Raw genomic sequence first — 94467 nt, 5'->3', positions numbered from 1 at the left:
GAGGGGCTGGGTGTCCGGACGTAAAGCGCAGCAGTCCGGACACCCAGCCCCGGAGGACCGCCACCGGCACCCGAACAGCCCCGCGCAGCGGACCCCGCCCGCCGCAGGCGAACCCAGAGAAACCCCCACGGCGGGACAGCCGACAACGTGGGAAGCACCCCCAAGCGCAGCGACTAGCGACGGCGCCGCAGCACCCGTCCCACCACCACCGCCGACGCCAGGACCACGGCCGCCGCCGGGGCGGCCCAGCGCAGGGTCGCGGAGGTGCTGTTCGCCTCGGGGGCGGGCACCGGCGCGTAGCGGCCGCGGGGCGGGGCGTGGTCGACCTCCTCCGCGCTGCGGCCGATCATCGTGCGGCGGGCGTGCGCGGCCTCCGCGGGGGTGCCGTCCGTGTCCTCGCCGTAGGCGTGCTCGGGGTGCGCGTCCTGCGCCGCGCCGTCCGCGGCCAGGTCGTCCCTCGCGGCCAGGTCGTCCACCGCTCCGAGGGCGTCCTCGTCGCTGAGCGGATCGAGGGAGGGCGGCGGCACCTCGGTGTCGAACACGCCGTGCCGGGCGGAGTCGTCGGCGTCGGCCGGCGGCCGCTGCCGCAGATCCGCCGCCAGGTTCTCCGCGAAGCGGTCCAGCAGCCGGCGGCCCGCGGACCGGGCGGCCTGGTCGCCGACCTCGGCGAGCCGGCCGTCGCTGTGCAGCGTGCCGGCGCAGGCCAGGGTCGTGCCGGGCCCGGGCTCGGTGGCCGGGGAGAGGCGTACGGCCAGCGTCAGCACGACCGCGCCGTCGCCCCGCGCCTCGGTGCCCTTCGCCTCCACGGTCACCGTGGCGGGCGCGCCGTCCTCGCCGGGTCTGTCGTCCGCGGCGCTGCTGACCGTCAGCGTGCCGCGATAGGTGATGGTGGAGCTTCCGATGCGCAGCCGCAGCCGGCCCTCGGGGCAGTGCGGGGCCGCGTCGGCGTCGAGCTGGACTCCCGGGACGCAGCGCGCCACCCGCTCAGGCTCGGTGAGCGCCTGCCGCACGGTCCCGACGGGAAACGGAACGTACACCTCATGCTCCATGACATGGGAGCCTAATTCCTTCTCCAGCGCCGAGGGGACCCCCTGGCGGGTGTGGGCGGTGTTCGCGTCGGGTCCGCCCGCCCCGGGGCCTGCCGCGGCTCCTTGGCCCGCGTGCACGGCGGGCCGTCGTATCAGTCCAGATATTGCGGGTGCATCAGCGTCGACGCCCGCAGGCCGGGCATCCGGGCCCGGGCCGCCCCGCTCCGGCCGGCCAGCAGCTCATCGACGGTGAGGCCGCCCAGATGCGGCGCATCGGAGGGGTGCACGAACCGCGGCGGGCGCCGGGCGGCCAGTACGAAGCCCCAGTAGCGCGGCCCGCCGGGCGGCGGGGCGGCGGTGTGCTCCTCCGCGGCCGCCGACCGGGCCGGTCCGCCCAGGCGGTCCGGGCCGTCGGAGACGTCCGAGGGCCGGCCCGGCAGGCGGTACGGGACCGTCGCCAGGCCCACCGACCGCACCGTCGCCTCCACCGTCCAGTACGACCGCGCCCGTGTGCCCGGCGGCCCGGCGTGCACCACCAGCCGCCCGTCGGGGGCCAGCATCCGCGCCGCCATGCCGTAGAACTCCTGGGAGTAGAGCTTGGTGCTGGCGGTGATGCCGGGGTCGGGGAGATCGGAGACGATGACGTCATACGGCGCCGGGTGCCGGCCGTGCACGCCCTGCCGCCGCAGCCAGTCGAAGGCGTCGGCGGTGACCACATGCACCCGCGGATCGTCCATCGAGTGCTGGTTGAGGCGGGAGAGCCCGGGGTCGGTGCGCGCCAACCGCACGACGCCGGGGTCGAGTTCGACGACGGTCACCGAGCGGACCCCGCCGTGGCGGAGGATCTCGCGCACCGCCAGGCCGTCGCCCCCTCCCAGGACCAGCACCCGGGCGTGCGGACCGCCCGACAGCGCCGGGTGCACCAGCGCCTCGTGGTAGCGGAACTCGGTGTCGGCGCTGACCCGCAACCGCCCGTCCAGATACAGCTCCAGCGGCTGGCCGGAACCTTTCCTCCCCCGCCCCGCACCGACTACGGGCCCCGTCCCCCCGGTCATCACCACTTCCTGGACGCCGGTCTGCACCGCGACCCGCGCCGCCGAGCCGTACACCGCCCGCCGGGCGGCGCGTTCGAACGGCGTGGCCAGCAGCATCCCCGCAGCCAGCAGCGCGAGCACCAGGACGTTGACGCCGAGCAGCGTCCAGCGGGCGCGGACGGTCAGATCGCGGCGGAACAGCCACAGCACCAGCACGCCGCCGGCCGTCGCGTTGATCGCGCCGGTGACCAGCGCGCCGGTCAACTGGCCGAAGTGCGGCAGCAGCAGAAAGGGAAAGGCCAGTCCGCCGACGAGCGCACCGACGTAGTCCGCGGCGAACAGGTCGGCGACCGCGCCGCCCGCGTCCTGCCGGCGGACCCGCTGGATCAGCGTCATCAGCAGCGGCACCTCGGCGCCGATCAGCACGCCGATGGCCAGGGAGAAGCCGACGAGCGCGGAGCGGGACTGGCCGTACCAGGCGAAGCAGGCGTAGAGCGCCATCGCGGAGCAGCCGCCGACCAGCGCGAGGACGGCCTCGACCGCGCCGAAGCCGACCGCGGCCCGGCAGCGCAGCCGCTTGGCGAGCAGCGCGCCGACGCCCATCGCGAAGACCATGACGGACAGCACGACCGACGCCTGGGTGACCGAGTCGCCGACCAAGTACGTTGCCAGCGCGACCAGTTCGAGTTCGTAGACCAGACCGCAGGCGGCGCAGACGAAGACCACGGCGAGGACCAGCAGCCTGCCGAGCCCGGCCGGCACGGGAAGTCGCGCCGGCGTCATGGCCTCCGGCGGCCCGAGGGCTCCGGTAAGAGCGGACTCTGGCGGGTCGATCATGAAATGAACGCTACGTGACGATTCGACGCCTCTGGGTCACCCACACGAGTGCACTCTGCGGGCTACACGCGTCAGTTGGGGCGATGTCGATGCGTGGGGCAGAGCGGGGCGTCCCCGCCGCGCGCCCGGCGCACACCATGCCGCACGCGCCTCAACGCACCTCCGCGCCCTGGGCGCGCACTCCTAGCGCGCGCCACAGCCCCCTCGCCCCCGCTCCCTCCACGACCGCCGGTGGCGCCGACCCTGCTGGTCGCTTTCGCCGGGGCCCCGTTAGACCGCCGCGACCGCCGCGCGTACGCCCACGCGGGTACGGGTGGCCACCAGGCGGCCCTCCTGCGGATACGCGTGCCAGGTCCGCCAGCGCACCTGCCCCTGCTGACACTGCGCCAGCATCGCGGTGAAGGCGTGCGGCGAGCCGGGGAACGTACCGGCCAGGCCGTGCGGATGCTCGGCGACCAGCGCCAGCAACTCCTGTGCGCGGCCCGCGAACGAGCCGCGCGAGAGCGTCTCCACATGCGCGGCGAATTCGTACTCCCAGTCGCCCAGACGCTTCGCCACACCGAGCGGCAGCGGGGTGCTGCTGCCCGGCATACAGGCGACCGTTTCGGAACAGGTGCCGTGCTCCTCTTCGAGAAGCACCTGGTGAGAAGCGCCGAGCAGCCTCAACTGCACCTGGGCGCCATGGAGTTGGAGATCGAGGACGGCGAGGGCCGGCAGGGGTTCCCTGCCCAGCGCCCAGGCCAGGTCGGATGCACGGGTATCGGTGTACGCCGTCGTCAAAGTGGTGAGCATGGGTCGGCTCCGCAAGCACGCAGTGGAAGGGTGGGCCGGCCCGCCCGAAAAGGATCAGGAATGTACGTCTGCCTGCCGGCTCGTGCCCACGTGGGATCGGAGAACGTGGGGGATTCTCTATGAAGAGGGAATCATGAAAGCCCGGTCGCCCACAGCGTTTTTACCCATCTTCGCCGGGTTTCCATCCCCTAGAGGGCCATGCAGTTCAACTGTTCAACATTCTTACGCCCAGCGGGTGTTGGCGCTTTCGCCGAGCCCGCCGGGCGCATATGCGCAGGGGCACAAGCCACCCGCATGTGTGCAGCTGAACGGGCCCTTTCGGGCGGTCCGGTCAGCGCCGTGCGAAGGTGCCGCGTCGGCTCAGCAACCCCCGCCGCCACCGCCGCAGCCACCACCACCGCCGCCGCCGCAGGAGGAGGAGCCCCCGCCGCAGGAGGAGCCGCCGCACGAGTGGCCACCGTGGTGCCCGCCCCCGTGATGGCCGCCGCTCGAACCCGCGCCGCCGGCGGCCCACCAGCTGCCGCTGCTCGAACCGCTCGACTTGCGGTACCCGCTCCCGCTCCGTCCGCCGGTGCCGCTCCGCGAGGCCAGGGCCACCAGCCCGATCACCACCGCACAGATCACCAGGAAAACCACGATCCCCATCTGCCTCACACTCCCTTTCCGTCCCCCGAAGCGTGGGGGCGCCTCCCACGCCGTTCAGGCAGTGGGGGCGCATCGCTCCAGCCGGCGCCCCGTTGCCCCGCTCGCGGCGCCGTCCGCGCCGCCGGCCGTCCTCGTCGACGGCCGTCTCAGTCCTGTATGCGGGGCTGATGCCCGGGCCCGGGAGTCTCAAAGCACAGTTGAGGAAGTCCAGAGGTTCGGCGGAGGATGGCGCGCATGGACCGACCGCTGCTCAACCGCCGCCTCGCCGAATTCGGCACCACGATCTTCGCCGAGATGTCAGCACTCGCCCTACGGACCGGCTCCATCAACCTCGGCCAGGGCTTCCCCGACGCCGACGGCCCGGAGGAGGTCAGAGAGGCAGCGGTCCGTGCCCTGCGCGACGGCCGCGGCAACCAGTACCCGCCCGGTCCCGGCGTCCCCGAACTGCGCACCGCCGTCGCCGCCCACCAGGAGCGCTTCTACGGCCACCTCGGCCTGTCGTACGACCCCGACACCGAGGTCCTGGTCACCGCCGGCGCGACCGAGGCCATCGCGGCCTCGCTGCTCGCCCTGCTGGAGCCCGGCGACGAGGTCATCGCGCTGGAGCCGTACTACGACTCCTACGCCGCCTGCATCGCGATGGCCGGCGGCCGGCGGGTACCGGTGACCCTGCACGCCGATCCGGAATCCGCGACCTACCGTCTCGACCTCGACGAGCTGCGCGACGCCGTCACGGATGACACCCGCCTCATCCTGCTCAACACCCCGCACAACCCCACCGGCACGGTCCTGACCCGCGCCGAGCTCACGGCCGTCGCCGAGCTGGCGGTGGAACGCGACCTCCTCGTCATCACCGACGAGGTCTACGAGCACCTGGTCTTCGAGGGCGAGCACCTGCCCCTGGCGTCCTTCCCCGGGATGCGCGACCGCACCGTCACCATCGGCTCGGCCGGCAAGACCTTCTCCTTCACCGGCTGGAAGGTCGGCTGGGTCACCGCGGCGCCGGAACTGGTGAGCGCGGTCCGCTCCGCCAAGCAGTTCCTCACCTTCGTCTCCGCCGGCCCCTTCCAGTACGCCGTGGCCGAGGCCCTCGCCCTGCCCGACGGCTACTACACCGGCCTGCGCGACGATCTGCGCGCCAAGCGCGACATCCTGGCGACCGGCCTGGCCGACGCCGGCTTCCAGGTCTTCCGCCCCTCGGGCACGTACTTCATCACCACCGACATCCGCCCCCTGGGCGAAAAGGACGGCTTCGCCTTCTGCCGCGCCCTGCCCGAACGCGCCGGCGTCGTCGCCATCCCCAACGCCGTCTTCTACGACCACAAGGACCGCGGCGCCCCGTACGTCCGCTTCGCCTTCTGCAAGAGCGTCGATCTGCTGGAGGAGGCGGCGGGACGGCTCAAGCGGCTCTGAGTCCGGCCGCCGGACAGACGAGGGCCCCGGAGCCGGCAGCTCCGGGGCCCTCGCAGCCGGGTGGGTGTGGGACGTACGGGGCTCAGGCCTCGTCGTCGCCCGGCTTCTCGTCGGAGTCGCCTTCGATCTCGGCCTCCAGGCCGAGCTGCTCGACGATCCACTTGTCGAATTCGATCGACGCGCGGACCCAGCTGACCGTGCTCGACACGAAGTGTTCGAGCGAGACGCCGGTGCCGATCAGCATCGATGCCTCACCGATCAGACGGACCGTGCCGTCGTCATGGGTGTGGGTGTAGGCCTTGGGCCACAGCGTCCGGCGGTTCCAGTCGTCGATCGCCTCCAGCAGCTTCGACTTCTCGTCGATGCCGTGGGCACGGTCGTAGAACGTACGGACGGAGAAGATCTGCTGCTCCTCCTCGCCCCGGAACATGAAGTACGTGCGGAACTGCTCCCACGGGGCGGCGAGGTCACCCTCCTCGTCGACTACGTACTTCAGCTCCATCTGGTCGAGGAGCTGCTTGACCAGGTCCTGGTCTGGCACGACGGGACCATCAGGCCCCGACGGCTCGGGTTCGGGCTGGCCCCCGAAATTCGGAATCGAGGACGGGTCGATGCTCACCGTGGAATTCCCTTCGTATGGTCCTTGCCATCCTCCCCCACATCCGCCCCGTCCTGGCAACCCCGGAGGGCCGGGTGCGGGCAAGGTGTCGCTCAAGGCAACGATCCGGCGGCACGATCAGGCACCCGGGACGGCCCGCCGGACCCGCCGACGGGCCGTCCGCGCAGCTCAGGCCGCCCCTTCGCGCACCGGCAGCACCGACAGCCGATCACCGTCGACATCCACCCGCACGGTGTCCCCGTCCAGCACGTCACCCGCCAGGATGGCGCGGGCGAGCTGGTCGCCGATGGCCGTCTGGACCAGGCGGCGCAGGGGGCGCGCCCCGTAGGACATGTCGGGGGCCGGCGCACCGTCGACCGGCTGTTGGCCGAGCCAGGCGAGCCAGGTCAGGGCGCGGTCGGTGACGTCCAGCGTCAGACGGCGCTCGCCCAGGCGGCGCTGGAGGTGGTCGAGCTGGAGCCGGGCGATCCGCTGCAGCTGGTCCGTGCCGAGCGGGTGGAAGACCACCACGTCGTCGAGCCGGTTGAGGAACTCGGGCCGGAACGAGGACCGGACCGTCTCCAGCACCTTCTCCCGCTTCTCGTCCTCCTTCAGCAGCGGGTCCATCAGGAAGGCGGAGCCGAGGTTGGAGGTGAGGATCAGGATGGTGTTGCGGAAGTCGACCGTGCGGCCCTGGCCGTCCGTGAGCCGTCCGTCGTCGAGCACCTGGAGCAGGATGTCGAAGACCTCGTGGTGGGCCTTCTCCACCTCGTCCAGGAGGACGACGGAGTACGGGCGGCGGCGTACGGCCTCGGTGAGCTGGCCGCCCTCCTCGTAGCCGACGTATCCGGGCGGCGCGCCCACCAGGCGGGCGACGGAGTGCTTCTCGCCGTACTCCGACATGTCGATCCGGACCATCGCCCGCTCGTCGTCGAAGAGGAAGTCCGCGAGCGCCTTGGCCAGCTCGGTCTTGCCGACGCCGGTCGGGCCGAGGAAGAGGAACGAGCCGGTGGGGCGGTCCGGGTCGGCGATCCCGGCGCGGGTACGCCGCACCGCGTCGGAGACCGCGCGTACGGCCTCGGACTGGCCGATCAGCCGCCGGCCGAGCTCGTCCTCCATGCGCAGCAGCTTCTGGGTCTCGCCCTCCAGCAGGCGGCCCGCCGGGATACCGGTCCAGGAGCCGACCACATCGGCGATGTCGTCCGGGCCGACCTCCTCCTTGACCATGGACTCCTTGGACGCCTCCTGCTCGGCCTCGGCGGCGGCCGCGGCCTCCAGCTCCTGCTCGACGGCCGGGATCTCGCCGTAGAGCAGCTTGGAGGCGGTGTCGAAGTCGCCGTCGCGCTGGGCGCGCTCGGCCTGGCCGCGCAGGTCGTCGAGCTTCTCCTTCAGCTCACCGACCCTGTTGAGGCCCTGCTTCTCCTTCTCCCAGCGGGCGGTCAGGCCGCGCAGCTCCTCCTCCTTGTCGGCGAGGTCCTTGCGCAGCTTCTCCAGCCGCTGGACGGAGCCGGCGTCGGTCTCGTTCTTGAGCGCCAGCTCCTCCATCTTCAGGCGGTCGACGGCGCGCTGGAGCTCGTCGATCTCCACGGGCGAGGAGTCGATCTCCATACGGAGCCGGGAGGCAGCCTCGTCGACGAGGTCGATCGCCTTGTCGGGCAGGAAGCGGGAGGTGATGTAGCGGTCGGAGAGGGTGGCGGCGGCGACCAGGGCGGAGTCGGCGATCTGCACCTTGTGGTGCGCCTCGTAGCGGCCCTTGAGACCGCGCAGGATGGCCACCGTGTCCTCGACGGTCGGCTCGGCGACCAGCACCTGCTGGAAGCGCCGCTCCAGCGCCGGGTCCTTCTCGATCCGCTCGCGGTACTCGTCGAGCGTCGTCGCACCGACCATCCGCAGCTCGCCGCGGGCCAGCATCGGCTTGAGCATGTTGCCGGCGTCCATGGACGAGTCGCCGCCGGCGCCCGCGCCGACGACCGTGTGCAGCTCGTCGATGAAGGTGATGATCTGGCCGTCGCTGGACTTGATCTCCGCCAGGACGGTCTTCAGCCGCTCCTCGAACTCACCGCGGTACTTCGCGCCCGCGACCATCGCCCCCAGGTCGAGCGCGACCAGCCGCTTGTTGCGCAGCGACTCGGGCACATCGCCCTTGACGATCCGCTGGGCCAGGCCCTCGACGACGGCGGTCTTGCCGACGCCCGGCTCGCCGATCAGCACCGGGTTGTTCTTCGTCCGGCGGGAGAGCACCTGCACCACCCGGCGGATCTCGTGGTCCCGGCCGATGACCGGGTCGAGCTTGCCCTCGCGAGCGGCCGCGGTGAAGTCCGTACCGAACTTCTCCAGCGCCTTGTACGTGCCCTCCGGGTCGGCGTTGGTCACCCGCTGGCCGCCCCGGCTCGCCTCGAAGGCGGCCAGCAGCTTCTTGGCGGAGGCGCCCTGCTGCTCCAGCAGCTCGCCGGTGCGGCCGCCCTTGGCCGCGATCCCGATCAGCAGATGCTCGGTCGAGACATAGGCGTCGCCCAGCTCCTTGGCCCGCTGGGTCGCGTCCGCGATCGCGCCGAGCAGCTCGCGGTCCGGCTGCGGCGGGGCGACCGTCGAGCCCTGCACGCTGGGCAGCGCGGCGAGCTGGCGCTCGGCGCCGTTGCGCAGCACGGCGGCGTCCGCCTCGACGGCCGCCAGCAGGTCCATGATGTTCTCGTTGTCCTGCCCGGCCAGCAGCGCCAGCAGGAGATGCGCGGACGTCATGTCCGCATGCCCGGCGGTGATCGCCCGGTCATTGGCGGCGCTCAGCGCCTCCCGGCTCTTGTTGGTCAGCTCGGCGTCCACGGCCCGGTGTCCTCCCTGTGTGTGCTGTTCCGACACGTCTTCTTGCAGGTACTAACGTGCAGTAAGTTGAGTCTATTCCACTCAAGGCCGCCCGTACGGGTGAAGCGGACCGAACAATGCTTCCCCGCCCTGGCCGCCTGGTGACACTGGCCTTCGACCACAAGGAGGTGGCATGACGGCTATGGCACACGAGCCGATGGTGACGGACGCGGAGACCCTCCTGGACGGCTTTCTGGCCTTGGAAACCCCGCCGGGCTTCCGGGCCGAGCTCATCGAGGGGGAGATTGTTGTGTCACCGCCGACCGATGGCGACCACGAGGACTACCTGAGCATCATCAACGAGCAGGTGCACAGGGAATCCGAAAGCGCCATGCAGATCTCGGGCTACAAGGGACTCACCCTCTCCAGTCCAGACGGCCATCCCGTGGATCACGTGATCCCCGACGCCACCATCGCCCCCCGCAGGCTCCGCCTCTTCCGGGGAGCCCCACCCTGGATGCGGAGCGACGGAGTGGCCTTGGTCGTCGAAGTGACGTCCAGCAGACCGGACAAGGACCGTGTCGCCAAGCGCCAGGCTTACGCCCGCGCCGACATTCCGCTCTACCTGCTGGTCGTCCGCGGCAAGTCCTCGGTCACGCTCTTCGGCGATCCGAAGGACGGGGACTATCGCGAGCTCCACACCAGGCCCTTCGGCAAACCCCTCCCCCTCCCCGCCCCCTTCTCCTTCGACCTGGAGACGGCCGACTTCCTCTGACCCCACCCAGGCCATGGGCCGCGGCCGCCCCTCTACGCTGGCCCCCATGGCCCACGACCTCTCCGCCCTCACGCCCGAGTACCTCGCCTTCTGGGGCGAGTACCTGATGCCGACGCTCACCACGCTGCGTGCGGACGGGACGCCGCACGTCGTCCCCGTGGGCGTCACCTACGACGCCGGGCAGCGGATCGCGCGGGTCATCACCCGCAAGGACAGCACCAAGGTCAAGAACGTCCTCGCCGCCGGGGCGGACGGTGCGACCGTCGCCGTGTGCCAGGTCGACAAGGGGCGCTGGGCGACCCTGGAGGGCGTCGCCCGGGTGCGTACGGACGCGGAGACGGTGGCCGACGCGGTGCGCAGGTACGCCGAACGGTACGGGCGGACGCCGACGCCGAACCCCGATCGGGTCATGATCGAGATCGCGGTGACCAGGGCGATGGGGCGGGCCTGAGAGCCCGTACCCGCACCGCGCACACCCCGGTCCGGACCTGGCCGGAAACACACCCTCCACAGCAGACGACAACCGCCCTACTGGTACCCAGGTACGACAGGAAACCGAACAGCTCCGCGCAATGACCGGGCGGGATCGGACCTGTCCCGTGCATGAGACGGCAGCTGGAGGCCGTATGGCGTCGGCATTGAGCATCGTCACGACCGTTCCGCGCCCACCGCGCGCCACCCCACCACGCCCGCACGCCGAGCTCTGCCCGCGCTGCGGTGGCCAACTCGCCGTGAACCAGGACGGCTGGAAGATCTGCCACGCCTGCGGTTACGCCTCGCCGCCCGGCACAGCCCCTCCACCACGGGCCGCCCTCGGGGGTATCGTCGCCCCCACAGTCGCCACGCCCCGGAGGGCACGATGAACTCGGTCCGAGTCACGGCGATCGCCTGCCTGATGCCGCTGTCCGAGCTGGACGAGGATCCGTTCCTGGTCGACGACCGCAGCCAGCACGACATGTGCAAGCAGTGGGCGGCGGCCCGTGACTACCACCTGACCTGCCAGCTCAGCCTGCACCAGCTGCGCGCCGACCACCGCGCGCTGTGGCGGGACGTCGAAGAGGGCCTGGTCGATGTGTTCGTCACGCCCAACCGCCGGGCCCTGGAGTACGCCATCGACGGCGCCGAGGAGTTCTCCGCACGCTGCGCGGCGGCCGGGGTACGGCTGGAGACCGCCGACCTCGACGAGCCGGTCTACACACTGGCGATGAAGTCGCAGGTGCACCGGCGGCTGTCGATGCCGACGGCCGGGTACAACGGCTGCTGACCGGCCCGGCGCACGGGCGGGCACACTCACCCAGATGACAAAAAGGGCCGGGATCACCCGGCCCTTTTCGCCACGTAGATGCGGGGCGCGCCCCGGCCGTCCGCTACTCGGACCGCTTGGGCCGCCACACCACCAGCGCACTGGTCTGCTGGACGTCCTGATAGGGCACCAGATCGCGCCGGTAGGAGGCATGCACCGCCGCCTCCCGCTGCCGCATCGCGCTGGCCGCGCCCTCCAGGGCGCCCTGCAGCTCGGCGACCCGCTGCTGCAGGGCCGCGACCTGGTTCTCCAGCTCGATGATGCGCTTGATGCCGGCGAGGTTGATGCCCTCGTCCTGGGACAACTGCTGCACCGTACGGAGCAGTTCGATGTCCCGGGCCGAATAGCGGCGGCCCCGCCCGGCCGTGCGGTCGGGCGAGACCAGCCCCAGCCGGTCGTACTGGCGCAGGGTCTGCGGATGCAGGCCGGAGAGCTGAGCCGCGACGGAGATGACGTACACCGGCGACTCATCGGTCAGTTCATACGGGTTACGACGCTGCCCGCCCCGGCTGTCCATCTCAGTCTCCCTTCGCGGCCTGGAACAGCTCCGCCCGCGGGTCGTCGCCCGCGGTCGCCTCGCGATAGGACTCCAGCGCTTCCCTCGCCTGGTCGCTGATGTCCTTGGGGACCAGCACCTCTATGGTGACCAGCAGATCACCCCGGGTGCCGTCCTTACGGGCCGCGCCCTTGCCGCGGGCCCGCATCGTGCGTCCGTTGGGGGTGCCGGCCGGCAGCTTCAGCGTGACCGGCGGGCCGCCCAGCGTCGGCACCTTCACCTCGCCGCCGAGCGCGGCCTCCGGGAACGTGACCGGTACCGTGACGGTGAGGTTGTCGCCCTTGCGGCCGAAGACCGGATGGCCGCCGACATGCACGACGACGTACAGATCGCCGGCCGGGCCGCCCTGCTCGCCCGGGGCGCCCTTGCCGCGCAGCCGGATGCGCTGCCCGTCGGACACGCCCGCGGGGATGCGGACCTGCATCGTGCGGGCGCTCGTCGCGCGCCCGCTGCCCTTGCAGACCTCGCAGGCGTCCTGGGCGATCAGGCCCCGGCCCTTGCAGTCGGCGCACGGGTCGGTCAGCGAGAAGCCGCCGCCCGCGCCCCGGCTGACCTGGCCGGTGCCCACACAGGTCGGGCAGACCCTGGGCGTACCGTTTTTGTCGCCGGTGCCCGAGCACGCCTTGCAGGGCGCCTGGCTGGACATCCGCAGCGGAACCGTGGCCCCGTCGACCGCCTCGGTGAAGCTGAGCGTCACCTCGGACTCGATGTCCTGGCCGCGCCGCGGCTGGGTACGCGTACCCGCGCCACCGCGGTTGAACAGGCCGCCGAAGACGTCCCCGAGCCCGCCGCCGAAGCCCCCGGCGCTGCCGGCTCCGCCCGAACCCCCGAAGAGGTCGCCCAGGTCGAAGTTGAAGCTGCCGCCGCCCCCGCCGGGGCCGGGGCGGAAGCCGCCGTTGCCGAACAGCGCCCGGGCGTCGTCGTACTCCTTGCGGCGCTTGGCGTCGCCCAGGACGTCGTTGGCCTCGGAGATCTCCTTGAAGCGCTCCTCAGCCTTGGCGTCGCCCTTGTTGGCGTCCGGGTGGTTCTCCCGGGCCAGCTTGCGGTACGCCTTCTTGATCTCCGCTTCGGTGGCGTCCTTGGGGACGCCGAGGACCTTGTAGTAGTCCTTCTCGACGAAGTCCTTGGTGCTCATCCCCGACGTCCCTCCTTTCCTGCGGTTTTCTGGTCGGTCCTCACGTCAGCCCTCGTCCGGGCCACCGCTCTCCTCGTCCGAGGGCTTGGCCTCGTCCTCGGATCCGGACTTGGCGCTCTGCGCGCCCGGCTGCGGCTCGGCGACGGCGACCCGCGCGGGGCGGATCGTGCGCTCACCGATGCGATACCCGGGCTGCAGGATCGCAACGCACGTCGTCTCGGTGACATCCGGCGCGTACGAGTGCATCAGCGCCTCGTGGATCGTCGGGTCGAAGGGCTCACCCTCCTTGCCGAACTGCTGCAGACCGAGCTTGGCGACCACGGTCTCCAGCGATTCGGCCACCGACTTGAAGCCGCCGACCAGTTCACCGTGCTCGCGGGCCCGGCCGACGTCGTCGAGCACGGGAAGCAGCTCGGACAGGAGGTTCGCCGCGGCGATCTCCTTGACCGTGACCCGGTCCCGCTCCACCCGGCGGCGGTAGTTCTGGTACTCCGCCTGGAGGCGCTGGAGGTCCGCCGTGCGCTCGTTGAGCGCCGTACGCACCTGGTCCAGCTGCGCCTGGAGCGCTACGTCCTGTACGTCCCCGGCCGGGGCCGAGCCCGCCTTGTCGGCGGACTCGGCCTCCTGCGCCGCGTCTTCGGGAGCGGCGTCAGAGGGGACGTCAGGCTTCTCTTCGAAACCCGGGGTCTCCTCCGTCACGCGGCACCACCCTTGGCGTCCTTGGGCTTCTCGTCGTCGACGATCTCGGCGTCCACGACGTCGTCCTCGGCCTTGGCCTGCTCGGCACCCGGAGCGGCGCCCTCGGCACCGGCACCGGCCTGCGCGGCCTGGGCGTCGGCGTACATGGCCTGGCCGAGCTTCTGGGAGACGGCCGCGACCTTCTCGGTGGCGGTGCGGATCTCCGCGGTGTCCTCGCCCTTGAGCTTCTCCTTCAGCTCGGCGACGGCCTCCTCGACCTCGGTCTTGACCTCACCGGGGACCTTGTCCTCGTTGTCCTTGAGGAACTTCTCGGTCTGGTAGACCAGCTGCTCGCCCTGGTTGCGGGTCTCGGCGGCCTCGCGGCGGCGGTGGTCCTCGTCCGCGTACTGCTCGGCCTCCTGGCGCATCCGGTCGACCTCGTCCTTCGGCAGCGAGGAGCCGCCGGTGACGGTCATCTTCTGCTCCTTGCCCGTGCCCAGGTCCTTGGCGGTCACGTGCATGATGCCGTTGGCGTCGATGTCGAAGGAGACCTCGATCTGCGGGACGCCGCGCGGGGCCGGCGGCAGGCCGGTCAGCTCGAACATCCCGAGCTTCTTGTTGTACGCCGCGATCTCGCGCTCGCCCTGGTAGACCTGGATCTGCACGGAGGGCTGGTTGTCCTCGGCGGTGGTGAAGATCTCCGAGCGCTTGGTCGGGATCGTCGTGTTCCGCTCGATGAGCTTGGTCATGATGCCGCCCTTGGTCTCGATACCGAGGGACAGCGGGGTGACGTCCAGCAGCAGGACGTCCTTGACCTCGCCCTTGAGGACACCGGCCTGGAGGGTGGCGCCGATGGCGACGACCTCGTCGGGGTTGACGCCCTTGTTGGCGTCCTTGCCGCCGGTCAGCTCCTTGACGAGCTCGGCGACGGCCGGCATACGGGTCGAGCCGCCGACCAGGACCACGTGGTCGATCTCGGACAGCTGGATGCCGGCGTCCTTGATGACGTTGTGGAACGGGGTCTTGCAGCGGTCGAGCAGGTCCGCGGTCAGCTGCTGGAACTGCGAGCGGGTGAGCTTCTCGTCCAGGTGCAGCGGGCCCTCGGCGGAGGCGGTGATGTAGGGAAGGTTGATCGTCGTCTCGGTCGAGGACGACAGCTCGATCTTCGCCTTCTCCGCGGCCTCGCGCAGACGCTGCAGCGCCATCTTGTCCTTGGACAGGTCGACGCCGTGGCCGTTGGCGAACTGCTTGACCAGGTAGTCGACGACGCGCTGGTCCCAGTCGTCACCACCGAGGTGGTTGTCACCGTTGGTGGCCTTCACCTCGACGACGCCGTCGCCGATCTCCAGCAGCGAGACGTCGAAGGTGCCGCCACCGAGGTCGAAGACCAGAATGGTCTGGTCGTCCTTCTCCAGGCCGTAGGCCAGGGCGGCCGCGGTGGGCTCGTTGACGATGCGCAGGACGTTGAGGCCCGCGATCTCACCGGCCTCCTTGGTGGCCTGGCGCTCGGAGTCGTTGAAGTAGGCCGGAACGGTGATGACCGCGTCGACAACCTTCTCGCCCAGATACGCCTCGGCATCCCGCTTGAGCTTCTGCAGGATGAAGGCGCTCATCTGCTGCGGGTTGAAGTCCTTGCCGTCGATGCCGATCTTCCAGTCGGTGCCCATGTGGCGCTTGACCGACCGGATGGTCCTGTCGACGTTGGTGACCGCCTGGCGCTTCGCGACCTCGCCGACCAGCACCTCGCCGTTCTTGGCGAAGGCGACGACGGACGGCGTGGTCCTGGCGCCCTCGGCGTTGGTGATGACGGTGGGCTCACCGCCCTCGAGAACACTGACGACGGAGTTCGTCGTACCCAGGTCGATGCCGACCGCACGTGCCATTTCGATTCCTCCAGCTGACTTGAGTGGAACAGGCTCAAGAGTGCAACACCAAGAAAAACCTGTCAACAGACCTGAGCCTGAGCCGCTCAACTTTTATGTCGCCCTTATCCTCACCCGGCCGTCGGCGAAGACGTCGGGGCGCCGCACAGGGTTGCCTTGGCGACACAGATCACCGGCCGGGCGGCTTCATGGCGCCCGGGAGAATGGGTAACCTCAGCCGCAGAACTAAAAAGTTACCGCTTAGTAGTTACCGCTCAGCTTTCTCAAGTCTTCCGCTCTCGCAGGTTCGAGGAGCCCGTCATGCAACTCGCCGCGATCATCGTGTCGCTGGTCCTAATCGCGGTCGGCGTCGCGCTGTTCGGCCGCGCCATCCTGCAGATCTACCGCTTCATGCGGCTAGGCCAGCCCGTACCCGCCGGCACCCGCACCGACGATCCCACGCAGCGCACCGTCACCGTGGTCAAGGAGTTCCTCGGCCACACCCGGATGAACCGCTGGGGCATCGTCGGTGTGGCGCACTGGTTCGTGGCGGTGGGCTTCTTCTCGCTCCTGCTGACGATCGTCAACGCCATCGGGCAGCTCTTCAAGGCCGACTGGCTCCTGCCGATCATCGGCGACTGGACGCCGTACAACGTCTTCGTCGAGTTCCTCGGCACGATGACGGCGCTGGGCATCCTGACCCTGATCGTCATCCGGCAGCTGAACCGGCCGGACAAGCCGGGCCGCAAGTCCCGCTTCGCGGGCTCCAACATCGGCCAGGCGTACTTCGTCGAGGCCGTGATCCTCATCGTCGGCGTCTGCATCTTTATGCTGCACGCGCTCGAAGGCGCCCAGCACCACGTGGACGGCTACGAAGCCTCGTTCTTCGTCTCCTACCCGGTGGTCTCGTGGCTGGAGGGGATGGACGTCTCCACGCTCCAGAACCTCACCTACTTCTTCGCCGGCCTGAAGATCGCGACCTCCTTCATCTGGATGATCACGGTCGCCCTGAAGACCGACATGGGTGTCGCCTGGCACCGCTTCCTGGCCTTCCCCAACATCTGGTTCAAGCGCGAGTCCTCCGGCGACGTGGCGCTGGGCGCGCTGCAGCCGATGACCAGCCAGGGCAAGCCGATCGACTTCGAGGACCCGGGCGAGGACGACCAGTTCGGCGTCTCGCAGATCGAGCACTTCTCCTGGAAGGGCATCCTCGACTTCTCCACCTGCACCGAGTGCGGCCGCTGCCAGTCGCAGTGCCCCGCCTGGAACACCGGCAAGCCGCTCTCGCCGAAGCTGCTGATCATGTCGCTGCGCGACCACGCGCACGCCAAGGCCCCCTACCTCCTCGCCGGCGGCGGCAAGGACATGGAGGGCACGGAGCAGGCCACCGAGGAGCAGCTCAAGGACGTGCCCGCGGCGGCGCTGGCCGAGGCCGAGCGTCCGCTGATCGGGACGCTGGAGGAGAACGGCGTCATCGACCCGGACGTGCTGTGGTCCTGCACCACCTGCGGCGCCTGCGTCGAGCAGTGCCCGGTCGACATCGAGCACGTCGACCACATCGTCGACATGCGCCGCTACCAGGTCATGATCGAGTCCTCGTTCCCGTCCGAGGCGGGCACGATGCTCAAGAACCTGGAGAAGAAGGGCAACCCCTGGGGCCTGGCCAAGAAGCAGCGCCTCGCCTGGACCAAGGAGGTCGACTTCGAGGTCCCGGTCGTCGGCAAGGACATCGAGGACCTCACCGAGGTCGACTACCTGTACTGGGTCGGCTGCGCGGGCGCCCTGGAGGACCGGGCGAAGAAGACCACCAAGGCGTTCGCCGAGCTGCTGCACATCGCGGGCGTGAAGTTCGCGATCATGGGCGGCGACGAGGCGTGCACCGGTGACTCGGCCCGCCGCCTGGGCAACGAGTTCCTCTTCCAGCAGCTCGGTCAGCAGAACGTCGAGATGCTGAACACGGCCTTCGGCGAGGACTCGGAGGACGAGTCGACGAAGAAGCCGAAGGCCAAGAAGAAGATCGTCGCGACCTGCCCGCACTGCTTCAACACCATCGCGAACGAGTACCCCCAGCTGGGCGGCGAGTTCGAGGTGATCCACCACACGCAGCTGCTGCAGCACCTCATCGACGAGGGCAAGCTCATCCCCGTCACCCCGGTCGAGGGGCTCATCACCTACCACGACCCCTGCTACCTGGGCCGCCACAACAAGGTCTACACCCCGCCGCGCGAGATCATCGCCAAGGTGCCGGGCCTGCGGAACGAGGAGATGCACCGCCACAAGGAGCGCGGCTTCTGCTGCGGCGCCGGCGGTGCCCGCATGTGGATGGAGGAGCGGATCGGCAAGCGCATCAACAACGAGCGTGTCGACGAGGCCCTCTCCCTCAACCCCGACATCGTCTCGACGGCCTGCCCCTTCTGCCTCGTGATGCTGACGGACTCCGTCAACGGCAAGAAGAACGACGGCAAGGCGAAGGAGTCGATCCAGGTCGTCGACGTCGCCCAGCTGCTGCTGGACTCCGTCAAGACCCCCATCGATCCGGCGGGTGACGAGGAGTCGGAGACGGCTCCGGAGCCCGAGCCGGTGAAGTAGCGGCGCCCGTAGGAGCGTTGACCGGCGGCCGGTCCCCCAGAGGTACGGGGGGCCGGCCGTCGGCGTATCCGGGAAGCCCGGCGCATCCCGCATCGGCGCCCGCCCGGTGGCCGCCGGCCTCCGCACCCGGCGCCGTACCCCTCCGGGGTCCCCCTAGGGGATGTCACAGCTCCGCAGCAAACCCCCTCCCGATGCCCCGGCTCGTCCACGTGTTCCGCGCGGACCAGGTACTTTCGAAGACGTGGCTGGATTCAGGATGGGTCGCGGACGGGATGCCCGCTCCGCGCAGAACGGACAGCAGGGGCAGCAGGCCCCGTACGGACAGCAGGGACCGTACGGGCAGCAGCCCCCACCACCGCATGGGCAGTGGCAGCAGGCGCCGCAGCAGTACGGCGGTGGCCCGCAGGGGCGGCCGCAGCCGCAGGGGCAGTACGGCGAGCCGGAGTACTTCGGCGACGGCGGCTACGAGCCCCAGCAGCAGTCCTACGCGCCGTACGCCCAGGACAACAACCCGGGTGCCACCCGGCAGTTCAGCATCGGTGAGGCCCCGGACGCCTACGGCGCCCCCTCCGACCAGTACGGCGACGGCGAGTACGCGGCCGGCGGCACGTACCGCGCCGGCCAGTCCGCCGCGCCGCCGGCCGGCCCCCGGCTGCACTGGAAGCAGCTGCTGCCCGGCATCGTGCTGCGCCCCGACGCCACGTTCTGGCAGATGCGCGACCACTCGGTCTGGGCCCCGGCGCTGATCGTCGCCTTCGTCTACGGCCTGCTCGCGATCTTCGGCTTCGACAAGGCCCGCGAGGACGTGCTCAACGCCACGCTCTCCAACAGCATCCCCTGGGTGCTGATCACGGCCGCCATGTTCATCGTCGGCAGCCTGATCCTGGGCGCGGTCACCCACACCATGGCCCGCCAGCTCGGCGGCGACGGCGCCTGGCAGCCGACCGTCGGCCTGTCCATGCTGATCATGACGATCCCGGACGCCCCCCGCCTGCTGTTCGCGATGTTCCTCGGCGGCGACTCCGCCCTGGTCCAGGTCCTGGGCTGGCTGACCTGGCTCGCGACCGGCTATCTGCTGACGTCCATGATCAGCAAGTCGCACGACCTGCCCTGGCCCAAGGCCCTGGGCGCCTCCGCCATCCAGCTGGTGGCGCTGCTGGCCCTGGTCAAGCTCGGCACGCTGTAGGCCCGACCCGGCCACGTCAGGGGCCCGTCCCGGAGCACTCGACTCCGGGACGGGCCCCTTCGACGTACCACGGCCCCTGATCCACCGGACGGGCCCCGGGGCGAGCCTGCCCCCACCGGACCGGCCTCAGGCGAACCGGACCGGCCTCAGGCGAACCGCTGCTTCGCCGATCCGTCGCACGCCTGCAGCCTGAGCGGCTCCTTCGCCCCGCCCAGCGTCAGGCACAGCGACGGCGCCGCGGCCGGCCGGATCGATGCGCCGTCCGCCCGCTGGAACCGCTGGTTCGCCGCGCCCGAGCAGTTCCACAGCACCAGCCCGGCGCCGGCCTCATAGCGCGCGCCCGGCACGTCCAGGCACCGGTCCTGGGTCAGCCCCACATGCACCGACCCCTGCTCGTCGTCGTACCACCAGTCCTGATGGCGCTGCCCGTTGCAGTCCCAGCCGCCGACCGCCGTGCCGTTGCGGCTGGAGCCGCCCGTGGCGTCCACACAGCTGCCCGTACCGGCGTTCTTCAGCGGCCGGTAGGCGTCGTCCCAGGCCCCCGCGTACAGCTTCGGCCGCCCGGTGCTGGCCACATCCGCGCAGGACGCCTCGCGCAGCCCCGGCGCCGCGTACAGCTGGGTCAGACAGGCGGCGAACGCGCCGTGCCCGCGCGCGTTCGGATGGAAGGACTGCCGCACCGAATTCGCGTTCGGCGGGAAGGGGTTGGAGAGGTTCACATACAGCCCGCGGGCCCAGGTCTCCTCCATGCACACCTCGTGCCCGTGGAACAGCCGCGAGGCGTCGAGATAGGTCGCCCCGGAGTCCCGGGCGGCCTTGCGCACGCCCCGCTCGAAGGCCGGCACCGCGGCATTGCGGCCCCAGGCCGCGTCCGAGGTGTAGCCGGTGCAGCCGCCCGGCAGCTTCCCCGGGTAGTGGGGGTTGTCCTCCATGTCCGGCCCGATCGGGCTCGGATACGACATCACCACGAGCCGGTAGTCGCCGTCCGCGTACCCGGCGTCGCGCATCACGGTCCGCAGATCGCCGACCGTCCGCTCGACCTTCGGCACCAGTCCGTCCACCCGCGCCTGCCAGCCCGGCTGGTACTTCGGCTCACAGGTGCCCTGCAGCAGGAACCAGCGCTCCACGCAGTCCGTCATCACCGGCCCGAACTGCAGATCGTCATTGGCCCCGGCCACCAGCAGCACCATCTTCAGCCGGGTGTTGCGGGCCGCGATCGCGAGGCTGTCGCTCTGCACCAGCTCGTCGGCGTACTCCTTGCTCCCGCCGATCACGATGTTGCCGCTGTACGCGCCCGAGCACGCGACGTTGTACGTCACATCCGCCGCGATCCCGGTCCGGTGGATCGCCGAGTCCGGCGACCGGTGGCACCAGTTGTCGGGCCCGTCGGTCCCCGGCTCGTAGGTCCCGACGCCCTCGCCCGAGATCTCGCTGTCCCCCAGCGAGATCAACGAGGTCTTCCGCTCCCCTACGGGCCGCTCGGCCGGGTCGCCGTAGAGCTTGACGGCCTGCTGCGCCCGGACCGCCTCCAGGTCGGGCGGCAGCGGTGTGGCACCGGCGGCCCGGGGCGCGGCGGCGCTCGCCCCGCCCGCCACCCCGGTGAACGCCACCGTCAAGGCCGCGGTCACGACCGCGAGCCCAGCCCTCACCCGCCGCCCACGTCTCGCACGCACCACGGGGGCCTCCCCTCCGGTTCCGCGGGTCAGCCGTTCCCTCTGCGCCCGCTGTTACCGCCGGTATTTACTCGCAGGTAAGCAACTCCGGAACACCGGGAGCGCGATTGGCCGAAACCTGCCGCCCCCACACATGCGAAAGGGAGCCGACCAACGGCCAACTCCCTTACCCCACCCAGAATCAGCGCCCCACAGATCCCATGGACCGCACCGAACCCACGGACCCCGCCGCGTACGCCACCAAGCAGCGACGCCGCAAACGGCCCCCGCCGAAGCAGGTGGGGGCCGATGACGACTCGGCTCGGGTGTCCTGCAAAGCGTCGCGCGACGGAGCGCTCGACGTACCGGCCTTACGACGTACCGGCCTTGCGAAGAGCCGGCCTTACGACGTGGAGGCAGTGCAGTGCAGGTCCGTCAGGCCGTCTTCCGCCGGTCGGTGAGGGTCAGCAGACCGAGGATGACAAGGGCAGCCAGGGAAGTGCCGGCCACCATCCACATCGCCGCCTGCGTACCGTGCGCGAACATCTGGTGGAACACGTCGGTGATTTCGCTGCCGTTGAGGGAAGTGTGCTCCTTCAGCAGCGTGGCGGCGCGCTCGGGATCGGCCACCGCGTCCTGGGTCCAAGAGCCGGTGGCAGCGCCCTTGGCCGAGAGCGCGGAGGTAAGGCCGGAGTCGGCCTGTGCTCGGTACAGGACGATGCCGGCAGCCAGGCCGATGGCTCCGCCGAGGTTGTGGAAGGTCCAGGAGGAGCCCATGGCGAGCCCGGCCTGCCGTTCCGGCACCGAGGAGAGGGCGGAGACGGTGGCGGGACCGAGAACACAGCCCCACGCCAGGCCCATCACGACCAGCGCCACCACGATGAGAGTGACCGACGCGTCCGCGCTGAGCCGGGTGAACAGCAAGGCCGAGACGGTGAACGCGGCGAACCCGGTGACAAGGAGCTTCCTGGGCCCGAAGCGGTCGCTCAGCCTGCCCACGAACGGTGAGAGCGCCGCCATCACCGCGGTGCAGGGCAGGAGCATCGCACCGGTGGCATAGCCGCTGTACCCGCGCACTTCGTCGAAGTAGAGGGGCAGCAGGAAGAGGACCGTGGTGTAGAAGCTCGCGAGCGCGAAGTCCGAGACGATCGCGGCGAGGAAGGAGCGGTGCTTGAAGAGCCCGAAGCTGATGATGGGGTCGGTGGCCCGCTTCTCCACGACGTAGAAGGCGAGGAGCGCGACGAGGGCGAAGCCGAGGAGTCCCAAGGTGCCGGCGCTCGACCAGCCCCAGGTACCGCCGAGCGTGAACGCAAGCACCACGGCGGGAATGCCGAGGCTGATGAGGAGGAGACCAGGCCAGTCCACACCGGTGGTGGACTCCTCGTTCCGGGACTCGCGGACGCTGAAGGAGCACAACGTCAACGCGATGGCGACCAGCGGGACGTTGAGCCAGAACACCCAGTGCCAGCCAACGGCGGACACGACGACCCCGCCGAGCAACGGCCCGATGGCAAGACCGACGCCGTTGACCCCATAGAGGGCGCCGATCGCCCGGCCGCGCTGGGACTCGGGGAACGCGTTCTGCACGATGGCGCCCGTCGAGGTGTAAAGGATCGCCCCGGCGGCGCCTTGCAGGAACCGGAAGGCGATAAGCCACCCGGTAGTGGCGGCGAAGCCCGCGCCGAGTGAGGCGAGTCCGAAGACGACGGTGCCGATATACAGGACACGACGCCGGCCGTAGGAGTCAGCAAGCCGCCCCATGGTCACCATGAACATCGACAGGGCGACGATGAACATGTTGACGATGAGCTGCAGATCGGTGACGGACGCACCGAGATCGGCCTGGATCTGCGGGGCGGCTGTGTTCACGATGGTGAGGTCGATACAGCCGAGGAAGCTGATCAGGCTCACCCCGGCGAAGGCCCACCACTTTCGGTCTGGCGGGGCCTTGGTCGCTGCCTTCGGTGCGGTGGTCGATGACGTCACAGTGTCGTGTCCTCTGTACCGGATAGTGGTGGCTGAGTGTTTAGGCGGCTTGGCCGGGAACGGCGGCACGCTTCTTGGATCTCAAGGGCAACCAGCCACCCTTTCCTGGGTATTCCTCGGTGACGAACAGCCGCTGGGTTTCGGCCATGGCTGCTGTCATCGGTTGCGGATGGATGCCGTAGCCGTATCCCTGGTGACCCACATCGGCATGATGATGGGGCATTCCTTGATGAGGTGTTCCAGGCACCCTTCAAAAGCCACCTCGCCTCCGCGCCGGGATCGCGGGAAGTGAGCCGGTCGATACATTCACCGATAGCGGCATTCACTGCCTGTTTGCATTTCGGGTTGTGGCTTGTTCTCTTCGGCTGGGGCAATTCGACGGTGGTGTACAAGCCGCGCAACCGGCCAGTGGGCGGTGGCAGCCGGACCCGGGGCCAGGTCTGATTCCTACAGATGCGCGCGTACCGGACCCCATGCCGGACAGGGCGGCCAAGAGCGGTCGGCCACGGATCGACGCGGACCGGGAACAGAAACGGCCCCCGACCGGGGATTCCCTGGTCGGGGGCCGTTCAGCTGCGGAGGCGTCTCAGCTGCCTGCGCGGGCGCAGGCCGAGAAGTTGTCTCCTTCCTTGACGCCGATCTGGGCCAGCTTGAAGGTGCAAACGGCGATGTCCATACCCTGACCGCTAGCGGCGATGCCGCAGGCGCGATGAACCTTCGGTCCCACGATGTAGCCCTTGCCGGCCAGGTAGGACTCGCACTTCTTCACGGTGGCCTGGGCCGGTGCGGTGGCGACAAGCGGAAGTGCCGCTCCCGCCACTAGTACTCCGGTGGCTGCCGCAATGCGGCGCACTGCCTTACGCATGACAATCCCCCTTTGGCGAGGCGACCACTGCGGCCGCGCCATCTTGTCGGTGATGGTGAGCAGATGTTTGTTCAGACCGTGCTGCAATGACGTGAGATCAGGGTCCCGAGGTCCCGCTGGAATGTCGTTAGCGCTCAGTGCACAAGTCGATTGACTGTGCGTCCAGTGCACCAATGCGACGGCCTGGCGCCTTCGGCCGCCACGGTCGCCCAGGGCGGACAGGGCATCGACTGCGTCCACTCGCTCCCTGCCCGACCGGCCGAAACCGTCGCGCGCCACGCCGTCCATAAGGACGCCAGGCAGTTCGGTCAGCGGCTGCCTCACACCGACGCATCACCCCGACCGGGGCAACGGAACGGAACGGAGCGGTCAGGAGGACAACACTGCGCACGGAGGCGCGGCAACGCGCATTTCGGTGCGGCCAGTAAGTCGCCGGGTGACGGCGATCCCGACGGCAACGGCGGCACGCGGGAGCTCGCAGGAACACGCCGCAGAGCTCTGCCCGGCCGCCCCAGGCTGCCCGCCCCACGGCCCTGCCCAACGCTACGGATCAGCAGGTTGCAGGTTCCCGTCCTGGCGTGTGTTGCTGATGCCGGATGATCGCTGAGAACAGCCCCGCCCAGCAGCGACGGGGGAAAGCCAGGCCAGACGGGTTCTCCCACGCGTCCTTCGACGGAGTGCCCGGCGCACCGGACTCACGGCAAGGGACGATCCGCGAGACGATCAGTGCCCCGCGGACCCGCCCCTCAGGCGTCGAGAATCTGCCCCTCGCGGCGCACGACGGGCGGCTCGACGCTCCACGGGAAGTTGATCCAGTCGTCGGTGCGCTTCCACACGTACTCGCACTTCACCAGCGAGTGCGACTTCTCATAGATCACCGCGCTGCGGACCTCGGCCACGGTCCCCACGCAGAAGTCGTGCACCAGCTTCAGCGTCTTGCCGGTGTCGGCGACGTCATCCGCGATCAGCACCTTCTTGTCACTGAAGTCGATCGCGTTCGGCACCGGCGCCAGCATGACCGGCATCTCCAGGGTGGTGCCCACCCCGGTGTAGAACTCCACGTTCACCAGGTGGATGTTCTTGCAGTCCAGCGCGTACGCCAGGCCGCCGGCGACGAAGACCCCGCCCCGGGCGATCGACAGCACGACATCGGGCTCGTACCCGTCGTCGGCGACCATCTGCGCCAGCTCACGGATCGCGCCGCCGAAGCGCTCGTACGTCAGGTTCTCCCGCACGTCACTCACGTATCTCTCTCAGACCTTCTGTGTCCCTGCGCCCACGCGCTCCGGCGCCCGCCGTGCGCCTGCGCCTGCCTCAGACCTGCGTACGGTGGAAATTCCGGAACGAACGGGACGGCGTCGGACCGCGCTGCCCCTGGTATCGCGAGCCGTAGCGCTCGCTGCCGTACGGGTGCTCGGCCGGCGAGGTCAGCCGGAACATGCACAGCTGCCCGATCTTCATGCCCGGCCACAGCTTGATCGGCAGGGTGGCGACATTGCTCAGCTCAAGCGTCACATGCCCGCTGAAGCCCGGGTCGATGAACCCGGCGGTCGAGTGCGTCAGCAGCCCCAGCCGCCCCAGCGAGCTCTTGCCCTCCAGCCGGGAAGCAAGGTCATCCGGCAGCGAGATGACCTCGTACGTCGAGGCCAGCACGAACTCGCCCGGGTGCAGGATGAACGCCTCGTCCCCCTCCGGAACGACCTCACGGGTCAGATCGGACTGCTCGACGGCGGGGTCGATGTGCGGATAGCGGTGGTTCTCGAACACCCGGAAGAACCGGTCGAGGCGCACGTCGATACTGGACGGCTGCACCATCGACTCGTCATAGGGATCGATGCGCACCCGACCAGCGTCGATCTCGGCCCGGATGTCCTTGTCTGAGAGAAGCACGCACACGAGGATACGCGCCCGCATCACCCCCACCGCACGGCGAGGGCCCGGCCCCCACCGGGGAACCGGGCCCACCCATCCGTCTTTGGGTCCTGCGGACCCTTGTCGATCTCTCGCGGCCTCTGCCGACTCGTCCTGCCGCTCTGCCGGCCCGTCTTCCGACTCCGCCGGCTCTCCGCCGTTACCGCGTCACCACCGCGGTCCCCCTACTGCCGCTCCCTACCGCTACGTCTTCTCGTTCCCTACCGCTTGGTGTGCTCCACGGGCACCGAATGCCGCAGCCGAGCACAGCGCGGGCAGCGCAACAGCCGTCCGGGACCAAGCCGGTCGGTGGTCTGCATGGGGAACGAAGCGGTGCTGAACACGTGGCCCTCGGCACAACGTACGACGGTGCGCTCCATCAAGTCCCTCTCCCAACTGCGTGGACAACAAAAGCCACATTAGGGGATGAACTGGGTGCTACCGCACGCGGCACTCCGACGCCCAACCGTACGCCTCAACTCCCGCTCCCCGCACCCGCATCCCACCCACGGGCCGCACTCCACCCCCACCGTCACCAGGCACCCCGCAGCCCCCACCGGACATGCCAACAGCCCTCACCCGGACATGCCAAATGCACCGCCCGGCGGCGATGAGGTAGAGTGTGCGACGATGTTCCGCACTCGATCCGAGGCGGGATTACGCGGGTGTAGTTTAATGGTAGAACATGAGCTTCCCAAGCTCAGAGCGCGGGTTCGATTCCCGTCACCCGCTCCATTGCGAAGGCCCAGCTCAGGGATGTAACTCCCCGGCTGGGCCTCAGTGTTATTCAGACCGTCTTAGGCGTTCCGTGCCCGCTGCGTGCCCGATCGCTCTTGATCACGAGCCGTCTTGGCCTTCACCCGCTCTGCGCGGACGTGCGCGTCGATGCCGCCAGCGACCTCCTTCTGTCGCTCCACGTCCGAGTGCTGATAGATCAGCGCAGCCCTGGTCGAGGACTGGCCGGCACGGACCATCGTGTCCTTGAGCGTCGCCCCGGAGCGTGTCGAGAGGGTGTGCCCGGTGTGCCGCAGATCGTAGAAGCGGAAGTCGTCAGGCAGCCCGACCTTGGCACGGGCCTTGCGCCACTTCCGCCCAAAGGTAGACCGCCGGAACGGCTTGCCGCGCTCCCCCACGAACAGCAGACCGTTCGGCTCCTTCTCGGCGTACCAGTCGAGATGCCGCTCCAGGTCGACTGCCATGAACTCGGGCAGGACGAGGAACCGCTTGCCCGCAGCCGACTTGGTGTCGCCCGGCGCACGTCGCCCCGTGGTCAGCTCCGGCTCGGCTGTGCGAATCCACACACCGACATTTTCGAGATCCACATCAAGACGCCGTAGCGCGGCCTGCTCCTCGGGCCGGGCGGGACCGTACGCGGCGATGTAGACCATCAGCCGCCAGCGCGGCCCCATGACATCCGCCAGGGCATCCACCTGCTCAACAGTGGCGATGGGCCGCTCCTTCGCTGTCTCTTTCCCCGCTCCCTTGATCCGGCACGGATTGCGGCGGATCAGCTCGTCCTCGACAGCGGTCTCCATGATGGCCTTCAGCAGCCGGTACGCCTTAGCCACGGTCGTGTCGGCCCCTGTCGTTTGCAGCCGCTCAGTACGCCAGGTCCGCACGCGGGGAGGAGTGATCTGGTCAAGGTCCATGTCCTCGAAGGCTGGCAGGACGTGCAGTCGGAGCAGACGGCGGTACAGCTCATACGTGGTCGCCGCGAGCCCACGTTCATCCACCCACTGCAGGGCGTAGGCCTTGAAGTTCACCGCGCCTGCGTCAGGGTCCTGCCAGTCGCCCGAGTGGATCTCGCTCTGCCGGTCGGCCAACCAGTCATCCGCCTCCCGCTTTGTACGGAAGGTGTGGGGTGCAGGCCGATCGATGCCATCGGGCCCCAGGTAACGGGCCTGATACCGCCCGGACGGGAGCTTGCGCACGCGGCCGAACGAACGCTTCCTTCCCGCCATCAGGCCGCGCCCCGCAAACGCCGAAGAGTGGGCGCGACCGTGTGTGCCGCGACAAAGGCCTCCACGACCCGCTCAGGAATGCGGACGTGCCGACCGATCTTCACGTACTCGATCCGTCGCTCCTCAATGAGTCGCCGGGGGAAGCGGACCGTCGTACCGAGCCGCTCAGCGACCTCTTGCACAGTCATCAGGCGGTCAGCCATGGTCACCACTCCCCTTCGGTGTCGAGTTCGGCTCGTATTTCACGGGCGATCTCACGGTTGGCTTGGATCTCCTTCGCGAGGTTGGCGGCGAGCCAGGACTCACCCGGCGTGTGACCGTGGCCGGCGTAGGCCCAGTGGGCGACGGTGAGGGTGGTCGCCTCGGGGTAGTCGTCGGGGTCGGGGAGGCCGAGGGCGGCGCGTTGTTGGGCGGCGCGGTAGTCGGCGCGGACCTGGCGGAGGGCGCCGAGGGTGGTGGAGTAGCGGCGGGACTTGGTGGAGAAGTGGCCGCGAAAGCCGAGCATGTGCGCCCACTGCCAGAGCCGTCGGTCGGGGTACAGCTCATCGAGGTCCCAGCACGCTTGGATGAGGCGGCGGGTGTGATCGGGCAGGTCGGGGCACTTGTCGAGTTCGGCGAGTTCCCCGATGCGGCGATCGACAGTGCCGGTGGCTTCGGCAGCCTTGGTGGCGTACTTGGCGACGTAGGAGGCGACGGCCTGTTCGGTGAGGTCTTCGGCACCTCCGAAGGCGCCGATGGGCTGGACGTCGAGCTGGGTGCCCCAGCGCAGGGTCCGCGCGGGCTGGTCACCAGCAGGAGGCAGGGCGACTTCCGCGCGGGCAGCGGCGGCGCGTAAGGCGTCGGTGAGCAGGTCGAGGGTGGCCCAGGGCGGGGGTTCGGTGTCGGGGCCGTCGGGCCCGTCGAAGCGGATGACAGCGTGGAAGTGGATGGCGCCGCGCTTCTGGTACTCGGCGACCTTCCCGTAGGAGACGCGGAGTTGGGCCTTGAGGCCCTTCTGGGTGAGACCAGAGCGCTTGGCCAGCTCGCGCGGCAGGTAGATGGTGACGTAGCGCCAGAGGTGGCCTGCGTGGTTGTTCCACAGGACAGCTCCGGCGTAGTCGTAGGTGTCCGGGTTGAGGGCGGTGCCAAGTTCGGGCGCGTTGTCGGGGTGCTGGGTTCCGCAGCGGCAGGGGCGATGGCCGGGGCGGTTGTGAACGGGGCCAAAGCTTGGGGCAGTGAGGGTGGCGAAGACGCGGGGGTGGTCGCGGACGGTTTCCGGGGTGTTCTTGGCTGGGTCGCCGGCGAGGCCGGCGCGGATGAGGTGGTAGGTGTCTCCCGCGTAGGTCCAGGCGCAAGACGGGCAGCGGGAGGCGCGGCGGTTGCCGCAGGCGACTCGGAGGCGTCCGCCGGGTTCGTAGTCGGTGCTGTAGGTGTGCAGGACGGCACCGGTGGCCGGGTCGAGGGTCTTGGTCGTGCCGGTCAGGTGGATGGGGTCGGAGCAGCCGCCGGTGCGGCGGATCTGGTCTTGCCAGCGGTCGAAGCCGGGGGACCCGGCTACCTTGAGCAGGTCGCCCAGGGTGGTCGGGTCCAGGCCCGCCAGGGTGGCGGCGTCGGTCACGCGGTCACCTTGCGGCGGGTGAGGTGGGCCGGGGCGGTGCCGGTGCCGTGGCAGGTCCGGCAGGTGACGGTAAGGGTGTGGCGGGAGCCGTCGCGGTTGTGCCGACCGGTGGTGATGGCGACGGCGGGGAAGCCGTCGCAGTTGGAGCAGTAGCGGATGCGGGTGGTGTTGTCGGGCATGATGGGCGGTCCCTTTCGGGTCGGTGAGGTCTGGAAGGGGTTGCTGGCGCCCGGGGCGGCGGATCTTTGGCGAGAGAGCCGCCCCGGGGGCCGTTCAGCGGCGGCGGTTGCGGCCCTTGGAGTGGGCGGGCGGGATGGCGTCGTAGGCGTCGGCGCCCTTCCAGAACGCGGCCCGCTCGTCATCCGTGCGGGAGTTGCCGCCGATCTCGCGGACGAGGCGGTTGGCGGTCTTGCGGTCGCTGTGGCGCTTGGCGATGGCGTACTCGCGGCCCTTCTCCGTCATGGCGGGGTCGGTGGGGGTGGAGTCGTTGGTCTTGCGGCTGAACAGGCCCATGACAAGTTCCTTTCAGTGCTTGTGGTGCTTGCGGGCGAGCTTGATCGTGATGCTGGCTCCGCCGATGGTCGGGACGGCTGCTGCGGCAGCGGCGGCCGCGATCTGGAAGGCAACGGCGAGCACGATCAGCACGACGGAAGCGCCGAGGGTGATCGCGATCGTGAGCAGGATCGGCCCGGCGTAGGACCGGGGCGGGGCCTGGACGATGACGACGTTGCGCGGGTCGACGCCGGGCGGGATCAGGTGTGCCGGGCGGTGGTTGGCGCGCAGTTGGGCGTCCGGGTAGCGCATGGCGGTTGCCTCCCTTCGGCGGTCAGGGGTTGCAGCGGTGGGTGCGGGCGGCGAGTTCAGCGGCGGAGCGGTCGCGGTAGTCGGCGGAGAAGCCGCAGCCGGGCGCGGTGCAGGCAGCGGTGTGCTTGGTCCGGCCACGGCCGTCGTAGTGCGAGCCGACCTGGACGGGACCGATGCGGATCACGTCGTAGAAGCGGTTCGGACGAGCCATGTGAGCCTCCTTTCAGGCGAGTTGGGCAGTGATGGCGTCAGCCAGGAGCGGCGGGACGCCGAGGCGGGCACGCAAGGTGTCGTTGTCGATCGGCGAGCCGGTGGCGGCGCGGTGGGTGTCGGCGATCTTCCGGGCGTGATCCAGCAACGCCGGAGGCACCGCAGGGACCGGGGCTGCGACTGGCTTAGCGGCCGGGGAGGACACGGGTGCAGGGGCGATGGGACGTGTGTCTGTCTCCTCGACTGGCCTGGGCTCGATCTCCGGCGCGGACGGCACTTCGGGCAGGACCTGAGCCGGAGCGGGAGCTGTGTCCACATCGATCTCTTCGGGCTCGTCGGCTGAGGTAGGCGCGTGGTCCGGTGCTGCTGGGGTGGGTGTGTGGGCGAGGAGGGTTCCGCCGAGGAAGGCCAGGGCAGGCCATCCGGCGACGAGGATGCGCAGCCAGGCCGGTACCGCGTTGAGGTCGAGGAGCCCGGCGGTCGCGATGTTCGCGCCGAGGGATGCGGCCAGGGCGATGAAGAACCACGTCCAGGCGGACCGTGCGGCGTGGTCGTTGGCTCGTAGGGTGCGGAGGCGGCGCCAGGCGGCGACGAAGAGCAGGTCGACGCTGACGGGGTAGGCCCAGGCCTTCCAGCCGTGCTGGCCGGCCGCTTCGGCGATGTCGTGCAGGTGGGCGAAGGACAGGGCACCGGCGATCACGGCCTGAACAAGCACAGCGTCCAGACGCATCTTCGATCGCATCGTGGTACCTCCTTCCTGGATCGGGCCGGGCCGGGCGGAGTTGGGGTGTCCGCCCGGCGCACGGCGGTTCAGGTGGTGGGGGCTTCGCCGGTGCCCCAGCAGGTCAGGCACAGCGCCTCCTGCTTGTGTGGGCTGTCGCGCTTCTTGCGGGCGCCGACCTGGAAGGTCTCGGAGGTCTGTCCGGCGTTCTGGCAGTCCGGGCACGGCTTCTTCGAGGCCGTCTTGCGGGCGGTGGCCCTCTTCGCAGCCATCGCGGTCAGTGGTCGTTGCTGGGGTAGCTGTGACCGGCGGGCGGGTAGGTGCCCTCGTCCTCGCGATAGGCCTGTTCCATCATCGAGTTGACGACGAGACTGGCGAACTCCAGATCCGAGCCTTCACTCTCGCCGTAGTCGATCGCGTCGTTGGTGATACGGGCACTGCGGTCGTAGTCGTCGTGGCGGTGGAACATGGTCATCTCCTTTGCTTGAGCCTGTTTTGGGCATGGCGGTGCTAGGGACTTGGCGTGAGGCGGTCACACCGGCCGTGGCGCGCGTGGGGGTTAGTCGGTGATGGGCCGGGGCTTGATCAGCGACGGCGACTCGTCGAGCGTCGACTCAGCGGCAACGGCCGGCCGGAACGGAGCCAGAACGGGGATGTCCGGCGTGAGGTAGGCGAACTCCTGGCAGACCGCCGCCGCCTCAGCAGGCGAGGTCTCGGGGGTGCGGATCCGCGACCAGCCACCGGACGTGTCACCGGCCACCGCGACGCCGGGACGGTCGGCTCGGATCGATGTGGCGGCGAACACCGCGTCCGGCGCGATGTCACCGAGACCCATCTCAGCGGTCTGCTTGTCATTGACCCGGTGGACCACACGGCCGGTGAGCTGCGCGCGCAGGGCGGTCGCTCCCTTACCCAGGTCGGAGCCGAAGCGCTGGCCGCAGACCTCCAGGTAGATGCCGATCGCGCGGGCCATCTGACCCAACCGGACCAGCTGCATGACCGTGTGGTCGCGGGCCGGTTCATCCTTCTTCGAGGTCACGAAGAACAGCTCCGCGATCTCGTCGATCAGCACGATGAGCGGCACCGGGCGAACCTCATCGGGCAGGTCCCACAGATCCGAGACGCCATGCTCGGCGAGCAGATCAAAGCGGTCCTCCATCTCTGCGACCAGCACATCGATCAGCGCGGAAGCCTGCTCCGACGTGACCGCCAGGGCCGACAGGCGAGGCGCGTAGGCGCTCTGCTCCACCCCGCGCTTGCAGTCGATGCCGACCAGGCCCACCGGCAGCTTGGCCAGGCCCTTGATCAGGTTGCGCTGATACATCGACTTACCGGACTGGTTCGCGCCCAGCGTCAGACCGTGAGGGGCCTTGCGGTAGTCGCGTACGAACGCGGTCCCATCCTCACGCAAGGCCACCGGCACAGCCACCGACCCAGCCTTGAGACGGCGCGGCATCCGGACCCGCTTGAGCACGTCGTAGCCGGTCATCCGCAGCTCCACCACACCCGGCTTGGACTCCACCACGTTGACCGAGTGGACACCCCAGGCATGCCGGAGCCGTTCGGAGGCCGCCGCCACGTCCGCCGGTTCCAGACCGGCCGGAAGCCGGAGCAAGACCCGCAGCCCGGTCGAAGTACCCCGCACACGGCGGACCTTCGGCGGAACCGGCTGAACCTCACGACGAGCGATGTTGCGCGCCATGAACGCCCGCAGACGCGACGGCTGCACCGTCAGCCCACACACATCCATCGTCGAGCGGTACGTCACCCTGAACCGGCCCCAGGCGACCGGCAGACCCACCAGCGACCAGTACACACGCGGCGCGTGGCCCTTCGCGTAGCCGAGGCCACCCACACCAGCTAAGGCGCCGGTTGCCTCCAGGATCGTGGTCAGGTCCGACATGATCAGAGCCCGGCCGTGATCGCGACCGCACGGAACGAGATCCCGTGCCGCTTCTGGCCGTTGAACTCGTTCTCCCAGTCCCGGGCCTTCAGGCCCACCACCGACACCGGGGAGCCGGGCACCAGGCCCTCCGGGACACCCGTCTCCGGGACCGACACCTGGTAGAGGTTCCCCTCCCCCTCATCGGAGATGAGCAGGCCCACCGTCATCATCTTGGCGCCGGTCTCACGGTCCACCGCGATTTCGCCCGTCTGCTTGTTCACCAGCTTCGGAGCGGGGGCGGTCGCCACGAACACCACAGCAGTCGACGTGTCGATCTTGAACGAAGGCATGAGGAACTTCCCCTCAGAGAGGTGACTGACTTGGCTAGCCTTGTTGGCCACATGACCAACGTAAGCAACATGGCTAGTCATGTCAACACCTGACTGTCCTGGCTGTCCCGATGCCGGTAGGGCCGCGTAGCATCGGTGCATGACCTTCGCTCCCGACCCGCTAGACCCGGACGACGACCGGCCGCCATACGAGCAGGTGGCAAGCAGCCTCGGAGCGGCCATCCGAACCAGGAAGCTGGCCCCCGGAGAAAAGCTCCCGTCGCACAAGGCGCTGACGGAGATGTATGGCTTCGCACGGGCGACCATCCAGCGAGCCCTTCGCGACCTGGAAGACGAAGGTCTCGTGGTGTCACGGAAGGGCAGCGGGGTCTTCGTCCGCAATCGCACGGAGCGGCCTGCCGGCCTACGCCCCTACGTCGAGCAGGCCTTCTCCAGCAAAGACGTCACGATCGACTTCGCCGGATTCTCCAGCGAGACACTTCATGGCGCGCTGCAAGAGCCGCTAGACAAGATCCGCGTGGGGCGCCTCACGCCGACCAGCATCACCGTCCGGATACTCGTGCCGGACATGTCGGTGCCGCAAGCAGCACCGGTACGCCGGGAAGACTGCGAGGACGACGTCCGACTCCGCAACCGGATGCACGACATCATGGTCGGCTACACGCGAAGCATCCGAGATTCGATCAAGGAGCTGGAGCACCTAGGACTGGTACCGGAGACTCGCGTCGACGTACGCGTGCACAACGGGACGCAGTTCTTCAAGCTGTACGTGATCAACGGCGAAGACGCGTTCTTCGGCTACTACCCGATCAAGCCCAACAAGGTGGTCGCCCAGGGCGAGGCGATCGAGATCTACGACCTGGTGGGCAGGGACACCGTATTGTTCCACCACTCGGTAAACGACAGCGATTCATCCAGCGGCACTCAGCAGGTACAGCAGGCTCGCATGTGGTTCGACAGCGTGTGGGAGACGATCGCGAGGGACTTTGATCTCGATGGCCGGTGACGACCTCAGCAGGACGCTGGCCCGGGCCTCCGCAGTGCTCTTCGACTTCGACGGTCCGCTGTGCGACGTGTTCGCCGGCCTGCCAGCGCCCAAGGTTGCGGAGGGTTTGAGGCACCAGGTTGCCACGCAGGAACCGTCACTCAGTGCGAAGCTCACCGAGACAGACGATCCGATGGAAGTCCTGCGGCTGAGCTACGAGTCCAATCCCGAACTGGGATTGCGGGTAGAGCGGGCTCTTGCCACCGCTGAACTTGAAGCTGTGGCAGTCGCTGGAATGCCGACGGCCGGAGCTGTAGATGCGCTGAAGGCAGCAGAAGCCGCGGGGCGCCGTGTCGCCGTCGTTAGCAACAACTCCGCTGAATGCGTCCGGGCGTTCCTCGCACAGCACGGGCTGAGCGGCCACGTACGTGAGGTCGTGGGTCGTGCTGCTGATCGCCCCGACCTGATGAAGCCGCATCCTCACGCGTTGTTGCGAGCTGCCGAGCTGCTTGAAGTCGGACCATCCGAGTGCGTGCTGATCGGCGACTCCGTCACTGACGTTCAGGCAGCCCACTTGGCTGGAGGTACGGCCGTCGGCTACGCCAACAAACCAGGCAAGTACGAAGTGCTCACGGAAGCTGGCGCCGAGGCGGTTACCGATCGGATGGGGGCCATCGCCGACGCAATGCGATGAGGAGGAGGGAGCTGTTACAGGTTTCTCTACCTCATCAAGCCCCGCCCTTCGGCCGGGGAAGAGGCAGGAGGTTGGGGAGGGAGGGCACTCCGGGGGCTCTCGCCGGGGGTGCCGTTCCCTTACCGGGTCTCCGGGTGCCGATCGCAGGGCAACAACCCGTTGAGTCCGTGGAGTGCCGATCGAAGCCAGCAGCCGCCGTGCACCCGATTGGTCAGCGTCTCGCGGCTCGTCGCCGCGGGAAGGCTTGCGGCTTGTGGCTCTGGCCTTGTGGGGGCTCTTGCCTTCGGCATCCGGCGCGCAGGCCAACGGCTTTGACAGCCGCCGCTACGAATCACACCCCACCGGCCCGCCACGCGGGCCGGCGCGGGCACGGGGGCTCGGGCGACGCTCCTGCCTCCGGCCCGCTCCGCCCGGCCCCCGGCCCCGCGCCACCGAAGCTGCCACGGGGTGATCCGCTAGACGCTTTCTCCTGCCCAAAAGCACCGCCGGACCGAGCAGACACCCCACCGGCCAACACCACCACCGACGCCACCCGGCAGCCCGGCAGCAGTCACCCACCATCAGGACGAGCTGAGCAGCCACGCAGGCGCCGTGCCTCAGGGGCAGGCCCAAGCCGGGAGCCCCGAGGGCGGCGAGGAAGTGCGTGGAGGTGAGTGGTGAGGTGGGGCGGAAGCGGTGAGCGGTTTACATGGCGGGCGCACTGCCGACCGTGCCATAGGTCTTGGCTCCGTCAACAAGAGCTGGCTACGGGAGGGATGGGGGCAGCAGGGCCGAGCGCTCCGGGCACGCAGGCCGGCATGGGCAGGCCGCCGTACCGCCACCGTCACGGGTGCGGGCGCGTAAACGGACCGGACCCTGATCCGTGGCTGAGGGGGAGCTACCTGCTGCCGCGATGCGGCTCAGCCCGTCATGGGCGCTCCGCTCACTGACCCACCGTTGTTCGAGATAAGCGCAGACCTTGAGCGGTGCGGCGCGATATGAGCTGACCTGCGGGAGCCCGGTGTGCGTGAGAATGCCCTTATGGAATCGGTCATATCAGCATTGCTCGGCGCCTTAGTCGGAGCGCTGGGAGCAGGGTTCGCTGCTGTCTGGTCGGGGCGACAAACACGCTGGCAGGTGAAGGCTCAGTACAAGGCCCAACACGCCCAGTGGCGACGCCAGGCGAGACGAGAAGCGTTCGCCGATGTCATCCGCGCCGCTCATGGCGTATCCGAGGCCTGCAAGGCCGGCGTACACACGTACCAGACTCCCGAAGACGAAGCTCACCGGCACGAGCTGACTCGCACTGTCGAAGAACGGATCACTGAGCTGCTGAAGGCTCAAACCCTCACGGAACTTGAGGGGCCAGATGCCGTCCTCCCAGCGTCCAGGGAGGTTCTCAATGGGGGACTGCATCTGCAGAGGTCTCTGGGGAGATTCAACGCTGCCGAGATCAGCGGCGGCGAGATGATCGCAGAGCTAGTCGCCTATGGCCTCACCATTGGGCAATTTCTTGCTGTTGCCCAACGTTGGCTGGACGAGCTGGAAGAGCTCGACTAGTGGCCCCCGCATACCCAAAGGCTCCCCCCTGGAGGCTGCGGGATTTGAACCCACGGCGATGTCCCTGCCACGACCACTTTCAAGATCACTTGAAGATGAAATCCGCGCACGCGACTATCGCCGATAGCACCCCCGTCGCGACGCCCAGGGACGCACTCAACTGCTGCCGATCCTGCGTGATCACCGCACTGGGGCCCTGCCCGTCCCCACCTGCTCCACGCATTGCCTTCAAGCCTTGCCACTTGTGCTCGCGGATCCAGCACCCACGCAATAGGCCTTGCGCGTTGTTGCGGCACCTCCCCTGACGCCCCATAGCTATGCACCTCAGTGGAGCAGATAGCAGGAAGTAGAGAACCGACACTGCGGCTACCAGGATGAACACACCCGGACCAATCACATCCGCAGCCCAGGCCAGGATCCCCAGCACGAGGATCACTACTCCCCAACGCTTCCTTAAGAACTCGCCAAGCCCGCCCATGCCCATGGACCGTAGGACATTCCGGACGGCGCCGGAAGAGCGCCTCTGGCGTCAGCAACCGCCTCGCCGATAGTTCGCAACGAGGGGCTGCCGTGCCCGCTGCGTGCCCGAAGGGCCGGTAAACCACGGGGAATTCGGGTGCGCAACGGGGGGCGACATAAGGCGCTCAGATCGACGTTTCGGCAGGTCAGGGCGCCGATTGGAGGTAGATCACCCCGTGATTCCCAAGCTCAGAGCGCGGGTTCGATTCCCGTCACCCGCTCCATAGTTGAGGCCCAGGTCGGAGACCTGGGCCTTGTTTGTTGTCTGGACCAGTTCAGGCGTCTTGCACCAGATCCGCACCAGAAGGCTCACCGGAAGGCTTCTGGCGGGCCTTGCTGGCCTTGCTCCGGGCGGCCCGCACGAGGTCGTCCAGGCCGCTCGCGACTTCCTGTTGCCGCTCAAGGTCCGAGTGCTGGTAGATCAGTGCGGCTTTCTCCGACGACTGGCCGGCGCGGACCATCGTGTCCTTGAGGGTGGCCCCGGATCGGGTCGCCAGGGTGTGACCGGTGTGACGAAGGTCGTAGAAGCGGAAGCCTTCCGGCATGTCAACGAGCGCGCGTGCCTTGCGCCACTTACGCCCGAAGGTGGACCGCCGGAACGGTTTGCCCTTCTCCCCCACGAACAGCAGCCCGTCCGGCCCCTTCTCCGCGTACCAGTCGAGGTGGCGTCGGAGATCTGTCCGGAGGAAGGCCGGCAGGACTACAAGTCGCTTGCCCGCGTCCGACTTGGTGTCGCCGAGGGCACGCCGACCAGTCGTCAGCTCGGGGGCGGCCATGCGGACGCGGATGGTCATGGCATCCAAGTCCACGTCCTTGCGGCGCAGCTCGGCCTGTTCCTCTGGCCGCATGGGGCCGTACGCACCAAGGAAGACCATCAGGCGCCAGCGAGGCCCGAGGGCGTCGGCGAGCGCGTCGACCTGGTCGACGGTGGCGATCTGGCGTTCGGCGGAGGACTCCTTTCCGGCGCCTCTGATGCGGCAGGGGTTGCGGCGGATCAGCTCGTCGTCGACCGCGGTTTCCATGATGGCCTTGAGCAGCTGGTAGGACTTGGCCACGGTCGTCGCGGCCCCAGTGCTCGACAGTCGCTCGGTTCGCCAAGTACGAACCCGGGGTGCGGTGATCTCGTCGAGGTCCAGGGCCTCGAAGGTGGGAAGAATGTGCAGCCACAGGAGGCGCCGGTACAGCTCGTCGGTGGTGGCGGACAGGCCGCGCTCCTCCACCCACCGAAGTGCGTACTCCTTGAAGTTCACCGCACCGGCATCCGGATCCTGCCAATTGCCACGGGTGAGATCGGCTTCGATCTGTGAGAGCCAGACCTCGGCGTCTTTCTCGGTCGCGAAAGTCTCAGGTGCGCGGAACTCCTGGCCGTCCGGTTCCTGGTAGCTCGCGGTCCAGCGGCCGGACCGGTACTGACGCACCGCGCCGAAGCGCCGGCGGGTGCCCTTGCTGTTCCCCATCAGGCAGCCCTTCCGTAGCGAGACCGGCGACGGCGCATGGGCTGCACGGTGTTCCCCTCGATGTACGCCGCCAGGACGCTCTCCGGGATGCGGACATGGCTGCCGATCTTGACGAAGGTGATCCGGCGTTCGGCGATCAGACGGCGGGGGAAGCGGGCGCTGGTGCCGAGGCGTTCGGCGGCTTGGTCGACGGTGAGCAGGGCGTCGGTCACGCTCGTTCCCCTTCCTGGGCGAGGGCTTCTCGGGCGGTCTCACGGTTGAGTCGGATACCGCGGGCGATGGTGGTGGCGAGGGCGGATTCGCCGGGGGTGTGGCCATGGCCGACGTACTGCCAGTCGGTCAGGACGAGGACGGTGTCCGGCTCCGGGGGTTCGAGGCCGAGGGCTTCGCGTTCCTGGGCGGCGCGGAAGTCGGCGCGGGCCGTACGGAGTTCGCCCAGGGTGGTCGAGTAGCGGCGGGACTTGGAGGAGAAGTGGCCGCGGAAGCCGAGCATGTGGGCCCAGGCCCAGAGGCGGCGGTCCGGGTAGAGCGGGTCCAGGGCCTTGCACGCGGTGATCAGGCGGCGGGTGTGGTCGGGGACCTGGTGGCGGTCCAGCTCGGCGAGTTCGCCGATGCGCCGGTCGAGGGAGCCGGTGGTCTCGGCGGCCTTGGTTGCGTACTTCGCCACGTAGGAGGCCACGGCCTGTTCGGTGACGTTGGAGCCGTCGCCGAACGCCTTGACCGGCCGCACGTCCAGTTGTGTGCCCCAGCGGAAGGTCCGGGCGGGCTGGTCCCTGGCAGCCGGAGCCGTTGCCCGTGCGAGTCACCTCCATTCCCACCCCCTCGGGGCCAGCCACAGCCCCATCTCAGCCCTTCAGAGCGGTACACCAGGGTCAACAGCGGTCGAGCTGGCCGCCCCCGATTACCCGCCTCCCCCAGCTCGTCGCCGGCCTCGCCAACGACCGGCTGCGTCCGTTCCTCAGCACCTGGCACTGGAAGTCCACGAAGCCGCGCGGCCGGACACCATGAGGCGCGCTCACGGCCCGCGGCATGGTCGTCCGTGCCATCGGCGCGCGGTCCAACGCGGCGGTCTTGGTCAGCGTCGGCAAGGGGTGGTGCCCAAGCGGCGCACGGCCCGCCTCCACGAACGCCTGGTCTCGCGGGGTCGGTGGACCGTCGGCCGGAGTACGGTGAACACATCGGGATATTTCGGCGCTCCCGTCCTTGCCGGAGTCGGAAGGCCGGCGGTGGGCCCGGCCAGCTCGTCTCTCCGCCCGTCTGTAGCTCGCCGCGGACAGCACGATCAGGGCGATGAGGACGCCAACCGTTCCATGACTGACGGCGGTAGGTGTGAGCATTCGCCCCGTGGCACCTCATATGCCTGACAGAGAGGCCAGCATGAGACCTGTAGAACCGATTCTTTCGGCCGGGATGGCCGAGGTCCGTATCGTCGCCGCATCCCCCGAGGCCGCCCGCCGGGTCGCAGAAGTTCTCCGGCACTGCTTCCCCGCCACCGAACAGCGCAGCTACCCCGCCGGCCATGATGGCGGGACCCGGCTCCACATCACGGTGGACACCACGCAGACCCCCGAGCCCAACGCGACGGCCCCGCCATGGCCGGCGACCAGCAGGTCAGCCGCGCGTGACCGCCCCCACGCGGACGAGGTCTGAGAAACCGGGCCTCAGATACGCGTCTGCGACAGAGTCGGCCCCTCGATCAGGCGTCCCGGCGCCCCTCCACCGCGATGGGCGCGACGCAGTTCTCCCCAGAGGTAAGCAGTTATGGCATCACTAACCGAGCGGAAGGCGTACCGCGAGAAGATCATGCAGGCTCTGTACGAGGCCACTGAGGGCAACCGCCTTCTGGGCGTCACCGGGGCCAAGCTGGCGCAAGATCTCGCGATCCCGGAAGAGGATCTGGCTGCCGCCTACACGTATCTGGTGGGCGAGGACCTGATCACGGTCGACTGGGCCGCGGGCAATACGCCGGCCATGGTCACGCTGACGCACCAAGGCATTCGGCACATGGAGGCTGAAGAAGAAAAGCACGGTTGACGCAATGATCAGGCAGCGTCCGAACCCCTCGACTGCCGGCGGAGGCCCGGAGGAACTACCCATCCGGCGGTCAGTGCCGTTCCTCCGCGATGGGTACCGGTGAACCATGGCTGGCACCTTCACCACCCGCACCATCAACATGGCAACCGTTGCCACTGAGACCATGCACGACCTGACGAGCGCATGCTCCGGGTTCCTCCGGGAGGCCGCTCATGGGCGAAGCGGACTGCTGAACGTCTTCACCCCCCACGCGACGTCCGGCCTGGCCATCATCGAGACCGGCGCGGGCAGTGACGATGACCTGTTGGCAGCCCTCCGCGACATTCTTCCCGCGGACGACCGCTGGCGGGACCGCCACGGCAGTCCAGGCCACGGCAGCGGCCACGTGCTCCCGGCGCTGGTACCGCCACACGCCACGTTGCCCGTGGTCGATGGCGAGCTGGAGCTGGGCACCTCACAGTCCGTCGTACTGGTGACCACCGAACGGGACAGCCCCGAACGCCAAGTCCGGCTGTCCTTTCTCGGCTGACCGGACGACCCAGGCGCGGTCCTGTGGCTGACAGCCCCCGTTGGCAGCCGATGCCACACGAGAGTGTCCGGCTGCCCGCACAGGAGGCGCTGCCTCTTCGCAATTCTCGGGCCGACTGCTCCAAGTCTCCTGTGCCGTTCACCCCGTCGCTCCGCATCGGCCCAGCGTGCCTTACTGGGAGTAAGCTGGAACTACCGAGGGCACTCCGTACACCAGCCTCCACGCTCGTGTCGTTTTCGGCGATTCACGACACCGGGCCGGTTATGGTCGGCCCGGGGCAAGGTCCGCGTCATGACCACGACCATTCCGTATACGCCGGCGGTCGAAGACCGGACCGCTTCGCTGCCCCTGCGACTCATGCTGGCGCCGGCCGGCAGCGCTCCAGCTCTGCTCGACGGTGCGTGGTGGCCCCGCTCCCGTGACCTCACGGCGGAACTGCCCGCACTGACGGCTGTCCTCGACCCGCTGTGGGGGCGGATCACCCACGTCACGGTGAACCCCACCTTCTGGCCGGTCATCCCACGGAAGGTGCCCGTGGACGGGCATGTGGCGGGTGTCGGCTGGTTCAGGGCCGAGCAAGATCCCCACAAGCTGCTGCTGTTCTCCTACACCGTCGGCCGTTGGGACCTGCTGGTGATCCCTCCGGAGACCAGCCCCGCCACGGCCGCCCGGCTCATGACCGAGGCCGCCGATCCGCGGGGCACCCGCACCGCGAGCGCCCTGATGGACGAGGCAGAGCAACGCCGGATCGCGGAGGAGATGGAGCTGTCCCTGGTTTCGGTCTGGGACTCCGAAGGCGGCCATGGCGCACGCCTGCCGACCTCACGTTCCCCCGCCCAAGCAGTCATTACTCAGGTACCAGGCGCGGAGAAAGGCATCTGAGCTTCGTCGGCCGGCCCGAGCTGATCGGTGACTCGCACGCGGGCACGGCCTTCCTGTCCGGGGCCCCTGTCGAGGTACCGCAGGATGACGGCATCCGGATGTATCTGCCGTTGCTGGACGGCAGCGACCAGGTGGGCGTGCTGGCCCTCACCCTGGACACCGTCGATGACGATGACCGGCGCTTGTTGCGCAGACTCGCCGGCCTCGTCGCCGACATGCTGGTCACCAAGCACAGCTACACCGACCAGTTCTTCCTGGCCCGGCGCCGCGAACCGATGAGCTTGGCCGCGGAGATCCAGTGGTCCCTGCTACCGCCGCTGGCGATGTCCGTCCCGCAGGTCGCGGTGGCGGGAATCCTGGAACCGCCTACAACGTCGCCGGCGACAGCTTCGACTACGCCCTCAACGAGGACATCCTGCACGTGGCCATGGTCGATGCGATGGGCCACGGCCTGGATGCCGCCACCATGGCGACCGTCGCCATCGGCGCCTACCGGCACGCCAGACGCGCCGCAGTCGGTCTGTCCGAGATCTACGCGTTCATGGACCGGGCCATCGCCGAGCAATTCGGGCCCGACCACTTCGTCACCGCGCAGATGATGCGCCTCAACATCCTCTCCAGCTGCCGGACCACCTGGCCGTTGCAGATCAGCAGCCCTGAAACAGGAGCGGGGCGGGAGCACCAGCGACGATGCGACCCTCTTCCTGATCGAGTGGCGCGGGGGTGCTGCCGACCACCTCGCCGTCCTGGAGTGAGCCGACAGCCGCACCTTCGGGCGACCTGTATCCCCCTTGTCGTCAAAGGTGCCTCGAAGCCAGACTCGACGGCTTCCTCACCGCTCTCCACGTTCGTGGCCCGTCCGAGGCTCTTCCGGGGGAACCAGGTGTGCATGACGGGTGCCGGTATCGATGAGGATCTGCTCGGCCTGGGTGACGTTGCCGGCCTCGACGGCCCTGGCCATCGCGGCGCGGGCTGCTTCAGGTGTCGCGTGCGGCGGGACCACCAGCAGGGAGAAGTGGTCCTGGTCGCCCCGGGTGATAAGGACGGTGTCGTCACCGACCGGGAAGGAGTCGATGTGCACGACCCGGTCGTCGATCACCAGACGGGTCGGCAGCTCTTCCCAGGCACCGGCGTCCAGGCCGACCCGCAGGACGGGGCCCAGATGTACGGTCAGCGCGGCGATCAGACCGGGCAGCTCGGCGCCGATGTCACGAGAACGCGGCCACCACGCGCCGTCGAGAACTTGCTCGCGGGTTTGCGTGGTCACCAGCCTCAAGAGGGCCGTCCCGGGTCTGACGGCCTGGTGCACCTCGTCCGGCAGCAGCTGCGGGACGCGGGGAGTGTCGGAGTCGGCCATGTTTGTTCGTCCGCCTTCTGGGCGGTGCATCCGCCCGGCGAGGTGACCTCGTTACTTCACCGTACTCCGCGTGCCGTGGCGCGGGCGCGGCGGCGACGGAGCCGGACCCACATCCGCCAGCAAAGTTCCTGGTCACGCGCACCTTCACGGCCGGCCGGCGCAGTGTGACGAGACCGGAAGTACCTCGCACACCGGCTGCCACGCCGGTGTCACGAGCTTCCCGCTCTGACCGACGTGCTGGACGCGCGCTGGGGCCGGATCACTCATGCCACGGTGAACCCGACCCACGGTGCCGGTGCCCGGCCACACGGTGCACGTGGGCTGGTTCGCCGAGCAGGACCCGAACAAGCTGATGTTCCTGATCCATCTGCTCAACGCGCAGCACGACGAGCGGATCGCGGCCTTCCCCTACAGCGATGCCCTGGGAGGCGGCACGCCTTACGAAGATCGTTTCGCCGTGTCCGTCGCGTTCGCAAAACAGCCATGCCCCCAACCGGCAGCCGCCCCGCCAGCACCAGGCCAGGTCCGTGAAGCGCCCGTGCTCTCACGCTCGCTGCCGTGGCCGCGCCCTCCGCGTGCCCTTAAGGGCGGTAAACACGGTCAACACCGGTGCGCTGCCGCACCCCCCAGCACCCGCCTTGGCAACGTTCACGCAGGTCAGCACATCAATCACAGCCACGCGCACCATTGATTCCCAAGCTCAGAGCGCGGGTTCGATTCCCGTCACCCGCTCCATACGGAAGCCCCAGGCCAGCAGCCTGGGGCTTGTTTGTTTCCTAGGGCCTGTCCGATGGGTCGGGGTCGGAAAGGCCGCGGCGTCTGGTGCGGTGCATCGCAAGGCGCCGGAGCGTCTCGATAGCGGAGCTATCGGGATGATTCGGCAACGCCGCGAGGTGCCGTGCCAGGCGTCGCGGGCCCGGCCAGGACCCATCGGACAGGCCCTAGTCCAATTTCGGGGTGCCGCACCAGGGTTGATCCTGGTCTTGGGCCGAGTGGGGTTCTTGCTCAAGCGGAGCGGACGGCCGTAGCGGAGTCCCCACACCTCGTCCACCAGGCCGGCCAGCAAGTGAGGGGCGGTGCGCGCGAGTCCTTCGAGCGCGGCGCGCATGAATTCGGTGACCAGCTCCAGCCGGGTCAAGTCGCGCACCGCGGCCAGGATGCGGGTGGAATCGGTGCGCTGCGTGGTGCGTTCGCGTACCAGCCCGGCGCCCTTGAGTCGGGCCGGCGCGAGGTCGAGGAGGCGGTCTGTGCGGGTGCGAGGCCAGGGCGCCCGTCGCACGGGTGCCAGTCGGCGAATTCCTCGTCGCACCACAACCCGTCCAGCCGGTCTCTCACCCACATCGCCGTCGTACCGTCCGGGTTGCTCGCCCGCGCGACCTGCGCCGTCAAAGACGGGACCTGCTCACCGGAACGGGGACAGAGGGACACCGGACACCTCGACAGCAGCATCGGCCTACGGAACAGCCTTGAGCATGCCAACTGATCAGAGCGCCAAGGCCACGTAGCTGTGGTCATCGGGCCGGCTGGTTATGCGTGATCGGAAGGTGACGTGGCGGTGCCGTCCGGAGTTGTTTCGGTTCTGGTGTAGAGGACCTCGCGACCCTGCTCAGCGGCGCGGATGAGCCCTTCGCTGGTGAAGTCGAGGAAGCGGGCGGCGTTCTCGAGGCGGGTGGCGGCCGGGGTTCCGTGGCCGAGGATGCCGACGCCCTGCCGTGCGGTCTCGATGAACTGGTCGTTGGCCCGGGCGCTGCGGATCATCGACCGGTACCAGAGGTCGTCGTCGACGATGTATCGCTCGCGACGGCGCTTGTCGCGTTCCCGGCGGACGAGGTCCAGGCTCTCGAGGAACGTGATCGCTTTGGAGATGGACGCCGGGCTGACCTGGAGGCGCTGGGCGAGTTCGGAGGCGGTGAGGCTGCCGGTGTCTGTGGTGTAGAGGCAGCCCAGCACCCGGGCCATCATCTTGGGCAGGCCCGAGGTCATGAAGACGGTGGTGAGGGTCTCCTGGTAGTCGCTCACGGCCTCGGCGTCGCGTCCGTAGGGTTGCGGCGACGCCTGCGACCTCTGGGGCGGGGCCTGCCTGCGCTGGTGGGTGCGCTGCTGGGTGGCGCGGTGGGCCAGGTCGGCGCGGTAGCCGGTGGGGCCGCCGTTCCGTGTCACCTCACGCGTGATGGTGGAGGTCGGACGGTCGAGACGGCGGGCGATCTCGGCGTAGGCCAGGCCGTCGGCCAGCCCCACCGCGATCTGCTGGCGCTCCTGCTGGGTGAGCCTGCCTCCCGGCATCACGACCCCCTTCATGCCCCACGGGTGCTCCATGGTGCTGCTCGGCGTTCCCTGACGCCTCCACCATAGCGTTCACCTTCAACGCATTGCAACGACTGACTGCCCTATCGTTGCGTTAAGCGAGAGGGTGCTGCAACGATTATTACGCTCTCACCTGCGTAAATGCAGCCGCCAAGCAAAGATCTCGTTGCAGAGATTTGGAAAGCAACGTAGCTTTTCCATCGTTCGGAAAGAGCGCACCGCAAGCACAAGGGAGAGCACGATGCAGAAGTTCGACACCCCCGCCCCGATCTCCGCCGTCCTGGGCATCCCCGCCGGACGCGTCCAGTTCATCGCCGCAGACCGGGCCGACACCGCGGTCGAGGTCCTGCCTGCGAACGCCTCGAAGGGCCGCGACGTGAAGGCAGCGGAGCAGACCACGGTCGAATACGCCGACGGAGTCCTGCGGATCGAGAATTCGGCGAAGAACCAGTACTTCGGCCCCTCCGGATCCATCGACGTGACGGTCAAACTGCCCGCCGGTTCCCGGGTCGAGGCCAAGGCGGCCAGCGCCGAACTCCGGACCGTCGGCCGCCTCGGCGACGTCGCTTTCGAAGGCGCGTATGGCCAGATCAAGCTGGACGAGGCCGCGAGCGTCCGTCTCACTGCGGTCGACGGCGACGTCGAGGTCGGCCGGCTGGGCGGGGCCGCGAAGATCAGCACCGCAAGGGGCGACATCCGGATCGCCGAGGCCATGGGCGGCACGGTCGTGCTCAGCACCCAGTCCGGCGACATCACGGTCGGCGCCGCCGCCGGCGTGTCGGCCGCCCTGGACGCCGGCACCGCCTACGGCCGCATCAGCAACGCCCTCAAGAACGATGGCCCCGCCGATCTCGACATCCGCGCCACCACCTCCCACGGCGACGTCACCGCCCGCAGCCTCTGACCCGCTCCCTCCAAAGGAGCACCCTCAACGCCACCCCGGCCAGCGGAGCGAACGCGAACTCGCGAAATGGACGCCGCGCCGGGGAGGCGTCCCGCACGGCGAACGCAGCACGGCCACCGCCCTGGATGCACGCAGCCACCGCCCAGGACGCGCTCGGCGGCAGCCACACCTCACCGGGCCAACCACCCACCCACGCAACCCACAAGGAGCACACAACCATGTCCGTCACCCTTACCGACCAGCGCAGCGGCTTCTCCGAAACAGGGCTGCGCAGAATCCGCGACGTGCTGGCACGACACGTGGAGTCCGGAAAGATTCCCGGGCTCGTCGCTCTGGTCGGCCGGGGCGACCAGACGCACGTCGAAGCGGTCGGGACGATGCGCCATGACGGTGGCGCGCCGATGCGCCGCGACACGATCTTCCGGATGGCCTCGACGTCCAAGCCGGTCACGATGGCGGCGGCGATGGTCCTGCTGGACGAGTGCAGGCTGCGGCTCGACGACCCGGTGGAGCCGTGGCTGCCCGAGCTCGCCGACCGGCAGGTGCTCAGGCGGGCCGACGGTCCGCTGGACGACACCGTGCCGGCACGGCGGCCGATCACCGTACGGGACCTGCTGGTCTCAACCTTCGGGCTCGGCATGGATCTGACGTCGCTGGGCACCCCGATCATGGACGCGGTCTTCGAGCGGGGCATCTTCAGCCAGAGCGCGACGGCGCTTGCCGCGCCGGACGAGTGGATGCGCCGCCTGGGCACGCTTCCGCTGATGCACCAGCCTGGAGAGCGCTGGCAGTACCAGATCAGCAACGATGTGCTCGGTGTGCTCGTCGCCCGGGTCACCGGGCAGTCGTTCGAGACGTTCCTGCACGAACGGATCTTCGGCCCGCTGGGCATGAAGGACACCGGTTTCCATGTGCCCGCCGGCAAGATCGACCGGCTGCCGCCCTGCTACACGCCGAACCCGCAGACCGGGGAGTTCACCGTGTGGGACGAGGCGGTGGGCGGGCAGTACAGCGCGCCTCCGGCGTTCCAGTCAGGCGGCGGTGGTCTTGTCTCCACCGTCGATGACTACCACGCCTACTTCCGGATGCTGCTGAACCACGGGACGCACGACGGCGAACGCATCCTGTCCCGGCCGGCCGTCGAGCTGATGACCACCAACCGCCTCACACCCGAGCAGAACGCCGCCCGCACCACCATGGCCCGCAACAACGTCCATGTGGGCTTCGGCCAAGGGCAGCACGGCGGCTGGGGCATGGGGATGGCGGTACGCACCTACCGCGGCGACTACGCGCCGATCGGCCAGTTCGGCTGGGACGGCGGTACCGGCACCAGTGCCTACGCCGACCCGCACAACGGGCTCGTCGGCGTCCTACTCACCCAGGTCGGGCTGTCCCTCCCGGCCCCGGCACAGCTCATCCACGACTTCTGGACCACGCTCTACCAGGCAATCGACGACTGACCTCGACGACGGACACCGACCTGCCGTCCCCGTGGGCCCGCCCTTGACCACCGGCTGGCCGTCTACCAGCGCAACGCGATGGTCGTCTACACGGATGCCCGGCTGGGCTGACCGACCGCTCACACCGCCGGGGGGCTGCAGCCCCCCGGCCACAAGCGGACTTCGCCGCCATCACGCCGGATCAGCCCTCCCCTACGGGCCGAAATCCGCCCCTCCAACAAATGGATCTGCATATCAGGTCTGCCATGCCTACGCTCGGCATGTACAGCCCTTCGCGCGAGCAATCCACGCACCTTCAGCAGCGACGCTGGTGTCGCGCAGTCGTCTTGCCCCGGCCGGGCCCCTCCCTTCCGGAGCCCGTCTCAACCTCCGTGCCAGTGTCGTGCCAGATCGAGCGGTAAACAAAGGTCAACAAGGGCCAGAGATCCAACCCCGCTTCCCCTCCCCGTAGGGGGCATCTTCGCTGGTCAGGCCAGTGCGGAGCGCTCGACGCCCCCTGATTCCCAAGCTCAGAGCGCGGGTTCGATTCCCGTCACCCGCTCCATAGTTGAGGCCCAGGTCGGCGACCTGGGCCTTGTTCGTCGTCTGAGCCAGTTCAGGCGGCCCGCGCCAGAAAGGGGCGCCGAAGGGGCACCGAAGGGCTGCTGGTGAGGGATTCGCGCTCCTGGCCGGTGACTTGGCGGAGCGGACGGCGGCGGACTGCCGCTCGACCGCAGGGCGTCCGCCGTGTCGGCCGCGGAGAGACGTTCGGCCGGGTCCTTGCGCAACAGCCCCTCGATGACCGCACCCAGCGGGCCTGCGCAGTCAGGGATGTCGGGCTCGTCGTAGGCGACCGCGTGCAGCACGGCGGCGGGTGCCCCCGACCGCGCGAACGGGGAACAGTTGGAGACGAGTACGCACAGGGTGACTCCCAGCGAGAACAGGTCGCTGGGCGGGCTCGCCTCCTTGCCGTGCAGCCGTTCGGGGGCGATGTAGTCGAGGGAACCCATCAGCTCGCCGGTGTGGTCAGCGACTCGCCGTCGGCCAGGGCCGCGATGCCGAAGTCGCTGAGGACAACGTTGCCGTTGCCGCGCAGCAGCACGTTGGCCGGCTTCACGTCCCGGTGCAGGGCACCGGCGGCGTGCACGGCCCCGAGGACGTCGAGAAGCTGCAGACCGATCTCGGCGGCCCTGGCCGGGGACAGCGGACCTCCGCATCGAGGTGCTGGGAGAGCGACGGGCCCGCCACCAGTTCCATGACGATGCAGAGCCGGTCCTCGAACTCGACCAGGTCGTAGATGTCGATCACATGTGGATGGGAAACGCTGGCGATGGCGCGGGCTTCACGCAGTGCCCGCCGCGTCCGATGAGGTCGGTCAGGAGGTACCGGTCTGCGACGAGACGCTGCTCGTCACTGGGAATCGCCTGGTCAACGTAACGTCATGCGCCGAGTCGGCCGCCTCCTCGACCGGAAGCCCGACCTGAAGCCCGAGCCGAAGCCCGACGAGAAGCCTGATCGGGCCTCGTCGACGCGCTCCGGGACCGCTATGCCTCGCCGCCCGCGGCCTCCGTGCCCGCGGCCTCCGCGGCGGCCCGGACGAGGTTCTCCTCCAGGCGTTCCAGGGTGTGCAGGGCGGCGGTGCGCTCGTCGTCGGAGAGGCCCGCCGTCGAGAGGTCCTCCAGCTGGCTCCAGACCCGTTCGACCTCGCGGCGCAGGGCGCGGCTGGCCGTCGTGGGTTCGATGAGCGAGGCGCGCTTGTCGGTGGGCGAGGGGCGGCGGCGGACGAAGCCGGCCTGCTCCAGGCGCTGGACGGTGCGCGTCATGGTGGCGGCGTCGGAGTCCATCAGGCGCACCAGGTCGGTCTGCCGCTGGGGGCCGAGCTCCCACAGGTGCATCATGACCAGCTCCTGGCCCGGATGCAGGCCGATTCGGCGCAGGAGCTGTCCGGCGAACATGCGGTGCAAACGGGCCAGGCGGAAGATCGCGTGGCTGACCGGCCCGCCACCGGCCGCGGCCGGCACCGGGACGGTGGCCTCCCGCCCGGGGCCCACGGGGCCCTTCCCGGCCTCCGGTGTGGACTGCGCCATCTCTCCCTCACTTTCCTGTCCGAACAAGGCAACAACTTTACCCCGCGCCCGGGTGCCACCGAAGCACCACCCAGGCGGCAGCACTCACAGCCCAAGCAGCGTTCCCATCCCAAGCGGCACTCACAGCTCAAGCAGCATTCACCGCCCAAAACGAGGGCGTGACGTGGCTCACACTTCCCCGGGATGACGGGATTTACTTGTTCGGACAGGTGATTTACTTGTTCGGACAGGTATCGCTGGCAGGGCGGCGCCTCGTATCGCAGCGAAGCGCCCCGCGCCGCGGAACATCACCCCTCCCGAGGAACCCGAGGAAGACACCGTGACCACTGCTTTCGATCCGATCGTCCTGGGCGGCAAGCACCTGGCGAACCGCGTGGTGATGGCGCCGATGACCCGCAGCCGCGCCCACGGGCCCGGCGCCGAGCCGACCGAGCTGATGGCGACGTACTACGCGCAGCGCGCCGGGGCCGGGCTCATCGTCACCGAGGGCATCCAGCCCTCGCCGCTCGGCCAGGGCTACCCCGACACCCCCGGTCTGCACACGGCCGGGCAGGTGCGGGCCTGGCGGACGGTGACCGACGCCGTGCACCGCGAGGGCGGTGCGATCTTCGCGCAGCTGATGCACACCGGCCGGATCGGGCACCCGAGCCTGCTGCCCGACGGACTGGTGCCGGTGGGGCCGTCGGCGGTGGCCGCCAAGGGCCAGGTCTTCACCCACGAGGGGCCGAAGGAGTTCGTGACGCCGAAGGAGCTGAGCGAGGCGGAGATCCGGCAGACCGTCGCCGACTTCGTCGACGCGGCCCGCAACGCGGTCGAGGCCGGGTTCGACGGGGTCGAGCTGCACGGGGCCAACGGCTATCTGATCCACCAGTTCCTCGCGCCCAACACCAACCGCCGCACCGACGCCTGGGGCGGCACCACCGAGGGCCGGATCCGCTTCGCCGTCGAGGTCGTCACGGCCGTGTCCGAGGCGATCGGCAGCCACCGGGTGGGCCTGCGGATCTCGCCCGGGAACCAGTTCAACGACATCTCCGAGGACGCCCCGGGCGAGGTCTACCTCACCCTGCTGGACCGGCTGGCCGGCCTGGACCTGGCCTACCTGCACCTGGTGGAAGGGCCGAACCGCGACCTGACCCCGCGGCTGCGCAAGGTCTGGCCCGGCACGTTCGTCCTCAACCCGTTCACCTACCCCGACACCACCGGCCCCGACGCGCTGGGGCTGATCGAGGACGGGAGCGCGGACATGGTGGCCTACGGAGCGCTGTTCCTGGCCAACCCCGACCTGCCCCGGCGTCTCGCCTCCGGCGGTCCGTTCAACACCCCCGACAAGGCCACCTTCTACGGCGGCGACCACCGCGGCTACACCGACTACCCCGCCCTCACCGCCTGAGCGGCGACCTGAGCGGCGACCCCGCCGAGACGGGCGCACGTGCGTCAGGGCACGTGCGGTTCCCGTTTCCGCCCCGCCCCCGCCGATCCCCGGCCTGGACGCGGCCGCTGTCGTCGACGCCGTCGGCGAGGGGGCCGATGCCGCCGTGGGCGATGAGGTTCTCGGTGCGACCGGCGGCGGATCAGCCCATGGCCGCCAAGACGCGCCGAGCCGCGTCGCACAGGTAGTTGAGGACCTCGTGGTCCGCGGCGAGGGTGTAGTCGGTGTTGAGGGCGGCGAGGGTCTGCGCGATGCGGGGGAGGTGGTCGTCGGAGGCGTCGACGCGGCAGGTGTGTGCGGTGAGGGGGCTGATGCGGGTGGCCAGGCCGGGGGTGCGGGTGCGGAGGTGCTCGGCGGGCGCCTGGACGGTGGCGATCGCGCGGTAGCGGGTGGGGGCGGCGGAGAGCCGGGTGGCGACGAAGGCGGCGGGATCGTCGCCGGGGACCGGGCGGGGCGGGACGCGTCGGCCGGTGGGGGTGGGGTGGCTGATGCGGTCGAGGCGGTAGAGGCGCCAGTCGTCCTTGTCGGTGTCGTGGGCGAGGAGGTACCACAGGTTGCCGGAGGCGACCAAGTGGCAGGGCTCGACGCGACGCGCGGCGGTGCTGCCGTGGCGGGTGGTGTAGTCGAAGCCGACGATCTCGTGGTCGCGGCAGGCCACGGCGAGGCCGGCCAGGACGGCCGGGTCGGCGCGCGGCCCCCGGTTCTCCCACCCGATGTCGGCCAGGGACGTCTGGAGGGCGGTGACCTGGCCGCGCAGGCGGCGGGGCAGGACCTGCTCCAGCTTGGCGAGGGCGCGCAGGGCGGTCTCCTCGATGCCGGTCAGACCGCCGGCGGCGGTGCGCAGGGCGACGGCGATGGCGACGGCCTCGTCGTCGTCGAGGAGGAGGGGCGGCAGGTCGGTGCCGGGGGCGAGGCGGTAGCCGCCGGCGTGGCCGCGGGCGCTGTCGACGGGGTAGCCCAGTTCTCGGAGCCGGTCGATATCGCGGCGGACGGTGCGCACGGTCACGGAGAGTCGTGCGGCGAGGTCGGAGCCGGACCACTCCCGCCGGGTCTGCAGGAGGGACAGCAGCCGCAGCATGCGGGCGGTCATATCGCTCGTCATGAATTCCATGATGCCCGCGTCAAAGGACACACCCTGTCCTGAAATCCTCCTACGGTGGACCTGTCCGAACAGAACGGAACGGAACAGACCACATCGGGAGGTTTCTCCATGAAGACCGCGATTCTCGGCACCGGTGGCGGTGCCCGCGCCCACACCGCCAAGCTCCTCGAACTCGGCCACGACGTCTACGTCGGCACCCGCGACCCCGAGGCCACCCTCGCCCGCGACGAGCCCGACATGATGGGCAACCCGCCGTACAAGCAGTTCCTCGCCGAGCACCCCGGCATCACCCTGCTGTCCTTCGGCGACGCCGCGGCCGCCGCCGACGATCTGGTCATCAGCGGCATCGACGGCCACAACGCCGTCGCCGCGCTGTCCGCCATCGCCGACCGGCTCGCGGACAAGACCCTGATCGACTACGCCGTGCCGTTCGTCTACCAGCACGAGACCGAGCATCCCTGGCCCACGCCGTGGGGCGTCATGCCCAAGCTCGACCCGTGCGACACCGACAGCCTCGGCGAGCAGATCCAGCGCGCGCTGCCCCGGACCAAGGTCGCCAAGTCCTTCGTCACCCAGGAGCAGACCACCGTCGTCGATCCGCAGGCCGTCGGCGGCGGCGACCACACCATGTTCGTCGCCGGTGACCACGCCGACGCCAAGCAGCGGACCACCGAACTGCTCAAGTCCTACGGCTGGAGCGACATCCTCGACCTCGGCCCCCTGGTCTGCGCCCGCGGCATGGAGATGTACGCCCATATGCACTCCGCCATCGGCTTCGGCCTCGGCCAGCAGTTCGGCGGCCACTTCGGCCTCAAGGTCGTGCGCTGACCAGCGCGTCAGCAGGCACCGGCGCGTAGGCAGGCACCCGGCGCGCCACCAGACACCAGCCACCAGCCCGTCAGCCCGTCAGCAGACACCCCCACATCGAGAAACCCTCCCGCGGAAGGCCCCCCCATGGCGAACGAGACCACCGGCACCCTCAACGGAAAGATCATCTGCCACGCGATATGGGCGCCGGACGGCCGTGCGCTGGCCGACTTCTACGCCACCGCCCTGGGCACCAAGGTCTCCCGGACCTACCAGGACGAGCAGGGCGACGACGCCGCCTTCGCCTTCTACGTCGGCAAGGCGATGTACCTCTGCTACACGTCCGCGTCCTTCACCGCCCCCAACTGGCCCGAGGACGAGCTGCCGTTCCACATGGACCTCGTCTTCGACGACGTGGCCGCGGCGGAGCGGCAGCTGCTGGAGCTGGGCGCGACCAAGCCCGTCCACCAGCCCGGAGGCGCGTACTGGACCGTCCTGCTCGACCCCTCCGGGCAGCCGTTCTGCATCCACGGCGCCCGCTGACCCCGGCCCCGCACATGACCGCTCTGCCCCGTATCAGCGCCGCCCAGCGACGCGCCCGCGTCACCCGCGGCCACCTCCTCGCGCCTTCCCTCCGCAAGGAACGGGCCGAGGACGTGGCCGCGGCCCTGATCGGCCTGCACGCCACCGACCCGGCCACGGTCTTCCTCGCGCTGGCCGCCCGCCTGCACACCCCCACCGCCGACGCCATCAGCCGGTCCCTCTACGACGCCCCCGACACCCCCGACACCCCTGCCGGCAGCCCGGCGCTGGAGCGGATCCGGTGCATGCGCCGCACGATGTTCGTCGTCCCGGGCCGGCTGGCCCCCGCCGTCCGCTCCGCGACCGTCCGCGACAGCCACCGGCACCGCGCCGACGCCATGGCGACCCTGCGCGCGGCCCTGGGCTGGGACGAGCGCCGCTACGCCGCCGCGGAACGGGCCGTCCTGGACACCCTCGCGGCCCGCGGCGCGACCACCGCCGCCCAACTCGCCGCCGAGATACCCGACTTGCGCGAACAGTTCACCACCTTCCCCGGCAAGTCCTACGAGTCCCGGCAGCGCGCCGGCACACCGGTCCTGGGAGCCCTCGCCGCCGAGGGACGCCTCCGCCGGGCCCGCCCGGCCGGCTCGTGGACGTCCGCACAGTTCCGCTGGGCCCTGGCCCGGCCGCTGGACGACGTGCCCGCCGCCGGGGCGAGGACCACGCTGGCCCGCCACTACCTGAAGGCGTTCGGCCCCGTCACCGTGGACGACCTGAAGTGGTGGACCGGCTGGAATCTCACCGACACCCGCAAGGCCCTCGCCGCCACCGGCGCCCAGGCGGTCGAACTCGACCAGGGCACCGGCTACCTCCTGCCCGAGGACCTCGAACCGGCACCCGCCACCGAGGAGCCCGCGGCGGCGCTGCTGCCCGGCCTCGACCCCACGGCCATGGGCTGGCGCCACCGCGACTGGTACCTCGACCCCGACCACACCAAGGACCTCTTCGACCGCAACGGCAACATCGGCCCCACCGTCTGGTGGCACGGCCGCATCGTCGGCGCCTGGGCCCAACGCCCGGATGCCACCATCCGCTACCACCTCCTCACCGACCCCGGCCGCGCGGCCCGCACCGCCGTGGAGAAGGAGATCACCCGCCTGACCGCCTTCCTCGACGGCACCCGCGTCACCCCCTGCTACCGCACGCCGCTCGAACGCAGCCTCGCGACCTGACCACATGACGCGCCGGCCGCCCGGGTGTCAGGCCTGCCGTGTGGGCAGCACGATCGCCTGGCGCAGGTTCACATGGCGGGCGCGGCTGGTCGTGTAGGCGATCAGGTCGGCGATGTCGTCCGCCGACAGGCCGAGCAGCGCGTCGAACATGCCGTCCAGCTGGCCGGACAGCTCGGCGTTGTCGATGTGGCCGCCCAGCTCGGTGTCCGTGAGGCCCGGTTCGATGTTGGTGACGCGGACGTCGCGCGGGCCCAGCTCCGTGCGCAGGGACTGCGAGAGGTAGGTGAGCGCGGCCTTCGTCGCGCCGTACACCGCGTAGTTGGGGAAGGGGATGTGCGCGCCGATGGAGGAGATGTTCACCAGGTCCGCGGTCCGGCCGGCCTCCGCCACCGCGATCAGGTCCGGTGTGAACGCGCGGATGACGCGCAGCGCGCCGGCCACGTTCGTGTCCAGCATCCGCTGCCACTCGTCGGCGCGGCCCTCGGTGACGGGGTTGGGCAGCATCACGCCCGCCGCGTTGACCACCAGGTCCACCTCGCCGTACGCGGCGTGGATCCGGTCCGCCGCGGCATCGACCGAAGCCGCGTCGGTGACGTCGGTGGCGACCGCGAGGGCCTGCCCGCCGTCCGCCTCGATCTCGGCGGCCAGCTCCGTCAGCCGCTCGGCCCGGCGGGCGAGCAGCGCCACCCGCACGCCGTGCGAGGCGAGCAGCCGGGCGGTGGCCTCGCCCATACCGCTGGCGGCTCCGGTGACGACGGCGGTGCGGCCGATGAGGGTGTCGTACGACATTGGGGACTCCTGGTGGGTGATGGTCGGACGTGGTTCGTGATGATTCGTGGTGGTCCGTAAGGGGCCGTGGTGACCGTGTTGGCCGTGATGGGCCGTGGTGGTCTGTCACGGGTGGCACCGGGTGGCTCCGGGTGTCTTCCGGCGACGACCACCACCTTCGGCCCGTTCGGCGCGCGTACCCAGGGCTGCCGTTTTCCTGGGTCCGGCAGTACCAGGAACGGGCCCGGTCCCGGGACCTAGGATCGCCGGCATGGACATACCTCCCGGCCGGGAACTCGGCGACTTCCTGCGCTCGCGGCGCGCCCGCATCCAGCCCGAAGAGGTCGGACTGCCCGGTCACGGCAGGCGGCGGGTGCCGGGCCTGCGCCGTGAGGAGGTCGCCCAACTCGCCGGCGTCAGCGTCGACTACTACATCCGCCTCGAACAGGGCCGCGGCCCCTCGGTCTCGGACGCGGTCCTCGACGCCGTCGGGCGCGTCCTGCGCCTGGACGACACCGAGCAGGAGTACCTGCGTACGGTGGCCCGGCCCGCCACCCGCCGTACCCCCGCCGCCCGTCGCGCGTCCGCCGCCGCTCCGGCGCCCCAGAGGGTCCGCCCCGGCCTGCGGATACTCCTGGACACCATCGACCGGGCCCCGGCGTTCGTACTCGGCCGGCGCATGGACGTACTCGCGTGGAACGCCCTGGGCGACGCCGTCGTCGGCTTCTCGCAGATGGCGCCCGAGGAACGCAACATGCCACGCCAGGTGTTCCTCGACCCGCGGTCGCGGGAGCTGTACCCGGACTGGCCGGCGGTGGCCGCGGAGACGGTGGCCCATCTGCGCCTGGACGCGGGGAGCCATCCGCAGGACCGCCAACTGGCCACGCTGGTGGGAGAGTTGTCGCTGGGCAGCGAGGACTTCCGCCGACTGTGGGCGGACCACCAGGTCAAGGAGAAGACCTACGGAGCCAAGCGCATGAGGCACCCCGTGGTGGGCGAACTCACCCTGCCGTACGAGACGTTGACCGTGGCCGGCGAGCCGGATCAGATGCTGGTGGTCTACCCGCCGAAGCCCGGTACGCAGACGGAGGAGCGGCTGAGGCTCCTGGCCAGCTGGGCGGCGACACCCTCGGGCGCCACCGATCGGGCCGATCTGTCGGACAGCCCGTAGGGGGAGTCCCTCAGTACGGCTGGTAGGGCAGGTACGGCTGGTTCGGCTGGTTCGGCAACTGCGGCAGGTACGGCTACCGGGTCCCGCTACCGACTACGGCAACGTTTGTTAGTGAGGCGTTATCGGTGCGCTAGCGATCTCCGCCAGAGTCATGTGCGTCCAAGGGCGTTGATGGAGGGCCGCGGGGGTCTTCGGCTTCTCGCCCGCCCATTGACCGGGGGAGCACGATATGCGGAAGACGCCGAAGACGACGGCTCCAGGCACCGACCGTCGCGCCGGTAGTGCGTATGCGTTACCGAGGTTGCCGATTCCACGCGAGGGCGAAGGCGGCGCGACGCAATCGGCTGGCTTCTCCCTTTCGGCGTTGACCACGGCGTAGTCCCGCCGACGAGAAGAGCGGGCTCAGCCGCGTTACGGAGGCGCGCGGGGCCGCCAAGGCCCTCGTCGACCATTTCAGGCTTCGGAGCGTAATCCTCCGTCGACCCTCCGTTGAGAATTCTCCTTTTCGGGGCCGTAGCGGAACCTCGACATCCGCCACCCCATCTTTCTGGGCGTCCCAATTCTCTGGGCGACCCACATACCAGAACTGCGAACGATTGCGATGGGGACCGTGATGCGCGAATTCAGCCGTCGGGGCATAGTCGGACTCGGAATAGGGGCGGCGGCCGCGCTCTCCGTGGCCGGCTGCTCGCCCTCCGGGTCGTCGACCTCCGACAAGGTCGGCACCGAGCCCGGAAAGTCGCCGAAGGGCAAGCCGATCGGCGACGGCTCGACCGCGTACACCGGAAAGCAGCCCAACCAGCCGGCCGCCCCGGAGAAGCTGGAGCCAGGCCAGAAGCCGCCGCAGTTCGTCGTCTTCTCCTGGGACGGGGCGGGCGAGGTGGGCAACGGCCTCTTCCCGCGGTTCCGCAAGCTCGCCAAGGAGCACAACGCGGGGATGACCTTCTTCCTCTCCGGGCTGTATCTGCTGCCCGAGTCGAAGAAGCGCATGTACCGTCCGCCGAACAACCCCGTCGGCGCCTCCGACATCGGCTACCTCACCGATGACCACATCAGGGAGACGCTGAAGAACGTGCGCGCGGCGTGGCTGGAGGGCCACGAGATAGGCACGCACTTCAACGGCCACTTCTGCGGCGAATCCCGGGGCTCGGTGAAGCACTGGACCCCCGCCCAGTGGAACGACGAGATCGAGCAGGCCAAGTCCTTCGTCACCAAGTGGCGGACCAACACCGGCTTCACCGACCTCGAACCGCTGCCCTTCGACTACGACAAGGAGCTGGTCGGCGGCCGTACGCCGTGCCTGCTCGGCCAGGACAACCTGCTGCCCACGGCGCGCAGGCTCGGCTGGCGCTATGACGCCAGCTCGTCCGGCGGCCTCCAGGTCTGGCCCGAGAAGAAGCAGGGTCTGTGGAACTTCCCGCTCCAGCAGATGCCATTCCCCGGCCACTCCTTCGAGGTCCTCTCGATGGACTACAACATCCTGGCCAACCAGTCGAAGAGCTCCACCAAGGCCCCGCCGGCCAACTACCCGGGCTGGCGCAAGCAGGCCGCGGATGCCTACATCGCCGGTTTCCAGCGGGCCTACGAGACCAACCGGGCGCCGTTCTTCATCGGCAACCACTTCGAGCAGTGGAACGGCGGCATCTACATGGACGCCGTCGAAGAGGCGCTCAAGCACATCGCCGACGACAAGCGCAAGGACGTCCGGCTGGTCTCCTTCCGCCAGCTCTGCGACTGGATGGACGCCCAGGACCCGAAGGTCCTCGCCGACCTGCGCCGACTCGGGGTGGGCCAGCAGTTCACCGGGCGCGGCTGACGGCCCCGGGCGGGGAGGCTCCTCCCCGCGCCGCTCCCCGCTCCATGCGAAAGCCCCAGGCCGGCAGCGACCTGGGGCGGGTGACGCGCCGCCTGCCTCAGCTGGGGCTCGCGTTGCCGCAGCGCGACACCTTCTCCTCTTCGGTCATCGGGCGGGACTGGATCCTGGTGACCTTGTAGGTGATGTCCGACTCGACGTCGTGGAAGTCGTGCGGCCCCCAGGTGTTGTGGGCGTTCACGGGGGCGAAGGGGTTCGACTGGTCGACGCCGTCGAGGTGCCAGTTCCCCTTCGCCTTCCGGGTGACGGTGATCTCGTCGAACCAGCCGATCTCGCCGGGCTTGAGCGTGCCCGTGGTCACGGTGCTCTCCGTGTTCGACTTGAACCAGTTGTGCTCGAACTTCGGCAGCAGCGAAACGGGGTTCGCGCCGAGCGACAGGCCGACGATCGTCGTTTCGCCGGTGGTCTCCGACTCGCCGTAGTTGAAGTCGGCGTTCTCGGTGGTGCAGTTGTCACGGGCGGTGCCCAGCATCGTCGGCGTGCCCTCGTTCGGCGGCCCGACCCATTCGGTCGGCGTGAAGGTGCACGAGTCGCCGCAGTCGGAGAGGAACTTCGCGACCGCCTCCGGAGTGCTCCAGTCGGGGCCCTGGGGAGCGGGCGGCAGCGGTTTGTGGGAGATCCAGCCGCCTCCGCCGCCGTCCGCCTGCGCTCTGAAGCGCGGACCGCGCCCGGCGCTGTGGTTCACGGCACGAGGCTCGGCCAGGCCGCTCATGTCCGGCTCACAAGCCGCTCATGCGGCGATATCGGCTCGTCGCACCAGGCACTGTTGCGGAGTGGGGGGTGGTGCGGAGCGGGTGGTGGTGCGGAGCGCGTTCAGAGCAAGGGGCGTTGCCGGTCGCCGGTGGTGAGCGAGCGCCGGCGGAGGAACCACAGGCCCCCCAGGAGCAGGGAGAGCACCACCAGGGCGATCAGTACGGTCCCCCAGAAGCCGCCGGTCAGCCGGACTCCCGCGAGGACGACCCCGGCGGCGGCCAGGAAGGGCAGCAGGGTCAGGGCCAGGAAGCGCAGGATGACGGCGACGCCGGCGGCCCTGGGCAGGCGGGTGAACGGCCTCCGGTGCCTGAGCCGGTCTCCGGTGGCACCGGGCGAGTAGTACTGCACGGCCTTGTCGCCCAGCCGCAGGGTGCTCTGCCGGTAGAGCACGGCGAGCGCGGGCACCCAGATCAGGGGGAGCACCATGCCGACGAGGAACAGGGCACCGATCATGATCGTCGACAGCACTCGGCGCACTCTGCCGGGCTTCTCGCCGCCCGTGAGGCCGAGCACGGCGGCCATCCTGACGAGGAGCGACCAGCGGGTGCGCCGGGGAAGGCGGCCGTGTCCCCCCTGGGGATGGCGGCTCACCTCGGTCAGCGCCCGGCGGGCCGCCTCTGTCGAGGGGTAGACGTCCTGCAGGACCAGGATGTCGGCGACCCGTCGTTCGCTGCAGGGGTCATGACCTGCGACGGCGGCCAGTTCGAGCACCATCGTCGCCTGCGACAGCAGGGCCGCCACGAAGCTCACGGGCATCAGGACGATGAACGGCCCGCCCAGGGCGGCACCCTCGACGATCGTCATCCGCGTGCCGTGGGCGATGGCGTCGTGGCCGAGTTCGTCGGCTCCGGCCTGCGGGTCCCGCTCTCGGCGGCGGGCCACCGCGGCAGCGGCCCGCGGGCCGAACCGCCGCACGGCGAAGAAGGCCAGCTGCTCGGGCATGTGCTGCGGGTCCGCCCAGATCATCGGCAGCAGCGCCTGGGCCTCGACCGTCACCGACCCGTCCGCGCCGTCGGAGCGCGACCCGGAGCTGTTGGCACGCTTGCGTTCGCCGCCGTTCATCCGGTGCCGGCTCTCCTGCCCCGCCGCGTGGGCCCTCGGGCCGCCACGGGGCCCTTGGCGCGCGGCATCGGCCTCTCGCCCCCTTTCCCCCCTGGTTCACGGCTACGGAAGGCGGGACGCTGCCCGCTTCGTCAGCCCTCGGCCGGCCGCCTCGTCACGCCGTCTCCAGCTCCGCGACGATCTCCGCGAAGCCGAGCGCGCGCAGAACGCTGCCTGCCGCGTCGACCACCCGCGCACTGCCGACGATCGGCGCGATCGCCACACAGACGGCCTTGGCGTCCTCGGCGGTCAGGCCGGCCTCTTTCGCCACGCTGAGATTGGCCAGGTACGAGGCGGGCGCGGCGTCCATCGCGATGAGCGCCGCCAACCGCACGAGGTGGTAGGTGCGCTCGTCGAGGCCGGAATTGGGCAGCGTTTCGATGGTCATCCGGGCCAGCTGCTCGAAGACCGGGTGCTCACCTTGCGCCAGGGCGCCCAGGTCTCGTTCGGGACCTTGTGCTGCTGTCATGATCAGCGACCTTCTCACTCCATGTGTCTGCACCACCACGCGGACCGCGAGGGTGGGAAAGGCCGAGCAGGAAGGACCTCGGCGCAGCAAGCGCCCTATGTCCATGGCATTCCTTCGCGGGCCCGGCGTCAAATGCTGCCGGGCCGCCCGGCGGCGGAACTGCTCGCGGCCGCCGAGCCCCCGCACCGCCCGCCCGCACCGGGCGGCCGACCAGCAGCGCGGAACGGGCCCACGTCGCCCGGTATGTTCGAAACGGCCACGCCGCGGGGGCGGGACCGCCGAGGACGAGGGGACGCATGGACACGGCTAGCATCCTGGCCCGCCTGGAAGAGGCGCGGGCCGCCGATTCCACGGCGCGCAACCGGATCTGCGACGAGGTGGCCGCCGAGCTCCTGGCGGCCGGGTCCCCGCCGGAGTTCGAGGTGGACTCCGCCGACTTCGACACGGACCCGTACTTCGTGGCCGCCGACCGTTACTGGCGGCAGCGGCTCCAGGACCGGCCGACGGCCGCCACGGCGCTCGAATGCGGGCGGTGGATGACGGGCCATGTGACGGAGGGGAGCTGGATCGCGGTCGCCGAGCAGTGGGGGCTGGGGAACGGGTTCATCAACCGGCACAGTGTCGAGTCGGTGGGTCAACTCGCCGAGGTGGCACGGGAGATCGGCGCACTCGGCGAGGCCGCGGGGCAACGCGTCGCCTACCTCGTCGCCCTCTTCCACGGCGGCAAACTGCGCTCGAACTTCTGCTTCGACGAACTGCACGACTTCCTCGCGTCCTCGCCGCTGGCTCTGGCCGCCGGCACCCACCGCGAGGAGCCGTTGTTCCTCGCCCTCCGGTCGTTCGCCGCCTTCGGCAGCCGGGCGCTGACCGTCGAGTACGCCACCGATCTGCTGACCCGGGCCTGGGCCTCGCCCCGCCGCACCCGGCACACCGTGGACCTCTGCCTCAACGGGCTGGCGCTCGCGGTCCCCTTCGAGGGCCAGGGCGAGCTGCTGCGCAGGCACGCCGAGGAGGCCGTCGAGGAGTATCCGCGCAACCACATGTTCCACGCCCGGCTCGCCGCCGGTCTGCACATGTGCGGACGGCACGACGACGCGCTGGCGCGCATCGACACCGCGCTCGCGCTGCTCGGGACCAACCCCACCTTCAGCCACAGCATCCTGCAGGACCAGTACCTCGCCAAGCGGGACGCGATCCAGGAGGGGCGGCTGCGGGCCCTGCGGGACGCCGAGCAGCAGCGGCGCTGGGACCAGCAGATCGCCGCCAACGCCCAGTTGGAGCGCTCCTTGCACACGTCCTCGGTGCGGGCCGTCGAGGTCGTCGCCGTCTTCACCGCCGCGATCGCCTTCGCCGTCGGTTCCCTCCAGGTCACCCTGACCGGCAAACTCCCGCTGTCCGACCGCCTCTACCTGCTGGCCGCGCAAGGCGTGGGCCTCGCGGCCTTCGCCCTGCTGATAGTCGGCGGGACCTGGTGGATCACCCGGCGGCGTCAGCCCGAGGACCGCGGGGACGGGCGGCGTCGCACGGGTCGGTGACGGGCCGGGCCCCGTAGCGGCGTGAGCGGCGGATGGCCGGATCGCAGCGTAGGGCCGAGGTGCTCGGGTGATCGCCCTTATGGCCGTTGTAGCCGACAGGTACGGTTTGGCCATGGATGTTTCCGGAACGCTCGCGGCCGAGAACGACACCAGGCCGCCGGCGGTCATCAAGGCCACCGCGCGCCAACTTCTGGTGAAACTGGGCGCCGGCGGGCTGACCCTGGAGGCCGTCGCCGGTGCCGGAGGGCTTGCCGTCGCCGAGGTGACGGCCGTCTTCCCGCATCGGGACGATCTGCTGACCGCGCTGGTCATCGACGCCTACGACGCGTCCGGCGCGGCGATGGAGCAGGCCGATCAGGCCGCCACGGACGCCGGTGGAGCGGCGGGCGCACGGCTGCTGGCGGTGACGCGCGCACTGCGGCGGTGGTCCTTCGCCAACCCCGCCGAGTTCACGCTGATCTACGGCTCGCCGGTGCCGGACTACCACGCCCCGCAGACCACGGTCCCGCCCGCGTCGCGCACCCCCGGGGTGCTGGCCGGCATCGTGCGTGCGGCGTTGGAGGCCGGTGAGCTCACCCCGCCCCGGCGGACGGTGGCGCCTCCCGGTCCGCCGCTGCTGCTGCCCGAGGCCGTGGAGCTCTTCGGCGGCGCGCCGGAGGCTCCGTTCTCGGACATCATCGAGCGCGGCATCGTGCTGTGGAGCAATCTGATCGGGCTCCTGGTGTTCCAGGTCTTCAGCCGTACCCACGACAGCGTCCGGGACGAGTCCGCGTTCTTCGACTACGCCATCGCCGTGGCGGCCGAAGGCATCGGGCTCGCGGTCCCTCTGGGCGAGAACACCGACTAGACCGTCCGCCGCATGCGCGGCGCCGCCGGGGAATCAGGCCGTGAACACCACTAGAACCCTCTGCTTCGTCATCGCGGCGCTCTCGTCGTATGCCGCGCTCGTCTACCGGCTGAGCCAACTGCGCCGCAGTTGGCGGGAGAACGCCTACCGCACACTGGTGATCACTCTGCTGCTGCAGTGCCTCACCTTCACGATGGGCGCCGTCGCCATGGGGGGCCAGAGCTTCCTGGGCGTCGGCAACCTCGCCATCCTGGTGATGCACCTGTCGGCGGTCGCCTTCTGCGTCAGCGCCCAGATCATCCTGCTGCGCTGGGCGACCGACGCCGAGGAGGCGGTGCGCAAGACCCGCTACTGGCTGATCACCGGCATCGCGCTCAACGCGCTGCTGCTGGCGCTCTTCCTGATCGCCGACGGCCCCGGCCGGCCCGCCACGGACTTCAACACCGGCAGCGGTCAGCCGCTGGTCCTCACCTACCTCCTGGTCTTCATCGTCTCCCAGGCGGTTCCGTGCGTGACCATCTTCCGCCAGTGCGGCCCGTATGCCCGGATGGCCGGCAAGGCCGAGCTGCGGCAGGCCCTGCGGATGCTCTCCGTCGCCGCGGTGATCCTCTTCCTCTACTGCCTGGCCCGGACGGTGAACATCCTCACCTCCGCGGCCGGGATCGACATCGGCGTCTGGCAGCTGGCCTCCAACGTCTTCAGCGCGGTGGGCATCCTCACCCTCTCGCTCGCCCTGACGATCTCCTCCTGGGGGACCTCGGCCGCGAAACTGCTGGCGTGGTCGCGCAGTTACCGGTCCTACCGCGTCCTCTATCCGCTGTGGCGGGACCTGTACGAGTCCTCGCCGGACATCGTCCTGGAGCCGCCGGGCGCCGCGGTCTCCGACCTCGACTACCGCCTCCACCGGCGGGTGATCGAGATCCGGGACGGCTGGCGGGATCTGCGCCCCTACATAGACCGCACCGCCACGGCCGTGGACGGAGCGGGCCCCGAGGCGAGCGAGGAGTCCCGGCAGGCGTTCGCCGAGGCGGCCCAGATCCGGCAGGCCCTGCACGCCAAGCGGGCCGGCACCATCCCCGACGACAACAAGGACGACGGCGACTTCGACGACCGCGACACGGACAACCTGACCGCGGAGGTCGCCTGGCTGACCCAGGTCGCCTCCGCCTACCGGAAGCTCGGTAGCGCCGGTTGAGAGCTCCCGCCCGGTCTGCCCCCGTCAGGCCGGGCGGGTTTCTCCCATTTCCCCCGTGGGTTCCCCCGTTCCCCCGTGGTTCCCCCCGCGGATCCCCCGTGGATCCCCGGGGGGTTCCCGTATCCCCCGTGTTCCCCCGTTTTTCCTGCCGTGCCGGGAGGGTGTGTCCCACCCGACCCCTGGCCCGGCCTCTCCCCCGAGAGCCGGGCCAGACCGACAAGACCGGCAACCAACTCGGCTACCCCCGTAAGCAAAGTTAGCTATCAGCTATCGGCAAGGTCCACGTTGGCGGAGTCCAGCCCGATTGTCAACTGACCGCTAATCTGCGAAACTGGCGATTAGCCGAGGGCAATGCCAGGGAGGTGACGGGAGGGAGATTCGCGATGTCTGAGACTGATGACCGGCCCGTGCTGGCAGTGCGTCTGGACAACCTCTTCAAGACGGTTCGTCCCAAGGGGAAGCACTGGACCAACGCCGAAGTGGCGGAGGAACTGAAGCAGGCCAACCCCGAACTCCGCGTCGGGGGCGTCTATCTGTCGCAGCTGCGGACGGGCAAGCGCTCCAACCCCTCACCGGACCTGCTGGCCGCCCTGGCCCGCTTCTTCGGCGTGTCCGTCGCCTACTTCTTCGACGACGAGGTCGCCGAGTCGGTGCTCAGCGAGGTCGCCGCCATCGAGGCGCTCAGACAGGCCGGAGTCCGCTCCGTGGCGATGCGGGCGGCCGGGATGAAGAAGGAGAACCTCCAGGCCATCACGGCCATCATGGATCAGTACCGGCAGATGCAGGGACTGCCGCCGGTCGCCGACACCTCCGACACGGAGTAAGGGGCACGGGGGAGTGAAGGGCGCCAGGAAGGGACGGTCGGCCGATCAGGACCGCCGCAGCCGGCTCAAGAAGCTCCGCACGGCCGGCGCCCGGAAGATCGCCGAACTCGACCTGCCGAAGGTCGCCGACGTCGCCGAACTCTGCCGCCATCTGGGCGAGGTGCGCGGCCGCCCGATCACCCTGGTCCCGATGCAGATGCCCGCCTCGCACCCGTGCGGCATGTGGGTCGCCGCCCGCGACGAGGACCTGATCTTCTACGACGCCAACACGACCAGCGCGCATCAGGAGCACATCATCTTGCACGAGCTGGGTCACATCATCTGCTGCCATCGCGGGGCGGGTTGGCTGGACGAGGCAAGTGCCCGCCTCCTCTTCCCCAACCTCGATCCCGACCTCGTCCGCGACATGCTCCTGCGCGCGACGTACGACGACGTACAGGAACAGGAAGCGGAGATCATCGCCTATCTGCTCTCGCAGCAGGTGGGCAGCGCCGAGCAGCGGCGCGACGCGTCTCCGGCCGAGGACGGCGCGGAGGCCGGCCGGACCGCCATGCTCCATCGGATCGAACGCACCCTGATCTGACGTGGGTTGCTTACGCCCCGGTGGACGCCACCTCCTCGGCCAGGATCGACACCGCACGCCGGATGTCGTCCTCGCGGTGCTCGCTGGTGACGAAGAACCGCAGCCTGGCGAGCCCCTCGTCCACGGCGGGGTGGAAGATCGGATCGGCGATGACACCCCGGTCGAACAGCCGGTCCGCGACCCGCAGGGTCCGCGCCGAGTCGCCGAGGACGCACGGCACGATCGGCGTGCCGGCGCTGGAGCCCGTCGCCAGACCGGCCGAGGCGGCCAGGCCCAGGAACAGCTCCGCGTTGCGCCGCAGGGCGCGCACCCGATGCGGTTCCGCGACGATCAGCTCGGTGGCGGCCAGCGCCGCGGCCGCGTTGGCCGGGGTCAGACCGACGCTGTAGACGAAGCCCGGCAGCGTGTGCCGCAGCCACCGCACCATTCGGGCCGAGCCGCCGAGGTACCCGCCGCAGCTGGCGAAGGACTTGGACAGGGTGCCCATCCACAGGTCCACGTCGGACCGGTCCACACCGAAGAACTCGCCGACGCCCCGGCCGCCTTCGCCCACGGTCCCGATGCTGTGCGCCTCGTCGACCATCAGCAGGGCGCCGTAGCGCCGCTTCAGCTCGATCACCGCGGGCAGGTCGACCAGGTCGCCGTCCATGCTGTAGGCACCCTCGACGGCGATCAGCACCCTGCGGAACCGCGAGCGGTTGAGCCGCAGCATCTGCTCCAGCCGGCCGATGTCGTTGTGGGCGAAGGGGCGCCGCGCCGCCCCGGACAGGGCGCAGCCCTGGAGGATGCTGTCGTGGGCGAGCGCGTCGTGCACCACGAGGTCCCCCGGGCCGACGAGGTGCCCGATCGCGGTGACATTGGTGGCATGGCCGCTGACCAGCGTCAGGCAGTCCCCGACGCCGAGGAAGTCGGCGAGCGCCCCTTCCAGCCGTACGGTCAGGTCCCGTTCGCCGGAGAGCGGCCGGGACGCGGAGACCGAGGTCCCATAGCGCTCCACCGCCCGGTGCACGGCCTCGTTGACCACCGGATGGCCGGAGAGCCCCAGGTAGTTGTAGCTGCCGAAGGACAGATACGTCCGCTCGCCGATCACGGTCGTATCGCGGATGTTGCCCTGGTGGACCCGGAAGTACGGGAACTGGGCACCGCTGTCGACGATCGCGCCGACGCGCTCCTCGAACTGCCGCACCTCCGGGAAGGCGTCGACGGACGCGGTCGCGGCGTCGAAGTCCGGCCGTGTCTGCCCGGGCAGCAGCTCCCCCGGGGCCGGCGGCCGCTGCGTCAGGTGCGGACCCACCAGCGCGGTCAGCCGCTCGATGGTGAGGTCGGGCGAGAAGATCTCCTCGGTGCGGAAGTCCGGTATCCGCTTGCCGATGTTGACCTCCAGTTCCTGGAGCATCAGGGAGTCGAAGCCGAGGTCGGCCACCAGCCCCATCCGCTCGTTCAGGTCGGACAGCGGGAAGACGCCGGTCCGCGACACCTCTTCGAGTACGAGGGACGCGGCGGCCGCGCCACCGGCCCGGATCGCCTCGGCTGTCTCCTCGGGCGGCTCCACCGGGCCCGGCCCTGGCGGGCCCTCCCCCGCGGCCTTGTGCGCGCGGGCGGGGACGGGGGCGCCCTCGGCAGCGGCGGGGGGCACCCCACCGCCCTCGCGGGCCGCCTCGTCCACCGCCCAGTGGTGGCGCGGGGCGAGCGGACTCGGCGGCAGGGTGCACGGGGGTATCCGCTCGCCCACGGGGCGGAGCCCCGAGCCGGTGACCGCACGCGCCGCGAGCTGTGCCAACGCGTCCCGGTGCGCCGCGGCGGACAGCGAGCCGGGCGCGGGAACGGCGACCTCCGGCGGCTCGCCGCAGGGCACCGTGCCGGCCGCCTGCCCCGGCCCGAGGTCTCCGGTACGGCCCGCCGCGACGGCCTCGGCCGCGGCGCTCAGCTTCCCGGCGGCGTCGGCGGCGTCCTCCGCCACCAGCGCCAGGCGTTCGGCGAAGGGGGCCCGGCGGGCCAGGGTGTCCGCCACCCCGGCCAGCGGCGGCCGGTCCTCCGCGAGGGTGTGCGCCAGCTCCCGGGCGTAGCGGGCCAGCCCGGCCCGGTCGCGGGCGCTGAGCACGAGCAGCCGCGGCCCCGCGTCCGGTGCCGGGCGGGCCGGTGCCGTGGTGCACTCCTCGACCACCAGATGGACACCGGTGCCGCCGAAGCCGAAGGCGCTCACTCCCGCCCGGCGCGGCCGGTCGTCCTCGGGCCATCGGGTCGGCGTCGTCGGGACGGTCAGCCGTGCGGCGTCGAGCCCGGCCCGGTCGGCCAGGTCGAACTCCGGCTGCGGCGGGATCACTCCCCGCTGCACGGCCAGGACGGTCTTGATGAGTCCGGCCGTCCCCGCGGCGTTGAGCGAGTGGCCGACCACCGCCTTGACCGCGCCGAGGTAGGCCGGTGCGCCCCGGGCACCGCGCAGTTCGCGCAGCACCTCGACCTCGACGGGATCGCCGACCGTGGTCCCGGTGCCGTGCGCCTCCAGATACCCGGCCGCGTCCGGAGCCAGGCCGGCGTCGCGGTAGGCCCGCCGCAGCGCGCGGAGCTGACCGGCCGCCTGGGGGTGCATACCGCCCTGCACGGTCCCGTCGTTGGCCGTGCCCACGCCCCGGATCACGGCGTAGACCCGGTCGCCGGCGGCCAGCGCATCGGCCAGCGGCCGCAGCACCAGCACTCCGGCGCCCTCGCCCAGGACGAAGCCGTCGGCCGCCGCACCGAAGGGCAGGCATCGGCCGCTGCGCGAGACGGCGCCGATCCGGCACAGGCCCACCAACAGGTCGGGGGTGAGGATCAGTTGGGCGCCGCCCGCCAGCGCGATCCGGCTCCGGCCCGCGCGCAGTGCGTACACGGCGTTGGCCACGGCCATCAGTCCACCGGAGCACGCCGAGTCCAGCGCATAGCTCTCGCCGTGCAGATCGAAGACCGAACTGATGGTGTTCGGACCCATGTTGAGCAGGAGCCCCGCCACGGAGGTGCCGTGCAGCCCGTCGACCGCGCGGGCCGTCTCCGGCCACCCGGGGTCGGTCGCCCGCGCCCCGAACTCACCGCCGGCCAGCTGGCGCATCCGGATCTGCAGGGTGCTGATCTCGCGGTAGCCGCTCTCGGTGAGCGAGGTGATCACCGAGGTCTCCTCGCGGTCGAAGCCGTCGGCCTCCCACCCCGCGTCCTGGATCGCCTCACGGGCGAGGTCGATCAGCAGCCGGTGCTGCGGGTCCATCGACCTGGCCCGGCGCGGCGGGATGCCGTAGTGGGCCGCGTCGAAGTGGCCGACGTCCGGCAGCAGCGCCATGGTGTCCGTATACGCCGCGGACGCCTCGCGGAAGTTGTCGCTGAGGAAGGTGGCGGAGTGCCACCGCGAGTCCGGGACGGGGGAGAACTGCGGCTGCGGGGCGGTGAGCAGCCGCCAGTACTGGTTGACGTCGCGCGCGCCCGGGAAGCGGCAGGCCATCCCCACGATCGCGACGTCATCGCGCCGCCCGCCCGCCTCCCCGGCCGGTGCACCCGCCGGGGAGTGCTTCGCCGTCGCGGGCGTCACGCCGTGCCCAGCCGCTCGCGCCACCACTCCACCGTCGCCTTGATCTGCTCGTCGACGGGGGTGGCACGGACCGCGAACTCGGCTTCGTAGGCGCTCGCGTCCACCACGAACGGGCGGTCGAACTGGTAGCGGATCTCCTTCATCTCCCGGATCAGCGGGGAGAGGAGCCCGACGACGCCGAGCACGGCCGGCGACAGCCCGCGCACCGCGACCGGGCCCGTTCCCGACTGGGCGGCGAGGCGGTCGACCATCTCCCGGACGGACCGCGCGGGCTCCGTCGGGACGTGCCAGGCCCGCCCCCAGGCCCGTTCCTCGCCCGCGACCTCGACCAGGGCTTGGGCCACATCGGGGAGATAGCTCCAGCTGTGCGGGGCGTCCGGGTCCCCGAGCGTGGAGACCGGCTTGCCGCGCAGCAGTCGCGGCATGACCCGCGCGGCCAGATGTCCGGCGTCGGTCACGCCCGGCCCGAAGAAGTCCGACGCCCGCAGCTCGACCGCCTTGATGCGCCCCTGCTCGTGCAGTGTGCGCGCCTGCTCCCACACGGCGGCGCGCACCCGCCCCTTGGGGCCGGTCGCGGCGAGCGGCAGGTCCTCGGTCAGGGGGCCGTCCACCGGGCCGTAGCCGTAGAGGTTGCCCAGCATGACCAGGGTGGCGCCGGTCGCCTCGGCCGCCGCGCAGAGCGACGCGGCCAGCGGCGGCCACTGACTCGCCCAGCGGTGGTAGGGCGGTGCGGCACAGCTGAAGATCGCCGTCGCGCCCTGTGCCGCCTCGGTCAGCCGCGCGCCGTCCGCCGCGTCCAGCGCGACATGTTCGATACCGGCTTCCGGACTCCGGCCTGTCTTGGTGATCACCCGCACCGAATGACCCTTTTCGACCAGCAGCCGAGCGGTAGCCATTCCGGCGGGCCCGAATCCTATTACGACATAAAGGCTCACGAGCGCACACTAGCGCGGGGGCCTGTGAGCCCTGCGCCTGGTGAGTCGGGGCCGAGCCACGCGGGGCCGGATATCGATGCTTTCGGTCAGCCACGGGTCGGCCCGAATCCTTGCCCCGCGGCGCCATGTGCCTGGGTCCCGTGCCGGAGGAAGCCGACCAGGGCAAGGAAAACGTGGCGCGATCGGCGGCCGACGCGTTCCCGATGACGTCTCGAAATGGTCGATCCGCTGCGCAACCGGCCGCCGCATTTCGCGCCGGGTTCCCTCATATTTCCAGCCGGGTTTCCTCCATGCCGCACGTGGCGTTCTCGGTAGGGCGGACACGGAAGGCCGGCGGGCGCGGACCTGGTGGGACAGCCCTTAGCGGGCCGGTCCCGTCCAGATGGCGTCCTCGTGGCGGCCGTCGGGGGAGACCTCCAGCTGGAGCTCCTCGGCGCCGCCGGGGGAGACGGAGTAGGAGAACCGGCTGACGGCGCGCTTGCCGGGCAGCAGCGTGCCGGAGAACGGCTCGGTCGCGCCGTTGCCGTCGAAGATGTTGCCGGCCGGTGCGCCGTCGGCATCCCGTACGGACGGCAGGGCGCTGGTGATGTCGATCGGCTTCTTGCCCCCGTTGACGATCGTGACCTTCAACCGGACCGCCAGATCGCCCTTCTCGTGGCCGTAGGCGACGCTGTCCGGCCGGTACGGCTCGGGCTTGCCGACGGTGACGGTGACCCCGTCGTCATACCTCCGCGGCTGACCGAAACGCAGCGGACGGTCGGCACCCGCGTCCGAGGGAGCGGCGGTCGGGCCGTGCCGTTCGCGGTTCTTCGCCCTCGCGTCGTCCACGGCGTGCCTCACGAACAGCACGGTGAGGAACAGGCCGACGACCGCCAGCACCATCGCGAGACCGCCCAGGACCGCGCCGGCCAGCGCCATCCCCTTGGGGGTGGCCAGGCCCTTGCGGGCCCGGCTGTGACCGACCAGGCCGAAGATCAGGGCGAGCACGCCGAGGACGCCCGAGAGCCAGAACAGGAACGGGATGAAGCCGAGGATCGTGCCGATGATGCCGGTGGTCAGCGCGGCGACGCCGAGACCGTTGCCCGTCTGCCCGGACGCCGGCGGAACCATCGCCGGGTACGCGAAGGGCGGCCGGTCGTGCGGCTGGTCCTCGGCCGGCGGGGCCCAGGGGTCCGGGCGGGGGGTGTTCTCGGGCAGCGTCATTCGTGGTCCTTTGCGGGAACTCCTGGGCGGAGCACCCTAACAAGCGGTTTATCGAGCGCCGGGCACCAGGCACCAGGCGCCAGGCACCGGGCATCGAGCACAGGTCAGAAGCCGAAGAGCTGGGTCCAGGTCCAGTCCTTCTGGACCAGGCCGACGCCCATGGTGTTCAGGTCGCAGTTGAGGATGTTCGCGCGGTGGCCGGGCGAGTTCATCCACGACTGCATCACGCTCTCCGGGGAGCTCTGGCCCTGGGCGATGTTCTCGGCGCCGGGGTTCTGGTAGCCCTGCGCCTGGGCCCGGTCGACGAAGCTCCGGCCGTCCCGGCTGGTGTGGTCGAAGTAGCCGTTGCCGGACATGTCCTCGCTGTGCAGCTGGGCGGCGCGGGCCAGGCGGTCGTCGGAGGTGAGTCTGCCGCAACCCGCCTTGGCCCGTTCGGCGTTGACGAGTGCCAGGACCTTCTCGGCGGGGGTGTCGGCGGGATCGGCCGCGGGCGTGGAAGGCGGCGTGGGCTTCGCCGTCGGCGGCTTCTTCGACCGGCTCGGGGCGGCGGACGAGGGGGCCGGCGAGGGCTTCCGGGAGGCGGACTTGCCGGGCTTGGGAGAGGAGGACTTCGAGGCGGTGCGCGACGGCGAGGCGGCGGGGGGCGAGGGCCGGGTGAGGTCCGGCACGTTCGCGGGCGCCGAGCGCACCGCCTCCCGCTCCTCGCCCGGCGACAGGATGGCTATCCCGCCGACCGTGCCGCCTATGACCAGCAGGGCGAGACCGGCGGCCGTACGGGATGCCCGCCGCCGGCCCTGTTTCTCCCTGCGGCTCTGTGCGCGGCCCGGGCGCTGTGTGCGGCCGGGTATTCGATGGCCACCGCCCGCGGAGGGGGTGACGGCGGTGCCGCCCGGGCCCGCGCCAAGTGAGCCGGGCGCACCGGCCTGGTCGACCGGGACGGTGCGGCCGACCAGGTCCGCATGGCCACCCGGATCCGCGTGGCCGACCTGACCGACCGCCTCGAAGGTCACCGTCTCGGCGGACGCCCTGGCCCCGTGGAGGGCGGCCAGCCCCGCCAGCCCGCCCAGCACCCCGGTCACCGGCACCAGGCCGAGGCCCACCAGCAGCCCCTCGGCGGGCACCAGTCCCGCCTCGAAGCCCGAACAGACCGTGCAGTCACGGGCGTGCCGCGCGATCCGCTTGCGCCACAGCGCCGACGGAAGGCCGTCCCAGGACGCGAGCACATCGTCCAGCAGCACACAGCGGGGGCTCGCGGACAGCGCCCGCACCACCAACCGGGCCGTCTCCAGCTGCGCCTTCATCCGCTGTACCCGCACCGCGGTGTGCTGCGGCGACAGTTCCAGCGCCGCGGCCACCTCGGCCCGGCTCAGCTCGCCGGTGGCCTCCAGCCACCACAGCGAGAGCAGCGCGCGGTCGTCGGTGTCCAGCCAGCGGGTGGCCTCGGCCGCCTCGCGGCGCTGCCCCTCCAGCCCGAGCCGCAGAATGGTCAGGTCCACGAAGTCCGCGCCCGGGTCGGCCACGTCGTACGCGTCCTGCAGACCGGAGTCGGTCGGTGCGGCGTGGTGCTTCTGCCAGTGGCTGCGTATCTGGTTCATCGTGATGGCCACCAGCCAGGACCGGAAACGTCCCGGATCGTGCAGCGCGCCGAGGCCGCCGAGCGCGCGGATCATGGTCTCCTGCACCACGTCGTCGACGTCCGCATGCCCGTTCAACGCGCGGCCGACGACGTTGTACACCAGCGGCAGATACCCGGCGACCAGCTCGTCCTGAGCCCGCTGGTCCCCTCGCCGAGCCGCCTCCACCACGCTGTCGTGTTCCGTGCTCGCGCCCACGCCTGTCCACTCCCTTTCCGGTCCTCGCCTTTCCTGCCCGGCACAAGGGAGACCGCCGGCGGCGGTGCACGATAACGGAAAGTGCGCCGCGAACCGAGTGCATGCTCGGACGGCGGGGGGCTCAGGTGCGGGCCCCCCGCCGCCGGCTGCGCCGTGATCAGGAGCAGACGGTCCCGTCCGCCGGGACCTCGCCGTCGAGCAGATGCCCGTTCACGGCCTTGGTGGCGCACTGGTTCACGCCGTACGTGCCGTGCCCCTCGCCCTTGACGGTGACCAGCACCCCCACGCCCTTGCCGAGCTTGTCGGCCATCTTCCGGGCGCCCTCGACGGGGGTCGCCGGGTCGCCCGCGTTGCCGATGACGACGATGGGGGCGGCGCCCGGCGCCGAGACCTCGGGGGTGTCGCTCCTGCCGGTGACCGGCCAACCCGTGCAGCCGAGCAGGCCCTTGGCGGTCAGCTCGCCGAAGACCGGCGACGCCTTGCGGAACTCGGGCAGTCTGGTCCGCACCTCCGCGGGGGTGAGGCGCTGCCTGGTGTCGGCGCAGTTGATCGCGGAGTTGGCCGTCTGCATGGTGCTGTAGCGGCCCTTGTCGTCGCGGCCGCTGTAGTTGTCGGCCATCATCAGCAGGTTGTCGCCGCTGCCCTGCTCCGCGTCCGACAGCGAGATCGTCAGGCTCGGCCAGCTCTCCTTGGAGTAGAGCATCGCGACGATGCCGACGACCGCCTGCTCCTGGGTGAGCCTGCGCCCGCTCTGGGTCGGCAGCGGCCGCTTCTCGGCCTTGGCCAGCAGGGCGGCGATCCGCCGGCGGCCTTCCTCGGCGTTCGGGTACGGGCAGCTGCCGGGCTTCTTGGCGCAGTCGGCGAGGTAGTCGTCGAGCGCCAGCTGGAAGCCCTTCGCCTGGCCCAGGGACTCCGCCGCGGGGTCCTTGGTCGGGTCGACCACGGCGTCCAGGACCGTACGGCCCACGTTCTTCGGGAACAAGTGGGCGTAGACGCCGCCGAGTTCGGTCCCGTAGGACATGCCGAAGTAGTTGAGCTTGGCATCCCCCAGGACCTGGCGTATCAGGTCCATATCGCGGGCCGCGCTCTCGGTGCCGACGTACGGCAGCACCTTGCCGGAGTGCTTCGCGCAGGCCGCCGCGGCCTTCCTGGTCTGCTCGGCCGTCCCGTCCAGGTCGAGGGTCTCGGCGCGCAGCGCGTCGAACTCCTTGTCGCTCAGGCACTTCACGCCGGCGCTGTCGCCGACGCCGCGGGGGTCGAAGCTGACCAGGTCGTAGCGCGAGCGCAGCGAGTGGGCCGGGGCGTAGCCGGGCAGGGTGGCCACGCCCGATGCGCCCGGTCCGCCGAAGTTGAACAGCAGCGAGCCGATCCGCTCGCCGCCGCCCTCGGCCTTGGCGCGGATCAGGGCGAGGTCGAGGGTGTCGCCGGTGGGCTTGGCGTAGTCCAGGGGCGCCTTCAGGTGCGCGCACTCCCACGCCGTGCCGTCCGGCAGCTTGCCGGGGGCCGTGCCGCCGCCCTGCGCGGTGGACGGCGCCGGGCAGGGCCGCCAGCTGAGCTTCTGGGAGGTGAGCGAGGCGGGCAGTGCGCCGGCTGCCGGGGAGGAGGCGGCGGGGCGGGGCGTCAGCGGGCCGGTGTCGTCCTGGCGGGGGCCGCAGGCGGTGGCGGTGAGGGCGAGGAGGACGGAGGCGGAGAGGAGAGTGGTGGTACGGCGGGAGGGCGATCCGGGCATGGTCGTCTTTCTGTGACGGGTTCCTGTGGCGGTGCTCTGTGACAGGGGGGCGGCTGGGGGCTGTTGCTCAGGGGGCGGGTGGGCAGGCGGTGTCGTGCCGTGCCTTGTCGTACGCCGCCCGGGAGGAAGGTCACGGGTAAGAAGGCGCCGCCGGGGGGCGGCTCGCAGCGGGTGTGATCGAAGTGCTGTGGTGGGGCGTCAGGTTCCCAGGCCGGCGTCCCGCGCCAGGAGGGCGGCCTGTACGCGGTTCTCGCAGCCCAGCTTGGACAGGATGCGGCTCACATACGTCTTGACCGTGGCCTCGCTCATATGGATCCGGGCTCCGGCGTCCGCGTTGGACAGGCCCTCGCCCAGCAGCGCCAGGACCTCCAGTTCGCGGTCCGTCAGCGTCTCCAGCCTGCGGCGGGCCTGCTCGGTGCGGCGGGCGGTCTGGCCGGAGGCCAGTGAGTCCACGACATGGCGGGTGGCGCCCGGCGACAGATACGCGTCGCCGGCCGCGGCGGCCCGTACGGCGCCCATCAGCTCCGCGGGGGCCGAGTCCTTGAGGAGGAAGCCCGCACTGCCCTCGGTCAGGGCGCGCAGCACGTTCTGCTGCTCCCCGAACGTCGTCAGGATCAGTACGCGGGTGTCGGGGACGGTCCGGCGGAGTTCGGCCAGGGCCGTCAGCCCGTCCATGACCGGCATCTGGATGTCGAGGAGGACGACGTCGACGCGCTGGGCGCGGGCCAGTTCGACCGCCTCGCGGCCGTTGGCCGCCTCCGCGACGACGTCGATGTCGTCGGCCGAGGTGAGAATCATCCTGATGCCCGCCCGAATGAGCGGCTCGTCATCCGTGACGAGAACCCTGATCACGACTCTCCTGCGCGGTCTTGAGCGGTCCTGCCTGCGGCCACTCGCCATCATCCCCGATCCGCCCGCCCGGAGCACCGGGCGGCCCGTGCGCCGCCCTGAGGGGTGCCGCTCCGATCTCCGACGCCAAGGGCTGTCCCGCCCTTAGGGCCTGTCCGATGGGTCGGGGCCGGAAAGGCCCTAGTCCTTGATCTCGAAGGACTCCTTCTCGATCAGCTTGCCGTCCCTGAAGCAGAACCGGTACACCGGGCTCTTGTCCAGGCTGCTGCCGAACTCCGTGGAGTTCAGGCTGAGGCACTTCGCCCCCTTGGGCACGGGCGGCGCGCCCTTCTCCAGCCCCTCGGTGAGGAACGAGGCCCCGTCGGGCAGCTTCTTGCGGACCTCCGACTCCGACTGCCCCACCGTCACCGTGTCGTACACCTTCGGCTCGATCATGGCCTTGTCCGCCTCGCCCGCCGCGACGACCAGCCCGAGGACCGCGACGATCACCAGCAGCAGGACGACCAACGCCGCCACCCCGCAGCCGATGGCTATCCCCTTTCCCCGTCTGTTCCTGCTCATTGCCTTGGCCAGCTCCTTCGGCATGCCGTTCCAGTCGTTGACCGGATCAGCGTCGCCCGGCGTGCCCGCCGGAAGCTGCTGCCGAAAGTCTCCGGTGCCGTCGACGAACGTCGTCGCCGTGCCGCCGGGCGCGGGGCCCGGGGCGCCCTCCGGCGAGGTGTAGGGCAGCACGCCCGCGAGCCGGAAGCCGCCGTCCGCCGTCGGGCCGGCGTGCACCATGCCGCCGACGAGCCGGGTCCGCTCCCCGAGGCCGGTCAGCCCCTGACCGCCGCTCACCGCGCTCCGGGCGCCGCCCTCGGGTGCCGGACCGTTGGTGACCTCCACGACCAGCGAGTCCGGCTCGTAGCGCAGCTCGACGGTGATCGAGGCGCCCGGGGCGTGCTTGTGAGCGTTGGTCAGGCCCTCCTGGACGAGGCGGTACGCCGCGTGATCGGCGGTCGGGGCGAGCGGGCGCACCTCGCCCGAGCGCCGCAGCAGCACGGCCGCACCCGCCCCCCGGGACGCCTCCACCATGCCGTCGATGCCGGCCACGCCCCGCGAGGGCGCCTTGGCCTCCTCCTGCCCCAGCGCGGCGAGGGCGTGGGTGGGGGCCTGCCCGGCGGCCACCGGAGGGATGCCCTGGTCAGGGGCCTCCGTGCCGTCCCGCAGCAGGCCCACCACCTCTCGCAGCTCGTGCATCGCGGCCACCGACGCCTCGCGCAGCACGCCCACGGCCTCCCGCTGCCGCCCGGTCAGCTCGCGGTCCACCTCCAGGGCGCCGGTGTGCACCGAGATGAGCGCGAGCTGATGGCCGAGGCTGTCGTGCATGTCCTGCGCGATGCGCTGGCGCTCGCGGATCCGGGCCTGAACGGCGATCATCTCGCGCTCGCGCTGCAGATGGGCGTGGTACTCGCGGAGGGTGTCGGCCAGGGTGCGGCGCTGGGACCAGTAGCGGCCGGCGAGTCCGGGCCCGATGACCGCGACCAGCGTCGCCAGGGCATTCATGATCAGGAATGCCAGGGAGAAGGGCGGTGGTTCCGACACCTGGGTCAGGCCGACGCTGAGGACGTAGGCGAGGACCAGGGTGCCGGCCGCCCGGCCGAACGCGGCGATCCGCCGCCCGGCCGACCAGCCGGTGACCAGGAGCATCGGGGCGAGGCCGCCGAGCCCGGCGGAGGCGACGGCGGTCACCAGCAGCACGGTCGCCGGCAGCGCCCGGCGCAGCGGCGACAGCAGTGCGGCGGCCAGGGCGGCGGCGACGGTGGCCGCGGTGCCGCTGCTGTCCAGGACCTCGATTCCGGCCGCCATCAACCCCATCGTGAGGCTCAGCAGCACCTCGCCCACGATGCGCCGGGGCGGCCACATACCGGGGTCGAAGAGAGTCCTGACCGGATCGGCCAGCCGCCGGGCCGCCGCGCGCAGCCTCGCCGCCGACGTCCGGTCCACCGGCTCCGTACGGTCCTTGCCTTCCACACCTGTCACGCGGCTACGTTAGGCAAGCCCGCCCGCCGACGACATCGCCTTTCGTCGCGACCAGCAGCGACCAAAGTCCCACGGCCGCGGCCGCCCGGCGCCCGGGACCGCTCGGCGCCCGGCGTTCCGGATACGGCTATCCGGGTCCGGGCGTCGGACGGGCATCCCTTGGATGGTTGCCCTCCAGAGACTCCTGGAGGACGGCTGGAAGCTGCCAGAGGCTGCCCCTCTAGAGGTTGTCGCCCCAGCCGCCCTGGATCATGGTCTGGAACGCCCAGGTCCCGTCCCGCCTGATCAGGATGTCGGCGTAGCGCAGCCGCTGGGTGCGGCCCTGTGCCGTCATGACCGAGTCCGAGAAGACCACGGCCATGGAGGGCGAGAGGAAGACGGGCGTCCGGGTGGACTCGAAGGCGATGTCCTCGCTGCCGTCCCCCATCACCTGTGTCATCGTCGCGACGAACCGCTCCCGGTCCCACTGCGCCGAGCGGCCGTCGCCGGCCGTGTCGTCGCTGACGAGGTTGAGCGGGAACACCGCCATATCGGCCATCCGCGCCACGTTGCGCTGCGCACTGTGCGCGTCGTACTCCGCGAACCATGCCTCCAGGCTCGCGCGGTCCTCGGCGGTCGGCTCGTACCCGGCGTCGGGCAGGAAGGTCACACAGACTCCTCACGGTCGTCGAAGGCGCCCCGCATCCAGACAGGGCTATTCAAGCTTGACTACTCGGGAGAAGATACCGACCTCGGCGACTCTAGTCAAACTTGAATAGATCGAGTGTCGCCGGCGCCTGCGCCGCTACGACAGCCGGCTGCCCGGCCACCTGCGCCGACCGGCCCTCGATCACCCGGCGTGACATCACGTGCGGTGGTGGCGCGCCTGCGTCCCAACCCGGTTGCGTCTCGGCGCGTGGAACGCGCTGCCGGATCGCAGGAAATCCGCCATCGTGGCCGGATCACCGCACCGGCTAAGGTGCTCCCGCGAACTGTTCAGGCGTGCGATGAGGGGAAGGTCTGACGGTGTCCGATCTGGGGCGGCTCATAGCCGGCCGTTACCGGCTGGTGGAGCGGGTGGGCCGCGGCGGTATGGGCACCGTGTGGCGGGCCGAGGACGAGCTGCTCGGCCGGCACGTCGCCGTGAAGAAGCTGCACATCCCGCCGCATCTGCACGACGACGAGGTCCTCAGGCTCCACGAGCGCACCCGCCGCGAGGCCCGCAGCGCCGCCCGGATCACCCACCCCCACGTGATCGTGGTGCACGACGTCGTCGACGACGAGGGCCTGCCGTGCATCGTGATGGAGTACATCCCCTCGGTCACGCTGAGCGACGTGGTCAAGCGGCAGGGCGCGCTGGCGCCGGGCGAGGCGGCCCGGATCGGCCGCAGCACGGCCGCCGCGCTGCGCGCCGCACACGACGTCGGAGTGCTGCACCGGGACGTCAAGCCCGCCAACGTCCTGCTCGGGCACGACGGGCGGATCGTCCTCACCGACTTCGGCATCGCCGTGGAGTCCGGCACCCCCACGCTGACCAAGACCGGCGAGCTGGTCGGGTCGATCCACTACCTCGCGCCGGAGCGCCTGCGGCCCGGGATCGCCGAGCCCGGTCCCGCGAGCGACCTGTGGTCCCTGGGCGCGACGCTGTATCAGGCGGTCGAGGGGCGCCACCCGTTCCAGCGGGACACCGCGATCGAGACGGCGTACGCGATCGCCGCCGAGGACTACCACCCGCCGCGCAACGCCGGACCGCTGACCTCGGTGATCGAGGGGCTGCTGGTGAAGGAGCCGGGGCGGCGGATGGCCGCGCACGAGGCCGAACGCCTGCTGGCCGAGGCGGCCGAGGCGGGCAGTTGGACCGCGACGGCGCCCGGGACCGCCTCCGCCGCCCCTGTCGCGTCCGCCGCCGCCGACCCGGCCACCCGCCCGGAGCCGGTGGCGGACCCCGTGGCCCCGGCGCACGGGGGCCGGCGCCGCCGGGCGGCGCTGTGGCTGGCCGTGGCGGCCGCGGTCGCCGCGTCCGTGACCGGCGGCGCCCTGCTGTGGCCCCGGGGCGACACCGACGCGACGGCCGGCGCGCCGTCCAAGGCCCCCGCCTCCGGCAGCCCGAGCCCCAGCCCCTCGCCGCTGCCGCCGCTGCCCGCCGGGTACCACCTGGAGAAGGCCGGGGAGGGCTTCTCCGTGCCCGTACCGGACGGCTGGAACCCCAAGGACGTGCCCGGCGGCGAGGTCGCCTATGTCGACCCGACCCGGCTGGTGGGACTGCGCGTCGACGTCGTGGAGTTCGCGGGTTCCGACCCGGTCCGGCACTGGGAGCAGACCGAGGAGGAGCAGACGCGCCGCGACAACCCGGGCTACGAGCGGGTCCGGATGGGCCCGACGACCTTCCGGGGACGGCCCGCCGGGTACTGGGAGTTCACCTTCCCGGGCCAGGCACGGGACTTCCGGGCCGTGGAGCTGTCCTTCAGCGGCACGGACGGCACGCAGTACGTCGTCTACCTCTCCGCGCCGAACGCCCAGTGGAACCAGTACCGGCCGGTCTTCGACAACGCGGTCAAGGGGATCCGGCTGCGGGCCTAACGGGTGTGGGACCCGGCGTCCGCCCGAATGCGCGTCTTGAGGACCTGGCTGCCGATGGCGAGCGTGACGCCCAGCAGCAGGACGTAGAAGACACCGATCTTCTGCAGGTCGTCGAGGAAGAACCAGACCGAGCCCAGACCGGTGAACCAGAACGCCACCAGCGCGAACCCGCCGGCGCGGGCGTCCTTGTAGCCGGCGGCGAGGCAGAGTGCGGCGACGACGCCCAGGACCAGGGCGATGATGACGTAGGTGGTGTCCCAGCCGAGGTAGCCGCGGGCGAGTTCGGACCAGACCGCCACGGCCTCCGCCACCGGCCCCCACACCACCGCGCACGCCAGCCGCGCCGACCACAGCAGCAGCACCGCCCCCGCCACACCGGCGAGCAGGGCGACCCGGGAGAACTGGCCGACCTCGATCACATCGGCCCGGGCGATCACCAGCGTCAGCAGACAGCCGAGCAGCGCCACCGCACCCTCCGCCGTCGGCCGGAACACCACCCGCGCCGGGCTCCGGCGCGGGGCGGACAAGGCCGGTGAGGACTGCGGGGACTGCGGGACTTGCGAGGCCGGTGGGGCCTGCGGGGACTGGGGGCCCGGCTCGCCACCTGACTCCCGCCCGCCGCCGGACTCCCGCCCGCCGCCGGACGGTGCCGCGACGGCCGCCCCGGCCGCGGGGTCGACGGTGGTGGGGGTCCGCAGCGGCACGGCCTGCGGGGACGCGGCCGCCGCGGTGAGCGCCGCCCGCATCGCGGCGGCGTCCGCGAAGCGGTCCTCCCGGTCCTTGCGCAGCGCCCGGGCGATCACCTCGTCCACGGCGGGCGGCAGCTCCGGGCGCAGCCGGGACGGCGGCACGGGTTCCGCGGCCAGATGCTGGTGCATGACGGAGAACGGTGAGTCCCCCGTGTACGGCGGACGCCCGGTCAGCAGCTCGTAGAGCAGGCAGCCCACGGCGTACAGATCCGTACGGTGGTCGGTCGCGGCTCCGTTGATCTGCTCCGGCGCCAGATAGGCGGGGGTGCCGACCGCCACGCCGGTCCCGGTCAGCCGGGTGACGGCCTCGCTGAGCGCCTTGGCGATCCCGAAGTCGACGACCTTGACCTTCTGGCCGCCGGTGAGCATGACGTTCGCGGGCTTGATGTCCCGGTGCACGATGGCGTGCCGGTGGCTGTGGTCCAGGGCCTCCAGCACCTGCCCCACGATGTCGGCCGCCTGCGCCACCGGCAGCGCGCCGTCCTTCAGCACCTGGCCGAGGGTCCGGCCCGCCACGTACTCCATCACCAGATACGGCTCGGCCGAGCCGCCCGCGGCGTCCTCGCCCACGTCGTGGACGGTGGCCACACCGGGGTGGTTGAGCGCGGCCGCGGCGTGCGCCTCGCGCTGGAACCGGGCGAGGAACTCGGGCTGCAGCGCCAGCTCGGCGGAGAGGGTCTTGACCGCGACGGTACGGCGCAGCCGGCGGTCGACGGCCCGGTAGACCGTCCCCATCCCGCCGTGTCCGAGCTGCTCCACCAGCTCGTACCGCTCCCCCAGGATTCTGTGCTCCACCGGATTCCTCCACGGACCGAAAACGCCAACACGGCGGAAGACGGACTGGAGCGCGGCAGGGTTCCCCCGGCCACGGGCGGTGCGGGGTCACTCGCCGATGCCGAGCAGGGCCAGCGTGATGTTGTCGGGGCCGCCCGCCTCGATGGCGGACTTCCACAGCTCGAAGGCGGCCCGGCCGTTCTCGTGGGCCCGCAGCAGCTCGTCGAGCTCGTCCTCGGGCACCGGGTCGGTCAGACCGTCGGTGCAGATCAGATAGCGGTCCCCGGCGGTGAGCGGGGCGGTGGTGACGTGCGGGGTGATGGCGCAGAAGCGCGTGGCGCCGCCGAGTGCCTGGGTGACGAGGGAGGTGGTGCGGCAGCCCGGCAGCAGGGGCGGGCTGTCGTCCACGCTGACCTGGCGCAGACCGTCCCCGGTCGCGTCGAGCACCCTGCTGTCGCCGACGTTGAAGATCAGCAGCGACTCCGCGAGGACGACCGCGCCGGCGACCGTGGTCCCCATGGTGGTCAGGTCCGGATCGCGGCCGGCCGCCGCGTACACCGCGCGGTTGCACAGGCTCAGGGCCTCGCGGACGGCCTTCTCGCTGCTGAGGGACGGGCCGACCGCGGCCAGCTGCCGTACGGTCAGGGCGCTGGCCACCTCGCCGCCCGGCTGGCCCCCGATGCCGTCGGCGACCGCGACGACGAGCGGGGTGCCGAGCGGGAAGACCAGGGTCTGCGGGTTCTCGGTCACGGTGCCGCACAGCGTCCAGGGGCCGGCGACCAGGCTGTCCTCGTTGTGGTCGCGGAGCAGGCCGGGGTGGCTGAGGGCCGTCACGGTGATGTACCGCATGGCGGGATGCCGCCTCTCTGCGTCGTCGGGCTCAGTCACCCGGCTCGGTCGTCGGACCGGGCGTCGGACCGGGCGTCGGACCGGGCGTGGGACCGGGCGTCGTACCGGGCGTGGGACCGCCGCCCAGGGTCTGCCGCCGCATGAGCCGGGAGACGTCCTTCCCGGTGACGATCCCGGCCAGCCGGCCCCCGTCCACGACCAGCAGGCGGGTGCCGGTCCGGAGGGTGAGGCGTTCGAGGGCCTCGCTCAGCGGGTCGTCCGGGGCGGCGACCGCGCACTGGGACAGCGGGGTCGCCACCTCGCGCACCCGCAGGTTCTCCCGCTCGGCCGGCGGCACCACCGCGAGCCTGCGCAGCTGCACCACGCCGCTGGGGCGGCCCTCGAAGTCGAGCAGCGGGAGGACGGAGTGGTGGGAGGGCACCGCCACGTCCTCGATGAAGCGCTGGACGGTCAGCCAGTCGGCACCCGTCACCACCGGGCTGGACATGGCGTCGGCGACCCGAACGCCGCGCAGCGCGGTGTGCAGTGCGGCCCGGCGGCGCTCCGCACCGGCGACGATCATGATGAAGAGGCCGACGAAGACGATCCACAGTCCGCCCGGCGCCCCGCGCAGCACGGAGATCCAGCCGACGGCCACCATCAGCACACCCATGACCTGGCCGCTGCGGGAGGCCGCCAGATCGGCCCGCTCCCGGTCGCCGGTGCGCCACCACATGACCGCCTGCACCACCCGTCCGCCGTCGAGCGGCACGGCGGGCAGCAGATTGAACGCGCCCAGGAACAGATTCGCCCAACCCAGCCACATCGCGACCACCGCGGGGATCTCCGCCCAGCCGGCCAGCAGCTGCAGGCCGAAGCCCGCACCGAGCGCGACGCCCCCGATGACCAGGCTGGTCAGCGGGCCGCTGACGGCCACCAGGAAGGCCGCGGCGGCGGTCTTGGGCCGGCCCATCCGCGTCATACCGCCCAGCGCCCACAGCGTGACGTCCTCGACCGAGATCTTCTTCCGGCGGGCGGTCGCCGCATGCGCCGCCTCGTGCAGCAGCAGGCTGCCGGTGAGCAGCGCGGCGCCCACGACGCCGGCGAGGGCGTAGACCGCACCCGAGCGGCCCGGGGTCCAGACGGGCAGGGCCTGCCGCCCGAGGCCGACCGCGAACAGGCCCACCAGCAGCGGAACGCTCCAGTGCATCCGCAGTGGTACGCCGACAACCTGTCCGACCCGGACCGATCCGTTCATCGTCGTCCTCACCCACCCCAATTGTCGCTCGCCAGGGATGACGGGAGGGCCCTTACGCTGGACGTAATGACGGGAGCGCTGGACCTCCGGAGGTGCGCCATGGGGCACAGCCACCACTTCCACCTGGATCAGGACGGCCACTCGATCACCGTGAACGTCGGCCCCGGCCGCGACGGGGAGATCGAGCTGCTGGTCGACGGCAAGGTGATCGCCTACCAGAAGGAGCACGGCCCGGGGATGAACGTCCTGGCCGGTGAGCTGCCCGACCAGCCCGCCCACCCCTTCCGGGTGCTGCTCCGCCAGCCGCACCTCGTCCCGTCCGTGCCCCGCTGCACGCTGGAGCTGGACGGCGTGGAGCAGCCGATGCCGGAGCGGCTGGTGCTCTGAGGAGGGGCCGGTGCTCTGGGGAGGAGTTGGGCCACCCGGCTGATTCTCGGCTTCGAGCGTTTTATTCCCTGCGGGTTGAACGACGATGCCGATGGACAACGGCAGCACGATACGTCTGGCATCGAAACGATGAACAGGCGAGGAGCACCGTGAGAAGAATTGCACAGGCGGGAAGCGTCATCGGGGCATGCGGACTGGTGCTGTTCGGCGCCGGGGCAGCGCAGGCCGTGACCGTCCCGGGCGAATCCCTGTTGTCGGCCGTGGCGGGCGCGGACGTCGGCACCGTGACCGGCATGGTCTCCGGGGTGGTCTGCAACAACCGCCTCGCCGACTTCAATTACAAGTCGCCGGTGCGCAAGGCGCCCCACCCCTGCATCAACGGCCCGGTACACAGCGGCAACAACAAGCACAGCGGCAACTTCATCAACCACGGCAATCCCAACAACAGCGGCAACCTCCACAGCTCCAACGGCTCCACCAACAGCTCCAATTCGACCGCAGGAGCCTCGGAGGGCAGCGGCAACAACATCCAGAAACTCCTCGGCCTGCACCACTGAGACCGAGCGAGCACGGTCACAGCGAGCACGGTCACAGCGAGCGCAGCGAAGCGGCCCCGTTCCCGGTACGTTCCGGAAAACGGGGCCGCTTCGCTGTGCGTGGACGTCAGAAGTGCGTGGAGCCCGAGGCCCGTCCGATGTGCTGGATGTCGTTGCTGGTCTTGCTCTCGGCGCCGGTGGTGCCGCCGGAGTCGTCGTTGGTGTTGCCGTTGACGTTGGTCGGGCTGCCGCTGTTGTTCGGGTTGCCCGTCATGTCGACGTTCTGCGCGTACTTGACGTTACCGCTGTTCACGGGCCCGTTGACACAGATCTTGGCCCGGGGACCGCAGCGGAGGATGGCGTGGAAGCTGGCGATGGTGTCGCTGTTCCACACCCCGTCGCCGTAGCCGTCGAACCCGTCCCACGCCTGCGCCGGCGACGCCCCACCGACGGCCAGAAGCAGCCCGCAAGCTCCTGCGATCACATATTTGACGCGTGCCATGTTCTTCACTGTGTGCTCCTGCACCTCGCGGTTTGGTCACCCGCGGACTTGCTACCGGGCGGGCCGGTCTCCACCAAGCCTGAGCAACGGCCCGTTGCCCGTATTCACCCTCTCCGACCACCGGATTCACCATGACGGCCCTCCGGGTGGCCACGGCCGTACCCGGCCGCGCCGCTCAGGCCCGCAGCCGGTGCCCCGGGTAGAGGTGGTCCGGCCCCTCGGGCCTCCGGCGCTCGTGCTGCTCCTGGCGGTTCCCGGGACCGTCGGGGGTGTCGGTGCGCTCGGCCCCCTCGATGCGCTTGGCACCCTCGGTACGTTCGGTGCGCTGGACGCTCTCGGTGCGTGCGGCGGTCTCGGTACGTTCGGCGCTCTCATTGCGTGCGCCCCCCTCACGACGGCACTCACGCGGGCTTCCACCGTCCCTGCCATCCCTGCCATCCCCGCCGGCCCCGACGCCCCCGCCGGCCCCGACGCCCCCGCCGGCCCCGACGTCCCCGCCGTCGCTCTCGGGGGTCCGCTGGGTGGTGCGGTTGGTGGCATGGCCGCAGTTGGGCCAGGCGGACAGGCCCTGGTCGCGGACGATGCGGCGGCCGATGGCGATCTGCTCGGCACGGGTGGCGAGGTCGGCCCGTGGCGCGTAGCGGCGGCCTCCGTAGGCGCGCCAGGTGCTCAGGGCGATCTGGAGGCCGCCGTGGTAGCCGTTGCCGGTGTTGATGTGCCAGCGGCCGTTGCTCTCACAGGCGGCGATGCGCTCCCAGTCGGGCACCGGTCCGTACGGCACGTCCTGCGCCGCGCTCGGACCGGCCGGGCCTAGGATGCCCAGCACGGCCAGCAGCACGGACAGGACCGATTCGGCGGACCGCTTGGCGAGGGGCGACGGCATCACGGGCATCCTCCGCAGTGCTCCGGCAGCGCCGCGGCGCAGTGCACGCCACGAACGGTGGGCACACACCAACTAACCCGGAAATATGGTTTTCTGCATGCCGGGAGAGCGCGACATGCGGGCGATTCACCCAGGTGGACCATTGTCCGAGCCGTCGCCCCGATAGCGCGTCAAGGACCGAATTCAGGCCATCACTGGGGAATTGACGGCGGTGCCGTCGCGGATACGGTCGGAAACGGGCAATTACGTGACCGAATAGGCGAAGGACGGGGTGAGCGGAAGCGGTTCGGGGGTCGCCACGGCGAACTCGTAGGCGGCCGAGAACGCGAAGTTCCTTACCGAGACACGGACTTCGAGGCCGTAGGGATCGGGCACCGTGACCGTGCCGTGGTCGGCACCGAATCCCGCCTCGATGCGCTCCGGAGACACGGACAGACCGCGCCCGACGGCCTGCATGGCGGCGTCCTTGCGCACCCAGAAGCGCGTGATCAGACGCTCCCGCTCGTCGGCGGCGCAGTTCGCCGCGAGCTGCGCCTCCCGGGCCGTCAGCACCTCGTACGGGGTGTCGGGCGGGCTGCCGTCACGGTGGACGGACTCCACGGAGAAGCCCATCTGGCGGGCGTCCTCACCGCACGCCACGACCAGCAGGCCACGGGTGCCGTACAGCTCCCAGTGGCCGGCGGCGGCCATCGCGGTGCCCACCCGGTCGGGGAGCCGGGCCAGCAGCCAGCGGCGGGACGCGGTGTCGAGGGTGGCTCGGGAATGCCCGTTCAGGCCCAGGCAGTTGTCCGGGGACAGCGTGCCCCTGGCTCCGCCGCGCGGGGAGGACGCGGCGGACGGGGACCCCATGGGGACGACGAATACGGGTACGGAGGTGGCCGCCACGCCCGGATGCCCATGCGGGTACGGTCGAGCGGGCGGTTGCGCCGGTGCGGGGGATGCGGGGCGGGCCGGGGCCCGGTGCTGCTGGTGGTGCCGGTGGTCAGAAACGTCCTGGTCAAGGCGCTCCGGACAGAGTTCGAGAAGAGCGGCGTTCGTTTCCACGTACTTTCCGTCCTCCACAGTTGAACGGTGCCAAGGCCGCACTGGGTGAGTGGCGGCCCGTCATACAGATGTTGTCTCCCCCTTTTTCGCCTACATCGATCGATACAGACAGCCCAAGGTTTGCAGATCCTCCGGAGCCTTCGGGTCCTCCCTCCTGCTGATGTACGGCTACATACTTCGATGTACGGGAGACCGCCCCAAATTCGGGCGCCAGGGCCAAGAGAACGGGCAGAGCACCGAAGTACTGTCCTCGTGTGTGGTTACGCCCTTTCCCAAGTACGCACGCACGCCGCCGGCCCATACCGCTCCGTGACCTCAGAATGGCGGTGGGTTTCTTCGCCGGCTGTCTCATTCTGTATGTCCTGGGCGGCCCCCGGGTCATGGCCAGCGACATTCCCGCCTGGCAGGCGGTCCTCCCGGTGCTCGTGCTGTGTACGGCGACGGCGTTCCGCAGCGCGCTGCCGCCCATGGCGGTCGCGGTCGGCACCGTCACCGTCACCGTGGAGATGACCTCCAGCGGCGGCCTGGTCCCCGTGCTGATCTACACGGACCTGCTCTACGCGGCCGCCCTGTACGGCGCCTCGTGGCTGTGCCGGGTGCTGCAGTTCGGGACCGTCGCCGTCACCATCGCCACCACGGTCACCCTGGTCGCCCTCAGCGACCGCTCGGAGGGGGTGACGACCGGCGTCATCGTCGCGATGCTGCTCATCTCCCCCGTATGGACCGGGCTGTTGATAAGGAACCACAAGGCGCGCGCGGACGCCGAGCGGGAGCGCGCCGCGCAGATCAACCGCCTGGCGGAGCTGGACCGCAAGACCGTCCTGCAGACCGAGCGCACCCGTATGGCCCGTGAACTGCACGATCTGGTGGCCAACCACCTCAGCGCGATCGCCATCCACTCCAGCGCGGTGCTGTCCCTGACGGAGGCCAAGCGGGCGGCGGAGGGCGACGCCGACGTGGCAGGGGAGGCCGGGTCCAAGGCCGCGGCCCCCGACGACCCGATACTCCAGGCCCTCGCCGTGATCCGCGAGAACAGTGTGCAGGGGCTGGCCGAAATGCGCCGCATGGTGGTGCTGCTGCGCTCCGACCGCGGCGTGGACGACGACTGGGATCGCCCGCAACTCAACGCCCTCGGCGCCCTGGTCGAACAGGCCCGCCCGGCCGCCGACGCCGCGGCCCTGACCCTGCACACCGACTTCCCCGAGACCTTCCCCGAGGTCTCCTCCGTCATCGAGGTGACGGCGTACCGCATCGTGCAGGAGGCACTGACCAACGTCCTCAAGCACGCCTCGGCGGGGCGGGTGCGGATCCGCTGCCAGACCGGCGCCGAACAACTCACGATCACCGTCGACAGCCCGCTGGCCCGCCCCGACCCCCGCACCCGGCAGCACCCCGTGGAGCGGCTGGCCAGCGGCGCCGGGGCCGGCCTCACCGGCATGTCCGAACGGGCCGCCCTGGTCGGCGGCGTCTTCGACGCGGGCCCGGACCGCACCGCCCCCGGCCGCTGGCGGGTAAGGGCGGTACTACCACTGACACAGAACTCCTAGGGCAGCCCACCTAGGGCAGCCCAGAGACCAACACAGCCCGTAGACCCACACAGATCGACTCCCGGAGCGGAACCACTCCGGGTACCAGCACGGGGGCGGTGAGGACGAGAGATGGAGCAGCAAGTGGAAGAGCCGGTGGACGAGTTAGCGAACGGTCTGGTGCACGACGACGCCGCGAAAGGACCGGCGGCGGGGCCCGCACCGTCATCGGCCGCCGTGCCGATGACGGCCCCCGACCCCACGACGGCCTCCGAACCGTTACCGGCTCCCGCGCCGCCCTCGTGCCCCACCCCGCCCATCCGCGTCCTGGTGGCCGACGACCAGGCCGCCGTACGCTCCGGACTGGTCCTGGTCCTGCAGACCGACCCGGACATCACGGTCGTCGGCGAGGCCGGCGACGGCGAGACGGCGGTCCGCCTGGCCGCCGAACTCCGCCCCGACGTCGTCCTCATGGACGTCCAGATGCCCCAGCTCAACGGCGTCGCCGCCACCCGCCGCATCGTCGAACGCGGCCTCGCCGAGGTCCTGGTCCTGACCACCTTCGACCTCAACGAGTACATCTTCGGCGCGCTGCGAGCGGGCGCCGGCGGCTTCATCCTCAAAAACGCCGAACCCGCCGTCCTGGTAGGCGCCGTACGCGAGGTCGCCCACGGTGACGGCTTCCTCACCCCCGCGATCGCCCGCCGCCTGATCACCGAATTCGCCGGCCGCCCCCCGTCGGCGGTCCCCATCCCCACCCTGCCCGACGACTCCTCCCAGGCCCTCGAAACCCTCACCAAACGCGAACTCGAAGTCCTCGCCTGCATCTCCCAGGGCCTGGCCAACAGCGCCATCGCCGAAACCCTCAACCTGGCCGAGGGCACGGTGAAGACCCACACGAGCCGGATCTTGTCGAAGCTCAACCTGCGCAGCCGCGTCCAGGCGGCGATTCTGGCGCAGCAGCATGGGATCGCTTTGCGGGGGTGAGGGCCACACCGAACGGTCCCGGGGCAGGGGCGTGGGCGGGCCCATACTTGCCGTGGGCCCGTCCCTCCCGTGTCCCGTGCCCCGTGTCCACACGCATCGCCGTGCCCCGACGGCGGCGTCGAGGCCCTCATCGTCCGGAACGGGCAGCCGCGCACCCCAACTCTCCGCCACCCGTCGCACATTGACCAACGACGCGGTCAATTCGACTGCCAGCAGATGAATCTCTCCGGGAGTCCACGTGCGGGCTTCCAGGATGCGGCCCGCTTCCTCAATGAGTTCGTCGGCCATCCCAAGCTGCGCCACCTCCACCTCATCGGCGATCCGGGACACGAACCCCGCCCCGTCACCTACCAGGAAGCACGGGTTCCCATCCGGGCTCAGCCACGGCAGAAGCCGAGCGATGCCAGTGGAACTCATCGGCCTGCCACCTCCACACCGTGAATCCAGCGCGGCCCGGCATCAAGCCCGTACGCGGCGAGCCACAGCGCCCGCCGCCGCCCGCGCTGCAACCGCCGTTCCCGCACTTCGCCGCGCCATGCTTCAGGCACACATGACGGATCCCCACTTGGCCGAGAGGTGCGGTGTCGATATCAAAACCGTCGGCCGCTGGATCACCGAGACCGGGCGCGTCCCCCGTTCCCGGCACAGGTGGGCCGTCTGCGAAGCACTCGGAGAGGACGAGGCAGTGTTGTGACCGGCAGCCGCTAGGAAGGCCATCAAGGTTGGTCCCGACCGTGAGGTCGTTTCCGTCTACCCTTACCGCTCCGCCTGTCCAGCCTCCCTTTGGCGGTCGTTGATCACCAAAGCGGAGCGTGATTTGACCTTCGCGGCCTACACCAACTACTTCCTCTGGCTCGAACAAGCCCAGTTTGGTGCAGCGCTACGACGAAAGGCCGCGCGTGGATGCGGGGTTCGCTTTCTGCTCGGTGACCCTGACAGCGATCTCACTCGCTCGCGCGAACAGGATGAAGGTGTCGCCCTGACTCTGTCGACGCGTATCCGCGTGACTCTCGCCGAGTTGGGGAAGATCAGAACGCAGCCGGGCATTGACGCGAGGCCCAGCGATGGGCACGCCTACCTGTCCGTGTTTCGCTTCGATGACGACATGATCGAGACGCCGCTGCTGACGCACAGCGTTGGGCACGATGCTCCGACACTCCATCTACGGCGTCACCAGGATGACGGCATATTTGACCGCTTCGCCACGCACGTAGAGGAGTTGTGGCACAGAGGAACTCCAGTAGGGGAAGGGGCCAGCAATGGGTAGGCGCGACTACGAGGACGACCCGAACGCACCCGCAGCGAACAGCCTGGTACCGGCCGCCTCTGCGATCGTCGTCGACGACTCCGGACGCCTCCTGCTTCAGCGTCGGCGCGACAACGGCATGTGGGCCCTTCCCGGTGGCGCCATGCAGATTGGCGAATCACTGCCGGCCTGCGCCATCCGAGAGACGCTCGAGGAGACCGGGTTCCATGTCGATATCATGGGAATCGTCGGCACCTACACCAACCCCCGTCACGTCTTCGCCTACGACGATGGCGAAGTGCGGCAAGAGTTCTCCATTTGCTTCCTCGCCCGTCCCGTGGCAGGGCAGTTGGCAGCATCCGAGGAATCCACGGATATTCGATGGTTTGATCCCGGAGAGATTAACGCGCTCCCCGTGATCCCGAGCGTCCGAAAGCGCGTGAACGACTGGCGCGACAGTAGTATGCCCGCGATCCGGTAATTCGGATACCCCCAGTTTTTGCCTCCAATCTCCGCACCGACCGACCCTGGGGCCATGACCTATCAGTTCACTCCCTGACTGATTGACAGTCCAACTACACCCACGGGCCGGACCTCCGCCTAACGGGATCCCATCAATCTAGACCTACAACTCTACCGGGCGGTAAGCGAGAGCCTTGTCTACCACTTCTTCAGCCGTCAGCTTGGGAGTGTTGTAGTAGATGAGGTCCGTAACGCGTGGGTGCAACACACTAGACTTCAATTGGTCAACGAGATGATCTTCCTCCTCCTCAGGAAGTTCCGCGTCGATGAGTTGCTGGACCATACGGACCAATTCTTCACGCGACCTCTGTTGCATTTTTCACGACTCCTCCCAGGCGGCCCTCTCTAACCGTTTCCAAAATGATAGCCGCCATCCAGTATCTCTTTATGATACCGCGGCGTCACCACGACTAGATTGTCGAGATCGTACACACCACCACCATGCTGGATTGGCTTTATATGATGCAGAACATATCTCCCCTGACCTAGATGCTGTGCCGCTGGAGCAAAGGGGGACTTGCCGCCAGCCATAGCAGTTTGACCGGATTTGTCGAACTGTGTGGCCAGTTCATCATGCCGCGAGACTTCCTTCCAGAAGGCTTCACGAAACTTGTCAAAGCTCTCGAACTCTCTCCCTTGCAGCTCTCTGGCTACCTGCCCTGGGATCCTTCCCGCGTTCCCCTCCGACCCTCTAAGCCATTGCCCATTGACGTCCGGCAATGAGCTTCCCCCTGTCGCCGCACCGGGCGAGTTCCGGAATTCCTTTGAACTCTTCGGGCCTGCTATTTCGCAACCAGCCAGACCCAAGGGGTCCATTAGCACATGGGGGTTGACAACATAAGCGGCGGGGTTCGGAGCAGGAGCCAAGCCTAGGGGATCAGGGGCGGTGTAGCGAGCGGATATGGGATCGTAGTAACGATGGAAGTTGTAGTGGAGTTGCGTTTCGGGATCAGAGTATTGGCCCGGAAAGCGGAGGGGAGTGTAGGCGCTCGCTTCACGATTCCAAGTGGTGGTGCCCCAGATATTGGTGCGGCTGCTCCAGACAATGGATCCGGAAGTGTCTACGAGCTCGGCGGGGGAGCCGACGAGGTCGGTAGCGATGGCGAAAAAGCGCTGATCTATTACCTGTTGGGCGGCGTTGGCGAGTGCCGTGGTTTTGCGTTCGGTTTGGGTGAGAGGGGTGAGGCCCTGGTGGTCCCAGGTGAGAGATAGGGCGCCTGACCGACCCGGGGCGTGAGCGGACTGTTCGGTGAGGGTGGGGCCATCCCAGGTGAATTCTATCTGCTCTGCGACCGTCACAGCATCGGCTGCCAGGCGCTGTTTAGATATTCGGCGGCCGGAGGGGTCGTAGAAGTAGCGCCAGGTGGTGCCGTCGGGGGTGATGACCGAGGTGAGGCGGTCCTCAGTGTTCCAGGTGTAGCGCCAGGTGACCGGCTTGCGGGAAAGGCGGATCTTCTGGCGGAGGGTTACGCGGCCGAGGGCGTCGTGTTCGTAGCGGATGGCACCGGCGCGCGTGATGTTGGTGCCGGTGTAGGTGCGGTCGCCACGGGCCGATGGGTTGGGGTGGCGGTCGGGCCAGGTGGCGTGGGTTTGGTTCCCCACCTCGTCGTAGGCGTACGTCTCGGACCAGTCAGCGGCATGGACGGCGGTGACGCGGCCCGCGCGGTCGAGGTCGAAGGTGCGGCGGCCGGTGTGGGAGTCGTCGATCGCGGTGAGGTTGCCGTCCGGGCGGTAGGTGTAGGCGCGGCGGAGGACGTTCTGTACTTCTGCGGCGGCAGTGTCGGGTGCCTGGACGGTGCCGGTTCCCACAGTGGTGAGGGATTGAGCGGCGAGTCGACCCGTGGGGTCCCAGGTGTGCGACAGCTGAAGGGAGTCGCCGATGGTGCGGGTGAGTTCCTGGCCGGCGGCGTCGTGGTCGAAGGTGAGGACGTGGCCGGCGATGTCCATGGCGGTGCGGTTGCCGGCGGCGTCGTAGGTGTAGGTGGTGGTGTGGCCGGTGGGGGTGGTTCGGGAGGTGCGGCGGCCCAGGGCGTCGTAGGTGAACGTCATGGTGCGGCCGTTGACCGACTCGGCGGTGACGCGGCCCAGGACGTCGCGGGTGTAGGTGACGGTGGCGTCGGGGCTGGTGGCCCTAAGGAGATGTCCGGTGGGGGAGTGGGCGTAGGTGGTAGGGATGCCGGCGGCGTCCTTGGACGTGATGCGGCCCAGGGCATCTCGGGTGAGAGCGGTGACTTCGCCGAGGGCGTTGGTGCGGGTGGTGAGTTGGCCGGCGGGGTCGTGGGTGTAGGTGAGGGTGCGGTCGTCGAAGTCGGTCTCGAAGGCTAGACGGCCTGCGGGGTCGTAGGCGTAGTTCCAGGTCAGGCCTTGGGGGTTGGTGACCTGGGTAAGGCGGAGTTCGGTGTCGTGGGTGAACTCGTGGCGGACGCC

General features: G+C 70.1%; 88 protein-coding genes, 1 tRNA gene and 4 pseudogenes. 36 read left to right on the top strand and 57 right to left on the bottom strand.

The features are described 5' to 3' along the window. Nucleotides 1–173 precede the first annotated feature (173 nt). The 4 genes from ACZ4NB_RS33855 to ACZ4NB_RS33840 all read right to left on the bottom strand — a co-directional run bounded on the left by ACZ4NB_RS33855 (nucleotide 174) and on the right by ACZ4NB_RS33840 (nucleotide 4336). Entirely contained in the window at nucleotides 174–1049 is an 876-nt protein-coding gene (locus ACZ4NB_RS33855; RefSeq protein ID WP_467666857.1) for an SRPBCC domain-containing protein, read from the bottom strand. Between the two features lie 131 nt (nucleotides 1050–1180). Beyond that, complete coding sequence (locus ACZ4NB_RS33850; protein ID WP_467666856.1) at nucleotides 1181–2899, bottom strand: polyamine aminopropyltransferase; 1719 nt, start codon at nucleotides 2897–2899, stop codon at nucleotides 1181–1183. Between the two features lie 270 nt (nucleotides 2900–3169). Then, on the bottom strand, nucleotides 3170–3691 hold the full coding sequence (locus ACZ4NB_RS33845; protein WP_384424008.1) for a DUF2617 family protein: 522 nt from the start codon (nucleotides 3689–3691) through the stop codon (nucleotides 3170–3172). Nucleotides 3692–4051: 360 nt separating this feature from the next. Next, a complete protein-coding gene (locus ACZ4NB_RS33840; protein WP_467666855.1) occupies nucleotides 4052–4336 on the bottom strand; it encodes a hypothetical protein in 285 nt (94 codons plus the stop codon). 234 nt (nucleotides 4337–4570) lie between these two features. Between ACZ4NB_RS33840 and ACZ4NB_RS33835 the strand changes: the two genes are divergently transcribed. Further along, complete coding sequence (locus ACZ4NB_RS33835) at nucleotides 4571–5749, top strand: pyridoxal phosphate-dependent aminotransferase (RefSeq protein WP_467666854.1); 1179 nt, start codon at nucleotides 4571–4573, stop codon at nucleotides 5747–5749. Nucleotides 5750–5831: 82 nt separating this feature from the next. On the opposite strand, the gene ACZ4NB_RS33830 is transcribed toward ACZ4NB_RS33835, so the two are convergent. Both ACZ4NB_RS33830 and clpB read right to left on the bottom strand, forming a co-directional pair. Further along, nucleotides 5832–6368: a YbjN domain-containing protein gene (locus ACZ4NB_RS33830; protein ID WP_085925552.1), complete on the bottom strand. Its 537-nt coding sequence runs from the start codon at nucleotides 6366–6368 to the stop codon at nucleotides 5832–5834. A 168-nt stretch (nucleotides 6369–6536) separates the two neighbouring features. Next, nucleotides 6537–9167, bottom strand: coding sequence for an ATP-dependent chaperone ClpB (gene clpB / locus ACZ4NB_RS33825; protein WP_467666853.1), 2631 nt, complete (start codon nucleotides 9165–9167; stop codon nucleotides 6537–6539). A gap of 172 nt (nucleotides 9168–9339) precedes the next feature. Between clpB and ACZ4NB_RS33820 the strand changes: the two genes are divergently transcribed. The 3 genes from ACZ4NB_RS33820 (at nucleotide 9340) to ACZ4NB_RS33810 (ending at nucleotide 11185) form a co-directional block, all read left to right on the top strand. Continuing rightward, nucleotides 9340–9921, top strand: a complete 582-nt coding sequence (locus ACZ4NB_RS33820; RefSeq protein ID WP_467666852.1) for a Uma2 family endonuclease — start codon at nucleotides 9340–9342, stop codon at nucleotides 9919–9921. A gap of 46 nt (nucleotides 9922–9967) precedes the next feature. Beyond that, nucleotides 9968–10372, top strand: coding sequence for a pyridoxamine 5'-phosphate oxidase family protein (locus ACZ4NB_RS33815; protein ID WP_467666851.1), 405 nt, complete (start codon nucleotides 9968–9970; stop codon nucleotides 10370–10372). Between the two features lie 408 nt (nucleotides 10373–10780). Next, a complete protein-coding gene (locus ACZ4NB_RS33810; RefSeq protein WP_467666850.1) occupies nucleotides 10781–11185 on the top strand; it encodes a hypothetical protein in 405 nt (134 codons plus the stop codon). A gap of 103 nt (nucleotides 11186–11288) precedes the next feature. On the opposite strand, the gene ACZ4NB_RS33805 is transcribed toward ACZ4NB_RS33810, so the two are convergent. From ACZ4NB_RS33805 to dnaK, 4 genes are read right to left on the bottom strand one after another with little or no spacing between them, the layout of a single operon-like run. Further along, a complete protein-coding gene (locus ACZ4NB_RS33805; RefSeq protein ID WP_384424016.1) occupies nucleotides 11289–11741 on the bottom strand; it encodes a heat shock protein transcriptional repressor HspR in 453 nt (150 codons plus the stop codon). A 1-nt stretch (nucleotide 11742) separates the two neighbouring features. Continuing rightward, on the bottom strand, nucleotides 11743–12915 hold the full coding sequence (dnaJ, locus tag ACZ4NB_RS33800) for a molecular chaperone DnaJ (RefSeq protein WP_467666849.1): 1173 nt from the start codon (nucleotides 12913–12915) through the stop codon (nucleotides 11743–11745). Between the two features lie 45 nt (nucleotides 12916–12960). Beyond that, on the bottom strand, nucleotides 12961–13614 hold the full coding sequence (gene grpE / locus ACZ4NB_RS33795; RefSeq protein ID WP_467666848.1) for a nucleotide exchange factor GrpE: 654 nt from the start codon (nucleotides 13612–13614) through the stop codon (nucleotides 12961–12963). Continuing rightward, nucleotides 13611–15476 carry a molecular chaperone DnaK gene (dnaK, locus tag ACZ4NB_RS33790; protein ID WP_467666847.1) on the bottom strand — a complete coding sequence of 622 codons (1866 nt, stop codon included), beginning with the start codon at nucleotides 15474–15476 and terminating at the stop codon, nucleotides 13611–13613. The genes grpE and dnaK overlap by 4 nt, the downstream gene beginning before the upstream one ends. Before the next feature lie 300 nt (nucleotides 15477–15776). Here dnaK and ACZ4NB_RS33785 point away from each other — a divergent pair, with 300 nt between their 5' ends. Together ACZ4NB_RS33785 and ACZ4NB_RS33780 are read left to right on the top strand one after the other, a co-directional pair. Continuing rightward, nucleotides 15777–18044, top strand: coding sequence for a (Fe-S)-binding protein (locus ACZ4NB_RS33785; protein ID WP_467666846.1), 2268 nt, complete (start codon nucleotides 15777–15779; stop codon nucleotides 18042–18044). 256 nt (nucleotides 18045–18300) lie between these two features. Then, nucleotides 18301–19230 (top strand): Yip1 family protein, encoded by a 930-nt coding sequence (locus tag ACZ4NB_RS33780; RefSeq protein WP_467666863.1) that lies wholly within the window; start codon nucleotides 18301–18303, stop codon nucleotides 19228–19230. 146 nt (nucleotides 19231–19376) lie between these two features. On the opposite strand, the gene ACZ4NB_RS33775 is transcribed toward ACZ4NB_RS33780, so the two are convergent. From ACZ4NB_RS33775 to dcd, 5 genes are all read right to left on the bottom strand, one after another. Beyond that, the gene (locus ACZ4NB_RS33775) at nucleotides 19377–20858 is read right to left on the bottom strand and encodes a ricin-type beta-trefoil lectin domain protein (protein ID WP_467666845.1); all 1482 of its coding nucleotides are present in this window, start codon (nucleotides 20856–20858) and stop codon (nucleotides 19377–19379) included. 459 nt (nucleotides 20859–21317) lie between these two features. Continuing rightward, nucleotides 21318–22868: an MFS transporter gene (locus ACZ4NB_RS33770; RefSeq protein WP_467666844.1), complete on the bottom strand. Its 1551-nt coding sequence runs from the start codon at nucleotides 22866–22868 to the stop codon at nucleotides 21318–21320. 586 nt (nucleotides 22869–23454) lie between these two features. Next, nucleotides 23455–23973, bottom strand: coding sequence for a hypothetical protein (locus ACZ4NB_RS33765; RefSeq protein WP_467666843.1), 519 nt, complete (start codon nucleotides 23971–23973; stop codon nucleotides 23455–23457). Between the two features lie 506 nt (nucleotides 23974–24479). Next, a complete protein-coding gene (locus ACZ4NB_RS33760; protein ID WP_393485403.1) occupies nucleotides 24480–24977 on the bottom strand; it encodes a phosphoribosyltransferase in 498 nt (165 codons plus the stop codon). Between the two features lie 70 nt (nucleotides 24978–25047). Beyond that, a complete protein-coding gene (gene dcd / locus ACZ4NB_RS33755) occupies nucleotides 25048–25623 on the bottom strand; it encodes a dCTP deaminase (RefSeq protein ID WP_467666842.1) in 576 nt (191 codons plus the stop codon). A gap of 682 nt (nucleotides 25624–26305) precedes the next feature. Between dcd and ACZ4NB_RS33750 the strand changes: the two genes are divergently transcribed. Beyond that, nucleotides 26306–26379: transfer RNA gene (locus tag ACZ4NB_RS33750), tRNA-Gly, on the top strand. Nucleotides 26380–26441: 62 nt separating this feature from the next. Here ACZ4NB_RS33750 and ACZ4NB_RS33745 read toward each other — a convergent pair. From ACZ4NB_RS33745 to ACZ4NB_RS33690, 12 genes are all read right to left on the bottom strand, one after another. Next, nucleotides 26442–27605 carry a tyrosine-type recombinase/integrase gene (locus ACZ4NB_RS33745; protein WP_467666841.1) on the bottom strand — a complete coding sequence of 388 codons (1164 nt, stop codon included), beginning with the start codon at nucleotides 27603–27605 and terminating at the stop codon, nucleotides 26442–26444. Continuing rightward, nucleotides 27605–27808: an excisionase family DNA-binding protein gene (locus tag ACZ4NB_RS33740; protein WP_467666840.1), complete on the bottom strand. Its 204-nt coding sequence runs from the start codon at nucleotides 27806–27808 to the stop codon at nucleotides 27605–27607. The genes ACZ4NB_RS33745 and ACZ4NB_RS33740 overlap by 1 nt, the downstream gene beginning before the upstream one ends. Before the next feature lie 2 nt (nucleotides 27809–27810). Then, nucleotides 27811–29202 (bottom strand): replication initiator protein RepSA, encoded by a 1392-nt coding sequence (gene repSA, locus ACZ4NB_RS33735; protein WP_467666839.1) that lies wholly within the window; start codon nucleotides 29200–29202, stop codon nucleotides 27811–27813. Further along, nucleotides 29199–29381 carry a DnaJ-like cysteine-rich domain-containing protein gene (locus tag ACZ4NB_RS33730; RefSeq protein ID WP_467666838.1) on the bottom strand — a complete coding sequence of 61 codons (183 nt, stop codon included), beginning with the start codon at nucleotides 29379–29381 and terminating at the stop codon, nucleotides 29199–29201. Before ACZ4NB_RS33730 ends, repSA begins: the two co-directional genes overlap by 4 nt. 94 nt (nucleotides 29382–29475) lie before the next feature. Further along, complete coding sequence (locus ACZ4NB_RS33725; protein ID WP_467666837.1) at nucleotides 29476–29715, bottom strand: hypothetical protein; 240 nt, start codon at nucleotides 29713–29715, stop codon at nucleotides 29476–29478. Nucleotides 29716–29727: 12 nt separating this feature from the next. Further along, nucleotides 29728–30006 (bottom strand): hypothetical protein, encoded by a 279-nt coding sequence (locus ACZ4NB_RS33720; protein ID WP_467666836.1) that lies wholly within the window; start codon nucleotides 30004–30006, stop codon nucleotides 29728–29730. A 22-nt stretch (nucleotides 30007–30028) separates the two neighbouring features. Next, nucleotides 30029–30217, bottom strand: a complete 189-nt coding sequence (locus tag ACZ4NB_RS33715; protein ID WP_384435286.1) for a mobile element transfer protein — start codon at nucleotides 30215–30217, stop codon at nucleotides 30029–30031. Between the two features lie 12 nt (nucleotides 30218–30229). Next, nucleotides 30230–30958: a DUF2637 domain-containing protein gene (locus tag ACZ4NB_RS33710; RefSeq protein ID WP_467666835.1), complete on the bottom strand. Its 729-nt coding sequence runs from the start codon at nucleotides 30956–30958 to the stop codon at nucleotides 30230–30232. A gap of 68 nt (nucleotides 30959–31026) precedes the next feature. Beyond that, nucleotides 31027–31209 (bottom strand): hypothetical protein, encoded by a 183-nt coding sequence (locus ACZ4NB_RS33705; RefSeq protein ID WP_467666834.1) that lies wholly within the window; start codon nucleotides 31207–31209, stop codon nucleotides 31027–31029. A gap of 5 nt (nucleotides 31210–31214) precedes the next feature. Beyond that, nucleotides 31215–31406, bottom strand: coding sequence for a hypothetical protein (locus tag ACZ4NB_RS33700; protein ID WP_467666833.1), 192 nt, complete (start codon nucleotides 31404–31406; stop codon nucleotides 31215–31217). Between the two features lie 90 nt (nucleotides 31407–31496). After that, a complete protein-coding gene (locus ACZ4NB_RS33695) occupies nucleotides 31497–32840 on the bottom strand; it encodes an FtsK/SpoIIIE domain-containing protein (RefSeq protein WP_467666832.1) in 1344 nt (447 codons plus the stop codon). Nucleotides 32841–32842: 2 nt separating this feature from the next. Next, nucleotides 32843–33172 carry an SCO3933 family regulatory protein gene (locus ACZ4NB_RS33690; RefSeq protein ID WP_467666831.1) on the bottom strand — a complete coding sequence of 110 codons (330 nt, stop codon included), beginning with the start codon at nucleotides 33170–33172 and terminating at the stop codon, nucleotides 32843–32845. Nucleotides 33173–33311: 139 nt separating this feature from the next. Here ACZ4NB_RS33690 and ACZ4NB_RS33685 point away from each other — a divergent pair, with 139 nt between their 5' ends. The 3 genes from ACZ4NB_RS33685 to ACZ4NB_RS33675 all read left to right on the top strand — a co-directional run bounded on the left by ACZ4NB_RS33685 (nucleotide 33312) and on the right by ACZ4NB_RS33675 (nucleotide 36390). Beyond that, nucleotides 33312–34178 (top strand): GntR family transcriptional regulator, encoded by an 867-nt coding sequence (locus ACZ4NB_RS33685; RefSeq protein WP_467666830.1) that lies wholly within the window; start codon nucleotides 33312–33314, stop codon nucleotides 34176–34178. Next, a complete protein-coding gene (locus tag ACZ4NB_RS33680; RefSeq protein WP_467666829.1) occupies nucleotides 34168–34851 on the top strand; it encodes an HAD family hydrolase in 684 nt (227 codons plus the stop codon). The genes ACZ4NB_RS33685 and ACZ4NB_RS33680 overlap by 11 nt, the downstream gene beginning before the upstream one ends. Before the next feature lie 1020 nt (nucleotides 34852–35871). Beyond that, complete coding sequence (locus ACZ4NB_RS33675; protein ID WP_467666828.1) at nucleotides 35872–36390, top strand: hypothetical protein; 519 nt, start codon at nucleotides 35872–35874, stop codon at nucleotides 36388–36390. 794 nt (nucleotides 36391–37184) lie between these two features. Here ACZ4NB_RS33675 and ACZ4NB_RS33670 read toward each other — a convergent pair. From ACZ4NB_RS33670 to ACZ4NB_RS33660, 3 genes and pseudogenes are all read right to left on the bottom strand, one after another. Beyond that, nucleotides 37185–38366 (bottom strand): tyrosine-type recombinase/integrase, encoded by a 1182-nt coding sequence (locus ACZ4NB_RS33670; protein WP_467666827.1) that lies wholly within the window; start codon nucleotides 38364–38366, stop codon nucleotides 37185–37187. Beyond that, entirely contained in the window at nucleotides 38366–38578 is a 213-nt protein-coding gene (locus ACZ4NB_RS33665; RefSeq protein ID WP_467666826.1) for a helix-turn-helix domain-containing protein, read from the bottom strand. The genes ACZ4NB_RS33670 and ACZ4NB_RS33665 overlap by 1 nt, the downstream gene beginning before the upstream one ends. Continuing rightward, nucleotides 38575–39156, bottom strand: a pseudogene (locus ACZ4NB_RS33660) (replication initiator); the annotation flags it as partial. The gene ACZ4NB_RS33665 and the pseudogene ACZ4NB_RS33660, both read right to left, overlap by 4 nt. A 587-nt stretch (nucleotides 39157–39743) precedes the next feature. On the opposite strand from ACZ4NB_RS33660, the gene ACZ4NB_RS33655 reads away from it, so the two are divergent. From ACZ4NB_RS33655 to ACZ4NB_RS33635, 5 genes and pseudogenes are all read left to right on the top strand, one after another. Next, nucleotides 39744–40016 carry a hypothetical protein gene (locus tag ACZ4NB_RS33655; protein WP_467666825.1) on the top strand — a complete coding sequence of 91 codons (273 nt, stop codon included), beginning with the start codon at nucleotides 39744–39746 and terminating at the stop codon, nucleotides 40014–40016. Nucleotides 40017–40127: 111 nt separating this feature from the next. Then, on the top strand, nucleotides 40128–40400 hold the full coding sequence (locus ACZ4NB_RS33650) for a hypothetical protein (RefSeq protein ID WP_467666824.1): 273 nt from the start codon (nucleotides 40128–40130) through the stop codon (nucleotides 40398–40400). A gap of 106 nt (nucleotides 40401–40506) precedes the next feature. After that, the gene (locus ACZ4NB_RS33645; protein WP_467666823.1) at nucleotides 40507–40929 is read left to right on the top strand and encodes a YjbQ family protein; all 423 of its coding nucleotides are present in this window, start codon (nucleotides 40507–40509) and stop codon (nucleotides 40927–40929) included. A gap of 291 nt (nucleotides 40930–41220) precedes the next feature. Further along, on the top strand, nucleotides 41221–41811 hold the full coding sequence (locus ACZ4NB_RS33640; protein WP_467666822.1) for a DUF5994 family protein: 591 nt from the start codon (nucleotides 41221–41223) through the stop codon (nucleotides 41809–41811). A gap of 8 nt (nucleotides 41812–41819) precedes the next feature. Beyond that, nucleotides 41820–42566 (top strand): annotated as a pseudogene (locus tag ACZ4NB_RS33635) (PP2C family protein-serine/threonine phosphatase); the annotation flags it as partial. A gap of 77 nt (nucleotides 42567–42643) precedes the next feature. On the opposite strand, the gene ACZ4NB_RS33630 reads toward ACZ4NB_RS33635, so the two are convergent. Then, nucleotides 42644–43168 carry a DUF5994 family protein gene (locus tag ACZ4NB_RS33630; RefSeq protein WP_467666821.1) on the bottom strand — a complete coding sequence of 175 codons (525 nt, stop codon included), beginning with the start codon at nucleotides 43166–43168 and terminating at the stop codon, nucleotides 42644–42646. A gap of 213 nt (nucleotides 43169–43381) precedes the next feature. On the opposite strand from ACZ4NB_RS33630, the pseudogene ACZ4NB_RS33625 reads away from it, so the two are divergent. Then, a pseudogene (locus ACZ4NB_RS33625) lies at nucleotides 43382–43529 on the top strand (DUF5994 family protein); the annotation flags it as partial. Between the two features lie 1166 nt (nucleotides 43530–44695). On the opposite strand, the gene ACZ4NB_RS33620 reads toward ACZ4NB_RS33625, so the two are convergent. Continuing rightward, complete coding sequence (locus ACZ4NB_RS33620) at nucleotides 44696–45451, bottom strand: GbsR/MarR family transcriptional regulator (protein ID WP_467666862.1); 756 nt, start codon at nucleotides 45449–45451, stop codon at nucleotides 44696–44698. A 262-nt stretch (nucleotides 45452–45713) separates the two neighbouring features. Between ACZ4NB_RS33620 and ACZ4NB_RS33615 the strand changes: the two genes are divergently transcribed. After that, nucleotides 45714–46376, top strand: a complete 663-nt coding sequence (locus ACZ4NB_RS33615) for a DUF4097 family beta strand repeat-containing protein (RefSeq protein ID WP_467666820.1) — start codon at nucleotides 45714–45716, stop codon at nucleotides 46374–46376. Nucleotides 46377–46594: 218 nt separating this feature from the next. Next, complete coding sequence (locus ACZ4NB_RS33610; RefSeq protein WP_467666819.1) at nucleotides 46595–47836, top strand: serine hydrolase domain-containing protein; 1242 nt, start codon at nucleotides 46595–46597, stop codon at nucleotides 47834–47836. A gap of 509 nt (nucleotides 47837–48345) precedes the next feature. Here the strand turns inward: ACZ4NB_RS33610 and ACZ4NB_RS33605 are convergent. From ACZ4NB_RS33605 to ACZ4NB_RS33590, 4 genes and pseudogenes are all read right to left on the bottom strand, one after another. Further along, complete coding sequence (locus ACZ4NB_RS33605) at nucleotides 48346–48825, bottom strand: protein kinase domain-containing protein (protein ID WP_467666818.1); 480 nt, start codon at nucleotides 48823–48825, stop codon at nucleotides 48346–48348. Then, a complete protein-coding gene (locus ACZ4NB_RS33600) occupies nucleotides 48825–48962 on the bottom strand; it encodes a protein kinase domain-containing protein (RefSeq protein ID WP_467666817.1) in 138 nt (45 codons plus the stop codon). The genes ACZ4NB_RS33605 and ACZ4NB_RS33600 overlap by 1 nt, the downstream gene beginning before the upstream one ends. Continuing rightward, nucleotides 48929–49168 (bottom strand): annotated as a pseudogene (locus ACZ4NB_RS33595) (protein kinase); the annotation flags it as partial. The pseudogene ACZ4NB_RS33595 and the gene ACZ4NB_RS33600, both read right to left, overlap by 34 nt. Before the next feature lie 191 nt (nucleotides 49169–49359). Continuing rightward, on the bottom strand, nucleotides 49360–49902 hold the full coding sequence (locus ACZ4NB_RS33590; RefSeq protein ID WP_467666816.1) for a MarR family winged helix-turn-helix transcriptional regulator: 543 nt from the start codon (nucleotides 49900–49902) through the stop codon (nucleotides 49360–49362). Nucleotides 49903–50221: 319 nt separating this feature from the next. On the opposite strand from ACZ4NB_RS33590, the gene ACZ4NB_RS33585 reads away from it, so the two are divergent. Then, nucleotides 50222–51292, top strand: coding sequence for an alkene reductase (locus ACZ4NB_RS33585; RefSeq protein WP_467666815.1), 1071 nt, complete (start codon nucleotides 50222–50224; stop codon nucleotides 51290–51292). 181 nt (nucleotides 51293–51473) lie between these two features. On the opposite strand, the gene ACZ4NB_RS33580 is transcribed toward ACZ4NB_RS33585, so the two are convergent. Then, nucleotides 51474–52433 carry a helix-turn-helix transcriptional regulator gene (locus ACZ4NB_RS33580; protein ID WP_467666814.1) on the bottom strand — a complete coding sequence of 320 codons (960 nt, stop codon included), beginning with the start codon at nucleotides 52431–52433 and terminating at the stop codon, nucleotides 51474–51476. A 108-nt stretch (nucleotides 52434–52541) separates the two neighbouring features. Between ACZ4NB_RS33580 and ACZ4NB_RS33575 the strand changes: the two genes are divergently transcribed. From ACZ4NB_RS33575 to ACZ4NB_RS33565, 3 genes are all read left to right on the top strand, one after another. Further along, entirely contained in the window at nucleotides 52542–53261 is a 720-nt protein-coding gene (locus ACZ4NB_RS33575; RefSeq protein ID WP_467666813.1) for an NADPH-dependent F420 reductase, read from the top strand. A gap of 126 nt (nucleotides 53262–53387) precedes the next feature. Beyond that, nucleotides 53388–53783, top strand: coding sequence for a VOC family protein (locus tag ACZ4NB_RS33570; protein ID WP_467666812.1), 396 nt, complete (start codon nucleotides 53388–53390; stop codon nucleotides 53781–53783). Between the two features lie 14 nt (nucleotides 53784–53797). Further along, the gene (locus ACZ4NB_RS33565) at nucleotides 53798–54994 is read left to right on the top strand and encodes a winged helix DNA-binding domain-containing protein (RefSeq protein ID WP_467666811.1); all 1197 of its coding nucleotides are present in this window, start codon (nucleotides 53798–53800) and stop codon (nucleotides 54992–54994) included. Between the two features lie 27 nt (nucleotides 54995–55021). On the opposite strand, the gene ACZ4NB_RS33560 is transcribed toward ACZ4NB_RS33565, so the two are convergent. Next, the gene (locus ACZ4NB_RS33560; RefSeq protein ID WP_467666810.1) at nucleotides 55022–55783 is read right to left on the bottom strand and encodes an SDR family oxidoreductase; all 762 of its coding nucleotides are present in this window, start codon (nucleotides 55781–55783) and stop codon (nucleotides 55022–55024) included. 250 nt (nucleotides 55784–56033) lie between these two features. Between ACZ4NB_RS33560 and ACZ4NB_RS33555 the strand changes: the two genes are divergently transcribed. Together ACZ4NB_RS33555 and ACZ4NB_RS33550 are read left to right on the top strand one after the other, a co-directional pair. After that, nucleotides 56034–56933 (top strand): helix-turn-helix transcriptional regulator, encoded by a 900-nt coding sequence (locus ACZ4NB_RS33555; protein WP_467666809.1) that lies wholly within the window; start codon nucleotides 56034–56036, stop codon nucleotides 56931–56933. 613 nt (nucleotides 56934–57546) lie between these two features. Further along, complete coding sequence (locus tag ACZ4NB_RS33550; RefSeq protein ID WP_467666808.1) at nucleotides 57547–58749, top strand: polysaccharide deacetylase family protein; 1203 nt, start codon at nucleotides 57547–57549, stop codon at nucleotides 58747–58749. A gap of 97 nt (nucleotides 58750–58846) precedes the next feature. Here ACZ4NB_RS33550 and ACZ4NB_RS33545 read toward each other — a convergent pair whose 3' ends face one another. The 3 genes from ACZ4NB_RS33545 to ACZ4NB_RS33535 all read right to left on the bottom strand — a co-directional run bounded on the left by ACZ4NB_RS33545 (nucleotide 58847) and on the right by ACZ4NB_RS33535 (nucleotide 61129). Continuing rightward, nucleotides 58847–59491 carry a hypothetical protein gene (locus tag ACZ4NB_RS33545; protein WP_467666807.1) on the bottom strand — a complete coding sequence of 215 codons (645 nt, stop codon included), beginning with the start codon at nucleotides 59489–59491 and terminating at the stop codon, nucleotides 58847–58849. A gap of 128 nt (nucleotides 59492–59619) precedes the next feature. After that, the gene (locus ACZ4NB_RS33540) at nucleotides 59620–60621 is read right to left on the bottom strand and encodes a hypothetical protein (RefSeq protein ID WP_467666806.1); all 1002 of its coding nucleotides are present in this window, start codon (nucleotides 60619–60621) and stop codon (nucleotides 59620–59622) included. A gap of 154 nt (nucleotides 60622–60775) precedes the next feature. Continuing rightward, a complete protein-coding gene (locus tag ACZ4NB_RS33535) occupies nucleotides 60776–61129 on the bottom strand; it encodes a carboxymuconolactone decarboxylase family protein (RefSeq protein ID WP_467666805.1) in 354 nt (117 codons plus the stop codon). 296 nt (nucleotides 61130–61425) lie between these two features. Here ACZ4NB_RS33535 and ACZ4NB_RS33530 point away from each other — a divergent pair, with 296 nt between their 5' ends. From ACZ4NB_RS33530 to ACZ4NB_RS33510, 5 genes are all read left to right on the top strand, one after another. Continuing rightward, nucleotides 61426–62664 carry a hypothetical protein gene (locus ACZ4NB_RS33530; protein WP_467666804.1) on the top strand — a complete coding sequence of 413 codons (1239 nt, stop codon included), beginning with the start codon at nucleotides 61426–61428 and terminating at the stop codon, nucleotides 62662–62664. A 112-nt stretch (nucleotides 62665–62776) separates the two neighbouring features. Continuing rightward, a complete protein-coding gene (locus tag ACZ4NB_RS33525; RefSeq protein ID WP_467666803.1) occupies nucleotides 62777–63511 on the top strand; it encodes a TetR-like C-terminal domain-containing protein in 735 nt (244 codons plus the stop codon). A 40-nt stretch (nucleotides 63512–63551) separates the two neighbouring features. Continuing rightward, nucleotides 63552–64706, top strand: a complete 1155-nt coding sequence (locus ACZ4NB_RS33520) for an MAB_1171c family putative transporter (protein WP_467666802.1) — start codon at nucleotides 63552–63554, stop codon at nucleotides 64704–64706. 383 nt (nucleotides 64707–65089) lie between these two features. Next, the gene (locus tag ACZ4NB_RS33515) at nucleotides 65090–65530 is read left to right on the top strand and encodes a helix-turn-helix domain-containing protein (protein WP_393485456.1); all 441 of its coding nucleotides are present in this window, start codon (nucleotides 65090–65092) and stop codon (nucleotides 65528–65530) included. Between the two features lie 13 nt (nucleotides 65531–65543). Continuing rightward, a complete protein-coding gene (locus ACZ4NB_RS33510; RefSeq protein ID WP_467666801.1) occupies nucleotides 65544–66113 on the top strand; it encodes a toxin in 570 nt (189 codons plus the stop codon). A 10-nt stretch (nucleotides 66114–66123) separates the two neighbouring features. On the opposite strand, the gene ACZ4NB_RS33505 is transcribed toward ACZ4NB_RS33510, so the two are convergent. The 8 genes from ACZ4NB_RS33505 to ACZ4NB_RS33470 form a co-directional block, all read right to left on the bottom strand. Further along, the gene (locus ACZ4NB_RS33505) at nucleotides 66124–69582 is read right to left on the bottom strand and encodes an aminotransferase class I/II-fold pyridoxal phosphate-dependent enzyme (RefSeq protein WP_467666861.1); all 3459 of its coding nucleotides are present in this window, start codon (nucleotides 69580–69582) and stop codon (nucleotides 66124–66126) included. A gap of 83 nt (nucleotides 69583–69665) precedes the next feature. After that, nucleotides 69666–70604, bottom strand: a complete 939-nt coding sequence (locus ACZ4NB_RS33500) for an NAD-dependent epimerase/dehydratase family protein (RefSeq protein WP_467666800.1) — start codon at nucleotides 70602–70604, stop codon at nucleotides 69666–69668. Between the two features lie 360 nt (nucleotides 70605–70964). Next, the gene (locus ACZ4NB_RS33495) at nucleotides 70965–71807 is read right to left on the bottom strand and encodes a DUF4190 domain-containing protein (RefSeq protein ID WP_467666799.1); all 843 of its coding nucleotides are present in this window, start codon (nucleotides 71805–71807) and stop codon (nucleotides 70965–70967) included. A 104-nt stretch (nucleotides 71808–71911) separates the two neighbouring features. Next, entirely contained in the window at nucleotides 71912–73639 is a 1728-nt protein-coding gene (locus ACZ4NB_RS33490) for a sigma-70 family RNA polymerase sigma factor (RefSeq protein WP_467666798.1), read from the bottom strand. Nucleotides 73640–73796: 157 nt separating this feature from the next. Continuing rightward, complete coding sequence (locus ACZ4NB_RS33485) at nucleotides 73797–75368, bottom strand: alpha/beta hydrolase (RefSeq protein WP_467666797.1); 1572 nt, start codon at nucleotides 75366–75368, stop codon at nucleotides 73797–73799. 198 nt (nucleotides 75369–75566) lie between these two features. Beyond that, on the bottom strand, nucleotides 75567–76220 hold the full coding sequence (locus tag ACZ4NB_RS33480; RefSeq protein ID WP_467666796.1) for a response regulator transcription factor: 654 nt from the start codon (nucleotides 76218–76220) through the stop codon (nucleotides 75567–75569). Nucleotides 76221–76397: 177 nt separating this feature from the next. After that, nucleotides 76398–78122, bottom strand: coding sequence for a sensor histidine kinase (locus ACZ4NB_RS33475; protein WP_467666860.1), 1725 nt, complete (start codon nucleotides 78120–78122; stop codon nucleotides 76398–76400). A 337-nt stretch (nucleotides 78123–78459) separates the two neighbouring features. Beyond that, on the bottom strand, nucleotides 78460–78888 hold the full coding sequence (locus tag ACZ4NB_RS33470; protein WP_467666795.1) for a nuclear transport factor 2 family protein: 429 nt from the start codon (nucleotides 78886–78888) through the stop codon (nucleotides 78460–78462). 356 nt (nucleotides 78889–79244) lie between these two features. Here ACZ4NB_RS33470 and ACZ4NB_RS33465 point away from each other — a divergent pair, with 356 nt between their 5' ends. After that, a complete protein-coding gene (locus ACZ4NB_RS33465; protein WP_467666794.1) occupies nucleotides 79245–80798 on the top strand; it encodes a serine/threonine-protein kinase in 1554 nt (517 codons plus the stop codon). On the opposite strand, the gene ACZ4NB_RS33460 is transcribed toward ACZ4NB_RS33465, so the two are convergent. The 3 genes from ACZ4NB_RS33460 to ACZ4NB_RS33450 form a co-directional block, all read right to left on the bottom strand. Further along, nucleotides 80795–82342 carry a protein kinase domain-containing protein gene (locus ACZ4NB_RS33460; protein ID WP_467666793.1) on the bottom strand — a complete coding sequence of 516 codons (1548 nt, stop codon included), beginning with the start codon at nucleotides 82340–82342 and terminating at the stop codon, nucleotides 80795–80797. The genes ACZ4NB_RS33465 and ACZ4NB_RS33460 overlap by 4 nt on opposite strands. 87 nt (nucleotides 82343–82429) lie before the next feature. Further along, a complete protein-coding gene (locus ACZ4NB_RS33455; RefSeq protein WP_467666792.1) occupies nucleotides 82430–83170 on the bottom strand; it encodes a PP2C family protein-serine/threonine phosphatase in 741 nt (246 codons plus the stop codon). A gap of 31 nt (nucleotides 83171–83201) precedes the next feature. Beyond that, nucleotides 83202–84407: a site-2 protease family protein gene (locus tag ACZ4NB_RS33450; protein WP_467666791.1), complete on the bottom strand. Its 1206-nt coding sequence runs from the start codon at nucleotides 84405–84407 to the stop codon at nucleotides 83202–83204. 99 nt (nucleotides 84408–84506) lie between these two features. Between ACZ4NB_RS33450 and ACZ4NB_RS33445 the strand changes: the two genes are divergently transcribed. After that, nucleotides 84507–84794, top strand: coding sequence for a hypothetical protein (locus ACZ4NB_RS33445; RefSeq protein WP_467666859.1), 288 nt, complete (start codon nucleotides 84507–84509; stop codon nucleotides 84792–84794). 149 nt (nucleotides 84795–84943) lie between these two features. Further along, the gene (locus ACZ4NB_RS33440) at nucleotides 84944–85351 is read left to right on the top strand and encodes a hypothetical protein (RefSeq protein WP_467666790.1); all 408 of its coding nucleotides are present in this window, start codon (nucleotides 84944–84946) and stop codon (nucleotides 85349–85351) included. A gap of 106 nt (nucleotides 85352–85457) precedes the next feature. On the opposite strand, the gene ACZ4NB_RS33435 is transcribed toward ACZ4NB_RS33440, so the two are convergent. The 3 genes from ACZ4NB_RS33435 to ACZ4NB_RS33425 all read right to left on the bottom strand — a co-directional run bounded on the left by ACZ4NB_RS33435 (nucleotide 85458) and on the right by ACZ4NB_RS33425 (nucleotide 87600). Next, nucleotides 85458–85832, bottom strand: a complete 375-nt coding sequence (locus ACZ4NB_RS33435; protein WP_467666789.1) for a hypothetical protein — start codon at nucleotides 85830–85832, stop codon at nucleotides 85458–85460. Between the two features lie 175 nt (nucleotides 85833–86007). Further along, on the bottom strand, nucleotides 86008–86715 hold the full coding sequence (locus ACZ4NB_RS33430; protein ID WP_467666788.1) for a transglycosylase family protein: 708 nt from the start codon (nucleotides 86713–86715) through the stop codon (nucleotides 86008–86010). Nucleotides 86716–86958: 243 nt separating this feature from the next. After that, a complete protein-coding gene (locus ACZ4NB_RS33425) occupies nucleotides 86959–87600 on the bottom strand; it encodes a 4'-phosphopantetheinyl transferase family protein (protein ID WP_467666787.1) in 642 nt (213 codons plus the stop codon). A 539-nt stretch (nucleotides 87601–88139) separates the two neighbouring features. Between ACZ4NB_RS33425 and ACZ4NB_RS33420 the strand changes: the two genes are divergently transcribed. From ACZ4NB_RS33420 to ACZ4NB_RS33405, 4 genes are all read left to right on the top strand, one after another. Next, a complete protein-coding gene (locus ACZ4NB_RS33420; RefSeq protein WP_467666786.1) occupies nucleotides 88140–89306 on the top strand; it encodes a sensor histidine kinase in 1167 nt (388 codons plus the stop codon). Between the two features lie 297 nt (nucleotides 89307–89603). After that, nucleotides 89604–90272, top strand: coding sequence for a response regulator (locus ACZ4NB_RS33415; RefSeq protein ID WP_467666858.1), 669 nt, complete (start codon nucleotides 89604–89606; stop codon nucleotides 90270–90272). 793 nt (nucleotides 90273–91065) lie between these two features. Continuing rightward, nucleotides 91066–91539, top strand: a complete 474-nt coding sequence (locus tag ACZ4NB_RS33410) for a DUF5919 domain-containing protein (RefSeq protein ID WP_467666785.1) — start codon at nucleotides 91066–91068, stop codon at nucleotides 91537–91539. After that, nucleotides 91532–91999: an NUDIX hydrolase gene (locus ACZ4NB_RS33405; RefSeq protein WP_467666784.1), complete on the top strand. Its 468-nt coding sequence runs from the start codon at nucleotides 91532–91534 to the stop codon at nucleotides 91997–91999. Before ACZ4NB_RS33410 ends, ACZ4NB_RS33405 begins: the two co-directional genes overlap by 8 nt. A 144-nt stretch (nucleotides 92000–92143) precedes the next feature. Here the strand turns inward: ACZ4NB_RS33405 and ACZ4NB_RS33400 are convergent, their stop codons facing one another. Next, nucleotides 92144–92356 (bottom strand): bacteriocin immunity protein, encoded by a 213-nt coding sequence (locus tag ACZ4NB_RS33400; RefSeq protein ID WP_467666783.1) that lies wholly within the window; start codon nucleotides 92354–92356, stop codon nucleotides 92144–92146. A 29-nt stretch (nucleotides 92357–92385) separates the two neighbouring features. After that, the coding region (locus ACZ4NB_RS33395; protein ID WP_467666782.1) for an RHS repeat-associated core domain-containing protein at nucleotides 92386–94467 on the bottom strand (2082 nt) is incomplete at its 5' end.

This window comes from Streptomyces sp. NPDC026575 (assembly GCF_055567415.1).
The sequence above is the reverse complement of the archived record's forward strand: the minus strand, read 5'-3'. Positions and strand labels throughout refer to the sequence as shown.

Bases quoted from the DNA above. Each gene is read 5' to 3' on its own strand.
- ACZ4NB_RS33855 (WP_467666857.1), bottom strand. From the start codon at position 1,049: ATGGAGCATGAGGTGTACGTTCCGTTTCCCGTCGGGACCGTGCGGCAG.
- ACZ4NB_RS33850 (WP_467666856.1), bottom strand. From the start codon at position 2,899: ATGATCGACCCGCCAGAGTCCGCTCTTACCGGAGCCCTCGGGCCGCCG.
- ACZ4NB_RS33845 (WP_384424008.1), bottom strand. From the start codon at position 3,691: ATGCTCACCACTTTGACGACGGCGTACACCGATACCCGTGCATCCGAC.
- ACZ4NB_RS33840 (WP_467666855.1), bottom strand. From the start codon at position 4,336: ATGGGGATCGTGGTTTTCCTGGTGATCTGTGCGGTGGTGATCGGGCTG.
- ACZ4NB_RS33835 (WP_467666854.1), top strand. From the start codon at position 4,571: ATGGACCGACCGCTGCTCAACCGCCGCCTCGCCGAATTCGGCACCACG.
- ACZ4NB_RS33820 (WP_467666852.1), top strand. From the start codon at position 9,340: ATGACGGCTATGGCACACGAGCCGATGGTGACGGACGCGGAGACCCTC.
- ACZ4NB_RS33815 (WP_467666851.1), top strand. From the start codon at position 9,968: ATGGCCCACGACCTCTCCGCCCTCACGCCCGAGTACCTCGCCTTCTGG.
- ACZ4NB_RS33810 (WP_467666850.1), top strand. From the start codon at position 10,781: ATGAACTCGGTCCGAGTCACGGCGATCGCCTGCCTGATGCCGCTGTCC.
- ACZ4NB_RS33805 (WP_384424016.1), bottom strand. From the start codon at position 11,741: ATGGACAGCCGGGGCGGGCAGCGTCGTAACCCGTATGAACTGACCGAT.
- dnaJ (WP_467666849.1), bottom strand. From the start codon at position 12,915: ATGAGCACCAAGGACTTCGTCGAGAAGGACTACTACAAGGTCCTCGGC.
- dnaK (WP_467666847.1), bottom strand. From the start codon at position 15,476: ATGGCACGTGCGGTCGGCATCGACCTGGGTACGACGAACTCCGTCGTC.
- ACZ4NB_RS33785 (WP_467666846.1), top strand. From the start codon at position 15,777: ATGCAACTCGCCGCGATCATCGTGTCGCTGGTCCTAATCGCGGTCGGC.
- ACZ4NB_RS33780 (WP_467666863.1), top strand. From the start codon at position 18,301: ATGGGTCGCGGACGGGATGCCCGCTCCGCGCAGAACGGACAGCAGGGG.
- ACZ4NB_RS33745 (WP_467666841.1), bottom strand. From the start codon at position 27,605: ATGGCGGGAAGGAAGCGTTCGTTCGGCCGCGTGCGCAAGCTCCCGTCC.
- ACZ4NB_RS33740 (WP_467666840.1), bottom strand. From the start codon at position 27,808: ATGGCTGACCGCCTGATGACTGTGCAAGAGGTCGCTGAGCGGCTCGGT.
- ACZ4NB_RS33730 (WP_467666838.1), bottom strand. From the start codon at position 29,381: ATGCCCGACAACACCACCCGCATCCGCTACTGCTCCAACTGCGACGGC.
- ACZ4NB_RS33725 (WP_467666837.1), bottom strand. From the start codon at position 29,715: ATGGGCCTGTTCAGCCGCAAGACCAACGACTCCACCCCCACCGACCCC.
- ACZ4NB_RS33720 (WP_467666836.1), bottom strand. From the start codon at position 30,006: ATGCGCTACCCGGACGCCCAACTGCGCGCCAACCACCGCCCGGCACAC.
- ACZ4NB_RS33715 (WP_384435286.1), bottom strand. From the start codon at position 30,217: ATGGCTCGTCCGAACCGCTTCTACGACGTGATCCGCATCGGTCCCGTC.
- ACZ4NB_RS33710 (WP_467666835.1), bottom strand. From the start codon at position 30,958: ATGCGATCGAAGATGCGTCTGGACGCTGTGCTTGTTCAGGCCGTGATC.
- ACZ4NB_RS33705 (WP_467666834.1), bottom strand. From the start codon at position 31,209: ATGGCTGCGAAGAGGGCCACCGCCCGCAAGACGGCCTCGAAGAAGCCG.
- ACZ4NB_RS33700 (WP_467666833.1), bottom strand. From the start codon at position 31,406: ATGTTCCACCGCCACGACGACTACGACCGCAGTGCCCGTATCACCAAC.
- ACZ4NB_RS33695 (WP_467666832.1), bottom strand. From the start codon at position 32,840: ATGTCGGACCTGACCACGATCCTGGAGGCAACCGGCGCCTTAGCTGGT.
- ACZ4NB_RS33690 (WP_467666831.1), bottom strand. From the start codon at position 33,172: ATGCCTTCGTTCAAGATCGACACGTCGACTGCTGTGGTGTTCGTGGCG.
- ACZ4NB_RS33685 (WP_467666830.1), top strand. From the start codon at position 33,312: ATGACCTTCGCTCCCGACCCGCTAGACCCGGACGACGACCGGCCGCCA.
- ACZ4NB_RS33680 (WP_467666829.1), top strand. From the start codon at position 34,168: ATGGCCGGTGACGACCTCAGCAGGACGCTGGCCCGGGCCTCCGCAGTG.
- ACZ4NB_RS33675 (WP_467666828.1), top strand. From the start codon at position 35,872: ATGGAATCGGTCATATCAGCATTGCTCGGCGCCTTAGTCGGAGCGCTG.
- ACZ4NB_RS33670 (WP_467666827.1), bottom strand. From the start codon at position 38,366: ATGGGGAACAGCAAGGGCACCCGCCGGCGCTTCGGCGCGGTGCGTCAG.
- ACZ4NB_RS33655 (WP_467666825.1), top strand. From the start codon at position 39,744: ATGAGACCTGTAGAACCGATTCTTTCGGCCGGGATGGCCGAGGTCCGT.
- ACZ4NB_RS33650 (WP_467666824.1), top strand. From the start codon at position 40,128: ATGGCATCACTAACCGAGCGGAAGGCGTACCGCGAGAAGATCATGCAG.
- ACZ4NB_RS33645 (WP_467666823.1), top strand. From the start codon at position 40,507: ATGGCTGGCACCTTCACCACCCGCACCATCAACATGGCAACCGTTGCC.
- ACZ4NB_RS33640 (WP_467666822.1), top strand. From the start codon at position 41,221: ATGACCACGACCATTCCGTATACGCCGGCGGTCGAAGACCGGACCGCT.
- ACZ4NB_RS33630 (WP_467666821.1), bottom strand. From the start codon at position 43,168: ATGGCCGACTCCGACACTCCCCGCGTCCCGCAGCTGCTGCCGGACGAG.
- ACZ4NB_RS33620 (WP_467666862.1), bottom strand. From the start codon at position 45,451: ATGCCGGGAGGCAGGCTCACCCAGCAGGAGCGCCAGCAGATCGCGGTG.
- ACZ4NB_RS33615 (WP_467666820.1), top strand. From the start codon at position 45,714: ATGCAGAAGTTCGACACCCCCGCCCCGATCTCCGCCGTCCTGGGCATC.
- ACZ4NB_RS33610 (WP_467666819.1), top strand. From the start codon at position 46,595: ATGTCCGTCACCCTTACCGACCAGCGCAGCGGCTTCTCCGAAACAGGG.
- ACZ4NB_RS33605 (WP_467666818.1), bottom strand. From the start codon at position 48,825: ATGGGTTCCCTCGACTACATCGCCCCCGAACGGCTGCACGGCAAGGAG.
- ACZ4NB_RS33590 (WP_467666816.1), bottom strand. From the start codon at position 49,902: ATGGCGCAGTCCACACCGGAGGCCGGGAAGGGCCCCGTGGGCCCCGGG.
- ACZ4NB_RS33580 (WP_467666814.1), bottom strand. From the start codon at position 52,433: ATGACGAGCGATATGACCGCCCGCATGCTGCGGCTGCTGTCCCTCCTG.
- ACZ4NB_RS33575 (WP_467666813.1), top strand. From the start codon at position 52,542: ATGAAGACCGCGATTCTCGGCACCGGTGGCGGTGCCCGCGCCCACACC.
- ACZ4NB_RS33570 (WP_467666812.1), top strand. From the start codon at position 53,388: ATGGCGAACGAGACCACCGGCACCCTCAACGGAAAGATCATCTGCCAC.
- ACZ4NB_RS33565 (WP_467666811.1), top strand. From the start codon at position 53,798: ATGACCGCTCTGCCCCGTATCAGCGCCGCCCAGCGACGCGCCCGCGTC.
- ACZ4NB_RS33560 (WP_467666810.1), bottom strand. From the start codon at position 55,783: ATGTCGTACGACACCCTCATCGGCCGCACCGCCGTCGTCACCGGAGCC.
- ACZ4NB_RS33555 (WP_467666809.1), top strand. From the start codon at position 56,034: ATGGACATACCTCCCGGCCGGGAACTCGGCGACTTCCTGCGCTCGCGG.
- ACZ4NB_RS33550 (WP_467666808.1), top strand. From the start codon at position 57,547: ATGCGCGAATTCAGCCGTCGGGGCATAGTCGGACTCGGAATAGGGGCG.
- ACZ4NB_RS33540 (WP_467666806.1), bottom strand. From the start codon at position 60,621: ATGAACGGCGGCGAACGCAAGCGTGCCAACAGCTCCGGGTCGCGCTCC.
- ACZ4NB_RS33535 (WP_467666805.1), bottom strand. From the start codon at position 61,129: ATGACAGCAGCACAAGGTCCCGAACGAGACCTGGGCGCCCTGGCGCAA.
- ACZ4NB_RS33530 (WP_467666804.1), top strand. From the start codon at position 61,426: ATGGACACGGCTAGCATCCTGGCCCGCCTGGAAGAGGCGCGGGCCGCC.
- ACZ4NB_RS33525 (WP_467666803.1), top strand. From the start codon at position 62,777: ATGGATGTTTCCGGAACGCTCGCGGCCGAGAACGACACCAGGCCGCCG.
- ACZ4NB_RS33515 (WP_393485456.1), top strand. From the start codon at position 65,090: ATGTCTGAGACTGATGACCGGCCCGTGCTGGCAGTGCGTCTGGACAAC.
- ACZ4NB_RS33505 (WP_467666861.1), bottom strand. From the start codon at position 69,582: ATGGCCTGCCGCTTCCCGGGCGCGCGCGACGTCAACCAGTACTGGCGG.
- ACZ4NB_RS33495 (WP_467666799.1), bottom strand. From the start codon at position 71,807: ATGACGCTGCCCGAGAACACCCCCCGCCCGGACCCCTGGGCCCCGCCG.
- ACZ4NB_RS33485 (WP_467666797.1), bottom strand. From the start codon at position 75,368: ATGCCCGGATCGCCCTCCCGCCGTACCACCACTCTCCTCTCCGCCTCC.
- ACZ4NB_RS33475 (WP_467666860.1), bottom strand. From the start codon at position 78,122: ATGTGGCCGCCCCGGCGCATCGTGGGCGAGGTGCTGCTGAGCCTCACG.
- ACZ4NB_RS33455 (WP_467666792.1), bottom strand. From the start codon at position 83,170: ATGCGGTACATCACCGTGACGGCCCTCAGCCACCCCGGCCTGCTCCGC.
- ACZ4NB_RS33450 (WP_467666791.1), bottom strand. From the start codon at position 84,407: ATGAACGGATCGGTCCGGGTCGGACAGGTTGTCGGCGTACCACTGCGG.
- ACZ4NB_RS33445 (WP_467666859.1), top strand. From the start codon at position 84,507: ATGGGGCACAGCCACCACTTCCACCTGGATCAGGACGGCCACTCGATC.
- ACZ4NB_RS33435 (WP_467666789.1), bottom strand. From the start codon at position 85,832: ATGGCACGCGTCAAATATGTGATCGCAGGAGCTTGCGGGCTGCTTCTG.
- ACZ4NB_RS33430 (WP_467666788.1), bottom strand. From the start codon at position 86,715: ATGCCGTCGCCCCTCGCCAAGCGGTCCGCCGAATCGGTCCTGTCCGTG.
- ACZ4NB_RS33420 (WP_467666786.1), top strand. From the start codon at position 88,140: ATGGCCAGCGACATTCCCGCCTGGCAGGCGGTCCTCCCGGTGCTCGTG.
- ACZ4NB_RS33405 (WP_467666784.1), top strand. From the start codon at position 91,532: ATGGGTAGGCGCGACTACGAGGACGACCCGAACGCACCCGCAGCGAAC.
- ACZ4NB_RS33400 (WP_467666783.1), bottom strand. From the start codon at position 92,356: ATGCAACAGAGGTCGCGTGAAGAATTGGTCCGTATGGTCCAGCAACTC.